This window comes from Halorubrum sp. AS12, from assembly GCF_051122765.1.
Lineage (GTDB): Archaea > Halobacteriota > Halobacteria > Halobacteriales > Haloferacaceae > Halorubrum > Halorubrum trapanicum.
This window is the reverse complement of sequence record NZ_CP185386.1, coordinates 229,544-344,886: the sequence shown is the minus strand read 5'-3', so window position 1 is coordinate 344,886 and position 115,343 is coordinate 229,544. Positions and strand designations below refer to the sequence as shown.

Sequence of the window (115,343 nt, the reverse complement as noted above, 5' to 3'; positions counted from 1 at the left end):
CTGTGGGTCGTGATCGGCGACGACAACGCGACCGTCTGTTGGCCGGATAAAGTCGAGGAAAATATCAATAGTCGTTGATTTTCCGGCTCCGTTTGGGCCGAGAAACCCGAATATTTCTCCGTGCTCGATTTTGAGATCGAACTCGTTAAGCGCAGTTTGTTCTCCGTACTGCTTCGTCAGGTTTGTGGTTTTGATAGCAGTCATGTGGAGGGAACCCTCATTTCCATTGTCACTTACAGACCTATTCTGGTTGTCCATATTCCCAGACAGCGATGTACAACAGGAAGCCAGTCAGGAACATACCTGTACCGAGTGCGGATGAACTACTTTCGAGGAACGAATTCATCGAGTTGAGTACGGTGACTACTAACGCGGCTACGGCGACACCGCCGACGGTGCCGAACGAACCGGATTGGCTTCGGTCACTGCCCATGAGGTTCTGTCCCCCGTGATACAGCAGCCCGAGCCCCACGAGCCCTGCGAGTATGAATGTAATCGTCTGTAGCGACGGTACGACAAACACCGCGAGTACGGTGACGAAGCCGCCGATGGAGAAGCCTGTAGCAACCCGTCCAAGCATCCGCACGCGACTGAGTCCTGAGAAAGCCGTCGTCCCGAAAGGATCGACAGTGTCGTCGATTCGGTTCAGCTTTTCGTCAGCGGTAGCCGAAACTCGCTGGCCGGCGTGAATGTAGCAGCCAGAACCGTCCGGCTTGGCCCAGCCAGTCTGTTCAACAACATCGACTCCCGGCGTATCTACGTCAACGCCGTCGAACCTGACGGGCAGCCCGGCCGAAACTTCGAATGTCGGGTGGTCTTGGACCTGGAAATGAAGGTGTGGCTCTCCAGAGTTCCCCGAATGTCCACACCGGCCGATTTGCTCGCCGCGGGCAACGCTGTCTCCGGGTTCGACCTCGATGCTACCTGGGACGAGGTGAACGAGACTGCTATACTCGTCTTCCGCGTGGCGGATCGTGACAGCGTTCCCGGTCATACTCCGTTTGAGCGGATGAGACGATCCGCCGGCTCGCCCGAGTTCCGGGTCACCGTCGTGGACATCGACGACGACGCCGTCGGCAGGTGCGAGGACAGGTTGGTCGTAGCAGTAGTAGTTCTCGATACTCATATCTGTGTCTGCTGATCGGCTGCGTCCCTCCCCGTCAGTGATCACGAAGTCGTAGGCGTAGCGCTGGGTCGCCGGAAACCACGAGTGGGAGTACTCTTTGATCGGACTCCCGTTCACGACTGTCCACGTCCCCTCGACGGGCAGTCGATAGCTCGTGGACTGGTCGTACGTTTTTGGATCGGGAAGCGAACCACGATGTCTCCCAATAGCGACGAGACTCCCCAGCAGTTGCATCGCGTCCTGGCGAAACACAAGTGGATTGAAAAACGATAGTGGAATACCCAAAAGAAAGGCGACGTGGCCTCGCCATCCGTTATCCATTTCGAGCCAGTCTCGCGGTCCCTCGTCGGCAGTGCCGAATCCGAGAGATTGCTTGCTACCGCTGAGTAGCATCGACACGAACGGCCAGAGTGCGAAAAACCAGAACAGGTGGAACAACTTGAGTATCTCAAGCTGGGGGAACAGGTTCCCAAGGACCCCGATCAATCCCAGTAGCGTCAGGGAGAATGGGCTAATAGACTGGATTCGCTCGCGGAGACGCGAACTCAGAGACGGTGACGTAGCTTGATTCGACATACGTAGTTACTACGCAAGAAGTGGGTGTTCCAGGTGGTAAGCGTTCTGTGAACCCAACTTCACAAGAACGGCTCGCATACGTCGCAGAGGGGTACACTCAATGGCCTCACGGTTCAACGATCCGATATGATAAACAGCAAACGCGGTGGAGGTGCGTCGGAGGAGGCGTTCGCGTTACTCGGTCACGAGATCAGACTCGACATACTACGTGCGTTTTTCGAGCGATACGCGCCGGTCGATCCGGGGTCACGCTCGGACGTACGGGAGGAGCGTACGCTCTCGTACGCAGAACTGATGGCAGCCACAGATATGGAAGATAGCGGCAAGTTCAACTATCACCTCGAAAAGCTCCGTGGAATCTATGTCGAAGAGATTGAGGAAGGGTACGTCCCGACGGCGGGCGCTATCGCACTTTACGAAGCTGTCATAGCGAACCGACCGACGGAGTCGGTACCAACCAACTTCGATATCGACGAATCCTGTCCGAACTGTGAGTCGAGGCTCCAAGGGAAGTACGAACAGGAGTTTCTAACCGTTGAGTGCTCCGCGTGCGACCTGTTTTGGGGGGCTACGTACCGCTTTCCGAAGAACGGACTCTCTGTCCGCGAAGGAGAGAACGTTTATGAGGCTCTCTATGACCGGATGATGTACCACGTCGGACTGGCACGCACGGGGCAGTGTCCGTCGTGTGCCGGCATTACCAGCCTGACGGTGCCGCGCGAGCGGCTTGATGAGGACTCGACGCCGACTGCGGAGATGACCTGTGAGACGTGCTCGTGGTTCGTCACTGTTGATATCCTCAGTGCACTTCAATTCGACCCCCAGATGACGAACGCGTTCCTCGAACTGGGAGTTCCGCTTAGCGGGTCGGGTAGTATGCGAGCAACAGAGCAAATACTCCCCAATGTAACTGGTCGAGTCAGTACTGACGACTCGTCTCGCGCCACTATCAGTATCTCGCATGGCGACGCAATCGCCAAGATCACCGTCGGCGACGAACTCGAAGTCTGTTCGGTCACGATAGAATAGCGCTGTCCGACTGCGGTCAGAAAATTGGCATGAGTGGCGTGATAACGTGTAGGATCACGTTCGCCGAGAGATGAGCCGTCATCGAAGCGAGTAGCCCTCGGGTCCAGAACAGCCAGCCGAACGCGACTCCGGCGATCCCGTTGAGCAACAGAATTCGAGTGACGATGACGAGAGACAGTCCGCTGGTGATACTGACTGCTGCCGGGAGATGTCAGAACACCGAAGACGAGCGCAGTGACGACGATCCCGAAGATGACGTGACGATTCCCCGGCCGCTCGTGGCTGGTAAAACGAACGATCAGCCAGACGATGCCGGTCAAGAGACCGAGTCTGAGAAGGATCTCCTCGAAGAAAGCACCGTACAGGACGAGAAGCGCTCGCTTCCACACGGCAACGGTCGTCGACGCTGTATCTGCCGGCGGTACGAGATCCAGCGTGAGAAGTAGCAGATCAACGCCGACCAACACGATCCCGACGCCGAGACCGAGAACCACAGCGTACGCGAGTGAGCTCAGGTCTGGCAGGTCTCCGTTCGGTAATGCGAGAAGCGCCGAGAAGTCGAACCCCATCGGCGGACCGAGTTGGACGCCGACAAGTACCGATCCAACAGTCAGCAGCCCGTACGTCAGTAGGACTGAGGGACCGACAGTCCAGATGGATAACCCGTTTATCGCCGCGATGTACGGTATCCCAGAGCAGAGGCCGACGATACCAAGCCCGACAAGTGAGAGTACGGCACGAATATTGAGGTCATCGAGAAGGCCGGTTTTGTTTCGGATCACACTGTGATCGTCACGTTTCTCATGATACAGTATCTTGAACGCCGGGACGTAGCAGAGCCACGCACCGACAAACGCGCCGACAGTGACGGTGGGGCTCAGCCCGATGCTGGTGGTGAGTCCGTCGATCACACCGACACTACAGACGATAAGCACCAGTATGGTCGCGTTCGACCGGTTCAGCCATCCGTAGAACACGCCGATCAGGGACCCGACGACCACACCGAGGATGACACGGAAAAGACCACCTGTGGTGACTGTTAGCCAAAATATGACGGATAACGGGAGATCGACGCCGACACTGTACATTTCGAGTGCGGTTTCGATATCGTTGCTAATCGAGTTCCGCGATACAAGAAGACTTCCTACTGTGAGTGCTCCGGAGAGTACTCCAACGACAGCACCCGCAGTAACGCCGGTTCCAGCAGGATCAGTGCGTTCCATTGGAGCGTAATATAGCGACGTTTACATTACAGTGAGATTCGGACACGAAACTTGGAACTCCGTGGGATTCATTTGGATGTAGATTGGGCCACTATGACCACTTAGGCGAGTCGGACGGCAGTACCGTACGCGATTACTTCAGACCCACTGTTAGCGATTTTCGAACTCTCTAATCGAACGTTGACGACCGCATCGGCACCCATCGATTCGGCGTCAGAAGCCATGCGTGAGAGTGCTTCGTCGCGCGCATCGGTGAGTAATTCCGAGTACGCTTTGAGTTCGCCACCTGTGATGTTCCGGAACCACTGGGTAATATCTCGTCCGACGTTCCGAGCTTTGACCGTGTTCCCTCTCGCAATACCAAGAACCTCTTGGATATCCTGATTAGCAACCGTTTCTGTCGTGACAACCTCAACATTCAGAGATTGTGTTTCGGTACTTGTAGACATGCCAATACACAAGCTGAAGATACTTGGGTACCTCTGTAAGCATTTTGTGAAGCTGTCTTCACGAGGATGTCCCACACACTTCTACACAAAAATCATGATATTTGTTGAAATTCTGGCTCTGCTGAAATACCATTATTCAAATATGTTCTCGTCTAAAACAGCCGCTTGATGAGAATTGCGTATTGATCGCTTCAAGGCATCGCGTCTAACGTTGTGGACACTGCAATAGGTGTTAGAATTGCCAAAAACAGCCACTGATGCTGATTCGTCCATTGTCGGACTCTTGTGGAACGACGGCGTAAGAGAGCAATCGTACTGAATGAGAGGAGCCCAAGCACGCTGACTAGGTTCCCAGTAAGTCCCATCCAGAGTGCAACAGGGAGCGGAAGAACAGTCATAACGAGATCTGCTGCTCTTTCGAAATCCATACTCTCAACTTTTAACATTCAAAGATATATCTACTGGTCTTGGAGAACGAATCACTCTATTGACATCCTCTGCTGTGCGATTCGTGAGTCCTCTGTACTGAGCGATTGGGGGCGTGAAACTATCAACTTCTGAGGATTTCAACAAAGCCAAAAAAGCATAGTTGAGTCTATTGAAGCCCTTGGACGTGGCTCATTACCCGCAGGAAAACTCCTGCCGGCCGGACAAGGGATCGCTCACAAGTACGATATTCGTGATCGCGGCGATCGTCATCGATGCGATTCAAGGAAATTGAAAACCCCGGCACAAGCCTCGGGTCACGACACGATACCCTGGATGTAGATGTGCGCGTAGGCGCTTGCCCACACGATTGAGAGTAGTTCACTGACACTCGATGAGATGACGCTCAAAACGGGGTTTAACGAGGCCAGACTCGTCCCCATCTCGGGGAGATATGTTGGGAGAAAGAGGCTAGCTGCACTTCCAATAGCGATCACCCCGATAAGGACGAATTTTCCTCGGTAGTTCGTCGTGATGCGCCAACTCACGCGGAACGATTTGAGTGGGCCGTACTGGCCGATGACACACGCCTCAAGTGCGAACCAGAACTTGTACAGGAGAAACAGAAACGGCACGGCAAAGGTGATTCCACCGATCGCTGCAGCGACGGGGAAACTGATCATATCTACCGGCGTGACCGGAAGCACACCGACAATAAGGAAGAGTGGTAGTGCCAGGAAGAACGGTATTGTCATCACCAAAAATACGGTGAGAATGACGACACCGACTAGTGATGGCGTCCGAGCGAGGCTTCGATGTAATCCCTCACGTCTCGTGACGGGATCGCCGGTCAGTTCGCCGGCGACGATCGTTCCCACGTAGGCACGGATCAAGATGATGAACGCAAACGCCGTCAGAGTCTCAACCACGGTGATTGCGGGCATCGGGAGCATGTTGATACTGTCTGTTTCGAGAAGCCGTCTGGCCAAAATGATCACACCCGCGAAAACGACAATTGATGGGTAGGATCGGAACAGGCGAACGGACCAGACTAACGAATCGAGGACGCTTCGACGAATTGCGGGTCTCTCGATATTGCGGCAATCGAGACAACCACAGCCATCGACATCGTCTCGGGCCTTGATCGTCGGTACCACGTCATCCGTAGTTGTGTCGCTGGCAGTCGAAGCGCCTCGGACCGATGTGTCGGTATGTTCGCTCATTCGGCAGTAACGAACTGGGAGATAGATTCACCGGCGGCAAGCAGGATCGACGGTGGACCAAGCAGTGAGGCGAAGGATTTGAACGCGCGTTTGAGACTCGGCCGATCGTCCTCGGTGCCGAGAAAGAGCAGTGTCGGGTCTTCAGAAACGACGTAGACGCTCATCTCCCGGCCTTTCTCCGAATAGCAGGTGTCCGTAACTTCGATCACGCCAGCCGATTCGAGATTCTCCAAGTGGTAATGGACGTTCTGTACGCTCTGATTGAGCTGATCAGCGATCCGTGACGGCGTCGCCGGCGTTTCGTTGAGCAGCCGAAAGATCTCGTAAGCGGTCTCGGAGGACAATGCTTCGATCACGTCTCGCGTCCCCTCGTCGTCGAGACTCAGGACGGCCGGAGTATCGCTTCGTTCGACGGTAGCGTCCGTTTGTGTCGGGAGGATCCGTGACATAGGGTTTGGTTAGTTTCGGTGGGTGGCGATCGCGGGGATCTGATCTGTTCGGTGGCTGTTCGAAACTATCGTACGTAATTGTTGGTGGATGATCATACTGAGTCCAGCGTATCAGTTGAGGCTGCGATTAATCGCATATAGTAGGCCGTGTACACCGTGTAGAAATACGCGAAGCCGACCGTAGAAAGGGCAATCCCAATGGGGAGCAGGACAGCAATCGGAATCCCGAGCTCGATCGGTAATACGTCAGCTGGGCCAGCGTCTGTCATCGTCAACTGGAACAGGTATTCGGGAATGAAGAAGATGTTCAGCAGGATGAGCCACGCCATGGAGAATCCAGTGACGCTTTTCAGGTTCGAGCGAACGAGCCCAACACTTCTCCGGAACGCATCAGTGACACTCGCGTTTTCGATGACGATCGCTGTGTCGTAAAACTGTACGAACATAATGACAACGAGGAGCGATACCAGCCAGATAAGCACAGAGATGACGCCTGCGACGAACGCGGCCATCTCGTGAATCACGGTAAGCGCCATCGATCCGATACCGAGGATGAACCCGAGGAGCCCAAATCCGATCGCGGTTCCAAACACGAGTAGCACGAACACCACAGTTGCAAGGAGAAGCCGAAGGTAATCGAGTCCGGGCTACAGTGAAAAAGTGAGTGAGAGATGCGTCTGTGCCGTCGATCGCAGCTCGGGAAGTGCCGATGAACCCGCCGATAACGAACGGGAAGACGATCAGCCAAGCGAGCGACACGCCTGCCGAGAGATATGGCGACTCGATGAAGTGATCGACGTATTGTAGCTGGCTGCCTGCCCCGACGAGCAGGCCAGCGATGAGCAGGATCGGATTCGCGCGGAGGGCGCTTAATCCATCTTTGAATGCGGAGACGGTGACCATCGTATCTACGGGTTACCGCTGTCATATATTAGGTCGAACGTAGTATCAAAATCATATTTAACTATTTGAGCCCTTCTACCGCCTGTTTCGCGGACACGACGCAAAGCACAGTTTCGATTTGAGCTATCGGGGTCTTGAAGCATCCCGCCCAGCGATAACTGGCTACTCGTGATACTACGTCAGTATCGTCTAGTGTTTGAACAGTTCTGTGAGAGAGAACCGCTTCGAACCCTATCGATGATCGGTAGACGTGGCAAATGAGTGCTCAATATACTCGACGGACACTGTTGGCGACACTCGGGGCAGCGGGAGTCACGAGTGTCGATGGCTGTCTCTCGTCAGGTGAGAGTCGCTTTCGATTGAGTGCGTATCCGACAGAGGATCCGTACGAGGCATTCCTACTGACAGATCCAGCGGGACACCGAGCCCAGTTCGCTATCGATTACTCTGACGAGTACAAGCGTGCCGTCTACGCCGAACTGATTGCGAGTGGCTCGGTTACGGTGCTGAACTACCAGTTAGCCCACGAGTACGAGTTCGGCTCCGAGAAACGGGAACGTCCTCTGTTCGCTACGGACGGCGACCGGTACTACCGAATCCACGTCGAGACGGTTCGCACTGTCGAACGAGACTGGTGGGAATTCTACCTCGACTTGCAGGATGCGGAGCAGGGCGACAGTACTGATCCGGTAACAGTACCGGTCACGTCACTGTCAGATCGTGACCAGCAGATACTCCAGCAGGCGATGGAAGCCGCAGCGGCGGATCGAGACCCGGCGATCGATGACGGTGATCAGAAGCCTGGTTCACGCGGCGTCACGTATCACCACCACCTCGATACCGAAGCAAGCGATCTCGTCCCATCGCCGCCGTTCGAGTATCTACAACACAACGACCATCTGTTCCAAGCCCGAGCCAAACAGGATACCATTCCAGTCACCGAACGGACGTTCACAGCCGAGCAGATCAGCGAATCACGGTCTGAATACGAGCAATACGTCCGCGACACCGTTCTCGAAATCGACTTTTCCACAGTCTCGCTCTCAAGCGAGGCGACGGACGTACTCGACACGGCAACAGACGGACGACCAGTCTCGGGATTCTATGAAGAGTTGCCACCAATGTCGGGCGGGCTCGACACAGTCCTCACACAGCTCAACGCCGCCGACCACGTACAGGAACACAGCGAGTATACAGAATATACAACGTTTCCGAATATGTACGCAATCTACGACGGAAGTTGGTACGAATTCGAGTTAGCTGTCTATCTCTGAGTGACAATACATCGATTTTATAGAGATCCTCACCGGCTGATAGCTCTTGATCTGGTTGAAGCCGTTACAAGAGAAGCGATTACGCTTCAGTGCTGATCGGAAGGTTGTATGAGTGTACCAACAAATTAATGAGAATTCTAACACAACGGAATCTCATGGAGTATAATGGTCCCTCCACGGAAGATCCCCTCCCTCAACTGAATCTCTGGCAGTGGCTCAGTGTGGTACTGAGCCCGTTTCTTCTCACGGTTCTCGTACTCACGGTCGTGTTTACAGTAACTGGCGGCACATCGCCGATCCCGCAGCTATCAACCGGAATCTACTCACTGCTAAGCGTTTTCGTCGTTGTGCTGCTTCTACGGCGGCTTTCGGTGACGATCCAGACAGAGTTGTTTCCGATCCGCCCACCGACGCGTGTAGAGATGGCTGTCACAGTCGCTGCCGTATTAGTGACAATACTGGTGTTTGACCCGGTAGCTACACTCGTAACGAATGTCTTCGGCAGCGGTAACGGAACCGCTGATTCGTTCGACTCTTCGCTCGGCGCAGCTATCTTTATTATCAGTTCCGTTGTCATTGCGCCAGTCGTTGAGGAGTTCCTGTTCCGTGGTGTAGCCCTCAACACGCTTCGATCAAGGTACAGTATGGCAGTAGCTATCGTCGGTTCCAGCATCCTATTTGGGGGGATCCATCTCCTAAGCGGGGGGCTCTCAGGAGTCACTTCGGCGACGTTATCCGGACTTGTTTACGCCGGAATGCGTATCGAGTTTGAAAACCTTACAGGGGTAATCATTGCTCATGCGCTCAACAATCTTTACTGGGTGCTGGTGATCGGAGAAATAATTCCGAACGTCGTCCCGGGATAACGCGACACTATTACAATCCCGACTATTCAACCAAACTATCTGTCTGCGCTTCGGCCCGGACTCTTCAGTTGGAACCCGGATAAAGTAGCGAGAGTTGCCGTGAGCGGTATTGCGGTCTTCGTCGCAGTTCGAGTCACTGATCGATTACTCATCGGACTCGGAGTAGCAGTTGCGCTGGCTATGATGCTGGACATACCGCGGTGGCTGTACGACCGATACACACAGTCGGAAAAGTGATTCACACGCACGCTTCAGAGAACCAATCTGACTCAGCTTCGATCACCGAATGCGGCTGTCAGCGTCCGGATTTGACCCCACCCATTAGATCGAAGGGCTCTGGTGAATCGCCAGACAGCGTTTGATTTCACGGCTCTGTTGAAATCCTATTCTTCAGACAAATTCTTACCTGAAACAGCCGGTTGATGAGAGCTGCGAGTTGAACGGCGAAGAGAATATACACAAGAGAATAGAATTCGCTCAACAGGTAGACAAGATATGAATGAAGATTTATTTGTTCGTGTAGTCGGCGGAATTGGGACGATAGCGATTCTACTCGTTGCGGTTACTGCAGGCGCTTTATTGGGAAATAATCCTGATGAGATGTTTGCTTGGTCAATGATTAGTGCAGTCACACTCTCAACAGGTGCGGTTATAATCATTTACCGTTTCAAAGACAAAATAGATTCTATATAGTGAGCAATCGAGAGTATGTACTGAGCGATTGGGGGGTGTGAAACTGTCAACATCTGAGGATTTCAACAAAGCCGATTTCACTATTTCACGGCTCCCTTGATGTTGTAGACCGCACACATCAAAACGATCTCACGAAATTCGCGGTCCCACGCTCGGGCACGCACCGCGTGGCCGAGCGTTCGCTTGATCGTCGAGAAGGCGGTCTCAGACAGTGCTCTTTGGCCGTACAGAGACCCATCGATGCGCGAGTTATGCGCGCAATCGATGGGTCTGAATTCGCTGTGCTTGATCAGCGGTCTCACGTCTTCTTCGCGTAATTTCTCGCGTAATCGCTGCCAATCGTAGCTTTTGTCGGCGGCGAGGCTGGCAATCTCGCCCGCGTTGCGGAGGGCGAGTTGCCAGCCGATCTGCGTATCGTGGCGCTTCTCGGTCGTACAGTGAACGTCGAGGACAGCTTGCGTTTTTGTATCAACGAGCGCAGTCTTTTTTCACCGTCTGAACGCGGTAGTTCGTCCGGCGACAGTAGTGCCTGCTGGCGGTTTCGCGGTCGAAGAACGTCGCGTCCATCGCGGCGTGATCGCTGGTATCGTACCTGCGCCGAGAGGCGCAGCAGTACTCGCCAGATCTCCATCTCTAACCTATCAAACGCCTTTACTAGCGTTGAGTGATGCGGGAGATCGCTCGCTTCAAGGCCGATCTCGGCCAAAATATGCGGCATCTCGCTCAGCAGATCAAGCGCCTCACGGTAGGATTTCTCTAGGTAAATCCGGAGACTGTGGAGCGAAACGACGGCGTAGTCGGCGAAGCCCCCACCCCCTTCGGGGGCGGCGGCTTCGCCTCGGCCACCAACAGCATTTTTAGCTAACCGTACCGCTTTGCTCGTGAAGCGGGAATTTTTCGACATAGGAATCGACGATTTCCCGCTTCACTTCCTTTGATTTGACGACACATCTCGCCGCCTTACAGCGATTCACCAGAGTCGATGGAAGGCCTTCACTTCGAGGCCGGTGGACATCGATCTGTCTCTGCTTCGAGTTTCCGACTTTGTTAATAAAGTCGGAAACTCGAAACGGCTAAGCGGCACAATTAGAGCTACAAGCTACTTAAAAAGATGAGCGAGTCAGCGAATTCGGAAACTCAAAGCAGGCAAGCCCGAGTCTGGCTTACGCCCGAGTAGCTGGTTTCACGCAGTCGAAGTAGCATTACTATATCTTGGCAACGAATGACACTATGGCAGCCCCAAGGAGAAGGTTGGGTTTCGGGAGCAGTTGAGGGCTCGCCGCTCCCTACTCATTAATGAGGTGGCTCGTAGCGTCGATCGGACCGCTGCTGGCGAACGGTAGGCGGTTTTGTGTTCGGTGTTGGACTTCTACCCAACGCTTATACTGTTGGCCGGTGTCCCAACAGGTGAGAGATGGCCCAGGAACCGCTGTTCCAGTACACACACGTCGAGGCCGGTCTCGTCGAGAACGTCGTGCTTCGGCCGACCGACGACATCGAGACGTATCCCTCAGGCTGGAAATACACGCTCCATCTGGGCACTCTCGACGACCTCACACTCGTCCGGTACGACAACTCCCACGAAGACACGAAAGGCCACGAACACCACACCGCAGCCGGCGACCTCGACGATGTCGAGTTCCCCGGAATGGAGGACCGGCTTGTCGAGTTCTGGGCGAGCGCAGACGAGTACTGGGACGCCGTCGGCGGCGACCCGCCCCGGCCGCACTGACCGAATACCAACACACGATACCCCGACCATGACCACACTCCACATCACCGTCGGCGACCGAGAACAGCTCCGTGAGGACGCACTCCAGTTCGTCCAAGACGTTGAGGCCGACAATCTCGACGATCAGGATGGAAAGGCAACACTTCAGTTCGGCACCTACGACGACTTCGTCGACAGTCTCACGCCGCTGCGCCTTGAGCTCATCCGGGCGATCGCAGAAGAGGCGCCCGAGAGTATGCGCGAGGCAGCGCGTCTCGTCGAGCGTGACGTGTCCGACGTCCACTCGGACCTGAAGCAGCTGGAAGTACTGGGCATCCTCACGCTCGAAGCGGGCGGGCCCAGCGGTGCGATTCAACCCGTCGTTCCGTTCGACCGCATCGAGGTCCACATTGACTACCCGCTCATCGATAGCGGCGACGCCGATGGTACTCCCGCTAGCGCGTAGTCACCACGCACCGCTCTCGGAGTGTGCTATGGACTCTCGTGCGATGGCTACTCACGACCTATAGTCACGCTGCTGTCCCGGAACAGTACTTTCGCCCCGCTCGCCCGAACTATAAGTCACAGAGTCTCAAATTTTGAAGAGAGGGAGCACCGCTGGGCCGGTTTCAACAACCGGATCCGCTCCAAAATAGTGTCACACGCTCCCTCTCCCCTCGAAGTAGCCCGTGAACTCGTGAGAATGACTCCTGATGACCTAGAGACGGTCCGTGGCGACTGCTCGTTCTGTGGCGAGACAGTCACGAGTCGGCACGCAATCATCCACTATGAGACCGCTGGCGGCGACACGGGCGTGTGGGCCGAATGCCCTAGCTGTGGCGAGATCGTTGACCCCACCGATGCTCAGTAAACAGATGTTCCAAGTCCAGCAGCTGAGATTAATTGAAGAAATTGTCTTCTATTATTGGAGCTGTTATTCTCTACATAACCTAGACCGATATGATCCATAATAAACATAATATTTTGATTTATAAAGAAACTACCGGCGGACTTCCGCTGCGGTCTAGAATCTTGAACAACCACTCAAACACCAGCATCGGATTCAGCAGAGCCCCTATTTTTCACATTCCTCGATAGTAGCAAGCACGAAGGGCAGAACTTGGAGAGGATGAATCAGATCCCTGACTAGATGATGAGACGAGGGCATTAATGCTTGTATGTCATCTGAACTGCTGTGTTGAATAGATGTTGAGTCACGGTTACAGCGGCTCACACAGTGGTTCTATGTTAGTGATGGCGAACAGCAAGCGATTCCACATCAGTTAATGTCGTTACTTTCAGCGTCTGTATCGTCCGTCCTGCCCGCTGGCGAAAGTACGAAGACGCACGTCGCCGGTCAAAGAATGTACTGTCGAGAGCAGCGTGGCCGGACTGCGGGTGCTGCTGCGCGGAAACGCGCAGCAGCGCCCGCCATACCCACATTTTCAGCCGATCAAATGACTTGTAGATCGTACTGTAGTCTGGGAGGTCGTCTCGGTCTAAGTCGAGAGCGTCACGCAGTTCAGCCATGTACTTCAGCCGATTCGGCGTTTCGTGGTAGCTGTGGCCATCTTCAAGCCGAAAACAGTGGAGGACGACGTGGACCCAGCGGGCGAACTCGCCGCTGGCGGGCTCGCCCGCGTGCTTCCCCAATGCTTGTTTGGCTAGGTCACGACACTGCTCAATGAAGTCGAGGATATTGATTTCCATACCAACTTCGATTTCCTCAGTTTCACCCTTCTAAACCGTCGATATCGGTAGATAAGATCGCTATTCAACACAGCAGTTTCTAGCGTTTCTAGCACTCTCAACGGATCACTGTCGTTCTAATCGAAGTTCTCGATAGGCCACTTCAGGACTTATCGCCAGCATCAAAGACGGCCGCAAAGTCCTCGAGAAGTTCCTGTGGTGATCGCTCATTACCACGAGACGGCAAGGGTGCTTTCCAACATTCGATCTCGAGCGTGTGCGCATTCGACACTGACTCTGGTTCGGTTGTCACATTGAAAATGCCGGTACGATAGATAGCCAGTAGTCGCTGCTCATGAACGTTGACGAAATCGATTCCGGCCCGGTCCAAGACTGTAGGAATATCGGTCGGCTCAGATAGCGAGATAGAGGCGCTTGGAGACGTCGAGTCCCTCATACGATGGCTTCGTCCATCACACCGATATCCATCACACCGATAAAATCAGCCTCGAGGAAGGTCCCGATATGGTATCTAGTCAATTCTCGTGGCCGGTCTGTCGTCCCCCAACGGGTACAGATGTGGGTATCGGCTACCCACCAGTTGAACGAGTATGTGAAAACAAAGGGAGTATCTACTGTGAGCGGACAACGGGAGATAATATCGGTAGCTCTCACACCCCGTATTCGATATGAAATCGGAGATTGGCGTAGTAGTAAGATAACTCTCACACACCGTCTTCGATATGAAATTGGTTCTTCCACAGAGAAAATTGCTCTAAATCTAATTTGTACGGTCTAATACGGCAGTATTAGTGTTTTGTTCAAGCATTTCATCTCGAAGAACCTGTGCTATTCCTCACGATGAAATCTCGTGGCCGGGCTCGCACACAGTGTTTTTGTATTTCATTTCGATGACGGAGTGTGTGGATGGGGACAATTTCCGGGCTAGATGGCTTCATATCGACAGAGGGGTGCTCACTTCGAAGAAGATCTACCGCGGCCAGGACTCCGAGGTGGGATTTCATTTCGAAGAAGGGGTGTCTGTCTTGGTGTCTGAGATTTCATATCGATGGAGGGGTCTTCACTTCGAAGTTGGTGTGTGATGATATGAAAGAGGCAGAAAATTCATTTCGACGGAGGGGTGTTCATATCGACACCGCCCCTTTCATTTCGACCCTACCCCCTTCATTTCGACAAAGGTTATTAGGGGTTAGATCACAATGACCACTATGGAAGGCGACGAGACCGACTCGGGGCAGCCAGATACCGATTCTAGTGGCTCACAAGAGTCCGGATCATCTGTCGTGGATAGCATCCTCGATGGCGACGTACAGACTGTTTTTGAAAACAAGGACCTCGTTGACTCGAGTACGATTGTCGATCAGGATCGGATCTACGGCCGGGACGAGCAACTCGCTGCCGAAGCTCGGGCGTTTCGGGACACTCTCGATGGTGAGCGACCGCCGGATCTGCTTTTGTACGGTCCCAGTGGAACAGGCAAGACCCTGACGGTGAAAGCCGTCGCGAACAAAGTCAAAGAACGAGCTCAGGAGAGCGGTATTGAGTTCGACTTTGTGGCAGTCAATTTCAAAACGATGGAGTCCCACACTCTCGACCGCGCTGTGTGGAAGCTAGGCCACCAGACGGCACGGAAAGCGGGCGTGGTTTGGGATGTCCCTCGGTCGGGTGTCTCGACCGATATGAAATACACCCGGCTCTACGAGATCGTCGACGATCACTTCGACTCACTCGTGTTCATTCTCGACGAGATCGACGCGCTGACCGGCAGTACGGGCGCAGACGAACCGGCGTACTCTCGGCTGCTCTATAGTTTGAGCCGAGTCATGTCGGAACAGCATGTTGATACGCAGCTGTCCACGGTGGTTGTCACGAACTACCCGAAGTTCCGCGAGAACCTTGACAGCCGGACTGACAGCTCCTACAATCCGAACGGGATTCATTTCTCGGATTACGACGCCAATGAGCTCATCGAAATTCTCGAACGACGTCGAGATGCGTTTAAAGACGACGCCCTCGAAGACGGGGTAATCGAGATCGTGGCTGCGTACGGTGCTCAAAACGAAGGTGACGCGCGTCGCGCGATCGATCTGCTCCGGGATGCTGGAGAGATCGCGAACCGGGCGGACGATCCGATGGTGACGCAGGACCACGTCAGATCGGCAAACGACTCTGTGGTGAAGAATCGGGTCCTTGAAATCGTTGGTGGGATGTCTGTCCAAAAGAAGCTGTCTCTGTACGCTGCCGCACTTGTCGCGAAAGAGAATGAGGGAGCGGCTCCGAGTCCTGTGGTGTACGACATCTACAAAATTCTCTGTGAGGGAAGCGACATGGAGATATACACACAAGAAACGGTCAACAGCCACATCAATAAGGCCGGAACGTACGGTGTTCTGGAAAGCGAACGGGTCAGTGGTGGATTCAAATCGGGTGTCCACTTGGTTTTCAAGTTCACCGAGCCCGTTGGGGCTGTTCTAGATACATTGAGTGAAGACGAGCGACTCCAAGAGATTCCTGCGAAAGAACTTGGGGAGGTCGTGAAGAGACGGTTGCGGGATTAGTAGTCCGGTCCGTACAGCCAGTTCCTACTCTTTATCAACCGGCTGTTTCAGATGTAGTGCGAAATAGTTCGAGACCCTCGTCATTGAGATATGACTCAATATCCTCAATTGGGTGCCCATCTCGGATGAACTGTTTGTAGTCCTCAAATGCGTCGTCGCGACCAGCGGGGAGGATCACGATTCCGGTCATGTCTGCTCTGTTGAATCCGATGACGGCACGAGGGCCAAGATCTCTAAATCGCACGTTTATCCCGCTCTTCGTCGTCGATGAATTGGATCGATCCACCCCCTGAGCTCGATCCTCTCGCTCTCTGCTAAGATTCCATCTCCGAATTCTCTCGGCAGCGGCTCTGAGCCGAGCATAGAATGATACAATCTCGACGCCTTCTGCGGATTTAACACAGCTGTCCAGACCGTACTCAGCTGGCTAGCAGTATGTCACGGATAGCCTCCCCGAGGGATTCTGCGAGTTTCGGTGGGACGGCGTTCCCGACCAACCGAAAGTTGTTGACCATGGATGCTTTGAATTTGAAGGTGTCGGGAAACGATTGGAGACGGGCGGCTTCACGAACGGTCAAGGAGCGTGCTTCGCGGGGGTGGATGAACATATGGCCGTCCTTCTCGAGGTGCGCGATAATCGTGGATGCGGGCTTCCTAGGATGCTGTTTCTTGTACTTGTCTGTGAAGACATCGTCCCGGTAAGGGTGGAGGTCCTGGCTGATGTCGCTGATATCCCAGCCAGCGCCTTCCCCGAGGAGCTTGTAGATGGAGAGGTCTAGCATATTGTGGCCGCGGCACGTATGGTTCGCGAGCTGTACTGTAGTCCAGTCCTCAACGTTGTCTCTATTCCGTGCCCACTCCTGATACGGCGTGATTGGCGGTAATCGATAGGAGTCCGCAGTCTTCGGTGGTGTAGTACCGTCCGGACTGACTGGTGGGAGGTCAAGTATCGCATCTCCGACCGTCACCCACGGCTTCCTGTCGCCCGGGGCTCCGACGGTCGTCTCCTCAGGAAGATACTTGTTCATGGTAGCCTGTGCCGATTGGGTGAACGCATCGGGCTGACGCCGAATGTTGAGTTTGGTTTCGGTGTCCCGGACCGGAGCGCGATGGGTGGCGCGAGCCTCAAGATCAGGATTCGGTTCGTCGAGTTGGTTCCCGATGATGAAGCATCGCTCACGGTGCTGTGGGACGCCGAAGTCAGCCGCATCAAGCTCATATACCGTTGTCTGGTAGCCAGCGTCAGCACTCTGGCGTTTAATCTCCTCGATGATGCTTTCCCGCTCGATACCAGCCGTTGACTGGAAGTCTGCGACGTTCTCCATCAGGAACACCTCGGGTTGGATGGTGTTGACAAACCGGAGGAAATCCTCGAAGAGATAATGCCGGGCGTCATTTGCCGGTGTCTGCCTATCAAGTGATCCGATCTTACTCCGGCCGATCTTCGAGAAGGTTGGACACGGCGGCCCACCAGCCACCAAGTCGATATCGTCCATCGTGATTGGCATCTCAGACGCTGTCAGGTCCCCAATATCTGCGATCGTGACTGGCGCTGTATGGTTCGCCTCATAGGTGGCTTCCACATCGGAATCGGAATCAACTGCCCACACGACATCGAACCCGGCCCATTCGAGGCCCGTGGAGAGACCGCCTGCTCCACAGAAGAGATCGATAGCGATTGGAGCTTCCGCCATACAATTAGTGCCACACTCTAGGAGGTTAAGAACACTACACTCCCTATCGCCCACCACCCGCAGCTGATTCCCCAGTTCTCAGCTACTGTGATCAAAGACTTCAGTCATCTGTCGCGTGTTCTGGCGATGACCGGTGTGGTGTCTCCGCTCTCGTTACTGGTGACTCAAGCAACGGTTTCAGCTGGGTGGCGAGCTGTTTGCCAAGGAGGGGTGGGATGGCGTTGCCTATCTGCCGAAACCAGCTTGTAAACGGACCGAGGAAGATGTAGTCATCAGGGAACGATTGTACCCGAGCGGCCTCCCGAGGCGTGATGCCGCGATTTCGCGCCGGATCTTGTAGCGCAGGGTTGTTGATAACGTATTCGTAGTAATCTGGGAGTACGAAGCTGTTCGAGTCTTTCGCAAGATGCGCGACAATGGTCGGCGCTGGTTCATCCCATTCGAGCATCCGGTACTTGTCTTTGAACCGTGGATTGTCCGCCGTGCCCACGTCATACTCGATGAGATCACTATAATCGCCATTTTTCGCATACTTCACCTCCCAGCCAGTCTCTCCCGGCTCCAAGGCCTCCTCGAACAGCGTCTGGTCCTTCTCCATCGGATGCTCACGAGCCCGGTGATTGAAACACAGACCGCTCGAGGACTCTAGATTTTTCTCGGTAACATATCGGCTTCTGACCCCCGGCCGCTGAGCGGTGACGACTCGACCGCCTTCACCGCGTCTGAGTTTCGGTAACCCAGATAACGCTTGCCGGAGCGTCCGCGTCGGTGTCTCTGTACCGCCAAGGAGGCTGTCGAACAGATTGGTGACATCATCGGTGTCGTCGACGAGGTCGTTACGGAGCCCGATGATGATTACGCGGTTGCGCTCTTGCGGGACTCCGAGTTCCGAGCAGTCAATAAGACGATAGGCGCACTTGTAGCCACCAGCGCTTGTGTTGATGGATTCCAAGGCCTCAATGACAAGGTCAGCGACCTTCACGCCGGTGTCCTTCACTTCGTTCACCATTCCCTCGACGTTCTCCAAAACCAGTAGCTTGGGATGGAGGGCTTCGACGAACTTGACATACTCTTTGTAGAGCGCAGTTCGGTCGTCGTCGAGGATACTATACCCATCATCATCCGCTAGTCGCGACCGATAGCCAGCTTGAGAGAGTGACTGACATGGGGGGCCGCCAACGAGGATATCTGGCTGACACTCTAAGCGGTCTAAGACACCGTCCGCGATGGCTGCGCGGATGTCCTCACAGATAACATCTCGATGCGGTATCTCTGGGTGGTTCAGTCGATAAGTGTCGGTCGCTGCTTCGTTGTTATCGAGCGCCCATTTGACTTGGTACCCAGCTTGGTCGAACCCAAGGGAGATGCCGCCGGCACCACAGAACAAATCGATCACCGTCGGGCCGGCTGCGGCTTCCGCATGCGTTTGTTCTCGCAGTCGATGGGTCAGGAGGAACTTGCGGATAGCACAGCTCTCGTTACAGGTATCAGTGTCGCCTTTGAGTGTATGCCCTGCGAGTGCCCGATGGAGCGCGCTGAGCTCTCGGCTCGTCATTAGGTCCTCTATATCGGTCCTGCGGTGGGCGGAGGTCTGGTGGTCGTGTGGATCGAGGAGGCCAAGCGAGCACAGGAGGGTGTCGATATGTGGGCTGGCGGGCCAAACGGGGCAATCGAAGGCAACGAGCAGCAACCACCACGCATCCGACTTCGAGATGCCTGGGAACGTAGCGAGTGTGTTGGCCAAGGTTTGGTACTGGGCGCCAGTGAAGTCGTTGAGGGTGATGCCTGTGGTCCGGTCACAGTCACGTACTGCCACGAGAAGGTCGTTCAGGCGGTCGACTCGCTCCTTGCTGACGCTTGGTCTGTTAGAGGCGTTATTGAGAGCAGTTTGGAGCTCGCTACCCGATAGCGCGGCGATATTATCCCACGAGTCGTGCCTGCGCCGGAGAGCTGCGATGAGGGCTCGATCCTCGTGGTCGTAGTATCGTTCTCCCGGAGTGCGGTCGGAACGAGCTATACAGACCGCGGCTACTGTGTCCAAAGGGTCCGTACTCCCTGATAATGGGTCTCCACATTCACATGCCGCCTCGTACTGACCTGCGCTGCTGGTTGTCGTGAGATTTGTGTATCGGCAAGGGTGCTTCTCGCTGTCAGACCGGCGTCGTGCTAATGCGATTGGGGTGGCGTGCGGGCAGCCGGCTGGTTTCGTCCAGTAGTGTGCTTCCTGCGCTGCAGTAAGTGTGTCGATGAGGAAATCGAGGTTCCGGGTGAGGAACTGCTTGTGGAGAGCCTGTTCTTCGGGGTCTGCCTCTTGGAGGATTCGTGGAGGGCTGGGTGGGTCCGAAGGGGAGGCCCGCTGCGACATACCTACATTTAGACTCATCCGACACATAAATCACCAGGATAGTGTTTCCGACAAACGCCTACTGAATCAACAGATAGCCCCAGCAAGAATTATTGTTCTGTCGGCGACAGGCATCCAATATGAATTGATTCCAAGAGAACCATGATTCTTAAAGACCAATCACAGGGGATGTGGAGAGCAATATGACAGTCCTAGTTATGCTGTGTATCGTGACGAGGCGGAGGGGAAAGCCTAACTTGTATCGCCGTGGGATTGTATTCAAAGCAGACTCGTGGCAGCCTGAATACATGGAAGCTTCTCGCACATTTGAACATGAAGAGTATGCTGATGGCCGCTTCAAGTCACACGAAAAGACAGAGGTTCTCCTCCAAGTGGAAACTGACCACGCTGAACTCGATATTTCTCATGAGGTTCGAGAATCTGAGGACAGAGATGTCACAGTAGCGTCAATCTCTGTGGAGAAGATTCCTGTGCGGGATATTCGATTCATTTGTGACCGGCTTGCCGAGTGGTGTGGTGGTCTACAAGAGGATTCACTAGAGTTTGACACCGGGTTTCTGACCGGGACGTATACCCGAGATGGTCAACAGTGGCCGATAGAAAGACTTCAATTCGTCGTCACACCTGAGGGCATCACGATTAAAGCCTCCGGGAGCCGGAACGACACGGCCCCACAGACGGTGGGAGAAGTCCATGTTCCACCACAGGGGCGTACTAATGATGACGCAGACAATTACCCGCGGCATATTCATTCCTTCAAATCGTTCCTTCAGACTGTACTGAGTTGTACACAGAACTATACGGACGATGATTGGCCACGACTCGATGGGGCTGGTGAGTTCACCGGCCCACTCGATTCGAGACTTGCGGATATGAGTCTTGAACGCTATCACGCTGGAGATCATGTTCAAGCGATCGCTGCTGGTGCGCAGGAACTTGAGCGCATTCTCAAACAACGGTTCCCCGAGTATGAAGATGATTCAGCTGCCAACCTGATGCCGAAGGTGTTCAAACCCGACGCCGGCAGTGACTCATTCCTGAAGTTTTCTACGGATAGCGACCAGCAGCAAGGAATTCAGTTTCTCTATCAAGGGCTCGTCGCTGCGTACCGGAACCCTCTCACACACACCCACCCTAGTGCGGACTCTGAAGAGTTTCCCAATGAGATATCACGCCGTCAGGCACGAGATGTTCTATACTATCTAGACCTCCTGTATCTGTTACTCGAAGAGGGCGAACCAGTATCTAGTGAGGAGTGAGTGAAGTCAGGTGTGTGTCCACTCGGTCGCATGTTCTGAGGTCAGCAATCGATTACAGATATCAGTATATGCCTCTACTGCTGGGCCACTGATGTGTACACCCAGCTCGAGGTACTTCGATAGTCCGTAATTGGTGACGTTCGCACTCCCAACATAGGCCTCGATGGAATCGACGAGAAGGAGCTTCGAATGGAGCGTGACCTTGGGTGTGGCTCCATCTTGCGTCCGATTATTTGCGGGGGTACCCTCATCCCAAGCGGTGTAATCGTATACTGAAAGCAGCTTAGTGTTGACGCCGGCGTCCCGCACTGCGGTCCAGAAATCGGTGACGATACCATGGTTGATTGCATCAATATCGTTAAGATAGCGCGTCACGATTACGATCTCCACGCCCTCTTCGAGTGCGTCCACAAGTGGGCCTCGAAGTCGATTTAGCCCGGTGCCTTCGAGGAACGGGGTGAGGATGATAATACGTTCGGAGGCACGCTTTATCATTCGCACCAACATCGGGAGCAACCACTCCATCCCGAGTTCGGACGGTGTGAAGTCGCTGAATGCGGCATCGTCAGGTACTGTAATGAGCGGTCGGACAGTCGTCTCTGTTGGCTGTCGCTGTTCGTATCGGGTGATGACTTGGTCGGCCTGACGTGCCTTACGAAAGACTTCTCGAAGAATAGGGGCATCGATATAATACTGAGATGTGTCTTGGGGGTGTTGTGTGGCACAATTCGCTCGTCGAAGTTGTAGGAGGATATCGTTCGCCGTCTGTGGGTTTATATCAGTAGCATCTGCTAACGAGGATACCGAGATAGCATCGTCTTGACTGGCGACGGTCAGTAACACCCCCTCGACCGCGTCTAGGTTGACGTCCAGTGCCGCCAATGCGAGCGTGACATCAAAGTGGTCAGACCCAGTCTCAGACATCACTAATCCTCGCAAGCGCCAGTCATTGCTTCGTGACCGACCAATACCCGGTGAGGTCGTGCGTGCTCCCCTGACGACTCCCGTACAGATACTCGCGGGAGAGTATTTGATTGAAATACGAACAACTGATTTCACTCACATGTAGGCAGGAGAGACAAGCACTGCCACGGTGTGAACACACCGGGTCGTACACGCAGTCGTTTCCGGTCGTCTCCGCCTGCCCCAGGAGCGTATCCAGCTGCTGTTCAACCATGGTGTTCATCCCGCCGATATTGAACTCATTACGATTGTTGGCATAGATGACAAACGAAAGGGTCCGCGGGAACAGGAATTCACTGAGATTCGTCCGATCGAACCCACTGATGGTACTCGCCTGCTTCAATAGCACATGACTCATAGTGTGTATGAGCGTGAACACAGCCCGAGTCAGATCTCCCGGAAGGCCGTCCTCAGTGTTCGTGTTGAAGCGTCCGAAATCTTCCACACGCGGTAGATGATTAAGGATGAAGGCATACTGTCCGATCAGTCCCAAGCTCCTCAATCTCCTCACGAGCTCTGTTGATGGAGTCCTTGGAGTCTGGGTCAACAGCTGGCAGGGTCACCGACCCATTTACGAGATCCTGCTCTGTCGCATCCGGGAAGTTACACGCAATCCAGAGCAAGACCTCCACCGGATCCAAGTCGAACTGTACGGCCTCAGTCTCCGCCGTATCAACGAAGATTGGTGTCTCATCGGCATCACTATCACTCGACGAGAACGACTGGATCCTCGCATTCTCCCGACTCCCTCTCGTGTACCCATACACGAACGTCTGGATCGGGAAATCCTCTATCACACGAGTGGCACTAAACCCGAGTCGGTCTAGGTCATCCTCGTACGCCGCGATACGGTCTGCTTTCGTCGGGAACTCGCGCTCCCGAGCATGCTTCGCCAGATCCTCGAGTGAGTGTGTGGTCAGCTCTTGATTCGCAAGCGTGTACTGGAGTACCTCATCGCCAGCAGCATCCAGCTCTGATCCCGACGCTCCAGTATCCAACGCGAGAAGCTCACCGATGCGGTGACTGAGAGTCTGACTGTTGATATCTCCGCTCTCACGGAGCTTCTGTTTCGCCCGCTCAAAACTGTCGACATCGTCATCCTCGATGAGAAGCGTCGCGGCTTGTTCCTCATCGATTTCGTCAGGATTTGTCTCGGTGTCGAGGTCAACGTCTGCAACTTGGGTCTCCGGCGAGACAAGGTCGAACAGCTTCGCGATACTCTTGTAGATTCCCTCCGGCGTGCTGCGAAGTTGCCCAAGGTTCGCCGTCCGCAGGTTTACTGTCGTCAGATAATGCGGATAGTACACGCTCCCGGCTCGATGCGACTGTCGTGTACATCCCGCCACCAGCGTCTCCGTCACCGTCTTCGGCTCCCCCATCGCCATCCTCTCCATGTGTGGTGTCTCCGTAGTTACAGTCACAGTTCTGATACCAGCTGAGACGGCCGTCCCAATCGCAGCCATCGACACCGCATTCCCATTTGAACTTGCTCGCCCTCTGACTCCCACGCATATTCAACTTGATATACTGGTCCCCATGTCCGTGCTGGCACTGTGGGACGTTCAGGCCGGTGATTGCGCCACACCGGTGGACGCTTACGAACTGATACTGGCGGAGGGGACCACCACACCGGTCACACTCGAGTTCCAGATTCGAGGATTCGAGGTTCTCGGGATCGTAGAACTCGTGTGCTTTCTGGCATGACTGACAGTAGAATGCTAGCGGGAACGGATCGGCGCGCACGCCTTCCGGGCGCCCGAAATGATAGAAGTCAGGCTGATACGTGTCGAATCCGAGAGCTCCTGCATCCCAATTGTCGACCCGGTGCCGGATACGATTCAGGATGTACTTCCGGTCAATCTCCCCACCGATACTAGATGTCTCAAGGTACTTCGACCGCCAGATACCACGGCCGTTACTGTAGTCGAAGGTGTTCCCGGGAAGGAACTGGAACATCACTTGCGTGCGGCTTCGTTCCATCGGCATCTTACCGACCTCCTTCGAAGGAGTCGAGGATATCCTTCGAACTGTACGTGGGACGGATGGGGAGTTGTTCGTCGATATCTCTGAGGCTTGTCATTACTGATTGCCGTAACCGGTCACTGGTCCACTTCTCATCATCAGTCAACTGGATACTCGATATTGCCTGATTCGTGAGGGCTTTCGCATCCGCCTCGAACTCTGTCGGCACCAACTCTCCACCATACATCTCACCGATAATCTCCTGAATTACTTCATCGTCGAGTGACTGTACAAGCTCTTCGGCCTCATTCCCGAAGTACAGCCGGCCATTGCCATCCTCGTACATGTAGTGGTTCAACAACAGGGACATGAACAGCCCTGGATGCGTTCGCCGAATACTGTTCTTCGCCCAGCGGTTGATAGCCACCGGCTCTACGAGCCTATCTAGGAACTGGTGGTACTTTTCGAAGAAGTGATAATGACTCTGGTCACGCTCCCGAATCGGATGAAACACATTGAATATTAATCCGGGGTACTGGCGGCCTGCCCGTGAACTAGATTGGATGTACTCCGCCGTCTGTCGCGGCATCCCGAAGAAAACCATCATATTGAACCGGTCAACGTCGACCCCGTGACTGATCATGCTCGTCGCCGTAATCGTGTTCACCCGGTATGAGAGAAGCCATGCCAAACCCGGTCTTAACAGAATCGGACACCCCAGTCAGTACATCCTGATAGTCTGATGCATCAACATCTTCATCTTCGTCGAGCGCGGCCGCAACCGTATCTCGCAGCGACAGAATCATGTCGATATCTGTCTCCGCGACGACGTTCTGATCGACAAGCTCGTTCAACAACCCCTCGTCAGTACTTGTATCCCACGGCGATTCGAGTTCATCGAGGATCTCTTGGACCGCCTCGAACTGCGTGCCGCCAGTCATCCGCTCGGGATTCAGCGACGGCCGACTCTCAGTCTGGAAGTAATTCGCCAGCTGGCTTTTGATACTCTGGTTCAACCGGTCACCATCCTTCCGCGATAACAGATACGTCAGACTCGTCGTATACCGCCCCAGCATCTGTAGCAACTCCGGCGTCGAATTGATATCCAACTCACCAGTGTTACTAGCAGGCTCCAATGCCTCCCCCGACAGCAACCTCTCAGGGGAGTGTACTGCTATCTCCAAGAGGTCTTGGACCGCACAATGATAGTGATACAGTAACTCCAGTATCGCGTTGATGTGCGTCTTGCCATGGGGCGTTATACCCATATAGTACCGCTGTAAGCTCGCCTCCTCTTGGGCGTAGAAGTTCTCACGCAGATACGGACCAGGCGCAGGGAATCGCTCTGCCCCTCGTAGGAACAGATGGTACACTTGATCCTCGTAGGACGTGATGGTCGCTGTCGGCGCGATAATCTTGGTCTTCCCAGCTCCCTCTATCTCTTGTAGCTCTTGGACCGCCGTCTCATAGTGCCCGTCAAAGCTTCCGACCGACTCCTCCAAGAGGTGTAACTCGTCCGGCACCTCGATGGAAGGGGCGGGGTCATACGGGTCCACAGGCGACTGCATATCTTTGAACTCCTGTCTCCCGAGGTCGCAACCGTACTTCTCAGTACATTCATCGAGACTCGAGAAGCCATGAATCGGGCACTCGCCATCTATCTTGCCCGTGATGAGATGCGCCATCTTCCGCTGATACCCGACGGCAGTAATCTTGTCAATCGTCCCCGCCAAGATGGTTGGCACATACCGATACAACTCATTGTCAACGATATGTACTGGCAGCTCGTCCTCAGCATACGGCGTGTGGCGGTCAACGTCTCGCTGCTGCCACTCGCATTCGAAGGAACTAGCCGTACATCGATGGACCAATCGAAGATCATCCGTGACGTCCATCTCAGTCGGTGCATCACAGACCGGGCATTTGGGAAGGACCTTGGTGTCCTGCAGTTGTTGTGGATTTGACTCCAGCTCCGCGGCCTTATCACTCCCATACCCGGAGAGCTGATTCGGCGTGTTCTTCTTCCCCACGAGGAAGCCAACACTGAAACACCGAGCAGGCCGCGACTCGATATCAGCTGTGTCTCGGCGAACTAGGTCGCCATACATCATCGTCTCTGCCATCCGCTGCATCTGTTCGCATCGACAGCAACCGTAAGGGGAAGCGCGTCCATGCGGTGACCCCGAAATCTTTCCCCTGAGCCGATCGAAGAACGCACTCCAGACCGCAACCCCGAGGAATGCTTCGGTCTTCCCACCGCCAGTCGGGAACCACAGTACGTCCACCACGTCCATGGCATCCTCGATATCGACCGGTGTCTCATCCTCGAGGTCATCTTCGGCCCGCCATTGCACGCCAGCAAACTCTTCATACTCCCGGCTGGCGATGTCCGGAATCTGCATCACGATGAACACCAGCTGGAATAACCGCCAGCTATCGAAGTCATCGCATCCGATTCATCGTCTCGTTCATCTGCTCGAATGCTAACCCGATTGAATCAGGATGTGTACGAAGGCACTCGATACCGCGTTCAAACCGACGAATTTCACGCGCAAACCGCGCCTTGTCTGCCTCGAACTCCTCTTCATCTCTCCCACTACGGTCATGTCGACCTTGATTCCAATCGTCTCGGTCTCGATACTCTTCCAAGGCCTCCGCATACCGGGTATCCTTGTACTCCTGCATCGCATCCGCAATCGATTCCAACAACTCGAAGCCACCCGCCTCGAGGTCGGTGAGCGTATCGAAGCGAGGGTCTGGACCTCTGTCCGCAGATTTGTACTTGAACTGCTGATGTTGGGGGATATACTCCGTCCGCAACTGTGTCGTTCGTGGTGTCTCTTCGGGAGTCCGTCGACCGGGTGGGCGGCCATTGCGGACTCGTTTATCATCTGGCGCAATGATGGTACAGTTCCGACCGTGACCCCAGAGATCGCGGTTGTAGCGGAAGTCTTCAGGTAGCGGGTCGAACGTGTAGGGCACGAATTCTCCACCATCACTCACCTCTAAGTCGAGTGTCACCTCGAAGAGGGTCGGGTCTCGAAGGGTTCTGAGATTATCTTCCGCGGTGATGTCCGCAGTATTGGTAAACTCAATGTCGACATCAAGGACACCATCTCTGGTGGTCTCCGCGGTGATATCGAGGCTGGCATCCCACTCAGGGAATGCTAGCTCGCCGTTCTGATTCTCGATGAATTCAGTGTAGGACTCTTCATCGGTCAGTGCGGAATCCGGAACGTCGGTCTCGGACATTGTGAAGACCGAGAAGTCGTTTGACTCCTTCGCGGTGGTGCGCACTGAACTGAAGGCTTCTTCGAGAGCGGCATTAGCCCTAGTTTGGACAATCTCAGGTGTTTCGTCTGGTTCCGATTCAAGCGCTGAGAGTGGGATATCGATTGGTGGAACATCGAGATCAAGTCGTTCAAAGACTTCGATGAGGTCTGGATTCTCGTCGTCCTCCGAGCTGTCTCTCTCTTCGCCGAGTGAGACGAATTCATCGCTATTTTCAAGTTCGTCGTAGGTGGGGTTCACGCGAACCCAGACTGCGCCTGAGATTTTCAATGAAAGAAGGCCCCCGTCGGCAGTGGCGAGGCGGACTGAAGCGCCGATTGCGTTGGGGTTCATCTTCGATTGGAGATCGTCATCGAAGTCACCAAAGTCGCCATCGCTCTGGGCGGCAAGGGCGCCGGCAAAGAACTGGTCTCGTGGGAAGTCCGTTCGGATTCGGTCACCTTTGGCGCCAGTTATCTGTTGGAGGACGCGGTGGCGAAGGTGGTGCGCGACGCGATCTTCGTCTGTCAGCGTCACTCCGTCAGGCACAGAGTAATGCCCTGATGCTGCCCGTTCAGCCATATTGTATTTGACACTGGAGGCAGGGAATAAGAGGTTTCCCCCTCATATCGGGCCAATAGTGCGCGCGGGAGTAGCCGCAGCTCATGTTGCCCACCATTGTGCGCGGGCGCAGATGCGGGAGACGGATGTTTATTCACAAACCATTATGTGACGGGGTCGGTTCAGGAAGAATATATCAACGGACGGCGGTTCTTTAGACCCCTAGCGTCGTCCGATTACGCCATATCATGACCCAGACTGCCCTCACATACCGTACGAACCGGGATCTGTTCTCCAACCACTACCTCACCGACCATCTACGTGATACGGAACCTTGGAGCGAGGTTGACGACGCTGAGGTTCGGGGGGTCTACAATGAGATACGCGACCTCTACGAGGAGAAGCGGCATCGCTTCAACGACGACGACTACAACGAGGCACAGCTCGAGCGGAACTTCATTCGGCCAATCTTCGAGATTCTCGGTGTCTCCTACGAGATCGAGGAAACGGTGGAGCGGAACGCGCGGCGGCCGGATTACGGCTTCTTCAAGACCGATGAAGCCGCTGACGCCGCGTTCGACCGGAACGACTTCTACGAGGAGGCAATCGCGGTCGCCGACGCAAAGCGCTGGGGGCGGAAGCTCGACACTCGTGGTGAGGAAAGACGCGACTTCGAGAACCCGAGCTACCAGATCCACGCCTACCTTCAGGAGACGCCGACAACTTGGGCAGTCCTGACGAACGGGCAGAAATGGCGACTCTACTACGGTCCCACGAGCCACCGGCTCGACTCCTACTACGAGATCGACCTGCCGACCCTGCTCCAGCACGTCGAAGACGGCGGCAGTCTGGAAGACTTCAAAGACTTCTACCTCTTCTTCCGCAAGGGGGCCTTCGTCGAGGACACGACGGGTAGCTCGTTCCTCGACGACGTCTACGAGGAATCGAGCGTCTTCGCCGAGGCCTTGGGCGAAGACCTCCAAGACAACATCTACGAGGCGATTCGCGTCCTCGCAGAGGGGTTCCTCGACATAAACGACGAACTCGACGAGGAAGACCTCGAACTGATTCACGACAGTTCGCTCATCTACCTGTATCGGCTGATCTTCGTCCTCTACGCAGAAAGCGAGGGTCGCGATCTGTTACCCACGGATAACCCGATATACCGAGAGAGCTACAGTCTGAACAATCTCAAGCAGACAGTCGCCGAAAACCGGGATGAGACCCAGCAGCACTACCAGTCTTGGCAGACTAACCTCTGGGACCGGCTGGAAGAGCTGTTCGTCCTCATCGATCAAGGGAGCCACGGGAAGGGCATCCCGAAGGACGACCTATACATTCCCGCCTACAACGGTGGTCTATTCCGGACTGACCCCGATTCAGACGATAGTGAGGAAGCCCAGTTCCTCGCGAGTTACGAAGCAGGCGATGCGTACCTGGCTGAAGTCATAGATCTGCTTGCGCGTCGAGAGGCCGACGACGGCGAAGGCCAGGTGTTCGTCGACTACTCGTCGCTCGATGAACGCCACCTCGGGTCGATTTACGAAGGGCTGCTTGAATACAAGCTTGATGTCGCTGATGAACCGCTCACTATCGAAGATGGCGAGTATTCCCCGGCTGGCGATGGTGACGATATTGAGGTGTCGCAAGGCGACGTGTATCTTCGAACGGATGCTGGTGAGCGCAAGGCTACCGGTTCGTACTACACGCCCGAGTACGTCGTTGAGTACATCGTCGATGAGACACTTGAGCCTCTTATTGACGACATTCAGAAGGACCTCATGGCACAGGATCCATTCGATAAAGAAGGCGGCGGTCAGTTCGCCGAGGATTTCGCCGATCACGTTTTCGACCTGAAGGTTCTTGACCCAGCGATGGGCAGTGGCCACTTCCTTGTCAACGCTGTAGACTATCTCGCGAGAGAAATTATTGATGCGCAAGAGCGGCAGGATCAGCAAGCAGTCAAGGCGGGTAACGAAGAAGCGATCAGTGAGCCGCGTACCGAGGAAGGAGAACTTCGCGACATTAATTGGGCACGCCGCAAAGTCGCCCAGCGCTGTATCTACGGTGTAGACCTGAATCCTCTCGCAACAGAACTCGCAAAGGTCTCCCTGTGGCTTCGCACGTTAGCTGCTGAACAGCCGCTGGCCTTCCTTGACCATCACCTCAAGACGGGGAATTCGCTCGTAGGTAGTGATATTGAAGATGTCCTCGATAACGGGGAGTCCGCTACAGCTGACGGTCAGCTTACTCTCCAGCAGTCTTTTGCTCGTACACGGCAGCAGGCTCTGGAGCATGTCATGGACCGCTTCCAAGACTTGTTGTCCATCGACAACGAGACGCTCGAGGACATCAAAGAGATGGAAGAAGTATACGACGAGGTACGTGAAGACCCGCTTTATCGCCATCTGTTAGCTATGGCTAACGTACACACGGCTGAGAAATTCGGGCTCGATGTTCCGGGTGACGCATATGAGCGTATGGCAGAGGCGCTTAGAGACGATTCGTGGGAGGGAATAGAAGGCCAAGGATGGTTCAAGAGTGCCCAAGCTATGGCCGAAGAAGAGGAGTTCTTCCACTGGGTGCTTGAGTTCCCGGTAGCATTCTACGACGAGGACGGCAATCGAAGATCGGACAGTGGTTTCGACGCAGTAATTGGAAATCCACCGTACGTGAAGATCCAGAACCTTCGGGGATCCGCCCCAGAACTAGCTGAGTATCTTGATCAGGAGTACGAGACATCCACTGGCCGATTCGACCTGTACGCCCCCTTTGCAGAGCGGGGAAGACAACTAGCCAAGGAGCAACGACTGGCCTACATCATACCGAACAAGTTCTTTGAGTCGAGTGCTGGCGAGGGTCTTCGGAAATATCTCTCGCAAACGAATGCAGTGCGTCAGATTCTGGATTTCGGTCATCAACAGGTGTTCGAGGGTGCTACCACTTACACCTGCGATTCTCTCCCTTGGGAGCTCGAGTACCTTCGAATATGGACAGGTGAGAAAACCACCAAACCAGACCCGGGATCTCTATGCTGTCGAGTTTACAGAAATCGACGCTGAGGAACTAGACGAAGATCCATGGATTCTTACCGGACCCAAGGAGCGAAAGCTCTTGCAGAATATCGAGGAACGTGGAGTTCCACTCAGTGAGCGTAGTGAAGCAATTTCCGAGGGTATTGTCTCTGGGGATAACGACATACTCTTTGTCGAATTACTTGAAGTCGGCGAGGACCTAACTAAGGTCAGGACCCAAGTAGATGACGAGGAGCGTCTTCTTGAATCGGAAATAGTACATCCACTCGCGATGGGCGACGAGATTAACCGCTATACAACCCCTTCAGCTGGGATGGGTGTCATCTATCCCTATCAGGAATCGGCAGATGGGACGACCCCGATTCCCGAAGATGTTCTAGAAGAGAAATACCCGCGTTCCTACACTTATCTTGACGAGTATCGAGAACGCCTTTCCAGCCGGGGAAGTGAATCGATGAATTATCCCATGTGGTATTCACTCTGGTGTCCGAGAGAGAAATCTCTCTTTGAATCGAAGAAACTACTCACCCCCGATATTTGTCAATACCCGAAATTCACGATCGACGAGGAGGGTGCGCACTACTTCGCTGATACTATCTATGGGTTGGTTCCGGAGAACAACACTGAATCAGAACGAAAGTTCCTGTTAGCTCTACTAAACAGTAAACTTACGTGGTTTTACGTTTATTACACAAGCCCAATTCTGCGGGGTGATTTCCGCCGGTTCAAGACGTCGTATCTCGAAAAGGTCCCGATCGTCCCTGAACAACCATCTCATGGAGAGAACGATGGGGAGTCCGTTGACAAATTAGTGGAAAATAATCCTGCTGAAGCACTCGCTCAGCTCGGCGATAAGCTCACCGTGCTGACCGACCGCCGACGTTCCCTCAACCTCGCTCTTCTCGACTATCTCGGCAACTATACTGAGGGGCCAAAGCTACCGGACCTCGGGCTCTTTCAGCCAACTTCATCGAACATTCTAGACGCCACAGCTGAAGACTATGAGAACCTCCAAATTGAGAGCGTAAAGACTGAACGCGACGGGCGTCGCGTCACGGTCTACGCAACGGCGCGATACAAACCCGAAGACGAAGATGAGTACGAAACTGACCAATGGGGTTACACGGAGACTGACTACCGAGAGGCGTTCACGCTCGCCGATCTCTCCGAGCAGGAGGCCGCGCTGGTCAAGGCATTTGTGCCCGTCACTGTTGAGAAGGGAAATGGATTCGCCGACTTCCGAGACAACGCGACGAAGAAGAATTCCCTCATCGACCGGCTAAAGAACATCACCCTGCCTGATCCTGATAACGTTAGCGACGATATCCAGCGTTACATTGAGGTGAAGCAACGGGCCGAGGAACTTGACGGGAAGATCGAGAAAACGGACCAACTCATCGACGACATCGTTTACGATCTCTACGACCTAACAGAGGACGAGATCGAGATCGTCGAAGAAGCCGTGAACCATGACTACTGATTGTGATTGCGGCTTCGAAACCGACGACCGCGTGAGCTTCGCTGGTGGTGAGGGTGAGGTCCTCAAGATTACCCACCACGACAGCGGTGCGTGCCTCCTCCAGATCGGAACGGACGAGGGCAAGGTCGAGAAGCGCCCCAGCACGATGGTCGAGAAACTGGACACCGGCAGCGATCTGCTCGCGAAGGGCGACTTCGACGCTCCCGAACACTTCGACCTGCGCCTGAAGGCCGAGGAACTCAGCCTGGCACACCGTCAGGACCGGTTCGTCGCTCTCGAAGGGAGTCGAATCGACATCGAGCCCTACCAGGTACAGGCCGCACACGAGATCCTCAGTTCCTACGACCACCGGTATCTCATCGGCGACGAGGTCGGCCTCGGGAAGACCATCGAGGCGGCCATCGTCATCGAGGAACTTATCGCGCGCGGCCGTGCCGAGCGCGTCCTCATCGTTACCCCTGCACCGCTGACCGTCCAGTGGCAGCAGGAGATGCAGGAGAAGTTCGACCGCGACTACATCATCTACGACCGCGACTACGTCGACGCCAAGCGCCAGGCGAGCCCCAACCAGAACGTCTGGAAGCAGGACGACCGGATCATTACGTCCATCGACTTCGCCAAGCAAGACGACATGCTGGCCGCGCTGAAGAATCTCGATGAGGAGTGGGACGTTGCGGTCTTCGACGAATCTCACCACCTCACGGCACGCCGGCGTAGCGACAACGCTGTCGATAAGACCGATCGCTACCGCGCCGGTGAGGCAGTCGCCACCAACAGCGACGGGCTGATTTTCCTAACCGGGACGCCGCACAAGGGCAAGACCGACCAGTTCTACTTCATGATCTCGTTGCTCGACCCGTACCGCTTCAGGGACGAGTACGACATCAACCCGGACAAGCTGGACGACCTGATGATTCGCCGGCTGAAGGAAGACATGTACGAGGAAGACGGGACGCCCATGTTCCCGGATAAAAACATCGAGACTCTCCCCGTCAACTTCACCGAGGAAGAGAAGGAGCTCTACGACGACGTCACCGAGTACATCAGCGAATACTACAACCTCGCCTCCCGGGAGGACAACGACGCGGCCGGCTTCGCGATGGTGATCTACCAGAAGCGGCTAGTGTCGTCGATCCACGCGATTCGTAAGTCGCTGAAAAGCCGGATGGAGAGCATCCAGGCTGGTGGTGTCGATCCCGACGAGCTCTCCTCGCTTGTCAAGAATCTCCTTCCCCAGTACCGGGAAGATCCCGACATGCTCACCGACGCGCAGCGTGAGCGGGTCGAGGAGGAACTCGAAGGCCTCTCAGTGTCGAACGATCCCGAGAAGATCAAACAGGAGTACAAGATCGTCCAAGACCTGTACCACCAAGCAAAGCGCATCGACGTCGACTCCAAGGCTGAAGAACTCAGAGATTTCGTCGAGGGGATCCTCGAGAAGGATCCCGACGAGAAGATCCTTGTCTTCACCGAGTACACGGACACACTAGAATATCTCCGTGACCGGGTGTTTTCGAACCGTGACGTCGCCGAGGTCTATGGCGATCTGAGCCAAGAGAGGCGGCGGCGTGAGCTGGAAAAGTTCGAGAACGAGGCGAACATCATGCTGGCAACGGACGCCGCTCGGGAAGGACTGAACCTCCAGTTCGCCCACATCATGGTCAACTACGACCTGCCTTGGAACCCGACTCGTATCGACCAACGTATGGGTCGACTCCATCGCTACGGGCAGGAGAACACAGTCGAGATTAAGAACCTCTTCGTCGACGATACCCGGGAAAGCGACATCCTCCAGTTGCTGATAGAAAAACTCGACGAGATCGAGAACACGCTCGGGATGAGTTCCGACGTGCTCGGCCTCGTTCTCGACGATGTCGATCTTGAGGACCAGATCATGTCTGCGATCGCAGACCGCAGCGAGGCCGACGTGGTTGCCGACCAGATCGACAGGACCATCGATGAAAAAGAGGAGGCACTCAAGCGTATCGAGAACGAGTTCCTCATCCGGGATCACTTCGACCTAGAGGACGAAGACCGAGAAATTCTCGACATTATCGAGGCAAGTCGCGAGGAGACTGTGAGCGAAGACGACGTCGAGTTCCTCGTCCGGACCTTCTGTAGCGAGTACGGTGGCCGGATAGTGAACGTTCGACGGGGGCCAGCAGAGGACGGGGGAGACGTCTTCGACCTCGTTGTACCCGACGTGATCAATGGTGGTGATGTTCAGAATCGCTATGATGGAGCCACCTTCGACCGCGAAAATGCCATCGAGGACGACGACATCGAGTTCATCGCCCTCGACCACCCGGTGGTTCAGTCCACGATGGAGTTCTGTATGGACACAGAACGTGCCGGCGGACAGACCGCGATCAAAACCGGCGGGAACGATATGGATACTCCAGGCCTACTGTGTAACTTCCGCATCGGCTACCTCTCGGGTACTGGGGAGACCGTTACGGAACGCATGGTACAGGTGTATGTCTCCGTCGATGGGAGGCCAACCACCGAACAGATCGATATTACTGGTAGTCTTCCGTCATCCAAAGCAGCCGAATACTCCAGTATCGAGAGAATCATTCAACAATCAGGTGACTTGGTAGTTGAGGCTGAGACGGAAGCCTGGCAAATGGTGGAAGACCTTGCCGAGGAGGCCCGCAAGGATCGAGAGCGCGAGGTTGGAATCAAGCGGGAACACGCGGAGCGATATTTCGAGTCCCGTCTCGAGGAGGTAGAAGAGCGTCTCGAACGCTTCGAGGCGCGTGATCAAGAACCAGATTCTGACATGCGCGCTGCTATTGGACAAGAGCAGCGACGGCTTGAAGACCTCAAACAGGAGCGTGAGGAGGAATTGGCTCGCCTCGCCGAGGATGAACAGGTAGTCCCAGAGGAGCCTGAACTCGTAAATATGGCAGTAGTGATTGACGCATTCAGGGATTGACGCTATACAAGACGGCGAGAGAAGGGGTATGAAGTTTTAGAAGTTTCACTGCGAGAGGCGTGAATGTGGTTCTCGTTTCTGTCAGTGAGATCGATACTCCAAAATTCAAAACGATTCCAGCGGATATCACGAATCGCGAGGCCGTTGAGAGGATACTCTCGAAAAACTACTTCTTGGTGGGGCTGACAAAGGTAGTGGTATACACGGAACCGCAAAAACACCCACTTGTTTAATATAATAGCACGTCCTCGAAAAAGTGAGCGAAACCGGACCCTCAGACGCAGCAATCTACGCCCGACTTTCGACATCGGATCAGGACGTCTCTCGGCAGCTCGACGAAGCACACAAACACCTGGAGCGTCTCGGTGTCAAAGACGTCGAAGAGTATCCCGAAATCGTCTCCGGCGCCGCCGACACCGACACTCGCGAGGTGTACAACCAACTCCTCGACGATGTCGAGACGGGACGGTTCGACCTCGTGGTCGTTCACGAAATCAACCGACTTTCTCGCCTCGGCCCGACTGAGATTCACGAGTTCATCCAACACTACTTAGAACATGACACCGGCGTCGAGGCCCTCGACGTCGGGTTAAAGATCCACGTCGACGACGGCGAGCTCCAGCAGACATCATAAGCGTTGGGTAGAAGTCCAACACAGAATACCAAACCGATCGACGTTAGCCAGCCGTAGCTCGACCGGCGCGTCCAGTGGAGTTCTTAACCAACAGATTTCTGTGGAATTCCCGGTTTGTTGGTTAAAATAGATATTCTCCGGCGACACCAGATCCCATCACACATCGAGCACACCAGCGACTGTGCCACCAGCCACGACTACGCCCGCGACGACTACGATACCGTAGATTAGACCTCAGCTAACGCAAACGGATACACTGGCCCACTCCCGGCGTCACGAAGCACAAACGCCGATTCAGTAAATGCCCAGCGAGAGTCGACAAGATCGTTGACAACCAACACTGGACCGCCCTGAACGTCATCTGTAGCCGTCATCGTGTCTTCGACGTTCCACCGCTTCTGATACGAGTTGGCAAACTCCTCGCGGGGCTGTACCGTACCAGTTTGCTCCAGTGCTTCAACATACGGGAGATCGAGGCTCGCTGCGATTTGCTCAGCAAGCGCTGCGACTTGCCCAGTATCGTCCCACAGCGGAATCGACGTCACCCAGGCCGGCGCAGGCGACGGCCCCCACTCGTCGAACAGTTCAACGGCAGCCGAGACAAGCTCCGCACTGTACTGGCCAGAACCCCGTTGCTCACGGACACGTGCTCCCCAGCCAGGATCATCCAATGCCGCCAACACACGGCCGTCCTCCATGTTGCGGTCATCATCGATTACCGAGCGCCCGCCATCCTGCTTCGGCAAGTAGTATTGCGAGGAGATCTCACTGGTCGAGATACCTTTGAAGTGGTCAACTGCGACATCGATCAACTCCCGCTTCTCGACAGTCGATGGAACAAATTCACCAACACAGTTGGCGCAGTGCCCGCAGTCCGCCTCAAGTGATCCGTCTAACTCATCGTCGATGAACCGCGTGAGACACGCATCGGTCGCCGCAAACGATTGGATTCGCTCCAACTCATCCCATCGATGCTGCGTAACTGACTCAATGCGCTCGTGGTCGTACGACCAGTCTTTGGTTGTCCGCTCGTACCCGTTCTCGCCTTTGTAGATGGCATTCTCGACTCGCAAGATGTTGAGACAGGTATCTACAGCACCCCAGCCGACGTTGACGTGTTTGAGCAGTTCGTATTTGTGGAGTTGAGTGTCGCTGGCCTCGATCGTGTCAAGCACCGCCTGGAAGGCCTCCGGTTCGGGGAAGGCCTGCTCGATGAAGTACTCAGCCACCTCATCGTCACTCTCGCCGCTCAGCATGATTGCCTCCGCTTCATCGAGCGCCCGCCCAGCCCGCCCGATCTCCTGATAGTATCGGATGAGGTTCGGTGGCCGTTGGAAGTGGATGACCCACCCTAAATCGGGCTTGTTGAATCCCATCCCGAGTGCGTTCGTGGCGACGAGGGCGTCGACGTCATTTGTCATCAACTGGGATTCAAGCTCTCGGCGGCGGTCGCCGTCGAGGCGGCCATAGTATGGCTCTACATCGTGACCGAACTTCTGGAGCCACTCGGCTACGAGCTCGACTTCATCAGTCGTCAGGCAGTAGATGATTCCTGAGCCATCGAAGGAACCGAGATTTTCAGCAAGCCAAGCGAGGCGCTCAGCCTTCGAATCCATCTCAATGGTCTGGATACGGAGTGAGTCGCGAACCAACTCTCCGCGAACCGCATCGAGGTCCGGCACTTGCGTCGTGATATCATCGACGACGCGGTCGTTGGCAGTGGCCGTCGTCGCTGCCACCGGAATATGTGCCGGCAACTCGTTGAGAATGCGGCGAATTCGACGGTAGTCAGGCCGGAAATCATGGCCCCAATCAGAGATACAGTGGGCCTCGTCGACGACAAGCAGCCCGAACTCCTCGTCCATCTCTAAGAGGATCTCCCTCTTGGAACTGCGAATTTGCGAGTCGCTCTGGTGAAATGAGGAGGACATCACACTCCCCCTCGACGATCGCGGTCTTTGCCTCGTCCCAGTCGTCGGTGTTGTTGGAGTTGATTGTCCACGCAGAGAGTCCCAACTGATTCTCCGCATCTTGGACTTGGTTATCGGATCAACGACAACAGCGGGCTCACGATGAGTGTTGGGCCAGCACCTTGCTCTCGGCGAAGCTTGGTGGCCGTGAAGTAGACCGTACTCTTGCCCCACCCCGTCCGCTGGACTAACAACAGCCGATCGTTGTCATTGACGAGCCGGTCGATAGCCTTCCACTGTTGTGGCCGAAACTCTGCGTCAGAACCGATACTTCGCTCCAGCAGTTCCTGCGCCCGGGCCTTCGGCACACGCTCCGTGTCATTTGGCTGTGCTTGCTGAGCGGCTGGCCGCTCAACCTGTTGACCCGTGGAATCAGTTCCTGGAGTGTCAGGATCCGAGTGGCGGGCAGGCTCTTCACACTGTCCCGAGTCCTCTTCGGTCCCGTCATCAGGGTCGGTAGTCGGCATCCCGGCAGTCTCTCCAGTCGCACCCTCGTGCCCCTGAGACGGCGTTTCATCCGTCTCAGTCCAATCTTCGACAGTCTCACGAAGAGCTGCCGCCACGCTATCACCAACATACTGGGCCGCAGTAAGCGCGTCAACAGACGCCTCGGTGACATCACTTGGCGTCTCGAAGCCTTCCTCACCCAGCATATGGTAGTACCTGATCGAGTAGCCGCCTTCTTGAAGCGCTTCAGCCAGCGGCGATGGCGTGAACCATTCAATGAGCGATCCGACGGCTTCCTCCGGTGGTATCCCGACAGGTGCAAGGTCCCCATATGCTGTCGCGACTTCACTACGAGGCACATCCAGCCCGTCCGCCAGGTTTGCCAGTAGCGTTCCCTCGCTCTCGCATGCTTCATTGGCTACTGCCCAAATACAACGGCAGGTTCGTTCTCCAAGCTGTGTCGAGCGTGTCAGGGTGAGTAACGACGCTGCGACAATCTCGTCTACACGCTCAAAGCCAGCCTCGGAGAGTGCTGAAGCACGTTTGGGACCGACGCCAGGAAGATCCGTCAGCTCTGTTGATTGCGTTGTCGAGTCGTCAGTATCGACCGTCCCAGCGTTCCCATCAAGCATCGCTGTACGAAACTCGTAGGAGTGCTGATACCCGATAGCAGGCCACGAGTGCGCCGGGTCACTCTCACTACTTACATGGTGGATGACCTGACTTAGTGTGTCTTCGAACCCGCAGCCAGAAACCGGACACGAAACTAAGCCTGCCATCGATATCTCTACGGTCAGATGTGAGTAGACTGGCTTATGTTTTGTTGTACAAAGAGAAAATTCCAGTATTCAAACCATTCTGGACGGCCCTGTGGGCGAAATGACCGAGGAGGTCCAAGCTTGTCACCACGACGGAACCGCGTCGCAGACAGTAGTGCCGGTAGGTGTGAGGAAGTATGCCCGGTCAAGCCGGACGGTATCCTTCACCGTCAGTCGAACTCGAGCGCGGCCGTGAGTGCCGCCTTCGCTCCCTCGTGAATGCTCGCACCGTGGCCAACGAGAATGTGGTTAGGATCCTACTCAGTGAGCTCTTGGGGCGATTCTTCTACTGCTGGATGAATGCCATGTGCGTCACCGTCATCCCGGAACGACGGGAGTGTGCCGAGGGGTTCAGGAACACGTGAACTACCCCACCCTACTCGCTCACGGCTTGCGCCGTTCGCTCCTTGAGGGTGGGGCTTCCTGTTTCGATGACGCGATTTGTAGATACCGAATGAGTATCCGTAGGGAGCGAGTTGTCTCTTTTTTCAATCGTGACTTCTTTGATAGAGGCTTCGTCAGGGATCTCGCGGTGATAGCAGATTTTGATGTCACCGACTTTGGAGAGCCAGAGGGTCGCACGCCGGCTACTCGTTTTTTTGAGTTCGAAGCCGGACTGCGAGGTTGAGTAGGGCGCGTTAGTTGACTAGGGCTGCTGTCTCGTATTGACTATGAGAGCTAAGTCTCTGTAGGTATAAATCCCCGGAGTACAATTCTCGAATTGAGGAATTGTACGACTACTCTTTTGTATCCGTGATCGAATAACCGTATGTTCCTGAATGCCCTTTCCAGCGCTTTGCTCTCGGGGGGGTCCCTGCTGCTCTCGCCGGAGATTGCAAGCCGTGCGCAGTTCGGCTGGACGATCTCCGTTCACATCATTTTTGCTTCCCTCTCGGTCGGCCTCGCACCGTTCGTCGTCTACTTCACCTGGAAACACGTTCGGACCGACGACGAGCGGTTCACCCGGCTACAGTCGTTCTGGGTGAAGGTGTTCGCCGTCGGATTCGTCATGGGGACCGTTACTGGAATCCCGATGAGTTTCCAATTTGGGACAAACTTCCCACAGTTCGCCGAAGTGGCCGGAGAGATGATCGGGGGGCCGCTCGCCTTCGAAGCGAAGATGGCCTTCTTCCTTGAAGCCGTCTTCCTCGGAGTGTTGCTGTTTGGTCGCGAACGGGTCAGCGACCGGACGTACGTCTTCTCGTCGGTACTGGTAGGGGTGGGGGCTTGGCTGTCAGCTTTCTGGATCTTGATCGTCAACGCGTGGATGCAAACTCCACAAGGCTTCGAGATGATCACTCGTAACGGCGTAGAGGTCGCGAGGTTAACCGATCCCATTGCCGCGTTCTTCACTCCACGGATGCCCTGGATGTACGCACACATGGTCAACGCGTCGCTGATCTCCGTTTCGCTGCTGGTCGCCGGCGTCTCGGCGTACATCGTCTGGAAAAAGCGTGATGCGGCGGCTTGGAACTCGGCGTTGCGACTGGCTGTGTTGATACTGCTCGTCTCTGCACCGCTTCAGGCGGTCCACGGCGATGCCTACGGTCGCCATGTCGCGGACACACAGCCGCAGAAATTCGCGGCCATTGAAGCACACTACGAGACCGGTACGGCCGATCTACACCTGCTCGCGTTCCCGAACAGTGTCGACGCGATCACCGACCCGAAAGCAGAGAACCTCGTTACCGTAAGTCTTCCCGGCGTCGGATCGTTCCTCGCTAGCGGAGGTGATTTCGATGCCGAAGTACTCGGGTTGAATGAGTACGAAGAGAACCCACCCGTGGCGATCGTGTTCTGGTCGTTCCGGTTTATGGTCGGACTCGGATTTCTGTTCATCGGGCTGGCGCTCTGGGGAGGGTATCTCGTCTATGGCAGACGTCTATCGGAGAGCGTTCGGTATCTGAAGACGATGATCGCCGCGTCGCCGCTGGGCTACGCGGCGTTGCTCACGGGGTGGTACGTCACCGAGATCGGTCGGCAACCGTGGGTTATTCAGGACGAACTCAAAACCAGTGAAGCCGTCTCGTCGACGTTGACAGGGACGGAAGCGACGCTGACGCTCGTCGGATTCGTCGTCATTTATGTCGGGTTGATCGTGGTCGCACTCCACGTGCTGCGGTGGTTAATCGAAGACGAACTCCAAGAACTCGGTGTGGAAGTATCGAACGACGATCGCTGGTACGGGCCAGTTCCGAAGGTGATCGACGATGACTGAGTCGATATCGCTCACGGACGCGTATCTCGTCGACGCGCTCCCCGAGATATGGTTCGTCGCCGTCATGTTCTCGCTGGCGATGTACGTGGTTCTGGACGGATTCGACTTCGGGATAGGGATGCTGTACGCGACTCGGACAGATGACCACGAGAAAGAGACGTTTCTGACAGCGTTCGGTCCGGTGTGGGATGCTAACGAGGTGTGGGTCGTTGCTTTCGGAACGATGCTGCTGGCAGCGTTCCCACGGGTGTATTCCCGGGTGTTGGCCGATCACTACCTGATCGCGATCGGTTTCGTGCTCGCGTTACTCTTCCGGGGCCTCGGCCCGGAACTGCGCGAACAGCGCACCGATGAGCGCTGGAAGCGGTACTGTGATTACTCATTTATCGGTGGAAGTTTCGTAGCGCCGCTGTTATTCGGGACCCTCGCCGGTCGGTGGGTGTTCGATGCGCCGACACTGTCGTTGCCAGCACTGTTGACCGGTGCTGGTCTCGTTACTGTATCCGTCGTCACAGGGGCGGCGTTTTTAGCAGCGAAGACCGGGCCAGCAGTAGCATCGGACCTGCGAAAGTACGGAATCACCGCGACGCTTGCGTACTTCCTCGGGGTAGTCGCTCTGTTAGCGACCGTCGTCGTGACTGACGCGGGAGGCGCCGCTGACACGGTCCTCTCGCTGCCTGCGGGTGGGATCGTCGTCGCGTCCGTCGTCGCGGGAATAGGTGGGAGCGTCTTCGCCCGGCGCGGCGAGTACCGCGCCTGGCTGGTGAGCGCGCTGGCGCTTCCCGCGCTGTTGAGTCTGCTGGTCGCGCTCCTGTTGTATCCGACGATGTACCCGCCAACCGGCTTGACGATTCGAGAAGCGGTCGTCTCGCCACTCGCGTTAAATCTCGTGACGCTCCTCGGGTTCCCGTCGCTTCTCCTCGTGCTGTGGTACTTCAAATTCCTCTACGGAGTGTTTAGCGGTCCGATCGAGGGCGGCGGCTACGAACCGTGAACACTTCTGTCCTCGTGGGGTTGAGGTGGACAGGGACGCGAACACGGCGTTGAACAATTTATTTGGCTCTGTTGAAATGCCTGAAACGTCCGATCGCTGAAAGGTGCTTATTGTTCGTTCTATTTATTGTCAACATGTATTCTCCGAGAACTTCACACGCAAATCACCCTCTATCGGCTTCGTTGAAATTCTCTTCTTCAGACACATTATCGACTGAAACAGCCGGTCGCTGAAGAGTGTGAATTGACCACCGATAATTCTACCAGCTCAGAGAGATGCTCTGAGAGGTTGCGAATATTTCAGAGTAAGTCTCTCCCCTGTACTGGGAGAACTCTCAAACCATTGTATTGACCGCAACCGGAGCGAAGTATGTCACTTTCTGAAGACTTCAACAGCGCCGAGTAAACATATATACATCGAACCAGTAACAAATCGGTATGGAAACACGGGATGCTGCGTATTCGCTCGTCCCACTTCTAAAGCAGCCTCGAATCGATCCAACTGAGCAGATTGAAATCGACCTGTATATCGTCGGGAGCGGCGATGTCAGGACAGCACAACTCTTTGTCGTCCATTCGCATCCAGATCTTGTCTCCGATTTTGGAACAATCGACTCAAGTCTTGCCCCACTCACTGAACAAGAGTATGACCCTGACGAGGGTATTCTCACGGGGGAGGCTGCTGAAGATAGTGAGTACACCACTACGAATGAACTCGTCCAGAACGGCTGTCACTTCCCACTGTCACCTGTACTCTTCGGGTCGCCATCCACGAATCGTGACTTGACGCTCCCGTTTGGAGCTAGCTATCTTGAACAAAAACACAACGGCGATCCACCAATCACGTACACGGTTCCGACTGATAATTCGGTTGCGCCAGGCGAATACACTCTCCACATGGTACTCTCGTATGAGACTGGGACTGGCGAGATTAAACAGGACGCACACAAGATTCCGGTCCATGTCCGGAATACTCGTGAACAACACAACCGAGGGATAACTATTGCCCGCTACGCGGCTGCCATCCTCGCACTCTTGTCGCTGCTCGTGACCGCGGCTGCTGCGCTGATTGAAGCAGGACTCGTCTGATCGGGCCTATCAAGATCTGTATGGAGGCCTACACCATCACGCACGGAACATTCAACCCTGTAGTTCGTACCAATCACGGAGGAGTCGGGCTTCAAGCGTCGACAGCTGCTTGGTCACGGCCGTATCTGCGAGTTGATACAGATGTTTCCGGCCAGTTGACCCAGCATCCTCAACAATCCCCTGTTCAATCAGCTGTTCGCGATGGTTATTCACCGCGCCGCGACTTACCCCCGCGATTGTTGACCAATCTTCGATACTGAGTGCGTGGTTTGGCTCACTGAGAACTGCGGACAGACCAGTTTCGCCTCTGGATGGTCACCAAACACCCACGTTAGTGGCGTGTCCTCGGCATACGGCTCAGCAATCTCTTTTTCAGCAGGTGGCTGAGGCTGTACCTCTCCTGTTGGTAACTCACCCGACTCCTCGTATGTACGAGAAAGCAGCGTCGCCTCAAGTTCCCGCAGGAGCTCAACAGCTTCCGTTTCGCCGAGCCGGAACAACTCACGTTTTCCCGAGCTTGTAGCGACCTCGATTACACCACACTCGACCATCGATTCCAAATAAGACGGGACAGCCGGTCGTGATACACCCGTTAGTTCAGCAATTCCTTTTTTATCAAGTATCGTGTCAGGCTCACTGAGAAACCCGGCTACCACTTTCACTTCTGGGTGAGCGCCGAATACCCACGTGAGTGGCGTGTCGTCAGCATACGTACCGTCGTGCTTCGGAATTGGTCCAACCGCCGAATGTGGATCGTCTGGAGCCATGATATGTACGCGTCCGCAGGGATACACCACACAATAGATGCCAGACACTTAATGGTTTCTGGTACAGCAGGCTTGAACACTCTCAATGTATTTTATGAGGGGCTTACCTCTTAGAAAAATTTTATATGTCAGACGACATCACGTACACACGGTTCAGCGATGGCACACGTCCCAAACGGTCTTTTTTCTGATGATGATACGATCTTGGCAAAAAAGATTATCCGAAAGCTTGGGATGAAAGGCCACGACAAACAAACTCCAGCCACGAGAGGACAGATCCGATCGTATCTTGTCTCATCTCCCACGCCAAAACGGCTGAAGCGGATTCTGCGTACACTGATTCAAAATAGCCCTCCAGTTGGAGGCACGATCAAGCGCGACAAGATTTGGGTGACAGAAGCCTACTTCAACAACCCTATCGTCGAATTCTAACAAGTAGCCCCCCGACCGGCGAACAGTATCTAGGTGGGTTAGGGCTCGGGCATCCACTCTGTGTCTGCCCCACAGCGGTCGGCAAATTGCATCGCTGGCTCAAAGGCGACCAGCTGGACATTGTTCCGATGTCCACCACCGTACATCGTCACTGGAACTCCTGGCTTCCGAGCCATCGTCTCAAGCAATGTCTTCACTCGACCCTGCTTGTGTGTCGGAAACCACCCTGCGACGGTAGTGATCTGTTTCTTGTGACTCCCCAGCACTCGCTTGCGGAGTAGCTTGTACACAATTTGCCCCGCAAGGCGAGCATCTTCTTCGGTGTCGAACGGGTGGTGGGAAATTTCGGGGATTGTCACTCACCGTGGTTGGGGATCGTTAACACTCCTTTGGATAAAAGTGTTTTGAGAGCATTCACACAAGAACTTCCTTAGGACAAAACTTTTCACCCCACCCACCAATAGGCCGAATGTGAGTCGCCTCACGTGCTGGCTCCCCAAACAAGCACTCCCGAAGCAGAACTAATGCGCATGAACCATGACCACACTGCGGGAGGCGACTTTGCGACGGGCACTTAGACCATGTTCCACAACCTCATCGATAACCCGACGGCGATGCTCCCAACGGCGGCGACGATCACGTCGAAAATCAACAACGGGGCGCGTTTGCGCAATCACTTGCCCGTGAACCGGGCTCGTGAGCTCCGCGCCACGCTCACCAGACGTTTCGCACCAAACGACACTGGTGGGAACAAAACGAGCAGTGAGCGGTCACAGCGAGAAGCGTATGCAGAGGACACGCCGCTGACGTGGGTGTTTGGTGACCATCCAGAGGCGAAACTGGTTGCGACGTTCCTCAGCGAGCCACAAACCACGCTTGATGTCAGTGACCTCAGACAGCTCAGTGGCGTGGACGATGAGGCGGCCTTAGAACGTACACTCGCGCAGCTTGAGCGTCATGACGTAATCGTCTGTGATCGATCTGGCGAGGAGACAGTTGCGTGTACGGTCAATGAGGGTTCGCCATCGGTTGAACAGCTCCGTCAGACTGAGCAGGTGTTGCTTAGTGAGTGGCACAATCATTGAATCCTTCCATCAAGCATGTCGGGGAATACAACGGGATACTAGCCGGGCGTCAGTCGTCGGCAGCAGAAGCCTCAGCCTGCCCCAGCCAGAGGTTCGCATATGTCCCTTCGCCTACAACCAGTTCTTCGTGACTGCCCTGCTCGACGATCCGGCCCTGATCTATGACAGCGGTCTCGACCTCAAAGTGAATATTTGACCTGCTACATTTGTCCAGAATGTTGCCCACCAGATTTCACGGTGATAGCTGATTCATCTGTATTGACCCCACTTGGTGAGGACATGTCACTTATTGGGGATTCAACAGAGCCATAATTGACATCCTCTGCAAACAAAGCCGGAGGGGGATGTCAAGTTTTCCACCACACAGACCCCTCGATTAGGGGTGTACCATTACTCGATAGAAATTTCGAAACGTGCACCGCCATGAGCATTGTTTGCGGTTGTGGCTGTCCAGTCGTGTCGGTTGGCGACCTCCTCAACGATGCTGAGGCCGAATCCTGTCCCGCTGTCAGATGTCGTGTACCCGGCGTCAAACACGTTTTCCCTTACTGACTCGGGAAGGCCAACCCCATCGTCGGCGACGTAGAACCCGTCCGCTGTGTCTCCGACTGTTACTGTCACGCCTGGCCCACCGTGCTCGATTGCGTTCCGAAGGAGGTTGGTCAGGAGCTGCTGGAACTGATTGCGATCTGCCTCGACTGTCCGATCGGTCTCGATATTTACTGTCGCATCTGTCGCCGACAGTGTCTCCCAGCTGGTTTCGACAAGATCCGATAGTTGGATGGGCTCCAGTGTCATCGCTTCCTCACCGGTTTGGGCGAGAGTCAGCAAATCCTCAATCAGCGAATCCATGCGGTCCAGCGCATGATCTATGTCGTCGATGTGATCGCTGTTGCAGTCCTCACGCAGTAACCCCAGACGTCCCTCTGCAACTTGTAGCGGATTCCGCAGGTCGTGGCTTACGACGCTCGTGAATCGGTCCAATCGCTCGTTCTGCTGGACGAGCTCTCGTTCGCGCCGCTTCTGCTCGCTAATATCGCGGTCCATCGCCACGAATCGGTCCTCCCCGTCCAGATTCAGACGGATGAGATGTACCTCGATGGGGAACGTCGATCCGTCCTTTCGTTCGAGTTCCCCTTCGAACCGGTGCGGGGTATTTGGTTGGAGCGTGTCCCAGAACGACGCCGCTCGCTCGGGATTGGCGGTCGGGTCGATGTCCCAGACATTCCGTCCTAGGAGCTCCGCTTCAGAATAGCCGAGCTCGTCACACAGCCGCTGGTTGACGTCTCGCATCACGCCATCGATGTCATGGGTGGCGAACATATCCGGGGAGTGTTCGAACAGTGCCTCAAGCCGTGCACTATGTGACCGTAACTGCTGCTCGTCCTGTTTGCGATCCGTGACGTTATCTTGGAACCCGACAAAGAAGTCCAACTCTCCATCCCCATCGAACAGCGGTGCGATGCGGACGCGGTTCCAAAACACAGTCTCATCCTTTCGGTAGTTCCGTAACTCGACGGTCACCGATTCCTGATTATCGATCGCAGTCCGAAGTTTCTGAACTGGTTCATCAGCAGTTGAATCGCCTTGAAGAAACCGACAATTCTGCCCGACAACCTCCTGTTTCTCGTAGCCAGTGAGGTCGGTGAATTCGTCGTTCGCGTAGATGATCGGATTATCCTCTTGATGGGGGTCCGTTAGGATAATTCCGATGGGCGCTTCATCCATAGCTTGCTCTTTTGTAGACAGATTTGTTCCGTCGATGTCAGCCGCTGCTTGTGGACTGAGCGTACAGATGAGTGAGCTGTCCCCAGTGTATGAGAGGGTATGTTCGATGTCCAGTTCGTCGCCGTTCTTTCGGACGAATGTCGTGGTCCCGTGCCAGCGGCTGTCGCGTGCTTCTGGGAGGAGTACGTCGTAGACATTATCGATCTCGTCGTCGTGGTAAAACGTCTCCCAGTGGAGACCGATGAGCTCCTTCCGAGTGTAGCCGAGCATTTCTGCGACAGGCGGTGTTCGCGTACTCAATATAGCCATCTTCATTGAGAATACTGATTCCGTCCTGAGCAGTCTCGATGGCTTCGAGGCCACGGTTCATGTACCGTTCAGCTCGGTACCCTCCGACCGCATTTTGGATACGATTGGCGAGGACGCTGTACTGTTCCGTTCCGCCTGCTTTTTGGAGATAATCGGTGACTCCGGCTGTGATGGCTTCGCTGGCGATCTCCTCGCTTCCTTTCCCAGTGAAGAGGATAAATGGAAGCTCGGGGTGAATCTCCCGCACTCGTTCTAAGACCGTCAAACCGTCTAACCCCGGCATCTCATAATCGCTTACGACACAGTCTACAGAGCAGTCCTCGCTCTTGAGGATCGCAAGTGCGTCACGGGGGTCGTTTTCGGTGCGAACGGAAATGGTGTCGTGGTCGCGCTCAAGGAACGTCGCGACGAGATCGGAGAAATTTGGCTCGTCGTCAATGTGGAGAACCTCAATAGATTGTGAATCTCGGAATAGTGTTGAGCCCGGGACGACTCCGCCGTCATCGATCATAGTCACATTCATATTTCAAGTGGTAATGGTTCTACTGGTCTGTTTCTAGATGGCTGTAGCAGTAGAACGTGGTACGTGTGGCTCGCGATATTCGTCGTCCTCGCCGCCGTCAAGTACGGATTGCGTCAGCACTACGAACTCGGTAACGGGCGACTCCGAAACCTGCCGCCGGTGCCGTTGAGTCGACGAGCGACCGCCCTCGTGGCTGCTACGGTCGGGGGTATGTTCGGCGTCGCGTCGTGGCGTGGATAGTGAGAATTGGCGTGAACCCCCCGGGATCGTTCCTATTCCTGCCATGACGACCGCGCTCGCTGCAGCAGTCCCGGTTGGTGCCGCCGTCGCCAGCGGACTGATCGCGCCCGCTGCGTGTTTCCTCGCGCTGGTCGTGCCGGTCCTCTTGAACCAGACATTTGTCGGCGGCGAAGGCGGACCGGTATTTCTCCTTCTGCTCGGTCCTATTGCTGTCGGCTTCGCGATCGTCGGCCTCCTTGAGAACGGCCTCCGATCGCAGCTTTCGGGGTGGTTCGACGATATCAGTAAGGCGGACAGATGACCCGGGCGCCCCTCTCACCGTCGTTCGCCGACGAGCGATGGAACCGGCGCTCGCCGTGCTAACCGTGATACTCGCTCTCGTCTGGATGACGGAACCCTGACTCGTGTTTGACACCGGTATTGTTGCGACGATCGTCGGCCCCGTGTTCGTCCCTGTAACGCTTTTCGTTCCGGGACTCCTTGCGGTCTCGGTACTTGCTCGCGTGGTGCGACACGGTTTGAGACTCGTGTCGGCGTACGTCAGCTCCGGTAACCGGGCGCAACGCGACGAGACGATCCCCCGACGGATCGGAATGTCGCTCGTACTCGGTGCGCTTGCCGGCTACACACTCTGGTGGGTGATCGCGAGCGTGTACGTCCTCGCCGTCGCTGACACTGGCAGCGTGATGCTCGCCCCACTGGTCGCACTCGTCGCCGGCAGCGTGCTCGGCGTGCTTCTCTCGGGCGAACCGTATTGGGGTGACTTCGGGCCAGCAGAGATGTCGCTCACGTACAGAGTAGCGCAGAGTGAAGATGTGGGGAGTGACGGTGGACACCACAATGTTGTCGGTGATGAAATTCTGTTCGGCATCTTTGCTGACCACATATTGACAGACGTATCCCGACTGCGGCAGTCTACTCTGAAATCCGAAAGCGCGCTATCTCAGCTGACCCACACGTGGGACACTCATCAGCACTCGATGTAAGGTCCTCACCGCACTGACGGCACTCCACGACGACTTCTGTCTCGTCACCGGGCAGTAGCCGAGTAAGTACTGTGCGGACACTCATGGGTTCGGAAGTTTTGGTGGGTGTGAGTTAATGCTACTGGTGGTCTACATCCACCGAAAACCTGGTGCGTGCGGCCCGCAATACCGCCAAAAGCTTAGGTTCAAGCCCGGTAATATCCATTTGGAAGGAACACTGTCACACGCTCCTTCCACTTTCCATGAACGCTGACGAATCGTTCCTCGGTCGGTGCCCGGAATGTGGTGAGGACATCTCGGAAGCGTGGATTCTTGTTGAGTACGAGAAGGAAGACGGCACCGAGGGGGTGTGGGCCGAATGTTCGGTATGCGAAGACGTTGTAGCGCCGGAGTAGCCCACAGACAGCAGAATAAAGTATTCGTCGTCGTGTACCCAGCGTAAGGTCTACAAATGGAGATTTCAGAGAAATTACATTGTCTGTTCTCAGACAGTGTCGAAGAGCGTAACGGGTCGTATGTTATTGAGGTACCAGAACAAGAGCTTCGCCTGGGTGATCTAGAGGCGGACGAAACGTACCGTGTCGCTGTGTTGCCGTCACCCACCACCAGCGAGATCAACACTACTGACGACGATTCACAGTCCGAGCAAGTGCCACAGACGCCCCCTGTCGAGGAAGGCGAACAACGCACTGTCGAAATAGAAGATATCGGTGACCAGGGGGACGGAATCACCCGTGTTGAGCGCGGTTTCGTCGTTATTGTTCCCGACACCAAACAGAGTGAGCGTGTCACTATCGAGATCACCGATGTCCGCGAGAATGTCGCCTTCGCGGAAGTTGTTGATCGCATTAGCTACTACGAGTAGTCTGGAGCGTTCATTAGAACTGTACTTCGAAGATCAATAGTTATTTCAAAAGTTGAATACGTAACACGGAGTATGTATGATCTTACGGGCTTTCAGCGCGACTTGTTGTACGTAATCTCCGGTCTGGATGATCCACACGGGCTCGCAATCAAAGACGAACTCGAGGGTTACTACGAAAAAGAGATCCACCATGGTCGGCTCTATCCGAATCTCGACACACTCGTTGAGAAGGGACTTCTCGAGAAAAGTCAGCGAGACCGTCGGACCAACGAGTACACTACCACTCGTCGTGGCAACAGAGAAATTGAGGCGCGAGCAGAATGGGAAGCTGAGTACATCGAACACGACGGCTGAACCGTCGCGATCGAGAACAGCCTAGCTTCGTCGCTTCACACTCTCGATGGCAAGGATAGTCTGTGCCGCCGTGTCGTCGAGTACCTCATACATCTGGAGGTTACCAATAATCCGGTAAAAATTAAAAGTCGTACTCGATTGCCCATGAAGCACGATCTCTCTTCATTTCGAAGATAGTCCTGATTCCCGCTGAAAACACGCGGAACGACTTTAACGAATTCATTGAGCAAAACGAACAGAACGAGGAAAACGAATAAATTGAACGCATTCTGAGAAATGAACTGGTAGAGGATGAACTGGATGCCCCGTACACGATGAACAAAACGCGAGAAACGAACGTAATGAATGGAACGAATGCGTTGATGGCAACGAGTGTATTTGCTTCAATGAGTGGAACGAACACTTAGTTTTAACATCGTAGTATTCCTCTCACCGAGTGAAACACCCTCTCCGAACCAAACGAGCAGAACAAGCTAAATGAGCAAAACGAATGAAACGAACGCAACGAGGTAACTGAAGGAATGACCGACACCAATACCGCACGAATCACGGTGGCGAATCAGAAGGGAGGCGCGGGGAAGACAACCGACGTCATTCATACTGGCGGCGCACTCGCCGCCCGAGGCCACGACGTCCTCTTGGTGGATATCGACTACCACGGGGGGCTCACCTGCTCGCTTGGCTACAACGATCTGTACTACGACACCGACCGCACAACACTGTTCGACGTCCTCGACTTCGACCAGATGGAGTCGGTGAACGACATCATCGTTGAGCACGAAGAATTCGACATCCTCCCCGCGAGCGAGAAGCTCGCGAACAACAAGAACATCCAGACGCTGCTTGAGGCGCCGAAGAGTCGCGAGCGGTTGGAGATGACTCTCGACGAAGTCGACAAGCACTACGACTACATCATCGTCGACACGCCACCATCCCTGAATGTCCTCACCGACAACGCCCTCGTCGCGACCGGCAACGTCGTCATTCCCGTCATTCCCGAGAAGCTCAACGCCAACAGCCTCCAGATTTTCGCAAAGCAGCTGAGCTCCCTTGAACAGGCGTACGGAGACATCAATCGGCTCGCGATTGTCTGTAACCGTGTCGAGCAGAATAGCGAGCACCGTGCTACCATCGAAGAGATCAAATCGGCGTACTCGCTCCCTCTCTTCGAAATTCCAAAGCGGACCGATCTCTCTCAGTCGATTGGCGAAGGGGTATCCGTCTTCGGCTTCGGTAAGGAGAACCAGCGCGTCGAGGATGCACGCGACCTGTTCAACGAGATCGCCGACCTGTTCGACGAGACGTTCGTGAAGACTGCGCCTGAGGAGGTGGAAGCATGACCGACGGCTGGGGTGATGCTTCCGGCATCGAGGGCAACTACGAAGAGGAGGACGACGAGGACGATTCCAGCGAAACGAGTGAGGTGAATGAAACGGTGGAAACCAGTTCATCGACCAAAACGACCGAATCGACTTCAACGAGTGAAACGAACGAAACGAGCAGAACGAAAACGAACATCAAGGACGAGTGGAACGGGCGGACGATCTACATTCCCGACGATGTCCTCGACGAGATGGAGGACACCTACCTCGAGTCTCAGCTGAAACTCCGCAAGGCGGGCCAGGATGAGTTCAAGAAGAACCGGCACTTCTACCCGCTACTCGTCCAGTTTGGTGTTGAGGCGCTCTCTGAGGCGGATGCTGAAGAAATTCAGGCTCGACTTTCGGAGTTCGGCGAGGAGTGACGCCGCGCAGAACGAGGCGCAACAGTAGTTGAGACCGATCGTCTCAATCGGATATGCTAAGACATCTTGCCGTTTCGCTTAGTATCCACACCGAAGCACCAGACCTCAGGAGCAACAGAGATCACAATAGAAGAGACTGTCACCTGATGCGATTCTGTCCTCGAATTACGCTAACCATTCTTGTGAGCTGAGTTTCGCAAAATCACTAATTGTGGAGGAACCGTACACGGCTTTGATGACGGATCGGACGCCGAGAAACGCAGACGCTCCTAAGAAGCAGCGACCAGTTTGGTCGCGTCTTCGTCGCGTATTTCTATGGATAACCAATCTCAATTTCTGGGTCATTGTCGGCGGGTGTGGGATGCTCGGAGTGATAGCGATACAGACCGAGCAGTTCAGTTCACTCGCGGTCGTTTTCTTCCTGTTGGCTGGAATCCTGCCGGTGGTCTTCCAGACAATTGAGAGTGACGAGGATGCGCACGGATATGACTACGAAACTAACCACGGCGAACGCAACCGCTACATCGTTTCTGTACTTGGATGGAGTATTACTCCCTGGGGGATCCTCACACAGATCCTACAGCTCAGCGGCCAACTTGTCACGATGATCCGATACCGGCGGCGCTACCCGAACCGTGAGCGTCACGTCCCCGAAACTGCGCTGTCGCCCCCATACGACGGTCAGTGGACGGTTATTAACGGCGGGGTTACTGAGGAGACTTCACACTCGTGGGTGCTCATCGCGCAACGCTACGCCTACGACTTCGTCACTACTGACGACGACGGTGCGACTCACACCGGCGATGGCACCGAACTGGAAGAGTACTACGCGTTCGGTAAGCCGGTTCGCGCACCGGCGTCCGGGACGGTCGTGAAAACGAAGGATCGACTCCGAGACCATCCGCACCCGGGGAGTGGCTGGTTGGAGTGGCGAACCTGGGACATCCGCGGCAACCACGTCGTGATCAAACACACCGATGGCGAGTATAGCCTCCTCGCGCATCTCCGGAAGGGTAGTGTCGCTGTCTCCCCCGGTGACAACATCGAGCGTGGAGCGGTGGTTGGCGAGTGTGGCAACTCAGGGCATTCCGGCGAACCACACCTCCACTACCAACTCCAAGACCGGCCGACTTTCTGGACAGCTGCCAGTCTCGTGCCCTCGTTCCAGGATGTCGCAGTGTTCCGTGAAGACGACCGGCGGGACCACCACGAGTTCTACCAGTCCGTACACGAGGAAACCGCTGTGGGGTATCTCTGGGCGGGTGACCGTGTGTCGAACAGTAAGTGATGCTGCCGGCGTTCAGCGCGTCCCGCTGCCCTGTCTTCCCGAGTCCGTCTCCTCGGCTGTGAAGAGCCAGTAGCCTGCCAAGCCGAGCACGGCTTCGAGTGGGCCAATAAAAATGGCTCCGAGGGTAAACAGGAAATACACGACTAATCCGTAGTCGTCCGGATCAAATTTGCGTAGCATGACGAGTAGTGATAGTACAGCCGCCAATGTAGTCGTTTTGCGAACTCAATTTCACAAGCGGTACTGCCAGACAGGGCAGATGGAAGATGGGACGACGAGCCGGAACGCCCTTTGTGGATTCGACCTAAGACTACTGCATGTCAGATGGCCGTGTAGACCAATCACCGATGCAAGAGGCGTTCGCGTTGCTCGGTCACGACATCCGGCTGGACATTCTGGTTGCGCTGCTCGACAATTGGGTGGCCGCGTACACCGAACCCATTCCGTATGCGGAGTTGATGGACGCCGTCGAGGTGGAGGACAGTGGGAAGTTCAACTATCATCTCGGAAAGCTCCGCGGCGCATACGTCCAGCAAGTTGAGGACGGCTACGTCCCGACCGCAGCAGCGACCGCCCTCTATCGAGCGGTCGTCGCCCACCAACCCGGGCGAGAAGCTAATCGGACACAATTCGATGTCGATTCAGAGTGTCCCTCTTGTGACGCTGAACTCGTCGGGACGCACGAGCGCGGATTCCTGTCGGTAGACTGTACGTCCTGTGAAGACTGGATCGGCTTCTCGTATCCGTTTCCGAAGAATGGTTTCGCCAATCGGAGTGACGACGAGATCGTCCGTGCCGCCCACAGCCGCTGTAAACATCATCTCGCAGCCGCTCGATCTGGCCAGTGTCCATTCTGTACAGCGACAACGACCATCGAACTCCAAAAAGACGCTATCGCGGAGGGCGATGATCCGGCGGTCGAAATCACCTGTAACTCGTGTTCCTTTCACGTCGGCTCCCGTATCCTGTTTCCTCTCTTGCTCGAAACCCGTGTGACCACAGTGCTTTCCAACGCAGCGATTGATGTCGAACAGTACGAATGGGAACTCCCGGATCCAACAACATGTATCACCTCACGGGATCCGCTCCGGATCCAGATCCGGGTCCACGGAGACAAAGATACAGCAACCGTCGTCATCGACAACTGTCTCAACGTGTGTTCTGCTGGTACAATCGATGATGGCCAGGGGTGAACTATACCCTGCCGATGAAACCCAGTAATCCGTCCACCGAGATATTCGATGTATTGGATGAAACCGAAGCGGATCTCATCGGAACCCAGGGTGGACGTGAAACCAAGCAGAGCTATCACGAGTTGTACTGTCTCCCCATCGAACGAAACGAAGCAAACGGTTCAATCCGCATCTACGAGGAAGTCCCGGACTGGTAGTTACGGGACGTGGAGTTAGCACAACAGCTTCGTCTCTTTCTGAATATTTTTGACGAATCAATCGCTCAGTGACAAGGCGAATACAGTGGTGAAACGATTCCGTTTCCGGTTCGAACAAATTAATACAGTAGCGAAAAGAAGTTGGTTCGCAGGTATTCGAACTGTTTATTCGTAGTAACGATCAGCGACCTGTATGAGCAGAGTGACGATGAGCAGTGAGATCCAATTCAAGCAGACCCCGGAGCGAGATTTGTTTGCGAACGTTGTCGTTGCCCCTCGGTCGAGCAATTTTTGAAATCACAGCATTATCCGGGGGCTCGTCGAGGTGCTTTCTACGCCCTCAAATTGGCCCGACGAGGTTCTTCTTTGATTTGAAACCGTTATATTGTCTTACGGCTCTGTTGAAACCCTCAATTAGTGATAGGTTCCAGCAGACTTGCTGAATACACAGCGCGAATCGAACAACCATAACAGTTCAAGCAAAATCTACGCCCTTGGCGTCGAAGGAACTCATCTGGCGCACATAACCACCACGTGAATCATTCTATGACACCTATCCGCTAGTGTTCATACTAGTCCCAATCCTACGATAATGAGATAGGTAAAGAGATTGTTGAGCATATGCATGAGGACTGCACCAGTTAGGTTATCAAAGCGCAGTCGGAGGACTGCCGGAAGAAGTCCCCAGACAGAAATAAACAGGGTGCCCGCAACGCCAAAGTTTGGCAGATGAATCAACGCGAACAGTAGCGTCATGACTGTCACTGCACTCACAATCCCGTATCCACGAGCCAGTAGCGTCCCCAGAACCAAACCACGGTACAGAATTTCCTCAGTGATTGGTGCGATTATCACCGCACCGAGTACGATAATCGCTATCGTCTCCAGCGAAGTGAGCGAATACGAGAGTCCTTGCAGTTCATACCCTAACACGCTGCTAATTCGAGAGGTGAGTTGGTAGACGCCGAGCCCACCAACGAATGCGGCTCCAGCCCAGCCGACCTCGGCGACCGATGGTCGGGTGAACTTGAAGACAGCCTCGCGTTCCTCGGCTGTGAGGAGAGCATACAGCACACCAACAGTCACGACGTTTGCCAACCCGTAGATGAGATACGCCAGCGGCAACCCATATGCTTCACGCGGTGTCCCGGTGACGATGCTGTGGACAATGAAAAACACCATCGTCAACGGCACGGGGAGAACAGCGATCAAGAGAACGAACCACTTACGGTCTGTCAAAATATCGACCCTCTCTCGAACCCGGCCATGAACAACCCTATCTAGTGCCATATTGGATGGTCGCCAAGAGATGACAAATATTCATTGTCATTCTCGATACTATCCAAGTCAAGCACGGCTTCGAGTGGGCCGATGAAGATAGCCCCGAGAGAAAACAGGAAATACACGACCAATCCGTAGTCGCCCGGATCAACTCTGTGTGACATGACGAGTAGTGATAGTACAGCCGCCAATGTAGTCGTTTTGCGAACTCAATTTCACAAGTGACCAGTTCCAGATAGAGCAGACACGAGGTGGATCGACGAGCCGGAACGCCCTTTGTGGATTCGATCTGAGATCGGACTTGTATAGGGTTCTAATCTCTCTCTCAGGTTCAGCCGTTCCTCGTCCGAAAAGACGATTCGTTCACCCCCCGAACGAATGCCCCTCGCGCCCGTCGCCGTTCTTGGGTGTAAAACCACAAGTATGCGTCAGGGTATGGGTGGTGGTAGATACAAGGTGTGGCTCTGTTGAAATCCTATCTTCTCGATACCTTTCTTGCCAGAATAGTCCTTAGGCAGGTGGGGGCTGGTAGTTTGAGAAATCATCGGTTTCGATGGACAATTATTCGAGCGTGCTGCATACAGGGCGCGAGTCGGTCAAATTTCTGTATTAGATTGCGGAGAATGGGAGAAACAGAGATGTTGGTTGATGATTCAGCTACTGTTAACAGGATTTAATAGCAAATGTGACTTGTAGGGGTGTATGGAGGCCGGGCTCGAGATTCTGCTGATCATCACTGGAGTCGCGGTTGGACAGTTTCTGCTCTTGATTCTTCACGAATTCGGCCACGTCATCCCGGTCCTCGCAATAGGCGGAACAGCACACATCACGGTTGGTGGCCAGGACGGTCGGACAGTCAACTTCGGTCCGCTTGAAGTCACTGTCGGGCTTGAAAGCGTCCAAAGCGTGTTTACGTACGGGACGGTCAAGTGGAGAGGCGTTAACTCAGACCGGATTCACGCTGTAGCGATTCTCTCTGGACCACTCATGTCGTTCGTGGTGGTCCTCATATTCGGGGCAACGGTACTGAGTGGTGTTGAGTCCCCTATCCACTGGATATTGATCAATTTGGCCCTTCTGGAGACATGGAGGCTGTATCAAACGCTCGTTCCAAAAACTTACTCTCGGGGCCCATACGAAGGGAGACCCAGCGATGGGAAGCGGTTCCTACAGCTTGTGCTGTCATGACTATGTACGTCACCAAACGTCGTCTTTGGGATCAAAATTGAATCTGAAAGGGTAGCGTGAGTTCCCTCGATTTGCGAGGATTCCAACGCTTCTTTTCGAATGAACGGCTCGATCAGGATTTCTCTTGAGCCAACACGTGGACCGATGCCGTGGAGTCGGCCGAGTGCTTGTGTCGCTTCTGCCAGCGGTGTAATTAGCTGTTCAGTATTGATCGAGGGGGGGAAGTGCGTCAGGCCGGAACGCTGAATACGTCCCCTTCGGTGTCGTCGTGGGAATGACCTCACCGGGAGCTGCCTCATCGAAGTCATCGCGCTCCATTAGTGGTATCCCTACAAATACGCCCGCCACTATTGGTTTTTTTCGGCCCTAAATCAAAATAACAGAGTGGCTGATTACACCGTCACAACTACTGGGGATGGAGTCAGCACAACGGATTCGTTTCTTTCGATCAGGGCCGTCCGGGTTGGCTGGTAGAGCTAATGTGTATGTCTTGTACGACGACGAATCGGAGCCCAACGGCTCGACAGTCGCTACTGGATGTGGTACTCAGGACTCCGTGGTGTCGTTAAGGTCGGGATGAAACAGGTCTTCGATTGTACAATCGAAGTGAGCCGCGAGTTTGAACGCGAGTTCCAGCGACGGATCGTACCGGTCACGTTCGATAGCATTGATTGTTTGACGAGACACGCCAACGGCCTCTGCGAGGTCTGCCTGGCTCTCGTCGCGTGCTTGCCGTTGCTCGCGGATGCGTGAGTTCATCGCTATTGATAGTACCCGACAAGGAGGCCGTACGTGAGATACACGACGGTAGTCGTGATTGAGAGAGTACCCGTCGCTGGCCCCCACTCGAAGTGCGGAGTCGTCGAGAGCGCCACCAGCGATGGGAACACGATGGCTGCAAGCCACCCGAACGCTGCGAGTGTGACGCCACTCGCACGCTGATGGATCGTGTCGTCCCGCTCGTCAAACCACGTGTAGTCCGTTTCAGAGGGGATTAGTATGGCTCCAGCCATTCCGAGCGCATAGAGTCCCACGGCAACCAGCGGGAATTCGAGCGCGGTTCCCACACCGAGGGCAAGTCCTGCGAACACGAAACAGGCTATCATCAGTCGTTTGTGCGTTTCCGGCGGGCGGGATTGTATGACAGTGGGTGCTAGTTCTGGCATGAGTGGTGTCAACCTCGCTTTCCGTAAATCCTGCTTTACAGTAAAGCGTGCTTTACACACCTACATAAAAACTCCGGTTCAGTTCGTCCAAACTATTTGCTGACTACAGCCTCTGTCTCTACCGATTCGTGGATCGGGTGTGAGAACGGTTCTATGACACCCTATTTTCTGGATACCTGTACCAGCGTCGAGATTTGACTGTGGAATCGTATCGTGCCAGAGCAGTGGTTTTCACTGGCCGAGTGGCAAGCGTCGATCGGTGTCTGTCACAAAAACTTCTCGACGGAATGTCTTCCGGTCAATCGCCGCTAACCGCCACACGGACTGGCCGGTGTACGATGGCGAACCGCTGTACGATCGGCAGTCACTCGACGGGCTCAAACTAGATGTCCGCACTGTCGCACGGGCCTGGTTCAGCCATGATGATCACGAGAGTGTCGAAACGTTCGTCTGCCACCTCCCGCTCGCGTACTTCGAGTTCGGTTCTCACGATCGATATACCGGGTCGAGTGACTACGAGATGGAGACACTGTTTCGAGTGTTCCTGCTCAAAGAACTCCACGGCTGGACTCACGAGACGGCACTTGTCGAATACCACGAACAGCGGCCCTCGCTGTGTGATCGACTGAGATTAGAATCGATCCCGGATCAGTCCACGCTCTGACGGAGCTGGCACCGACGATTCTCCAAAGAACTGCGGGAGTTCTTTGATTCAGCCGCTTACACCATTCTCGTTGCCGCCGAGGACGCGGGCGTCGCCGTCCCACGGTCTCCGGAACGGGAGTCGCCCTACGTTGGCGAAGCAGGTGAAGACACGTCTCCCAGCGACTAGGAGATCCTCAACTGCGCCTCGAAAGTTAGGAGCACCTCGACCGAATCGCCTATCCAGCGTTCTCGTTGGGCCGGGGAGAGGGCTGTGAAATACACGAAAACGCCTTCTGGGACTTACAGACGTATCTCGGCTTGCGTGAGGGATTAGCCGCAAACGAGGGTGCTCGAAGTTTCATCCACGAATCCGACCGTGATCGGACGCCACTCGGACACGCTCATCGCGAGCATCTCCGCGGGCTTTCTATCGAGCAGATTCGAGAGATGTACTGCAACGCTGTCAGCCGGTTACTGGATGAAGTGGCCGAGACGGAGGAGTTCTTCGGAGCTGGGTTCGTCGCGATCGACAGCACCGAAGACGATCCGTTCACCGGCGATAGAGCCGGCCACGAAGATGAGATCATCGGCACCAAGGAAGAGACAGACGAGTACGCCTATCAGTGGGCGACTGTTCAGTTAGTGGGCAATGCTGTGCCGATCGTACTTGACGCCCGTCCCGTTCGGCGAGGAGAGACACGGAAGGAGATAGTTGAAGATCTGGTCGACTCTGCTGAGGATCTGATTCATGTCGATAACGTCCTGATGGACCGGGAATTCGACAGTCAGCACGTGCTGGAGATGATTAGCCAGCGCGGACTGTCGTACGTTGTACCCAAGCGAATGCAAACCAGCGAGAAAGCCCAGGCTGAGCGCCTTCTCCAACGTAGTCAGGACCGATACGAGACTTCCCGGAAACTACATCTGGGCGATGATGAGTGGCATTCGACGAGGTTGGTCTACCGTCGAAAAGAGTACGCTGAGCACGATAATCACAGGCAGTACTCGGTGTTCATGACCAATCCAGGGAGTGGACACCTCACCGAGTACGGGTATCGGTGGGAAATCGAGAGCGGCTATAGGTCGATCAAACGATTCATGGCCGCAACGACATCGAAGAACTTCGGGCTCCGGTTCTTCTATTTCGCCTTCGCGTGCCTGCTGTACTCGATTTGGCGTACGGTCGATCTCCTCGTCTAGGTAAAGCTGACTGGAAGCTACGGACACTCACCGATCGTTACCGCCGATAACACGCTCACACTGCTCAAGAAGGCGACCGGAATTGGATAGGGGGCGATGGAGTCCGTGCGAGGGCTCCCGCTGAGTGGCAACGCTCTCAGGAGTTCTGGTGGACCGCAAATATAGTTGGAATGTAGGCAACAAAACTCCTCTGAGCGCTGGTTTCGAGCAGATTTCGATTAGCGATTCGCCGAATATCACGCATTACAGCCCCGCTATTCCCCGTATAGTCGCAACTTGCGGGGCGCAAGTTAAGTTGCGAACGACACGAAACGTTCACGGCTTCTTTTATTCACAACTAGGATCTAACAGAATGACTGAAAGAGCATATCAAAACCTACAGAGACACGATTGAATTCTACTTGAGAATGTCCTAAAATAGAAAACACCTTATGCTGTGAGGAGTGTTCCTTCATCCTCGAGTTCGGAGATCGATTCTTTTGCCCATTGGATCACCTGCTGGTTTGTGTTTCGAATAACAGCTGAGAGATGGTTCGTATCTGAATAGATACCCGTATACAGAATTTCGTCGTCAATCAAAAAGAGACTATAGCGTGAGATCTCGATCCCCCTGTAGATACCGTCACCAGATTCGATATGGGGAATAATACGATCGGGCTGATTGTCGAGAAGAACATCCAAAACATCATTGCTCACGAACAGGGTGATATCGGCATCCCCGTCTGTACCTTGTCTTAGAATCTCGTCGATGTGGGGGATCAGTATTTCTGTAGCTGCTACGATTTTCTCACCGTTTCTGAGATCGTTGTCCAATGGCTGTATCCTCTCGTATGGAGCGTAGTCAGGAGGGTGAAAGACAGATCCACCGAGAAAAATTGACTTGTCGAGCTCGGCGTCAAGCGGGAGGGATGACAGTTCAGGACTGGTTTCTTGTAACATCTGGAACGAATTTGTGAACTCTTTACAGAGATTATAGGCAGTCTGGCCAGTATAGGTCGGCTTACAAACTCCGTCTACTCGTTCGACAAGATCGAGGTCTTCTAATTCTCGAACCGCCCGGTTGATCGTCGGACGTGATTCAGAGAGGTTCTCGACAAGCGTGCGCTTGTCCGGCTTACATTGGCAGATATATTCGAGGACGGTCTGCCGTTTGAGGACCACGTCAACAATGTTTCCGGTGGAGGACGCCATACTTCATATCAATATGCCAACTGAAATGAACGCGGGGATACCTCAAATCATGATTTGATGTTCATGAATTGAACTGCTGATCGATGGGTGACGACGCAAAAATCAGGTATCCGAAAATCCCTACTAAGCCAAGTGTAAAGACACAAAGGCCGGGGTACTGGAGAAAAATGGCAGTCAGCGATTCTTGTCTACCATACCCGCCCGCCCCGACCTGCTGCCATTGGGAACCTGGTCCGAAAAGCTGGACGGCGTACTCCACAATTAAGCTGAAGAAGGAGATTACGCCGAGCAAGCCTAGAGCACTCTTGATACGTGATCGGATACGTGGTGTATCTTGTTTACTGGCGAAACTGAGAATGAGCGGGCTGTGGGTGGGACCGTAGACATTCATCTCTTTCCCACGATCAGAGAGCCATGTTCCAACGGGCTCGATGAGTTCAGCTTCCTCGAGCTTCTTCAAATGGTAGTGTGTGTTCTGGAGAGTTGTTTCAGTAAGCTCCTTCAATTCGGTGGCCGTCTTCGGTTCGTGCTGAATCGAATTGTAGATCGCTAGTGTCGTCTCGTTGCTCAGGGCTTCGAAAAGGGGGACCGCGTGTTCCTCGTTCATATCGACGATTCTGAGTTCGTTAGCCTCGTTGAGAGGGCGTTCGTTTTGGGCGAGGTCGCGGATTGAGGTCATTATCTTTCAATTTGAGAACATACCTCCCCTCACTTAATATACACGCAATGTCAGGCCGAAACTGGCTCTGTCATATATACTAAAAAAATCAAGGTGTGAACAATACATCGAATATTTACATTCGGTTACTGAATTTTTGGAATTAACTCTGCGTCCATTTGTTCACAAGTTAATGTATTGACAATACCCTGACGAGATGGAGATGGAATGCCAACAAACGACGGCTCTGATCGGACAGAATCGTATTCTGCGAAACGCCGGGGAGTGCTTGCGGGTATCGGTGCTACACTCACTCTACCAGGAGTGGCAACTGTCGTCGAAGGAAGCGATACTACAGAGATACCCTACGTCGTGACTGACGACGAGGTTCTTAAGCACAAAGAAGTCCCGCAGCCGTGGCTTGAACACGTCCGCAACGCCCTCCAAGCGAGAGCCGATTTCGAGGACCAGATCGCACCGATGTCTGGTAGTGAATCCGCTGGTGTCGCTCGCTCGCCGGAAACCCACGGTGGGAAACCCGGCCTCAAAATCCGGGTTTCAGGTAACAAGCGCCTCCAGTCGATCACACCTGACGAGTATCAGGGTATCGAGGTTGAGGTTGTCGATGAACAGGACTGGCAGGAGGCTTGCCACTACGAAACGCGTGACGACGTCGCCGGCGGTCTTCCGATCGAAGCTCGCTGGGAAGAGAATGGTGAATCCTACACCGGCTGGGGGACTGCTGGGTTCCCAGTCCAAGACAGCGATGGGAACGATCGGCTGTTGACAGCTGACCATCTTTGGGAAAACGAATCGTGTCGCTCCAGTGCTGGTGAGGAAGCGACTCAGTATACGCAAGATTTCGGGGAGGTGGCTGAATCTGAGGTTCAACCAGACTTTGCGCTTCTGGAGAAAACGAATGGCTCATTGGACTTGTCATCGGAGATCGTCGAAGAGTATGGTACACAAGAGGTCTCAGGGTGGTTCTCGGAAGAGGCTGTCAGCGATCTTGTCGCGGAGGGTAAATCTGCTCATAAGATGGGCGTGACCACGGGCAAGACAACTGGAACCGTCGACGCGATGAACCAGTCGATCGGGTACGGCTGTGGCGATCTCGAAAACAGGGGCGTCGTTCTCACTGGGCTCGACGTCGGCGATGGGGACTCGGGTGGTCCGATGTACCGCATTGAAGAGATCGGTGGAATTCAGTATCGCAGTTCTGCTTGGTCATACGACCCACGCAACGAATATCCACGATTCCAAGTCGTGTGTGGGTGGGGATCGAGATGTCGGCCGGACGGCAGCTGGTCATGCGTGGTTCCACAAGAACAACGAATACGATATCACGATCTGAGTTTCGGAGTGGATTGTTTTCTGGATCTTCTGTGGAATGGAGGCATCTTGTGTTCTCATGTCTGGGGGCGGTCAAGCTTCAGTTGCTCTGATTCGCTTAGTCAACTCAATTGCTGTTCCCAAGACCACGACGATACCAAGGGCTGATACTGATAGCACGAATTGATCTTGGAAGGCAAAGTTTCGAGATAATTCGGCAACCCCAATCGGGATGACGAGTCCTGCGAGAATTACTGCTGCCAGCGAAACAGTTGCTATTACAATTTTTTGATCACTCTGAATCTTTTTGAGCTTATAACCCCCGATAGCAATTAATCCAACTACGAGACCGAGTGCTATTACACTTCGTCTACTGAGCGCGTTATTAAGTAGAAGAAGCGTTGTTGCGATATACCAGAGGGCAAGATATTTCGTCATATCTTCCAATGAACTCCTCTCAGCATAAAACATTGTTGGGTGTGGTACATTTCATCCTTTGATTATCTGCTCACGGTTTGATTGATGCTATCATTCTCTTATATATTTCAGTAGATAACGTAAATTCCGTTTGGGTCTTCCTCTCAATCGGAGCATGTCTCCAAACATAGAGGTGAGCGATCGGCGAACAGTGATCAAATCGACTTCAGCACTTCTGGGTGTCCTTGGGTTGGGTGGCACTGCAAGTGCCTCAGGAGAAGATAATGATTCAAAACCGTCCGATGACGATGTTCGATCGGGTGGTTGGGGGCCTGATGATGATGATATCCAACTATCCAGTAACACACCAGGCACCACTCAAACTAGCGATATCGACTATAGTGCACTGACCTATATCGATAGTCTGGAAGCTGGTGGTCCAATCGACTCAGATCCGGGGGGAATTCTCTTGGGATACGCCGATCACTTCCTACATTTCTACCGTGGCGACGAAAAAGATGACAATGGGAACTACCTGTACTATTTAGCTTTCTGGTCTTCAGGAGATCCTGCAAATGGCGCAAGCGCCGTTCGAGAACTGTCACATGAAGTGGAGCTTGCTGATGATGACTGGAACATCACTCAGTTCGCTCCTAGTGAAACGTACGATGAGAATTGTAGCGAGGTCGATCTTGAGGTTGGAGTTAGCTACGGCGGGGCGTACATGAGCATGGCTCAGTCGGTAGAGGTTTGCCAAGGCAAGTTAGAGCCTGATAGCGGAATCGGTCTTCAGAACTACGGATTCGGATTTTACGGTGGGTTCCAGGGAGCAGGAGATGACAAGAAGCGTTACGCTAAAGGAGTGGCAATGTTCCGGGCACCTGAGTTGCTCGATGAAAATAATCTCAAAAACGACATCGACTGGAGCCCGTGGGGAGAATTTGTTATGATCTGATGAGCTAAGCTCTATCGAGTCAGGGTGTTTCGACGATCGCGAGAATCTCTGGCGCTCGGTACACCCTCCCACGTTCTTTCCCAGTAATTTCATCGATGATCCCGTCGTCGGAGAGCATGTCGATCGCGTTGTAGACGGCCTTCTTGGACCGACCAGTCGCTTCCTGCGCGCGGCTCGCCTGTAGATACGGTTCCTCAAAGAGGTGGGTGACGACGTCGCGAACAGCTGGGTAGTCCTCGTACTGTTCAAGATATGTGCCTCGAAGGTCTAAGAGCTCTTGGCCACACTCGTAGGCGTCGTGGGCTTGGTCGCGGATCGCAGTCAACGCGAACCGCACCCACTCGTCCCATGCCCCGTCTCTGCTGACGCGCAACAGTTTGTCGAAGTACTCGCTCCGGTTTCGGTTGAAATACGCAGACAAGTATAGGTACGGCTCATCAAGCAAGCCAGCGTCGTACAACTGGAGCATGATAAGGAGCCGTCCGAGTCGGCCGTTCCCGTCGCGGAACGGGTGGATCGTCTCGAACTGGTAATGAGAGAGGACGATATCGATGAGCGGCGGGTAGTTATCCATCCGGTTGTACGCGATGAGCTGATCGAGTAGCATCGACACGTGGGCCGGGTGGGCCGGGATGAACTGTGCGGCCTCGGAGTTCTGGTTCGGACCGATGATGACAGGGGTATCTCGGATGGTGCCAGGACGCTTGTCTTCACCACGAACATCGAGTAGGAGCGATTCGTGGAGTTCACAGAGGAGGGTGCGGTCGATCCTCTCGCCCTGTTCGAGCCGATCGAACCCCATCTGGATAGCCTCGACGTAGTTGTACGCCTCTCGGATGTCTCGTTCGGATGCTGCTGCCCGTTCAGGGTCGTCGTCTGGCTCGTGGAGGATGATGTCTGAGACGGTGACTGCGGTGCCTTCGATCTGGGAGCTCATCGCCGCTTCTCGGACCACGAACGGGGCGAGCAGGAGGTTCTCGTTTTCGATGTGGTCGTGAAGGGTCGAAAGCTGGCCGAGCGCGTAGAGAGCGTCGCCGTAGGCGTCGAGAATCTCCGAAGTGAGTTCAAGCTCTGGAGGGAGGCTTGCCGGATTGTAGCAGGGGAGTCCGTTGTGTGGCTCGATCCGACCAGGCCCATCTTCGAACTCAGCGGGGTTCATTACAATACAGATGGTTCTCAACCCGCATAAGTGTACTGAACCCCGCCTGAATACACTTACAGCAGATTCAAACCGGAGTAAGTGTACTGAACTCCGCTCGAATACACTTACAGCAGATTCAAACCAAGATAAGCCTTCGTCGCCTACCACAATTCACGTCAAACTTAACGCGAGGCCGAATCATCGGCTTAGGACCGAATCAGCCCAGTACAACACTCGCGCAGTATATTCAGTAGGGATATCGTGTCAGACTTAAAGGATTTCAATAGAACCACAAAATTCCAAATTTAAAAGGCGAAAATAGGGGAAAGGGCTGTACGGTTTTGATATTACGGTTCGACAGTGGTGATCATGTACGTATCCCAGTAGTCGCCTACTAGGACCGTTCTTGTGCTCCCCCACGTATTGTGGGTATCCAGGTAAAGATCAGTCCCTGTCCACGATCCTTCTTCTTCGTACCCGACCACGGTTTCCGAATGGCCGACTAGGACGTCCCATTCTGGTGGTTGTATTCCATCAGGAGCAACATCCTTCTTCCCGGCTTCCTTGTCGCCAAGGGTATTCACGAATGGTGGATTGTTATCGTCCACACCACCTTTTGCCGCAGCCGGCCGGCCAGTGTAGTTGTTTGACGCTGAGTATGAGCTGTCGTAGCCTTCGATACCACTTGGCATGTACTGGGGCCAAGTTCTCCCATTCGGATTTGTATTCATCTCATCATTGAGGCCATCAATGATGTCAGTCCGGTTGGGGTTGGTTTCGTGGTATCCGATACACATTGATGCCGCGATCGGTGTCGATCCCGGCCATTCACTATAGCCAGTATCTGTCCAGTTTGGAACATCACTGACACTCCCACTGTTGAGTGGCTCGACATCACTCAGGTCTGCTTCATCGGGGTCAGTGAGCTTGTCCCAACGTTGAGTGTGGTCAGTGGTGGGGTTGATTTTCGGCGCGTTCTCGAGTTTTTGTGCCCCCCGGTCATGAGGTTGACAAAGTACTCCTCGTCAGCTCTTTCGCTATTGGCCTTGATACCGAACGAGAGTGGGCCCTGGAAGAGATGCTGGGTTTCTGAGGAAGGTGAGAGTCCGTCGTGAGACACCACCTGTTCTGTCTCGAGATGTGGTGCAGGATCGGTACCATATTCCACAACGGGTGGCATCTCTTGGTGAGCTCCTGTCGTTACGTGTCCCACGTGAGTGTTCCCGTCCACGACTGGGAAGACGTAGACAGATGCCACTACATCGCTGTCTGCTCCCTTCTTAGTCAGAGAGTAGTACAGTTTCGGTTTTTCGATGGTTGCTCCAGCGAATTCTCGGTAAAGTTCTTTCTGTGAAGCCTTCTCTACCGTTTGTTGAGCCACATTCGTTGCGTCTCGGACGGAAATGTCGGGTTCCGGCTCGCTTTCCCCCGCAACTGAACCGATACTCAGGGAACCTCCGGCGATCAAGCCGAGTGCGCCACCGACGGCTTTCAGGCTACTTCGGCGATCGATGTCGACTATACCACTACCAGACTCGTTGGGATTTTCTTCTACCATTTTTTAACCGCGAAAGTACAATTTTTTGTTTCTACCTTTACATTATTTACTGACGTATTTCGCATGTGTAGATGGTTGATTTCTAGTTTGAATACTGATCAAGGTGTGAGTGAATAGTCAGAGAGTGAGTTGATATTTAACCAATGAACTAAAGTGATGTTACATGAGTGGTTGGAATATGGATAACAAATTCAAAATTAGGATGGTTGAGGTGCTTGCTGGAGCGGCAGTGGTGGTGCCGTTCCTTATTGACGTGTATTTGTATCGATTGTATACGTCCAATGCGTCTAGTGTATTTTTCACACTTATTCTTCCGATACTCTTTGCAGCTGTTGTCATCGCTGGTTCTCTTTCTGAGGAGCGTTCGCTCATTAATGCGATCGTAGGTGTCGCTGCTGTAATCACGTTCATCGTTGGGTCTGGAAGTTTGTACTCATACTTTTCGACCGAAGGTGGCGTTTTCTTTGGTGGACTGTTCACGGTTGTTGTTTCGATAGGGCTCTTTGCTTGCGTGCTTCTTCGTGAGATATACCACCGTGTTGGAGGTAGTCAGGGATCCAAAGTTAGTTCGGAACTGGAGAATCCGTGAATATTCTCATGAATGGCTGTTGAACCCCCATCCCGTTATGTCACTCGTACAGTCCTACAACGATGAACCGTCTGTGTACTATCGTTGTGGTTGTGACTAGACTATTTCAGACAATCGTCTGTTCATGTGGTGATTAAAATAAGACTAGTTTTGAAATTACCATTATTTAATGTAATATTCCTACAGGAACGAACGTACTGTGCGGCCGAAATAGGCCGTAGTGAAACCATGAAGGAAATGTCCTCGACTCGCCGAAGAGCACTCAAGAAAATCGGTATATTAGGTATTGGCAGTACCATGGTTGCGGGCAGTGCCTCAGCTGACGATCTGACCCCACCGGGTGAAGGTGAAGATCCTGTGAGCACACAGGATAAAGAGACATATACTGGTGGGGACATGTATGGTGACGGCGAATTTCAGGTGGGCCTCGGTACGGATATCACGGCCTACGCCCCTGTCTGGCGTGACAGTATCGGGGAAGACGGTAAATGGGAATACGACTTCACCATCGAAGGATGTACTGCTTGCCGATTTGTCGATGATAATGGAGACCCGATCGAAGGAGACAAAAATGAGAGGATGTGGTGGCAGGAGATTACGGTGAGTGATGGGACTGATATTTACAGCCGGGATGACGCAGATTGGATTGGTTCTTCTCCCAAGGATCAATCCCAAGACTTCGACTACTCGTCGTACGCATTGGCTCGAGATGGGATAACCCTAGCTCTGACAGCACTCAACCCTGCGATGGGGGGGATCGGGCTCGGGGCAACCTATTTCCTATCCGATATGGTTAACTGGGTCTCCAGCCAATCTGGAGGAACCGGTGGTGTATTTAGAGAATGGGACTACACTGTTCTCAACGGACCACAGTGGGCAGATTCTTCGACCTTCCTGCTCGTCCGTGACGAGCTAGCAGCAGGCACTGACGAATCGTTCTCCATTCAGAATGTTGCGGTTGCCTTCCCTGAGTACCCTGTGATCACTGAATTCGATGTCTCTTTCAACACGCCACCGGAGCCAAACTCTCTCAGTACCCAAGAACAAGAAGAATACGGTATCCAGAAAATCAAGCCAGAAAACAACAAGCCGAGTCCGGGGCGAGAAAGCGACTCAGATGAAGAAATCTATATCGCAGATCCGAGGAAGACCATAGATGTCACAGCAGTCAAAAATCCTGAAGTCCCTGATACTGTGTACGACAAGATGGCTGAGAAGAGAGAAGATCTCGAGCTTCGAGCATAATCGACCAATAGATTCTAAATTTTATTTGAGGTGCTAGGTTCGCCCCTTGTTCCTACTATACAATACTGTTCTATCGGTTCTCAAAAGGAGCAGCAACCCACGGCGAATCAGGAGCACCGTGACGAACTATTTTGACTTCTGATCGGGTCACATTATCCAGCTGGATTTCGGTAGGCGACTCCATCCGAATACTGAGTCTCTTCCCTTTAGCGTCCGCTCCAATATGGAATGTTGTTTCGTTGACTTGGCCATAATCCTCACTAATCTCCCAGCGTAATGTCACCTCAAGATCGGTCCCTTCTGGTTTTAAGACATCAACAAAGGCAACCAACCGGTCAGATTCAACTTGATAAGCCGTAGCAGCCTCTATCGAACCCTGTACGGTATTATCTTCTTGTAGTACAGAGCAGCCGGCCAGGCTAGCAGTCATTCCAGTTACTCCTACAAGTAGCGATCGGCGTGATAGTATTTTCTCAGGGCTCATTGTGTGGGAATATGTTAACTTTCGGTTTAGTTATTACGGGAAATTGAGTTCGAAAAAGGGTTCCTACAGGTGACTACGTTTTTGGGACTGCCGAGATTGGGTCCAAATGTATCTCCTGCTGAGTATTTCAACAAATCCATACCCCAAAGGGTCCAATGACAGGTCAAGAAGAATTAGAAATGGTCGTCATCTACTCGGCGAAAAAGATCTTGTAACTTCGGCGGCAACTCTTTTGGATGTACCTGATTGCCAGCTCGCAGATCTTCAGCATATGCTTCGATTGACTCTGGATCATCAACCCACTCCAGGAAATCACCCTTCCGGTCTTCGTATTCACGTCTAGCGGTGATGAGTCGCTCGTGGCTCTCTGTCACTCCGAGATGGCGCATCCGCTGTCGGAGGTAGTGGCCCAACGTTGTAAGAGTCCACACACGGCGGACGGAGTCATCTCGGTATGCTTGGTCAGGAACAATCAGCCTGAGATGGACGGCTTCGTCACGGCGATCATTCAGATACCCACGGCTTACGTCCAGTAAATCATCGATTTCGTCGAATCGATACCCTTCACCATCAAGAAGAGAGATCAACTCAACTGCGCCCTTCTTCTCGAAAAATTCCGACAGTTCATCGTAATCCACATCCTCTAAATTAGGCGCTGTATCGCGGATATCATCTGGCATTACCTACTGTTCTGTGATGCAGCGCTATTCACCTTGTACATTAGTTCAAAATATACTGGCATTCAGAATATACTCAAATATCCTATGTATTACTGTTTGAGACGAACAGTAGTATGCGATTTTTGTATTTAACCCTCCGTATCAAAGGTTATTCCGGAAACTTCGGAAACGACACGCTAGCAGTTAAGTTCAAAATGAATCTACCATCGATACTAATGTCCTCACTCAACTGGGCTGTTGACAGCTCATTTTTGTCTATCGGCGGTGAGAGCCGATGAGCAATGAGAGCAGTCGGGTTCAAAGTAGGCTGACAAAGCAAGTTGATGATGTCCTTACTGCAAATACTGACTGGATCACACTTGCGAACGAACTGGACGTGAGTCGCTATACGCTACGGGACGCACACCCTGAGTGGAGTTCGTCGCTTCCGTTTCGGCCAATGTTTCTGGCGTATCTGTGGGCAACTGTCGAGCGTGAATCCCTGTCAGGAATCCCAGAACGCCTCTCTGACCGACCGGAACTCGCCCGTGCATTTGGGTTTGAGATGGATGATCTCCCCTCAGAAAGTAGTTGTAAACCAGTTCGGCTTGAAAGCCGATTCGGAAAGTTACAGACGGTCGTCGAATCAGGTGCTGAAGAGATCCGCCTGCTTGCAGCTGAACGAGGCGCACCAATCGGGAATGATCTTCTCAAAACAGCGGACGACGAAGACAAACAGTCGCTGTCAAATCGAACCGTCCAACGCTTGCTACGGAAGAAGGGGCATCAGGTGCTTGATGAGTTGAAGTCGGTAGCCATCCCTTCAATCTCACTCTCTCGCTCGGATGACGCGATCTACGACGACGATGAGTTACTCGCCTTAGAAGCAATCGCATCAATCAAGCAGCAGGCGGCGCACGGTTCGGGGCAGAAGCTGGGTGACATGAAAAACCCAGACCCCGCTGTTGATGACCCGTTCTACGAGGACGGTCCATCTGGTGAGACGCTATTGGAAGCCCTCAAGCAGATGTCCATCGATGAGATTGCGACCGTGCTGAATTTCGCTCTCCGAAAGACATACACACGCGCGAAGCCCCGAATCAGGCAGCTCGAACACGATGACGGCTCACGGTTTGGAACTCGGGCGAAAGTCGCGCTGGACATCACGTATGTTGCCTACTATGGCGATCTCGACGAGATGAAATGGGTCCAGGGCGCACCAGAGGGGAAGGGATACACCTGGTGTCACAAGTTTGCGACTGTCGTGATCGTCGGCGAGAACACTCACTACGTCGTCGGGGTGTGTCCGCTTGGGAGTACGGACTACGCCCCGACAGACGCCTATCCTGGCAAGGGTAATTCCTACTATATCGGGGATGTTCCACGGCGACTCCTTTCGATCGCCGAAGACTACGTCGACATCAGGATGGTGTATGCCGATAGGGAATTCCACGCTGTGGACGTCATTCAGACGCTTACTGACAAGGAATTGGACTACGTGATCCCTGCTCAGAAAGATCAGCATCGGATTGGACCGATGTGTGACCGGTTTGATCAAGTGAAGCAGGGGTATCACGAACCGAACGACACCCCGCTGTATGTCGAGGACGATTTCGTCATGCACGGTGCAGTGAAGGGTGGCGTCTCAAACCACACGGTACATACGACCGTTGCCGTGTTACCCCCAGCAGAAGATGATGATGTCCATGAAGAGGGATCACCACAGCCCTTTATCACAAGTCTCGATGTGAGTGACGAGGTCGCCTTAGATCGGCGCTGGGCGAAAAATCAGATTGAACAGTACAGTGACCGCGGAGCGATCGAGAACTCGTACTCGTCGATCAAGAACGCAGCAGCGTGGACTACCTCGAAGGAGTTCGGAGTACGGTGGTTCCATTTCGCTTTCGGGTGTGTGGTCTACAATATGTGGTTGTTAGTCGATTTCCTCACACAAGAGCGTATTGGGGTCATTGAAACCCGGAAGAAGCCCAGAATCACACTCAGTCGGTTCCTTGATTGGCTGGACAAAGAGCTGATCACACTCATTTAGAGCTCGGTCTGGGCTAGCCCTTCGCGAGAGGCATCACTCTTTGCTGAGGTAGATTTCGACCGATAAGTTTGTTTAGTATAATAATTCTAGCTCTATGATAGCAATTAGAGCGTAATCGCGGCTATTTCCAGCGGGTACTGGTACGAATAGAGTCGATCCCGTGAACGTTTTGACCGGCATTCGCAACTCCACGCGCAAGATTTTGTATAGCGATATACAATGTATTATCTGCTGTAGTGCGGAGTTCCGGCGCTAAGAGACTCCAGAACCTCGAATTCTCCCGATGGGACGAATACAGCAAGTGGTCGTGATTACCCCAATAATCATGACCACTTTGAAGTACCCCGACGCCGTCGGTGAAGCACGAATGCTCGCAACCGGCTCACGACGGCGCTTCCCCGGGGTAGAACCGCCAATAACGGGGTTCGAGATTTCTCTGACTCTCCTCAGCCGAGGTCGAGGCAATGGCGAAGAAACGTATTCGATATAGGACTAATGACCTCAACCTATATTAAGACAGAGCGCGAACGGTGTTGTATGGCCGAAGACAAATCGAACTCCGAGGGCCTGATGGAGCGTCAGACCACGGGTGAAGACCGCGTGAGGATGACTGCCCGGCAGCTTTCGGAGCCTCAGACGGCCAACTGGATCGCCTCCGAAGCGGGCTGGTCACACGAGCCGACCAAACGCGTCCTCGATCGGCTCGTCGACGATGGCATCCTCCACCGTGACGAAAGCGGGACTCACACCACGTATTACCCCGATTACCGCCGCCAAGCGATGCAGGAGGCGATGCGGCTCCGAGACAGCGGGCACACTGTCGAGGAGCTCACGGACCGTCTCGCCGATATGAAGACGCAGATTCGCGACTGGGAGAATGAATTCGGTATTGAGTCGCCAAACCAGCTTCGCGGGACGCTCGCTGATGAGTCCCTTGACGCCGATGAAGAAAATCGCCGCCGTGAAATTGCCCGCGAGTGGGGGCACCTACAGCGACGTATCCAGATCGTCGGCTTCGCCATCCGCGAATGGGACTTCCTCGCGCCGACGACAGAGCCTGCTGAGGCCAGCAGCTAACGGATGTCGGTCCCACACCCAGGTGGTGATCCGAATGCGAACCTCTACGCCCAATTGAAGCGAGACGTCCTCGACCGGGTTCCTCAGATCACGACCGTCGAGTTCCTTCCCGACGATATCGAGGCCAAACAACTGCGAGCGGTTTTCGATCCGACCCGCCTTGAGGATCCTCCGACAGGTCCTGAGTCGCCGGAATTAACCGTCAAGTGGTATCGGCAGGCTCCACACGATTGGTTCCGCATCAACTACACCGACCCGAACACGGGCTTTCACGCTGGCTGGCACCAGGACGAGGACCATCCCGATCTCGGACGGACGCATTTCCAGTACTCAGCCGCCACTACGGAGGACCGCTGGGGGATCGCATTCGAACACGAAACCCCCTCCCTGATCCTCTGGGAAATCGTCGAAACGCTCCTTGCGGACGTTCGGCCGACCTACCAGTACGCGCACGAAGAGTCATGACTCCCGGTACACCTCGGAACCGTTCCGAACAGTCACTCACGAATTCCTTTGAGCGCTACCTCCAGGACAAGGGGAAAGGCCGCGGTGGCGACGGCGGTAACTATCGACGTAACGCTGCACGCGAGCTCGAGCGGTTCGCCGAGTGGGCCGCCGGCGACCGCGGCGACAATGACTGGACCGGGATCGTCCCGGCCGACGCTGATCGAAAAGCAACCTTCGAGGACATTGACGAGCGAGTCTTCCGGGAGTACGCCCGGCATCTCGGTGGAGATCGGGGACTCAAGCAGAATACGGTACAAACCTATTACCGCTATATCTCTGCGTGGTGTGGCTGGTGCGTCAACGAGGGATATCTTGAGGCCCACTACGCGCAGCGGGCGAGTGCCATGGCGCCGCTGCCGGAGGACGACGGTCGCAAGCCCGGTGACCAGCAGGCTTGGACGTCCGCACAGCGCCACGCCCTCACCCGCCACGTCGACGAACAGACCCGTGACGTCGTCGAGGCGTACACGACACTTCCGGAGGATACTGACCTCCTCGACAAGCAGCGAGCACGCTACGCAGCGCTGAAGGTGGCTCGTGACCGGGCGCTGGTGTTCGTCCTCGCGTACACAGCTGTCCGTGTCGGGGAACTCCTCCGAGACCCGAACGACCCGCGCCGGCGCGGCGTCCGCTGGGAGGACCTCTCGCTTGACGAGGGGAGTATGGACGTCTACCGCAAGAAACAGCAGTGGGACGCCGCCAGCCTTCCCGACCCGGTAATCTCTCCGCTGCGGAGCTACCGCCAGCTGATGGACCCACCGACGGAGCGCTGGCCGGTGTTTCCGACGTTCGACCAACGGACCCTCGCAGGACTCGTCCAGAATGAGCTCGCCGACCGAGGGGAACGCCCAAAAGCAATTACTGAGCGGCGTGAGGAGTACGCTCGCGACCTACTGCTGGCGCTCGATGAGGATATCCGGCCGCCGTCAATCACGACGGACGGCGCACGGTCGATTCTCCAACGGCTCTCGGAAGCTGCAGATATCGACATCGACCATCCGAAACACGACTATCTCGCGCCCCACGGTGGCCGACGTGGAATGGGTGAGGTGCTTGTCCGTGCGTTCGGCTACACCGTCGCTGCTCGTTATCTGGATAACTCCGAGGAAATGGTGAGGGAGCGTTATTCACATATCGAAGCTGGTGAACTTGGTGATGTCGCAACTGAAGCACTAGAAGAGATTGATACTCTCAGATAAAGAGACGCTTCCTTTGATGGACAAGCGTGTTGAGCGCGGTTTGTACGTGTGTGAGGAGTGTGATGCGGCGTTCAACGCTGACGTGAACGGGGCCGAAAAATCCGTCTCGACATCAACAACGACGAAAGTAACTCCAAGTCTCCGCCTGTTTTGGGTGGGGATAGGAGTACCGGCTGGTTGGCACAGCCCGGAGTCTACCTTCATGACTTGTCCTGCGGATTCCAACCGCAGGAACAAGGGGCAGACTGTAAACCGTAACATCCCAACTGCGGTTGGGATTCCTCCGCCTTCAGGCGGAGGAGGATGTCAATAGACCCCTGTTGATTGCTGTTCAGAATACCAGAATCTGTGCGAGAGCACCGAGGAAAAAGAGTGCTACCAAGAACGCGACCCCGGTCTTTTGGACTCGGTTTCCATAGGCGTCGAGTTCGTAGTTGCCGATACAGATAGTGACAAGCCGCGTGAGATGTGTGAACGGGCTTGGCGGTCGCGGTTCCGGGATCCGCTCACGGAGTCGCCTATATTCGGTGAACGACCAGACACTGTAGAGCAATACTGAGATAACCAGCGTGATCACCGCCAGAAAGACGATCCCGAGTAGCACACCGATCGGGTCCGTCAGTTCGACTTGTAGGTGAGCTGGATCGCCACTTCCGGATCCCGCGAAGAGAAGAACTGCCGCAGTACTCACTACCGAGGCCGGTAGTACGAATAGGGCTATCTTGAGTAGCTGTATACTGAGGCTGTGGATCGTCCCTCGGTCGACACCGAACAGTGTTTGATACCGTGTCGAGGTGTATTCGTGTTCGGAACGGATTCCTGTCTCAGCCCCTGGTTTTCGCGCTCCGATTGCGTTGAGCGCGGTGAGGAGCAGACCGAGACCACCGATAGCGATGAATTCGAATGGACTCGTTACCGTCTGCCGCTCAAGGAACCCCTCACTCGGGTTGTCGGGATCGACGTATGCCGTCACCGTCTCACCTGCTTCATATGGCTCAATCGCTGATTGGGCGTCCGATCGCGTGTCATACGATTGGCTAATACTACCGGGGAACAGTTGGTCGCCGGTATATTGGGTTCCCTGGAACTGATAGGTAAATTCGATTTGAACGTAGTAATCCGAGCTCCCGCGGCTCTCCGACTGGGAGACGGATGCCTCCTCGATCGTTGCTTCGACTGTCACGGCATCGTCGACCGCTTCGGACTGTTGAACGTAGTCGTACCCGCCGAAGGTGATCCCCGCCAGACAGACGAGCACGATAATAATCGTACCCTTTGTGACTCGAATCGGTGTACCTCGAACGGTGAACTCCATTTATCCGAACACCGTCACACGTTGTAGATGTAGTTTGGTTGATTTATCGACATCTGACACTGAGGAAGTGCTATTCCGCGTGTTTCAGTATTTGCGGGGTGACGATCACCTCAAGGGCAGCAATCCCGAGTGCGACCCAACGGATCGTACCCTCAAGGAAAGCGAAGGCGATGAGGGCGATGACCGTGGCATTAACGAAGCTTATACCATAGCGAATGGCTGGACTGTCAAAGATGGAGGGCATCTGGGTGGTTTGATTAGGAGCACAGTGATATTCTTTTATACTTTCTCTCTCAGAGGAACCAGCTTATTGGTTAAATAAATCTCATATATGATCCAATTGTATCATCTCATGTCTCTAATATTTCAGTAGTTGTTTGCCCAAAAAGTATTTATAGATTATCTATATACTTCACCAATATGTACCGGGACTCCATCGGTACATACCCATACCCGCATGTATGATTACGCGGTCAGCAACCATCGAAGAAATAGATGAACTGTACCTAAGGTGGAACGACCATATCAACGCCTCCGCCCTCTTTCGCCGCGCCCTCCGCGAGGAAATGGAAGTCCGCGGGGTCGATCCCGATGAACTCCGCGAACTCCTTGAACGGGCCCGCGAGCAGGGCTACACGCTTGACGAAATCGTGAAGAATACGAACCGATTCGACGATCTTCAGTCGCTCGTCGAAGAGCAGCAAAGCCAGCCGACGACTGAAGACGCCACTGAGGATTGACCCGCTATGTCACAGGATCAGACTCCCTCCGACCCTAAGCGTAGCACCGAAACCGAGTCACCACCATCTGGAAGGATACCTCGGCAGGCAGCGCTCATCGTTGTCCTCCTCGGCCTGTTCGCCGTCGAACCAGTTGCCGCTCAAGACAACGCTGTCTGTAGTGCGGACAATCTCCCAGGGATGATTGAGGGGTTCTTTCAGCTGACCACGGCATTGGGAATCGTCGGCCTTGCTATCGTCTGGCAAGCAGATTCCCTGATTGAGATGTTCACCCTCAGTCCTGAGCAAAAGAAGGGGCTCAAGCGCCACAAACGCTCAGCGATGAAGTCCGCGGTGGTCCTCGTCGTTCTCGGCCCGCTGTACACCGTCGCTGGGTCGATGATGAGCCTTCCGCTGGCGGAGTGCCTTGATCTCGTCCCCTGGTAACCACTCTGAGATCCCCCCGCGAGCCCTATGAACCATCGAGAGCTCTCCGTGCTCATGGCCGGTTTGCTCGCGACGAGCCTAGTCACGGGTATCGTCGCTGCTGGCCCGCCGCAACCGGGTACGGAGGGGAACGAGCTCACGGAAAACGAGTCGGCAACGCTGTGGTCACGTGATGTGGACAACTACATCACGCAAGAGGAGTACCGCCAGCGCTACGGCGAGAACCGCTCCGCTGTCCATCAGATCGCGAACGGGACGGACATTACGTTCAAACGGCCGCCCGAGACCGCGGTGACGTGGACGCGGAACGACTTCGAGGACATCGACGCCGGCGGCCCAGATACGTCCGTGTATCCGCCGCACGCGGACCTGGAGGACAGCGTCTTCATCGAAGATGCTCACGCAACGATCTTCGCCGCCCAGCCCTCTACTCGTGGCCACCTGGAGTCCGGTGAAACCCCACTCTACATCGCACCGAATGGGACGATGCGCGGGTTCGTTGATTACCGCGTTCGCGTACCCAACGGGAGTTCCTCCGGCAACACGACTGTCTCGTGGTCGCCTACAGAGCACGAGATCGAAGAAGTTCGGTTGAAGAAGGACGGCGAGACCATCGCCGAGCGTGACGGGTCCCATACGCCTGCCCTCGACTACCAAATCGAGGATGACTGGAGTGCGAATCTCACGCTTGAAGCGGAGATCAGCGTCCGGCTGAAGAAGACTGTCAGGACCGACCTGGGTGACCGGACGGACGTTGACGTCACCTACCGGACGGAATCACGCAACGTCTCCAATTCAATCGCCGTCGAGATCTACGACCTCTCGGCGTACCCCTACTATGCCGAGTATCCGAACGGCGACGCCGGCGTGGCCATCTTCCAGTCGCGGCCGTGGCAGGGGTATACGCTCACGGAAGACGGTGAGGCACGGGTCCGTGGCATCTGGCGATTCTACACCGCTCGGAACACCAACTGGGACACGCTCGTTCGGTCGAATCGTACAGACAGCGCCACCGTCGAGTCAGACGCGATTCCAGTGTACGTCCACGCCTATCCCTCGCGGATCGGGCCGCGGGCTGAACCAGTCCGAGACGGCCCCGAACTCATTGAGACGTGGGGGACTGACCGCCCGTCGCCAGTCGGGACCATCGGTGAGAACATCAATATCGACATCGTCAACCAGTCGTACACGACGACGTACGGGGTCGCCGTTCGAGCCGAGAACGTCGATCGAGAGGCGCTACGCGTTGCGGGCATCGTCCGGGAAGTGAATGCGTCAATCGTCGAGCCGGACGCCGGCTCCGAGCGGCAGCTCCGTCGCAGCAATCTCACTGCCGAGGTCATCCAACAGAACCAGTCGCAAGCAACGCTCAGAGTGGAACTTCGGGACAACCAAACTGGTGCGCCGATCGCGCTCGACGATAGCCGTCAATATCCAATCGGTGGCACCACCCGAAACGGGTACATCACGGTCGCGGATCAGCGCGTCAAAACCAACGCCTCCGGGCTGGCGATTGTAACCATCGACGAACCGGACATCTACACGGCTCGGTACCACCCAGGCTCTTGGCTCGGGCACGACCCGGCATACGTGAGTGATACCGCGACGGCCCGCTGGCACCCGCTCGGGACGATCGACGGCTGGTTTGCGCTGGTGTTCGAGGTCGGCTGGCAGTTCCTACCGTTCTTCGTGATGTTCTACGCTGGCAAGCGCCTCCTGCGGATGCTCGGCCCAGAAGAAATCTTCCAGCAAAACCCATGACTCAGAACAATCCCCACCTCAGTAGACGGACCGCCCTCCGAACAGTCGCCGGCGCCGCTCTCGTGAGCGTGGCCGGCTGTCTGGATGGCAACGGAAGCACCGGTCCTAACGGTAGTTCAAGTCCAGGAGACGGATCTGGTGTGTTCCAGCAGGTGACTGTCGAAGAAACAGAACTCATCGTCCAGTTCGATTCGGACTCGGAGTTCGACCAGATCAACCTCATCCAACCGGACGGCGAACTGTTCGGACAGCGGGAGGTCGCTGCAGGTTCCCAGCAAGTCTCATTTGACCTCGGCACAGCGTACGCTCCTGGCGAGTACGAAATAGTAGCCCTCAGCGGTGAGGAAACAGTCGGTGAAAGCTCGCATTCTGTCCAGCCAAACCTCGGGATCATCGAGATGGGCATCGGTAGAAACCAGCCTGAAGAGATGTGGGATGGACCAGAAAGCGAAATCGAAGAGGAGGCCTTCGTCACCCTCGAAAACCAGGGGACTGGCCCTGATGCGGTTACAAAATTGCTCTTCATTGGTGATGTCCCCTATCCGTCCGACGAAGAGGGGACGAACTATGTCGATGATGAAGACGTAAGCGGGATTTACGACCCGGAGTCCGACTCCGAGATTGAGCAGGTCATTATCGGCCCGGGGGAACAAATTACGCTCTATAGTTCACGCTCGCCCTTCGCTTTCGTTCCTGGAGCAGGCACGTCTTGTTCGAAGGAGTCGAAGACTGGCGAGTTTGAACTAATACTTGAGACGCGAGTTGGCGGGGACCGAGTCACCAAAACGTACAGTATCCAGTATTCAGGCTCCCAAGAAATCGATAACTGCGATATTTCCATCAGTGAGGCTTAACCATGGTTGATCTAATCGACGTCGTCCTTGAGGGATTCAAAGAGGTCGTCGATTGGATTGTCGGCCTCTTCATGGACGGCCTGCGTTCCGGCTATGAGACCCTCACCGAGGAGATGTTCGGGACACCAACGCCGGAGACGGATGGTTCATTCGTCTTCGGAGAGCCCAGTAATGCTCCTTGGCCGTCAATTCAGGACGCGCTTGTAGGGGGAGAGATCATGTTGATCTCGCTGCTGCTCCTCGTGATGTGCGTTCAGGGCCGTCACACAATCCGTATATTCAATATTGGAAGTGCATACGAGGCCAGGAGCACCAAGAAAACAGCTTGGGTCGGCGCGTTTCTGATTATCAGCTGGTACTGGGTCAGTATTCTTGGACTCTACATCGTGGACGGGTTCACTATCGCCCTGATGCCGAGTCTGGGTTCGCTGGGCGATGCGATGCTCAACTTGCTCGAAGTCTCAATCACAAACCCTGGGCTTTCACTCGTATTCGCACTGATTGGAGGACTCTCAATGTGGGCTTTGGAGGCACTCTACTACATTCGCGAAGTCTTGCTCTACGTCTACGTGTATGGGATGCCGATTGCGTTCGCGCTGGCCTACGGAAACGTCCCCGTGCTCTCGGATATTGCGATGGGGTTCAGTAAGAAATTCGTCCCGTTAGCGGTCCTGCCTCTACCTGCAGCGGTGGTGTTCAAAGGATACGACTTGCTGTACTCTCAGAACGCCATCGCTCCGAGTAGTCCGTTTTTGCGGTATCTCAGTCGCGGCATCGCTCCCGCTGATCGCACTCTACCTAACCTGGAAGACGTTCAAATACGCAACCCCACTGACGGCGAAGGTTCTCGGTGGTGCGACGAAAGGAGCGGCCCTCGTCGGCGGTGTCGCCGCTGGGGCCTACATCGGCGGCGCCGGCGTCGCGACGACCGCGGCCCGGTGGGGACCGAAGGCCGCAGCGGGACACGCTGTGGCGCAGAAAGCTGCAGCCCGGGGTGCGAATAGCGACGAAGACAGCGGGACGCCGTCGTACCGGCGGACCGAGAACGACCCTGGAAGCTACTAACAATCCATGTCCATCGACAAAGACGCAGCCGCACGGCGCATCATGGACCAGTTCGGTGAGGAGAGCCGCATCCCCTACCTCAACATCGAGGAAGGCGACGTCGGCGTCCTGATCGCCTTCCCGATCGTCGGCTTGTTCATCGCTGGCCTCACCGGCATCGAATCACTCGCCCTCCCGTTCGTCGCAGGTGGGTTCGGGTTCGGCGTCGCGATCGTCTACGTCTCGCCCGACCACCTCAACGCGTGGACGTGGACGAAAGACGTCTATCGCTACGTCAAGCGCCCCCAGATCACGTTCAGCGCCCCGGAGGAAGCCGACAGTAGTACCAATGAGACAGAGCGCAACGAGGGCGGGCTCGCGAACTACACACCGTTCAAGCCCGACGAGCGGACGCAGGACCTCACGAACATCGAGCGGGCGTGGCCGGGGGCTGGCGCGATCCAGCGCGCGGACGGCACGATGGAGGCGTTCATCGAGATCAACCCCGGCAACATGGACTTCGCGATGTCCGACGACTGGGCACAGCTCCAAGACGCCGGCGAGGAGTTCGCCAACAAGGAACTGGACTCGAAGCTCAAACTCCACGCGACGACCCGCTCGTTCCCGGTCGAACAGATTACGGAGAATATCGAAGACCGCCTGAACGACGAGGACGTCACAGAGAACCCAATCTTCAAAGAACTCCTCGAGGAGTATCGGGAGACCCGGCCGAAGGAGATGCGCGAACGGGGCATCCAGCAGGTGCGGTACTACATCGGCGTCGAGGTCACGCCGTTGGAGGTCTACGACCGCTTCCGGGATGAGGGTACGCCGGCCGAGAAGCTGACGCAGTTCCCCGTCATCGGGTTCCTGTTCAACCCGTTCGTGACCCGCCGCGAGGACCTCACCGACGTCGAGCGCCGCGCACAGATGTTCGAGAAGCTCGACAGCCGAGTCAACGATGTGCGGTCGGAGTTCATCCAGCAGGCCTCCGGGTGGTCCGCTCGGCGGCTCAGCACGGTCGAACTCTTCGTGTTAAATATGGACTTCTGGAACGGCCGCGAACACAGCTACGACGAAGCCGAGCGCGTCGTTCGCGAACAATCCATCATCGGCCACTCGCGCCGGGAGGATGACCACGATGCGTAACCTCGTCCTCCAGACGGGCAGCGGAGCCGTTGGCCAGCTCACGGAGTGGCTCACGAACCCAACCTCAGCGGAAGGTGCGGCCCTCTACCTCCTGCTCGCGGTACTGGTCGGGATCGGCGGGAAACTCCTCTGGGACTGGTACTCAGAAGACGATGAGGAAGAGGTGGAGTTCTCGGACCTCCTCGACGAGGAGACCATTGAACAGGGCGCGGCCGAACGCCAGCTCCTCGACGACATCACCGAGTCACACAAGACGGTGACGGCGCCAGCGGCAATCGAGTGGGAGACGCGCGCGGCACGGGTCGGCGAGCAGTGGACGACGACGCTGTACATCACTGACTACCCGGACTACCCTAACGACGGCTACCTCTCCGAGCTCTTCGAGATGACTGACGTACAGTTCGACCTAACGGCCCACATCACGCCGAAGAACCAGGAGCGGGCGCGGAACGAACTACAGGATATCGCTGACGACCTCCAGGTCGACGCTGACCTCGAACAGAGCGTGCGGAGTGCCTACCTACAGGAGCGCGCCAACGAGGCCGCAGCGACGTACAAGGCCGTCGAGAACGGCGCGAACGTCTTCGACCAGGGGATGTTCATCACGGTACGAGCCGACGAGAAGGAGGACCTCCGCGACGCCGTCCAGAAAGTCAAGAGCGCGCTCCGTGACGACCCGGCGAACCTCACACCGAAGACGGCGATCTGTCGGCAGGATCTCGCCCTTCAGTCCGCCGCACCCATCGGTGACAACGAGTTTGGGCGGACGTCGATTGCGCTCGGCGGCGCCGTCGGCGCGTTACTGTCCTCGCCGCACAACGCGACGATTCTCGAGGAGGGTGGCGTCGAGTTCGGGATTCACAAGGACAACCAGAGTCCCGTGGTTATCGACCCGTTCGCAAGGGACAACGGGTACGCGATGTTCACCGTCGGCGACACGGGCTCGGGGAAGTCGTTCAGTTCGAAGCAGAACTTCATCCGTTCGATCGAGCAGAGCAAGGACCGTATCGGCATCATCCTCGAGCCGTTGAACAACTGGGCGGGGGTCGCCGAAGCACTCGACGCCAAACGCATCACGGTCGGCGGGACTCTCGGGCTGAATCCCTTGGAGATTCGGGAGACGCCCGAGCACGTCCAGCGGGCGATGGGCGAGGACGCGAGCCCGTTCAACGAGAAGCTCGACGACGCGATGAGCTTCCTCACGAACTTCTTCGCGCTGCGGGGCATCTCGCTGGGTGACCGCCGAACGACGCTCGAACTCGGGCTCAAGCGAGCGTACAAGCGCAACGGCATCACTGACGACATCTCGACGCACGACAACCCGAGCCCGACGATTCAGGATATGATGGACGTCTTCGAAGACATGGTTGACGACCCCGAGGAGTTCGTCGTCCAATCCGACGAGGAGGCGGGGAAGATCAAGGAGGACGCGACGTGGCTCCTCGACCAGCTCCGCCCCTTCGAGGACGACGGTCGGCACGGCAACCTCGGCCAGGAGTCCGACTTCGATATCCGTGACGAGAAGGTCATCTACCTCGATCTGGCCCAGCAGGAGGGCAGTGTCGACAGCAGCACGGCGCTGACGATGCGAGCTACTCATCTCGTTGGTCTACGAGCGGGCGAAAGTCTCGGAGAAGGAGGTCGTGTTCTACATCGACGAGGCTCGCTACATTATGCAGGACGCCGCGAGCCTGGCGTTCCTCGAAACGGTGTTCCGCCACCACCGACACCACGACCTCTCGATCCGGCTGGTCACGCAGACCGTCGACGAGTTCTTCGAGCACGCCGAATCCGAGGCGATCCTCGATCAGTGTGCGGTCAAGCAGTTCCACCGCCTCGACGGGATGGACGAGGAGTGGGCTGATGAGTTCGGCCTGAACTACGCACAGATGCGGTTCGTCCAAGATGCCGTGCCGGGCAACGAGGACGCCGGCTTCTCCGAGGCGCTGGTGGGCGTCGACGGCGAGTGGCGCGGCATTCAGGTCAAAGCGATGCCCAAGGAGAAGCAGGTCATCGACTTCGACCCGACCTCACAGGTCCGATCCTCACTGCCCGGCGCCGGTGACGACGCCGTCGATACCGAGATGGAGGAGTTCCAGGAAGAGCTCGAACACCGAGCAACGAACGGAACGAACGAAACGAGCGAACTGAACGAGGAATCAGACGCCGTCGAAGCTGAGCCAGACGGCGGGTCAACGGAGGGGACCAACGATGGCTGAGTACCTTCGCGTCACGCCGACATCCGAGCGACTTGACCCGGAGAGCATCCCCCGAGTCCTCGATAGCCTTCACAAACTGACCACGCCCGGCTCGTCGGGCCTCGGGGCGAAGCTGAACCCGCTCCACAGTGAGACACCACCCCGATTCGAGTTCCTTGCAATCAGTGATGGCCCGGACGACCCAGTGGAGTTCTTCTACGGGGCCGATGCGCACCTCGATACGCTTGAGAAGCGCCTCCGCTCCATCTATCCGGCCACGTTCGATATCGAGCGCGTCGACGTCGACGTCGCCGTCCGGCTCATTCAGCCAGTCGAGTTCACACCGCAGGAATTCGTCGACCACTACGAGGCCGGGCGGCTGCAGTACGAGTTTGGCCCGGCAGAACAGTACAAGATCGTCGACGAGGAATCAGGGGACCCCGAGGCAGCCGAAGCGGACCCCGTTGTCGACGGCGGTACGGCAGCCACGAGCGTCCCCGATCATCACGTGACTGTCGGAGACGCAGCCCTCGAACTAGCGCCGCCCGATACACTTCCAGACGACGAGGAAGAGCGACGGGCCATCGAGAAGCCAACGATGACACCGGCGGGAACGATTCTGGCTCGCCCGGCACAGGATGCTGTCTCGCCGCTCGGTGTCCGGTGGGATGGTTCCGCGTCACGGAAGCAGGACTGGATGACCTCGCTGACGCCGTTCACGGCAGAGGAAACGAACGGCAATCTCTCGTCGGTTGACGAACCGGGCGCGGCGCTGGCGTCGCTGATCGACCATCTGATGGAGGCGACAGCACCGACCGCATTCCAGGTGGTCTTCCAACGGCGTGCCAGCTGGCAGTCCGACGCAGAGGTGCGGAAAGAAGACCTCGTCGACGGCCGGGATACGGTCTTCCAGGAGGTCGTTGGGTCGTTACTCGAGGTCGAGGAGCAGCGGAGCGACCAGGACGACCGGCAGCTCAGCGAGGCCGTCGAGAAGCGTATCGAGTACATCGATGCGAAGAACGCCAAACGGTCGTTCACGGTCAACATCCGGGCCGTCGGCGTCCCCACCGACGACACCCGCGACGACCTCGATGGCCGGATGGACTCGCTCCTCCCCGTGTTCGACCCGCTGGATGGACCGTTCTACGAGGTCGAGGGGCAACGCCTCCGGGACAGCGGCTTCCGTGAGAAAACGAAGGAGAAGAAGGCACGGGCCGCTCTCCAGCGCCTCCTCAATCGCGAGTTGACGACGGGACGAGGGAAGACCCGCCCCGAGCTGGTCCTCAGCGGGACGGAGCTCGCGAACTTCGTCCTCGTCCCCTCCTCCGAACAGTTGACCGTCGAGGGGACGCGGGGGACCAGGGCCGAACAGCAGAGTCGGAATCCGCTCCCGTGGCCGAATCCGGATCTGATCCAGCAGTTCCAAGACGGGATGGCCATCGGCTACGCGCTCGACGAGAACGGTGAGCCACGGCCGGATCCGATCCGGATCCCGCCGGACCTGTTGCCGACGCATTACGGGCGGTTCGCCTCGACTGGTGGCGGGAAGTCGAAGGCCATCATCAACGACGCCCTCTCGCTTCGCGAGTCGACGGGTGGCCCCGTCGTCCTCGTCGACCCGAAGGGCGACGGGATGTGTGAGAACTACCTGCGCTGCCACTACGAGCGGTTCGGTGGCCTCGACGACGTCTACCACTTCCGCGTCCCGGAGACCATCCCCGCGTTCTCGTTCTTCGATATCCGTCCCGCGCTCGAGGCCGGTCGCAACCGCGAGGACGCGATTCAGGACAAGGTCGACCACTGCCACGACATCCTCCGGATGATTATGGGTCGCGAGCAGTACGGGCAGGCGTTCGTCGCGAACGAGATTCTGAGCTATCTGATCAAGGCGCTGTTCGACGAGGAGTACGGGAGCGACGTGTTCGGGCTGGACGATCTCTTCGCCGCCGCGCTCCGGATGCAGCGCGACCAGACGATTCCCCCGGTCTCTGCGGACAACCAGAACATCGAGGAATCGCTGACGCGCCACTTCGCGAAGGACAACCACCAGTTCCAGGTGTCGATGGACGCGGTCGGGAACCGTCTCGACAAGCTCAAAGAGGACGCGCATCTCCGACGGATCTTCAGCCACGTCCCCGAGCAGAATGACGCCGGCGAGTACGTCGACAACCGCTTCGACTTCCGCGAGTTCCTCGATGAAGACGCTACTATCATCTTCGACCTCGGCGACCTGCGGCCGGAGGCCCAGCGAGCGATCACCCTCCTGCTGTTGAGCAATCTCTGGGACGCCGTCCAGGTGCGCCGGCGCGACGGCCAGACCGACTACGAGAAGCTCACGAACCTCATCATCGAGGAGGCGGCACCGGTCGCGTCGACGAAGCTCGTCTCCGAACAGCTCCTGCCGCAGGGCCGGTCGTTCGGCCTGAGTATGGGACTCGTGATCCAGTTCCCCGAACAGGTGCGGAATCGGAACGAGCGAGCCTATGACGAGGTGCTGAACAACATCAAGACGAAGCTCATCGGCAACATCTCGATCGAGCGCGACCTCGCGGAGTCGCTTGCCCACGAGGACCTCAGCCCGACCGAACTCCGCAACCGAATCAACACGCTCCCAAGTGGCGAGTGGATCGCGCAACTCCCGAGTCCGTCGTTCGGGGAGACTGGGCCGCCGCCGTTTTCGCTGAAGCCGCTCCCGATTGCGGCGGGGCATCCAGAAAGCGACCAGCCGCTCACAGAGTCCCAGGAAGACCATTTCGAGTCTGTGTCCCGGCCACGGATGGTCGAGCGGACACAGACCCAGTACGGGCTAACAGAGCCGACTGAGTCGGACACTGCTCCGGAGGAGACTGGCTGGGGGAGTTCGGGGGCTGAGACGACGGGCTCAGCTGCCGACGGCGACTCAGGAACGGACCCGACGCAATCCGCGTTCATCAGCGAATCGACGACCGAGGACGCGTCGACGTCGACCACGCAGCTCGAGACGGACAACGACCCAGATGCAGACGAGTCAGAGATGAGCCCCCTGTTCGGGCAGGCCACCGAGACGGACGAGGAAACAGCAGGTGACCAAGCAACGCAGCCGGAGAACGGGGCAACGCCCGTCCAGGAAAGCAGCGTCCCTGTTCCTGATGACGAACTCCGACAACGCGGGCTCAGCCGTGACGACGTCCGGTTCCTGAATCGGGTCCTCGACGTGATGAACCGAGAGGACGACGAGTACACGCTGCTGGACAGGATGAGCCAGCTCCGGGACGAATACAACGACCTCCATGTAGAGCGGCTCACGGAGCAGGACCTCTTGGAAGCGGACTCCGCGGCGGGGCGCAAGTACTACACCGTCCTCCCGGACGGTCGAGACCTCCTCGGGAGAGAATTGAAAGCAGGGCCAGGAGCGGGTGATCTCGGCGAGAAAACGCCACACAAGGTTGGCGTCCGGCTCCTCGAGCTCTGGCTCCAGCAGCAGGACGACGTCATTCGCGTGGAACCGTACTACGAAACCGACGACGGCACCGTACTGGACGTGGCCGGCTTCGCCGAGGACGGCGATCTCGTTTGGGCCGGCGAAGCAGAGCTCGCGAGTAACAACCGGCACGCCCCGGTCGAGGATTACAACAAACTCAGCGCGGTGGACGCCGACGCGATCTGGGCCTTCAACAATCGCGAGACGGCGCTCGACGTCCTGGATAGCCTTGCCGACGCGGATCGGATCGACGAGCGGGTCAGCGGGCGGGCGGCACGGTCGTTCGCGACCATCAGAGATGCCGTCGACGAGTTCGATGCTTCGGGCCTGACCACCGTTCGGGGCTTCAAAAATCTCGATCAAGAACTCAACCAATGACCTGGCGACAGGCGACCCGCGAGGAGATTTACGCCTACTACGCCGAAGAGTTCCCCGCTATCTGGATGACCTGCCGGAATTCATCACGGCGACCAGCCCGAAACAGTACGCCGTCGCCTTCCGAGAGTCCCAGCCGGTTCGCAAAGACGAGGTACCGGCCAAGGACTTCATCCGGCGGGATACGTGGCGAACAGATCCGATCGGGGGACCGAACGACGCCCGAGTTCGACGACTTCGAGGATGTCGTTGAGTTCTTTCGGCATCCAGCCCGCAACGACCCGCTGGGGCGGAGCGAGTTCGCACTGGCAGACCCGGAGGTGCTGGAACAGCCGGACCCACGGCCCGACGCCGTTTACTACGCGCTGGATCACTGGGAACGGCCGTGGGTCCTCTTGGTCGACATCGACGCGAAAGAGATCGCCCGAGACCGAGCGGACGAGTTGGTTTCGGCGAACGTGGACGACCGGGACGACGATGCGCTCCTCGACGCCGCCGGAATCCTTGACGCCGCTCCCAAGGGGTATCCGTACGCCTTCGAAGACATCGACCGCGCCATCGAGTACGGATACGAAGTGCGCGACATCTTCGAGGACGATTTCGACGCCGAGGAAACGATGGTCGTCTACAGCGGGCAGGGTGTCCACGTCTACCTACTGGATACCGATCCGGCGCACCGATACGACGAGCAGAGTCGCGAGGTGTTGAACGACCTTCTCCTCGAGACGTACGACATCCCGATCGACCCCGTCGTGACGGCCGACCGCCGGCGTGTCGCTCGCCTGCCCTACTCGCTGCACGCCGACGTCTGTAGCATCGTTCAACCAATCGAGAGCCCGGCGTTCGACGTTCGGTCGGCGACACCCGAGGTGATCGACGAATGAGTCCGAGTACACCCACCGACGACGAAGACATGGCGTATCGAGTTGCGGCACTCCCGCTGGAGTACGGTGAGACCCGCATCAACCAGCTGTTTACGCGTGGGTACAATCGATACGTCGTCGACGGTGAGGACCAACCCGAGGACCTCGTGAACGACGTCGAGCGGTTCGGGACGGCGGCGTTCAAAGAGCAGGTTCGTGCCGACGCCGCCGAGGAGCCGTTCGTCGACGAACCGGGGACGCTCGCTGTGCTCGCGACGTTGAGTGCGATCTGTGTGAAAGAGCACCCGAAGTTCGAGCACGCGTCGCCCCGGAACATCCAGGTGCTCTACGACATCCGGGAGCTGTACGTCAACAATCTCGCCTCCCTCATCCGCGCCCACGGCGATGGGTCACTCCAGCAGGACATCGCCGACGTACTGTACAGCAAGGAGCCCGGTGAGAATGGCCCACATCCGGGTCGGGTCTGTACGGGCATCACGGAGATGCCGGAGTTCGGGGAGGGCCTCTACCTCGAAATCCCGATGGCGGCGGCGTCACGCAAATGTCTCGTTCGAGAGGACGAGACGGCGACGGGGAGTGACGACGACGGAGAGATACTGACGCGAGTGAAAGACAACAAGCTGTACGTCCCGGTCGGTGATTTCGACAGCAAGTATCGGGATTATGGTGAGCGGGCGTTCAAGAAGCTCTTGCGCGTACAGGAGGATGGCCTCTCCGACGACCAGCTATCCTGGTTGACCACGAACGAGTCGGCGATTACGGAACGGATCGACCGCTTCCTCGAGACCGGCCATCACGAGCGAATCTGGCGGAACTGGGACCGTGGGGAACGGACGATCCGCGTCCTCAGACGGGCCCTAAGTGACGCGCCCGACGACGTGGCACAAAAGGGTGAGTTCCACACGGCGAAAGAGCTCTACCGAGCGGTCGAGGCGTATGAGGCCGAGGACGAGTGGGAATCCTCCGTGACGGACTGGATCTCGAGTCCAAGCAGTCTTGCGAAGACGCTGGCCGATCACGAGTCCCACTCGGCAGTCACGATCGACCGCGACGGGCGCGTCAATACGTACCGAATCGGGCGAGCCGGGACCGGCGCCGAGCAGATCGAGGTCCGGGAGATCGAAGATCTCTTCGAACTCCCCTGTATGGCGAATATGGAGGAGCGGCTACACGAGAAGAAGCCCGTCCGGAAGGACCTCTACAACTTCGCGCGGATGGTGATGTGGCTGCCGCAGTATCAGGACAGCAGCCTCGACGAGATTGTCGCGGGTCTCAAGGACGTCTTCGCCCGGTGGCCGTGGTACGACGAGCAGGAGACTGAGTACCAGGTTCGCTACGAGTTCTCGAACACGATCGACGGCGACACGCCATTGCCGATGAACTGCGATAACGACGATCTGCAGCGCTACTGTATCGGCCAAGACCAGTGTCCCTACTCGATCTGGGGTAGTCTCCCGTTCCCGGATGAGATGTACGAGCAAGTTGATGAGGAATCAGCTGGGCCTACTGAGCAATTCTGAATTGCTGATTTCATTCTTTGTTTGAATACTATCGAATAGTACCCTTTCTCGTGAAACTGCTGATAGACCCGTACACAATTACTGCTGGAAACTCCAGCGTTTGTGATCCATATTCTCACTCAACGCCAGATACAGCTAGAGGTATGGTATAACCGCTATAAAAGTCGATTCCAGGTCGGAGATAAGAAACGGCTATTCTCCCCTTCCTATTAGTATCAGTTGTGCTAAACGGGTGGTATCTGGTGACTTGGAGGGATGAGATCATTCATCACGAGGGCCGGGAGGAAACTCAAGGACCTTTTCGGAGGTGATCAGGAGGTGGAGACAGATTCGTCACCCTTGGCAGTCAGTTATGTCCCACGGGAGGGTGTCCAAGAACAGATAGTTCAGCGCCTAGACGGAGAGAAAAATCTGTTTCATATTGCGGGCGAGCCAGGTGTTGGGAAGACCTTTCTCCTTGACTGGGTGGAGGACGAGTTCGGTGACGAATACGCGGTCGAACGGGTTGAGTTAGGCTCTCACCACAGTATCCAGACGGTGGCACAGAAAATCTACCGGACGATCCTTGGTGATATCCCAGAATCGGTGAAGGAAGGCGACCGAGAGATCACCGGTATCTCGGGAAGCGCTAGCGCTGGCGGGTTCGGAGGCGGGGGCGGTGTCTCATGGACACGAAACCCCCCTGAGTGGGCGGAAGATAGATTCCAATATATTGAAGCACTGGATCAGATGGCTGACTACATTCCAGACGGTCATAAGCGACTCATCTGTCTTGATGACGTCCACAACGTTGACGATGACGAGAAGAAAATAAAAGATGCTCTCAGCGAGATTGCCGAAGTGCTTGGACCGGAAGTCACCTTACTATCAGTAGGCCGACTACAGTTCAAAGGCCAAGTTCCGGTAATCCGACTTTCTACGTTCAGTGAGGCACAGTCCGTCGAACTCCTGATGAACGAAGTACCTGAAATGGAAACAGCGACGGCACGGGAACTCCATGACCGGGTGAGTGGCCATCCATACTACTTGGGCCTCTTGGCAGATATCGAGGATCCCGCCGCCGCTATCGAGGTCCCTGAGGGAGACATCCGTGACTATATTGAAGAGGAGTATCTGGAAGCGCTGGGTGGAGATGAAGAGCGGTTCCTCCAGGCGACATCCCCGCTGACCGAGCTAGATGAGTATGTTTGTAGCGCTGTATTGGCGGACGAAGACGGGTTTGATCAGGTTGGTGTCCGCCGGTTGTTACGTGATCTCAACAAGCGGGTGATCGTCCAAGACAAGAGGACCGGCCCCGACGGGACGACTCGGTACGCGATCCACGACAAGTTCAGAGAGTTCTTGCTCCGCCAGGAGTCGAATCCGGGTGAAATCCACGTAGCAGCGTTTGAGTTCTATACAGATCAGCTTCGAGGCCAGATTGCGTCTGATGAAACTGATTTCGAACAGGGGACACAGTCCACCACGCTCTGCACCCATCACCTGTCCGCTCTGATAGAGTTACAGGAGCAACAGCAGAGCGTAGCTGGTTTTCTGGAAAGAGCATTAGGAGAGGATGGATTGCCGTTCTATACGGCGACTGTTCTTCTTGACGAGCTCAAAGCATGGCCGACAGATGATGTACCGGAAACCGTTGTGTCGACGGTGCTGTCTACCTTGGAGGATCGAGAGCCGCTTGCACGGTACTTTTTCGACGAGAAAGTCGATCGATCGTGGGCCGAACAACTCTACGATCAAGAAGTCTTCGCTGATCCAGATATCCCTCACATGCAGTACCTGTCCAGCATCATCGACGTTCACCCGGACTTTGTGGTCAAGGTTATTACTAATCTCGACAGCGAAGATCCGAACACGCGACGGTGGCTAATCAGCATCGCAGGCGATCTGCCGGCGGATTGCAGCGGCTGAGACAGCTGCTATTATCGAGTCGTGGGTCTCAGAGTCAGAGTCGTTCCACCAACTGGATTTCTATGCGATACAACTAATCCAGCATTTGGTTGAACATGACGAGATAGAGGCCGCAGTGACCGTGTTAGGCGGTGTACTTCGGGCACCACAACGCGATGCCGACCTCGACTGGCAGCAGGACGAGCAGTTCGAACAGTATAAACTCCACGAGCTGTTTCAGGAGACACGTGAGATCTTTGTTGAGGCGTGTGGCCACGAGTTCCTCAATGCGATTAGATGAGGCATTACGAAGGATCTTGGATGCCGGAACGGATCCTGAAGGAGAGCCGATTTATGAATCAGTAGCTAGCCGAACCCCGATACCGGACCTTGATTACGGTGAGAACAATTCCGGTGAACGGAAGCATATCCTCTTCACGTATCTGAGCCTGGCTGCCAACCAGTGGGTTAGTGCTGATCCAAACGAAGATAGCCGGGGAGATTTGATCACATCATATCTAGAGGACCCTATTCCTGCGTTCCGGCGTATCGGCTTGTTTCTCCTCAGTCAGCACCCTGATACATATCAAGACCTCGTTGCCGATGAGTTAGGAGAGGAGACAAACTACGACGATGATAATATCCAGTATGATTTCTATAGACTGGTAGAAACCGCGTTTTCCTCTCTCGACGACGACCAGCAGAATCAGGTTTACAAGGTACTCCGCGAAGGGCCACAGGATAGACAGTGGATTGAGGACCGGGCGGCCCACGAAGCGCCAGATCGTGAGCAGTCTGAAGACGAAATTGTACAGGAGCGTGTGGAGCGGTGGCGATTGAAACGCTTGTATCTCCTTGATGGAGAAGTCTCAGCTGACCAGCAGGAGTATATTGACTTCTTAGTCGAAAAATACGGGGTTCCAGAAAGGACTGCGTCCGAGCCGTATACACCATCGGTCCGTGGTGGTTATGTGGATGAACGAGGACCGGAAGATCTCGAGACGCTTCGTACTTGGTCCGCTGAAACAGTCCTGCAGATGTGTGTGGACTGGAAACCACCTGAAGACCAATCGTGGTCTTTCGATGATGATGAGCGGGTAGAGATCAGTCACTGGGGGTTCGCCAAACAGCTCTCCCAGTTGGTTAAGGAGCAGCCAGCTTCGTACGCAGAGAGAATCAGTATTCTGGAAGATGCGAAGCCACAGTACGCGGATGTCGTTCTGGACGGGCTTGCTGAGGCGCTACAGAACGATGGGCGGTTCTCATGGCAGCCAGTCCTGTCGTTTTGCGAGACGGTGACAGATGAACCCAGTCAGTGGCCGTCACGGTGCCGTACCTCGATTGCCCAACTTCTCCGAGAGGGTATCCAGTCAGACCAGACTGATTTCCCCAGGAAGTACTTAGTCCGCGTTGAGGGGCTGTTGGTTCATTTGCTCACGGAGGTCGGTCTTGAGACAATTGAAGAACAGCCGCAGAGTTGGAAAGGTGGCGTCGGTGACCCTGAAGAGGAAGTACGTAGAAACGGAGTCGGTACAGTTGTCAGTTATATATGGTGGAAGGACCAGAACAATTGTTTAGGTGACGATGGGTTAGATGAGCCTCTCCGAGGAGCAATCCAGACAAGGATAATTGAAGATAGCGCTGTCCCGGTGCGGACGGCTTTGGGCAGGCATTTCCAGACGTTCTGGGCAGCAGATAAAGATCTGATTCAGTCACATTTGGACGACCTCTTTCCAAGAGGCGATGAAAACGAGGCGAAGCAGCTGTTTTCGGCAGTGTGGAACGGGTACACTAGAGGTAACCCACTCCTTCAACCAGCATTCTCGGAGCTACGGCCGTTCTACAGGCATGCGATTAGATTTGCTGGCCGAAGATGAGTCTGATGAGGGATGGATCACTGCAGCGACGACAGCGTCCCATATTGGTATGGCGTATGTCGTTGAAGACGAATCACTTGACGACGATGAGAGTTTAATACGGCAATTCTATGATATGATGCATTCGGAGACAACAGCAAACGTGGCCGATGCATTCTCACAAGTTCTTGATAACGAGGACAGCCCGCTCGACGATCACTGGGACGCGATCCGTGAGCTCTGGCAGTGGCGACTTGGTAAAGTCGAAAGTGAAATAACCGATATCGAAGATGCCGCCGAGTACCATCAAGAATTCAGATATTTCCTTCAATGTCTTCAACACACTGATGCAACCAGTCTGGAGGACGAACAGGACCTTGTGGAGCGGACTGCTCCTTTCCTCGTTCATCAAGCCCCGCATGTGCGGATTCTTGAGGAATGGTTAGGCGAACAGTCAGCTACCTACCCTGCTGCAGCGATATCCGTTTACCACGCTGTTATTGAAGCGGTCCCTGATGGAGAATGGCACAATGTTGCCCGTTCAAGCAAAGACGAGATGCGAGAGACGCTGTATACAAACGCCATCCACGCAGGGGATGAACCAGGATCCCATGCGTACAAGGTCGCAAACCGATTCGCAGCAGCCGGGTACGAGATTGATAAAGAGTTTCTTGACAGCTACCTCAGTGACGACGATTCCCGCTAACATCCTTATTTAAATCAACTACAAGAACCACCCAATCTGAATTTTTTATAGCGATTTCACAGAGCCAGACGTCTTTCAGATAACCGAGAATAAGGCTTTAGACCAGAACCAGATACTTCTGATTCCCGTCGAGCTATTTTCAGCACCTAACACGACCGAAACCGGTGGAATAGAGGGGAATTCGCGATTCGAAGTGCCAAGCCGAAGAACCTCGAGAGATTCAGACCCGGTGAAGCAACGGTTCCAAAGTATTCAGATACGTCCGTAATCACCTTCGTTACCCCGCCGTCGAGCAATTTTTCAAATCACAGTATTATCCTGGAACTCGTCGAGGTACTTTCTACGCGCTCAAATCGGCCCGACGGGGTTCTTCTGCGATTTGAGCTCGTTATTTCGCCTTTCATATCGCGGTTTCCGTCCAAAGAAAGAGGCGATATGCGAGTGTGCGAAGGCCGCCGGCTCTCTCGGGCCGAGGGGCCGTCACGGGGGTAGCGGATTTACGGAAGTATCAGAATTAGCGCATAGGTTGACAGGGTGGGTTTTGGTGGGGTCTGTTTCCCCCGCGAGGGGGTGGCGGGGCACAACACATGCCCCCGATAGACGATGGCTTCGGAACGACGCAGCGAAACACGAGCAGCGCATCACGCAGGAACTACCCCCGACGGTCAGGCGCCGTGGGCGGGTCTCGAGATGACGGTTCCGACCGACCGGGATCACGCGTCGGTCGTCGCGCTCGTGGAGTGTGCTCTCGTCGAGCTCACGCACGAGACCGTGGGCGCCGCCTTCATCTCCCAGCAGGTCGGGCGGTCGACGCGGACACAATACGTCGCCGCCGACGACGTCGGCGAGCAGTTCCAGAAACGGCACTTCGACGACCGGCTGGGCTGGCAGGAGACCACCATCCCTCGACGAGCCGTTCGCGACGAGCTCATCACCCGGCTCACGCGGTCGGCGTCGACGTCAACGGAGCGGGCAGGTGAAGAAGCAGCCAGCGAGTCAGACACCTTCGTCGTGAAGCCAGTTCGAGAGCTCCGAACGCCGTAGCGGCTAGGCTTAACCAATATTCCGAACCGATACCGGCACTATGTTGGTTAACGCTGGGGCTGGATCCACTCCCTCGCCCCCACCCACCGCCCGACTCCGCGAGTGAGTGTATCTTGGCGGACGGGCGATCCGAGGAAGGTGCCGAATCTGTACGCCCTGAGTTGTTTGTCGGCGCCGGAAGGCGTGCAGCGCGCAACAGCATGCGCTGCGTGACTCACCATGCCTGGTCCCTATCCGCACGAGGAAACGAGTCGCGACTACGAACGGTTCGAGAAGGAACAGCTCGCCCAGGACCGCGACGCCGCCGGCGTCGACACGGCGGACATCGACGACGCGACGGCCCAGCGCCTGGTCAGCGACCTCGTCGACGCGGACGTCGTCACTCCGGTTCCCGAGGACCAAGTTCTGGTTCACGAGCCGAGCGGCACCGCGTTCGACTCATCGACGCAGCTGGCCGTCTTCCACCGAGGCTGGACGGCTGGCCGCGACGCCGACGCGGAGGGCGAGTGATTGGAGCAGACCCTTGTCGGCTGTGCGTTTTGCGACGCCCCGCCCGGTACCGAGACTGGCGAGGCGCACACCTGGGGACAGGACGAGCGGGTCACCCACCCGATCTGCGTCGACTGCGCGATTCAGACGGAGCCGGATCCCGACGAGCACGATCACGTCTCCTGTGACGGCTGCGGGCTGGTCGTCGATACGCTCGCGGCACTGACGCGGTTCCGCGTTGAACTGGGGCATCTTGAAGGCCCGTTGCAGCTGTGCGCCCGCTGTAGTCCGGGCGGGCTTGCGACGTACTGGACGCGCGATCTCGAGGAGCATCTCGTCGCGGCGCCGGTGGAGTGACCCCGACACTCATTACTGATTCGCTGTAAACTGTAATCAAGAAGGAATCGTGTCACGCACTTTAAATCGCGCCGACGGCGACATCGTCCAGGACTTCCTCTCGGTCGCCGATCTCCTCGAGGAGCCACAGCTGGCCCAGCTGTATGCGTACCTCGCTCAGGAGGGGGAGGTGACCGTCCAGGACGTGATGGACAACCTCGAGCTCGCTCAGGGAACGGCCTACAGCTACGTCAACCGGCTCGTCGACGCCGGCGTCGTCGACGTCACCGACGACGAACAGCCACGCCGGTACGCCGCCCGGGAGTTTGACCTGACTGTAACGACGGCCGCCGGCGATCGCGAGTACACGATCACACCGGCGCTGATTGACGCCGTCGGCCGCCGCGAGACGGACGGCGACATCGACACCTACATCGACCGACATGGCGTCGCCGGCCTCGCGACCGCGCTCACCTACGCTGTCGCCCGCGAACGCGGTGAGGTTATCCACCGGCTGATGGCGGAAGATCTGGACATCTCGCCGCTGGCGGCGGAGATGATTTTGCAGGCGCTCCGGCCCGTCGTCCACGAACACTACGACGTCGAGGAAGCTGGATCGGGTCTCGATGAGTTAGACATCGACGACGGCGACGACACCAGCGACGCGTGAGCCGGCTCCACATCGCCGACACCGGCCTATTCGTCGCGATGGGACAACCCTTGAACAGTCGGTACCAGGCTGTTCGCCGATTCGCTCGCCGGAACGACGTCGCCTTCGTCCTACCCGAACGGGTGTACGCGGAGCTGACCATCGACGACCCCGACGTCGAGGAAGTGCCGATTGACACCGCAATCGACGAAGGTGGGGGCCACACTCGAAAGCCCACTGCCGATCGGGTCCCCCGACCGGGTGAGACACCGTCTCGCTGCCCCTCATTCGCTGCTCTCAAGAGGAACCCGCTGCGCGCCTCGTGCCCGCGGTGCTTGCGTGGCCGGGGACGACCGAGGCGGCTGCCCCCGTTCGACGTCCGACCCACGATCCCTGGTACACCGGGTAGCAGATTATAGCTGGTTGTCCACGGCTGGGCCAAAGACGTCAGACGACCACGTGACTGCGCCGGGGGTACAATTATATTCGCCCATTCACACTGCCGCATAATGGCAGACCTTTCCGAGGTGGAGTTCGACTCAGGGAACTCTCGCTGGCAGTTCGCACAGTTCTGTACGACTTACTATCAGGACAGCGACGTCTGGACTGACGAACACGACCGATTTGAACACGTGGCGGAGACGCTGCGGGCGCTCCTTAACTCCTATCTTGAGGCGGACGTGTTTGGGGCGGATGAGCTGACGGCTTTGAAGTATGTGACGCAGGTTAGCAGTACCGTCGGCCGAGAGAAGACCCGTACGCGTATTCAGGCAACGTCAGGGGCCCCTAATACTCGTCAACGAGTACTCGAATTGCTCGATACAGACGTTTCGAAGGGTATCGTGGGTGGGCAGGCGTTTCACATTCAGGATGTCGACGATGATGCTGAAGCCACACTACTGGAGGCTTTCCGAACGTTAACTGATGATGCGGCCAGCGCTGACGACTGGGACAGTGCGGTTCGCTCGATTTTGGACCTCGATATGTACAATATCGGACTGGCGACGTGGTCGCCTGTGTTCTGTCTGTTGCGTCCGACTCGATACCCTATCGTCAACGCCAAACTGGCAGCTGGCGTTGATGCCTGGTTTGATGTTGACATTTCGACGGCGGCCTCCGATTACTTCGAAACAATCGAGACGCTTGCCACGATCCAGAGTCGCTTCGAATTTGCTGATCACTGCCGACAGCTGGATTTCTTTTTCTACTGGGCAGACGAGCTGACTGATGTTCAGGAATGGTTCGACCAGAACGACATCAAGGGTCGCAAGGTCTGGCAGATTAACGCCGGCCGAAAAGACCTCGATGAGCCGGACCGACTCTGGCCAATCTGGCGAGACGCTGGCGTCTGTAGTGTTGGATGGGATGTCGGCGACTTGCGAACACTGAGTGCGGATGAGATCGCAACAGCCGCAGCAGAGTACGATGGCGGGAACGTCTCCGATTACCTGCGACGGTTTGGGAAGGAAATACAGCCCGGGCAGATCGTAATTGCCCGGGTCGGCCAAACTCTACTGGGTATCGGTGTAACCCAGGCGAATGGCTATCAGTACTGTGGGGACTGGATCGCTGATCAGACTGATGGTGTCTACCACCCACATGTCTGGCCTGTCGAATGGTTCGTGCTACCCGAAGAAACGCCTGATACTGGTGACTGGGATGTCTCTACCGGTCTTCACCCACGGAAAACGCTGTTAGGAGTCGCCAATTTTGAAGAGCTCCGCCTGGCGTATGCAGACCGATATCCCGAAGCTGTCGATGACCTGCTCTCGATTGAGGGCTGCGCGCAGTCACCGACTACTGGTGATCTCCCAGACCTGTGTTCTGACGGCACTGGTCCAGAAGCGATCACAGAGACTGCTCCCTACTACTGGGTCAATCAAGGCCTTGAGGAAATCGAGGGGAGATACCTCCGAGCCCCTACCAGAGAGCTGTTCCAGTATGACCTCCCCAAACTAGAGGTCGGGGATAGGGTTTTCAGCTACAGCGACGGCCAGATACTTGGCTATCACACCGTGACGGAACCTGCGCAAGTGGTTCAGGTGCCTGTCGAGCAGTTAAACGACCCTGATACCGAAACGGGGACTGAACCCCGGTATCGTGTCGAAACGTCGTTTACATACTTTGACGACCCACTGGCATTCGTCGACGTCTTCGAGACGCTGCTTGAATACAAGCTAGAGCGGTATTATCCGGTCAACCCCGGCGGCATCAACCAGCAGTACCTGTTCAATCTCAGCGAGGAGGCCGGTGAGTATCTCCTCGCCAAGACTGGCAGTGAGCCGGCTTATGAGGACCTACCCGCGGCTGAGTCGGACATTGTTGAAAGACTCGACGAGCAGTCGTCCGGGGATGACGACTTACGCGGGGCGATCGCCCAAGCGACAATTGAGAACTGGACAGCGGTCCTGCGTCGTAATGACTTCATTGCCAGCACCGTTCGCCGTCGTGACTACGACACCCTCGCGGAAATCAAGTCCATCTACGAGTCCTTCGAGGATTCGCTCGAGGAACGAGCCGTGCATCTGAATGTGCGCTCGCTTGGGGAGTGTTCGCCGGCGCAAGTGCTGTTCATCGTTCTCATCAGGGACCTCCAGCGGGACGCCGGCGTCAGCAAGCCGAACCTGAACCACGTCAAACTCCCCAAAATCCTAGCAGAAACATACCAGAACGACCAATCGCTGGCTCAGCCACATACTGTTCCTGCTACGGCGTCTGAACTCGAGCGTCAGCTCCGTGCCAAACACCAGCTAGTGTTTCATGGGCCGCCGGGCACATCGAAGACGTTCACGGCCCAGCAGTTCGCTTACTGGTGGTTACACGAGACAGCTCCAGAGCCTGACGAAGAGCAACTCCGGACGGTGACGTTCCACCCATCGTTCACCTACGAGGACTTCATCGAGGGCTTGACAGCCACAGAGGCCGAGAACGGAGCTGTCCAGTACACCGTCGAGGAGGGTGTCTTTCAGGACTTCGCAACCCGCGCTCGGGATGCCTATGAGGCGGCGGATTCACTTGACGACGCCCCCAACTACGTGCTAGTAATCGACGAGATCAATCGCGGAAATCTGGCGCAAATCTTCGGCGAGACGATTACGCTACTGGAACACGACAAGCGGCTGGACGCAAAAAACGAGACCAGCGTCACTCTGCCCCATTCGGGTGAGGAGTTCTACGTGCCTCCAAACCTCTACGTCATCGGCACGATGAACACGGCCGACCGTTCGATCGCGCTCGTGGATGCCGCCCTGCGGCGTCGGTTCCGGTTCATCCATTTCGGCCCCGACCTGGAGCTAGTCTGTGAAGAATACGGGTTTGGGGATGGTGGCCTCGACGGCGCCAGGGAGGTTGCTGTCAACGGAACCGATCAGGCGGACCGACTGCTGGCACTGTCCGTCTGTGCCATAGACGCGCTGAACGCCGAAATCCGGGACGCCCCTGATCTGGGTCGCGGCAAACAGCTGGGCCACACGCCCTTGCTTGGGATTACTGGTGACACCTCCGAAGAGCGGAAACAGGCGATCGTCGATACCTGGCGCTACGAACTCATGCCGCTACTCGAGGAGTACTACTTCGGCCAGTTCAACCGCATGAACGACGAGCTGTTCGATGGAGATGCAGATAGCCTCTTCGACCTCTCGACCCAGGAGATTCGGGACTTCGAGGCCGATGCTCTCGAAGCGACGTGTCGATCGGTCAGTACTGATCTGCCGGAGGCTGATGATAATGAGCAGTGACTTGAAGGCCGCGAGCTGGCGAGATGACATGAGCCATGCCCGGACTCCGCCCAGATGAGCCGCGCTACACACGGTGGGTTGCAAGGAATCAACGTAGACCATCAGATCCGCGAGTACGAGGCGACAGACCCGATCGCCCGGGCCGACTTTCCGGAGCGAGCTCGCCAGGTCGTCGAAAACCAGATCAACACCGGCGACAGGCACGACGACGGAGCGCGATCAGGCGGCAAGCGCCTGGCAATTGAATGGCTCGAATCCGGCCAGGTCAAGCTCCATGCGACGAGCTACGTCGGACTGGTCACTTTACCTGGCGGGTTGACGATCGAAATCCTCCCGAAGGTCGAAGGGACGGACTTGCTGGCGATGCTACAGTTCTCTCAGGGGATTGAAGCTGAGACGACCGACGAGGAGACTCGCTTCGAGCAGGGTGAGCAATTCATTCAGGCGCTAGCGACGCTGTTCGAATCCGAGCTAAATCAGGTGTTGACCCGGGGCTACATACCTCCTATCGCCGCACTCAGGGAACGGAAGACCATATTCGCGGCCGGATAGACGTCCAGCGCCAGTTACAGCGTCATGGTCCTCAACCGACCCAGTTCGAATGTACCTATGACGAGCTGACACAGGATACTCTCCTGAATCAAGCGGTCCTGTACGCCACGGACGTGTTACTGCGCCTGGTCGGACGTGGACGCGTCGGCCAGGCCCTGGCGCGCCACAAGCAGGAGTTCCAGCGCCGCGTGGAACTACGGCCGGTTCGTCCTGTGGAACTGGATGCCGTCGAGGTCTCCCGGCTCTCCGAACACTACGAGGACCTGTATCGACTCACCCGGCTGGTGCTCAGTGGCCTCTACATTGATGACCTGCATGCAGGGGACGCGCGTCGTCTTCGCTCCTCGTAAATATGAATGACATCTTCGAGAGCGTCGTAGTCGAGGCAGTCCGGCAAATCTACGCAGGAAGCGGCGTTGAGGTAGTACCCCAGGCTCGCCGCCAAGAGCTGTTCTACAGTGGGTCACGTTCGGTTCCGATCAAGCCGGACGTTGCTGTTATCGACGACGAGGAAACGGTGTTCGTCGGGGATGCGAAATGGAAGGTTGACCGAAAGGGCAGCCGTTCCCCCTCAAGCGGGGACTTGAGTCAGATGATTGGGTATCAGGTGGCGTACGATGGGACTGGGATACTGTTCTATCCTGAACAGGATGGGTGGGTGGAATCGGTGTATGAATCAGACCTTGAGCACGACCTCCAGGTTGTAGAACTTCCAACCCAGTCAACCGGCGAGAACGATTATTCGAGCCGAGTAATAGATAAGATACGTTCTGTGATCCAGACAACACCTGAGTAATAGGACATATCACGAGGTAGTGGGTCCGGAATGCGGCCTTACTGAGAGATAACCAAGTTGGTGTTCCGTGACGGCCCGCCCCGCTCGCCGCTGCCGCCCTCCGCGTCGCTCGCGACCGACCATTGATTCTCATCAAAGAGAGGTTATGACGACGGGGTTCGAGATATTCGATCTGTAAAATAGCTATGAGCAAAATTCAACAGCGCCTCATCAACATTCGGATCATGACGTTCGGTACGGAAATGGAAGATCTGATTGCGGATATCCCCGACCTCATTGATTAGGCGACGAACAAAGTCGCCGTTCTCCTCAAAATATGGCTCAAACCGATACCAATTCTGACTCATGAACTGTGGATAATGGCCGAAACTACAGTCCGTCAGTCCCTCTGGCGTCCGGATATCCTTATCCTGGTAGAAGTCTTGTAGTTCAGTATCGAGATCATCAGGGAACGCTTCTTGGAGGAGCGTTCTAATCGCGATTTCGATGTCCTCAATCATCAGAAAGGGTTCGATCGAGTCCCGGAGATAATGAAGAAGATCGTAATTCGTGAGAATCTGTAACGACTCTTGATCGGGATCATCAACCAGCACATACGGATCTTCGGCCAACAAATCAAAGAGGACAACGAGATCTGCCGTGGGATCCACCACGGGTTCGACATCTTCGATAGCGATCTGAACTGTTCGCCCGGGGAGGTTCTTATCAGCACCCAGCTTGCGTAGTATCGACAGCACCTGAGAGATTGATCGATAGGACACCATCCCGATCAGTTTCCCGTCACGTTCGACGCCCAATTGAGAGTAGTCGTTCTCGAACATCATCTCAATCGCAGAAATCAGGTTGTTCTGAGAATCGACCGAGGCAAGGTCGTAGCTTGGGACATCAGCTACGGTTCGAACCATACATCGTTGAGGACGTGCGTCGCTATTGAAACCCCGTGTGGACATCCTTGGGGAAACGAATTCGTCCGGATACTCTGCGTTGTTTTTGAGCGCCTGCATAGGGTGCAGGCGCGTTCAGTCGTGCCTGCGACAGCACAGGTGATTCGAGATGCGTCACCACCACCAGCAACAGGTGTACCGCCAGCCGGAGGGGCGATGACCGATGTCGGTCGACTTCACCGAGATCGAGGAGGCTGAAGTCGAACTAGAATAGTGGTTAGTCGAACAGGCCGAGAACGGTGTCCCCGAAATCGTTCTGATCAGGCTCCCCCGAGACTACGCGGACGACGTCGAACAGTTCGGCTACGTGCCACAAATGTGGGGTGAGACAGAGCGATGAGACGGACCAACACCTTCGAGGTCGTCCCGCAATCGGAGCGATCCGATATCGTCCTTCGACGCCTTCTCGATGCGTCAGCAAGCCTCTGGAACCAGCTGACGTATGCGCGCCGGCAGCAATTTTTCGCCGGCGAGAGCGTCTGGGAATGTGACGGCTACTACGACGAGTACGTCGACGTGTTGGGGTCGGCGACGACCCAGCAGATCACCCGCGTCAACGACGCCGCCTGGCGGTCGTTCTTCGAGACGGTCGAGGAAGCCAAACAGGAGGTTAGTCCACCCGGCTACTGGGGGAACCAAGCCGATGGGCGCGACCTGCGGACCTACATCCGCAACGACGCCTACACGATCAGCTGGGGCGAGCTCTCCCGGCTTGAGATCCCCATCGGCAGCCAGCTCAAAGACGAGTACGGCTTCAGTCAGTTCGAACGGCTCTAGGTTGCCGTTCGGGGTTCGCCGCACTGGCAGGGCGACCAAGGCCGCCTCCACCTCACCTATGACGACGTCGACGAGACGTACCGGGCTCACCAGCCAGTGACTGTTCCAGATCGCGAGCAGGCGACTCCGACGGGGACGGACGCCGCTGCGCTCGATATCGGCGCGAACGTCCTCGTGGCGTGTACGACGACGAGTGGCGACCAGTCCTAGTACGTGGCCAAGAGCCGTTCCGGCAGTTCTGCGAAACTACCGAGCACATCGCGGACGCCAAGGCGAAGTTGCCGGATGGACAGCAGACCAGCAACCGAATCCAACGTCTCTATCGGAAGCGGTCACGCCGGCGCGACCACGCCGTGAACGCGCTGCTTCGTGACCTCGTTGAGCGACTCCACGACGACGGCGTCGAAACCATCTACCACGGCGATCTCACCGGCGTTCTCGGCGAGTACTGGTCGGTCGAGGCCAATCTCAAAGCGCGTATCTTCTGGGCGCATCGGCAGTGTCTCAAGCAACTCGCGAACGTCTGCGAGGGGTACGGCATCGAGGTGGCCTCACTCTCCGAGGCGTGGACCTCCCAGACGTGTCCGGAGTGTGGTGAGCGCGAGCGGACTCGCCGGCATCGCGAGACGCTAAGGTGTCCGTGTGGCTTCGAGGGGCACGCCGACCTCGTCGCGTCGCGAACGTTGCTCGAACAGGCGACGAACACCGACGTCAGGCCGACGGCACGGCCCGTGCGGTTCCAGTGGGACGACCATCAGTGGTTCCCTGTCGAGGAAGCCACAGTGGCTCCCAACGAATTGCGCACAGACCCGCAAGGTGCCGCCGTGGTGTTGCCGTGACACCAGCGAGCGGACGCTCCGTGTCCGCGGACTGGATGTCGATCCGCTGGTCGCTCGCTTTTCAAGCTACAGGCGCTTTCAGTAATGCTCTAACTGTTGTCGGTGGAATGGGAGGTTATGTGGGTAGACATTCTCGTGGTCGCGGTCAGTTTGATCGGCTCGTTCCTGATTTCGATGTATACGGTCAACAGTAGAATCGACAAGGAACGGGGGCGTGAGATCGAGCGGTGGTACGTGGATGCAGGTGTGCAAGCGGATTTAGCCAGGAAGAAATACTCGAATGAGGTTCTCAGTGAGAGCTCGACCGGGAACGACACGGTGGAGGTTCTCAGAGCACGAGCTGACGAGCTCCAGCAACACGCAGCCGAGGGTCGATATCTTGGGGTGGATGAGTCGATCTGGTCCGCTCTCAGAGATATCGGGATGAACTACCGGTGGATGGCCTCCGAAATAGAGGCTGATGAAACAACGGACTGGTCGGAGCTGACGGATCTAGAAGACGAAATGTGGGAGTTGACGGCCAAAGTGTCTGAGAGTATCCCGTCCGAAACGGAGTACTCGGCGGCGCGGAACGATTGGTGGCCGTTCTGGTAGCCACAAAGGCGGAAGAGCAATATCGAGTCAGGGGCCGTTTATTAAGCAGACAATAGCCTCTATCGGCTGGCCGGTGTGTACGATACGGCACGCACCGCTCGCCGCGTTCCGCCCTCCGCGTCGCTCGCGACCGACCATTCCGGGCGGTCTGCCTACAGTAGCGGGCGGACTGCCGGGCTAAAATGGATGTGCCCTCGGCGCCAGCGCTTCACCCGTTCGGGTCCTGCGGACCTCGGCACAGCCGACCGCGACGGACGTAGTTGCGTCGCGGCGAACGGGGAATGCGCTGGCCGCTCGCTCCGGGCGGGTCGACGCGCGGTGCTGGTTGGGGCCACCTCATGCAGGCGCGCTCTCGCTCGCGCCCGGTAGGGCGCTCGCGAAGGCGCGAGCGAGAGCGCGCAGATGGTTCTGTCGGTCGTTGTCGTCGGAAAACCGCGATGTTGGAGCATCGCGGAGTCGGCGCGTGAGCGCCTTCGTCGGAAATCACCCTGTAAGTGATTCCAATGTCTAGTAACAACGCTAGCGGAAAGGTCGTTTCGGTCGATGAACAGGCATTCGAGAACGCGGGCGGTCAGGCGGTCGATGAAGACGGCTTCCCGGTCGTCGACGAGACGCCGGAGTTCGAGGCGGCGGTCGAGCAGGAGACGCAGGCGAAGGTGGATGCCAACCACCCGGACGGGATCGCGGACACGAGCGAGGACCGGATTCACGGTGTCACTCTCGAACAGGAAGAGCGCATTCGGGCGCGGGACGCCGAACTGGAGCGCATCAGTGCCCAGGCCGAGCTGGGAACACAGAACGGTCGTGAGCAGCGCACGCGAGCGGTCGCCGCTGAAGGGAGCAAGGAACGCCGGCGGGAGTTCCAGAAGCGGGCCGCGAGCGTGGACCCGATGGCCGACCCCGAACGGGACGATCCTCGCACGGAGCTCTCTCAAGATGAGCTGGCGACGGTGAACACGGAGGCAGACCGACTTGCGACGCGGGTGGATGGCTGGTCACGTGCGGCGATCAGTCGACGCCTGGCCAAAGCGGTCGTCGACGGCACGGACATGACGAGTGCGGTCGTGCGGGTGTTCGAGGAGTTGGAGACGGCGCCAGGACAGGTGGTTCCAATCGGGAAGCTCGAGGACGTCGATCGCAAAGAAGTGAGTGTCGAAGGTCAAATTGAGGTGCTTTGGGATAGTGACTCTCCAGTCATCGCTCAAGTTGGCCTGATCGCAGACGAAAGCGGGCAAACGAAGGTGACGATCTGGGAGAAATCGAATGCCCCCTGGGTCGAAGAAGGTGAACGGGTGCGCATCCACGGAGCAGCGAGAAATTGGTACGACGGACGCGTCTCACTGGCCGTCACTGGCTGGTCGACCCTTCATTTCCCGGAACGCGGCCGCTGGTGGGACGAATAGCCAATCGGAGCAGCCCTTTTTTTGCTGTGTGCCGGACCGACCCTGACCCCGCCGCCCCACCCTCCGCTCCGTGCTCGCTTCGCTGCGCGCGCAGCCACAACCTCTCGGACAGTTTTTCTGGCGCCGCTATGGGTGCCGGCGCAAGTAGGCCGGCGAGTGACACTGAAATGTACGAATGCGACTACTGTAGTGCTACGTTCGATAGAGCTAGCGCTCTCGGTGGTCATGTTGCCTCCGTACACCGGTACGGGGAGTACGAATGCGAGACTTGCGGTAAGAGCTTCGCCTCGCTTACAGCCTATCGTGGCCACCTCGGTGGCCAAACCTCCATCGGGCGTGACGAACTGAAGACTGAGCTTCGACGACTCACTAAGCAACTGGGCCGGTCACCCACGCGAGACGAGATGGAGACAGACGGGTCGTATTCAGCAACAGCGTACTGTACCGAGTTCGGTTCGTGGAGTAACGCTATCCGCTCGATCGGGCAGAAACCAGCCCAGGAAAGCCGCATACCAGACGAGGCTTTGATAGAGGCGATCCGCAACTTAGCTAATGAGCTCGGGCGTGTGCCGACTGCACCAGAGATGGATGAACGGGGTGCGTACTCACAACGAACCTGTGCGGATCGGTTTGGGTCGTGGGCCAACGCGGTACTTGAAGCGGGCCTTGAACCCGCTGGCAAGCAGAATATTCCCAAGCCGGAAGCTCCTTGCTGAGATCAATCGGCTTGCTTCAGAACTCGGCCATGCCCCGACGGTGGAGGAGATGAATTCGGAGGGGCAGTATCACGTTGCAACCTACTACGACCGTTTCGAATCGTGGCGCCAGGCGAAACGCCGTGCGGGGTACGGTGACTCACAAGACGAGCGAGTGGCGTGGAAGCGACAGAAGTGGAGCCAGACGCGGTGGCGCCGACAGCGTCAGCGAGTCCTTGAGCGTGACAACTACTGCTGCCAGACGCCCGGGTGTGAGATCAATCAATCCGAACACCACGCGCGTTATGGAAAGGACCTCCATATCCACCACATCAGACCTCGGCGTGAATTCGTTGATGCGGACGGTCAATATGACGCTGAGGCGGCGAACGCGCTAGATAATCTGATCACACTCTGTGCTGTACATCATCGCTTCTGGGAACAGCTAGCCCCGCTCCAGCCCGATATTCGCTAACCGCACCCGGTGGTGTTGCTCGCCCCCGCGATGGGTGGCGGGGCCACCAGCGATCCCGTCCCACTATGACCGACAACACGACACTCACGGCCCGTGAACGGCTTCGCATTCACCTCCGCGAAGCCCGCCGCACGACCGACTCGCCGATCGTGGAAGCACAGTTAGAGGCCGCACTGGACACCTGGACCGACCTCCCGCCGACACCGCTGCGGGAGTGTCCCGTCTGTGGGAAGGTCGGCCTTCCAGAGCGGATTCGAAATCACGAGTGTACGCAGTCGCTGCGGCAGGAACACCGCTAACCGAGCAGGGTGCCTGGTGAAAGTTGATTCTTCAATTGGCGAAACACAGTTAGAAACCACTCTGGATGCCCGCGATGATCTGCCTCCGATGTCTTCGATAGAACAAGTAAATAGTGGGCCCGAAAAATCCCAAGAGAAGCCCCAGATAGTGGGATAGAATGTTCACAGCTCCGTCGCCTTGAGTGATATCTTGAGGAAAGAGCAGTACAGGAGACACCAAGAATAGGAGGCCCGCGATCATTACCAGTTCAAAATAGCCTTCCATCGAAGTTAGTCCGGCAGCGGCTTCCTTTACCTCGTCAAGGCCCACCTGGTAGGTGTCGTAGATGGTAATCAATACAGCGAACAGCAGAATGCCAGCTGCTGCAGTAACGCCGGAGTAGGTTCCTGCGATGATCGCGGCGGCTATGAGGAACAGTACGACCCCGTGAGCGGGTTCTATCTCCTCTGAGACCTTGTTGTGGATGAATAGAAATAGCGAGACGGGGAGGAGCCCGAAGAATGCGGAGCCGATTCCAGAGAAGCCTGCTCCGGTTCCAGAGCCAAGAGCGGCTATGTTGCTCAGAGCTATGACGAACGGGAGGATGAAGAGGAATGACAAGAACGTGTATCGAAACAGCTTCCGTTCATCAGCCAGCACCAAAAGCAGGTATATTGGACCGATCAGGACGCAGTAAGCCGCCAAGTTATTGCTGAAGTGGTTGAATCCTCGATGTACAAAGGCAGAGCTCCAGAGATTGAAGATAGAGTAATTACCGTAGTCTAGGATCAAAGCATTCTGAATTGACTCAGGAAGCAGGAAGACGAGCGAAAGGAAAATGGGCACCGAAGAAATCAAAGTCAGATCAGATACCCGCGTTTTCTCCCTTACTTCACTCCGAAAATCACTGAACCAAGCCATAGAGCGAAACATCCCTGTAAGGCCTAAATAATCATATATTAAGCGGGTATTTGGGGCCTATCTTTGGGCTGTTTGTGTGGATCCCTATGCTGGGTCTTTTACCTCAACTCTTGGTGGTTTTGTGGTCCAAGGCGCGATATGGTGGAAGGAGTTTCTGGTTACTGCTGCGCTTACAGAGTTTGGTATGCGGTATAGTCCAACCTCCAAAGTTACATCTTCGACTTCAATATCGAACGATGCTCCATGGGGTGCTGGGAAGCTGCCATCGCCTTCTTTCTCTACTTCTTCGAATTTCATTTCCGGGACGAGCCTTCCATTGCTGTAGTTGAACGTCATCTTCCCTGAGAAGCGTACCCCAACTTCCTGGTCGTTGTGATCCTCGTGAATGAGGGTCTCGGTTTCGAATGGGTACGTGCTATTCGGCTCAATACCTACTTGTTCGAGATCTTCAACTTGCTGCTTGTGTTCCTCAGAAACCTTGTCATCAACGTACTCAATGAATTCAGGGATGGTCCTTGCTTCAGAGTCTTGGATACACTGAGAGAGTTCCTGTAATGCGGTTTTCAAGCTATGACGCATAGCATCAACCTCAGCGTCTAGATTAGGTTGTTCAAGTCCAGCATGTAGCGCATCATTCCGAGCCTCGAAGACGGAGTCCAGTATATCCCGTGTTTCATCAGTGTCCCACAGCTTGCCAACCGTGATCATATTCTCTATTTTCTCGCCACGGCTAGCCGTATCTGTAGATGCGATCGTTTCCAGGCAAGCAGCGTAATATATTATTTTATCAATATTTCGTGAACCTGTATTCCCTTTCCTATAGAGGTGAATCCCTCGGCTATAGAACTCCACGAGAGGCGAATCATCAGTCAATGTAGGAAGTGCGTCATCAACCAAACGACTCGAAATTTGGCTAGGGAAGACGATCCTTTCAGACGTTTCTCTAGTCATTCCCGTTGACTTCGACATCTCATAAGCTGATTCGGACCACCGAATATATTTTAGCTTGTCACGGTACTGCGGTGCTTCAATATCTGAAAGGCTATCTGGCATATGATAAGGCATCCAAGAAGGTTCCAAGCTTCTCAAATGCGAATTTCGTTAGCCCCGTACGCGAAGTAGGCCTCCACCCGTAACTTCACCAGCGCATCATTTTCTAACAGCTCCGGAAGATCAGGATCTACATATTCCCTTTCCTCTCCGTCATATGGATAGATCTCTGCGAGCGTGTCAACCGAAAATTCCCCGGGAGGAGCAATCAACTCCACAAAATCGTCAGGCTCGATCCGATTCTCTGGTTCAAAGTTCGGGAGGAAAAAAACGAACGTATTCTCAGTTGGCTCCTGATGTAGTTTTTTCTCTATATACTCAAAATATTCGTTCTCATAGTTGTATGTGTGAAGATTTTGAAGGTCCCGTCGGTGCCATCCCTTCAGTTTAAAGGCTTGATACAGCCGCTGGAGTTCTTGGACAACCTCTTCTTCAGTCCCATATTCGAAGGCCTGTTTTAAGTCTTGAATATCATATTCGGCAGACTCAATCTCGCTTCTGACATTCTCCAGACCTTCGACTAAGTCCTCGGTTAGAGCCTCGCGTGTATCTTGGTTTTTCCGTGCTAACCAGGTTTCGATGAATTCGTTTTGCTGGTAGATAGAGTGAAGAGGCACATCCTGAGTAGCGGTTTCTAGATTCTGAGCGAAGCTGCTTTCTCTGTGTTTTCTCTTTGGATTTGAGTTCGTTCAGGTCTTTTCTAACGTCCTTAATGTGGCTCCTTTCTGCGTCTGTTAGTTCTTGGTAGAGAGTGTCGAATTCTGAAAGAACCTTCTTGGAGGACCACTGGCCGCTCCGTAGTCGGCTTTGGAGTCTATCGATTTGAGAGATAGGGTACTCCGTATTGTCCGGGTATCGGAACAGCAGGTCGAATAGATTCAAAAAGCGGTCCTTCTCCATCTTTGAAGGAAGCATTGGAACTGAAACCTATTGGAACCCAGGATTTAGCGTTGCCAACACAAAGCGTCCACCAATAGTGTCGGATGAATTCCCTGCGCCTGTGTGAAATGGAGGTAGTTCAGAGCGAATCTATCTTCCCCCTCATTCAGATATCCCCCAGAGACCTGAAAGGGAACTCGATCAATCGCCCCGAGTCCTCTCGTCAAGTGATCCGGTATCGGATCTTCAAGCTCTGAATGGACCGCCTCTGGCCAGTTTGAAAACGGGTTATCTGCGGTAATGTACAATCGCTAGTTGTCCACTCTGGCTCAGCAGCTCACAAGCTGACACGTTGTAGTGAAGGAAGCGGGTGAATCAGGAACCTGATTCATCCGCTGTCCGGATACGCACCTAATGAATCTTCCACAACTCAAGCAGGTGCTTACAGATCCGGACGAGTTCATTACGAACAGCCAACTCAAGACTCTTGCTCTGGAGGTGCTTGAGTTGATTCCGATGCCAGGAATCGAGGGGTCGCCCCTCGATTCCGGCGATATCATGGAAGTCGTTCTCCGTGCGGCTGTCGGGACAACCTCGGTCAACGGGGTCACGACCAACACAGACGAGACACCCAACAGAGAACCCGTCATGGACTGGCTCCATACTCTCGACAAAGAGCCGATGCTGGACGCTGTCAACGACATTCTCGCGACGTTGGCGATGTCGGTTCTCGACCGGTCGCGGTCGAGAACCGTCTGGCATCGATTTCATGGACAACCCGTTTCACGGGCACCCAGCGGACGAAGACGAGTTCAGGCGAATCAAAGCGCGTGATGGCACGACGAAGTGCCATCGGTACTGCACGGCGTTCGTACTCGCGCAGGGAAAGCCGCTGACGCTGGCGGTTGAACCGGTTGCTGGCGACGATAGCGCAGCCGACGCGGTCGAGCGCGTGCTCGCCCGCGTCGAACTGTATCCGTTCGAGCTCGAGCGGATTCTCATGGATCGAGCAGCCTACGTCGGCGAGGTGATCGGCGTGCTTCGGGCGACAGCGCCGCCAGTCTTCCCGGTCAAGACCGGGAAAGACTCGCTCCGGAAGAAACTTTCAGCGACAGCGTCGTACATGACCGAAGAAACGATCTGTGAAGGTAAAGCGCACGAACAGACGTTTCCGCTGGCGGTGAACGTGACCTACCAGAACGGTGATCGCGGGAAGTCAGGACTCAAACAGACTGGATACGCGGCGTACGGTCTGGAAGACCGCACGCCGCGGCAAGTGGCGCGGATCTACAACAACCGCTCACGGATCGAGAAGAGCTACGAGAAGTTCCGGGAAGCGCGGGCCCTTACGACGACGCCATCGACAACAATTCGGCTCTTCTACGTGGGTGTAGGGTTCCTGTTAGAGCAGTTGTGGCTGGTGGTGGCAGTGGGCAGTGCTCGCCCGGCCACGGCGTGGCGGGCGAGCACGCCTGGTAGAGTTCACGTTCAGTGATGCGTTTCTCCATGGGATCGAACGGGTGTTGGACGACGAGCTCGGCTGGAAGACCAAGCATCGGACAAACGGGGAGGGACTGCCACCAGGATACGAGCACGGACTCGGGTGAGCCGCCTCGCTTCGGTCGAAGCGAGGCTGGCGGGGAGCAACAGCTGTCTTCTGAGAGCGGTTTGAGCGATGGCCACAGCGGAAAGCAACCAGATCTTTGACTCTTTTCCCAGTCTCTGTAGTGCCAAAAGTGTCCTTCGTCTCGTTTCGGCGCTCTCACCATGTCAGACCAGCCTCTTGCTGCCGCCGCTATCGAGAGAGTGGACAACTAGCGACTATGACCTCTGAACGGCATAACACGGAACGACGGCGAAATCGTCGCGACAACGTATCTGATACTGGGATCGACGTCCGCTGCGTCCGGAGACGGTTACAACATCATACGGCACGGATCGAACGCCGTCAGGTCGGAGAGGCGCTCTCCAAACTCGAGACGCAGGGTGGCCTCACCGACGAACAACGGCAAACCGTCCGGCTGCTCGGGGGTACTCTCGCTTGGCGGCTAATTTCGAACTTCGAGTCACCACTGAACGGACGTACTCAAAACAAGCAAGCAACCGCCCGCGCTGTCGCACGATTGTTTAATCTCGTTCCAGAGAGTCATTTTGATGATAAGTGCGAGCAGCCGTGATACACTCATCTTCGTGTGGCCCGGGTGTGTTCATGGACCGCGGCTCGAAATTCACTTCCGTCCGATTCCGTACTCGACATACTTATTAAGTATTTAAAACCCCGTATATGGTGGTAGATGGCCGTTTCAACCCCGATATTGGGGAACAGTATATATTATATATGTCACTACGATGCCTCTGTTGAGATGGGAAGCATCATGTCACAAGACCTCAGCAGGCGGAAGATGGTTGCAGCGCTCGGGATCGGAGCGGTCGGCGCGGTGGCCGGCTGTATCGGCGCGCCGGTGAACGCGGAAACGCCCCCACCGGAGGACCCGAACGAAGAAGTCGTCCCCGAACTGGACCCTGTACGTGACGTCCACGTCG

General features: G+C 55.7%; 96 protein-coding genes and 14 pseudogenes (2 of these 110 running past the window's edge). 70 read left to right on the top strand and 40 right to left on the bottom strand.

All coding sequences use genetic code 11. The features are described from left to right. Both ACODNG_RS16575 and ACODNG_RS16570 read right to left on the bottom strand, forming a co-directional pair. Positions 1–258, bottom strand: partial view of an ABC transporter ATP-binding protein gene (locus ACODNG_RS16575; protein ID WP_434523220.1) — the 5' portion only. The gene continues 708 nt to the left of window position 1, outside the view; 258 of the gene's 966 nt are visible here — the first part of the coding sequence; its start codon is at positions 256–258; its stop codon lies beyond the left edge, outside the window. Beyond that, positions 242–1,702, bottom strand: coding sequence for a M23 family metallopeptidase (locus ACODNG_RS16570; protein ID WP_434523219.1), 1,461 nt, complete (start codon positions 1,700–1,702; stop codon positions 242–244). The genes ACODNG_RS16575 and ACODNG_RS16570 overlap by 17 nt, the downstream gene beginning before the upstream one ends. Before the next feature lie 126 nt (positions 1,703–1,828). Between ACODNG_RS16570 and ACODNG_RS16565 the strand changes: the two genes are divergently transcribed. Both ACODNG_RS16565 and ACODNG_RS16560 read left to right on the top strand, forming a co-directional pair. Continuing rightward, positions 1,829–2,731 (top strand): DUF7351 domain-containing protein, encoded by a 903-nt coding sequence (locus tag ACODNG_RS16565; protein ID WP_434523218.1) that lies wholly within the window; start codon positions 1,829–1,831, stop codon positions 2,729–2,731. Positions 2,732–2,895: 164 nt separating this feature from the next. Further along, on the top strand, positions 2,896–3,177 hold the full coding sequence (locus ACODNG_RS16560) for a hypothetical protein (protein WP_434523217.1): 282 nt from the start codon (positions 2,896–2,898) through the stop codon (positions 3,175–3,177). A gap of 878 nt (positions 3,178–4,055) precedes the next feature. Here the strand turns inward: ACODNG_RS16560 and ACODNG_RS16555 are convergent. The 4 genes and pseudogenes from ACODNG_RS16555 to ACODNG_RS16540 form a co-directional block, all read right to left on the bottom strand. Next, a complete protein-coding gene (locus ACODNG_RS16555; RefSeq protein ID WP_434523216.1) occupies positions 4,056–4,403 on the bottom strand; it encodes a YbjQ family protein in 348 nt (115 codons plus the stop codon). A 743-nt stretch (positions 4,404–5,146) separates the two neighbouring features. Continuing rightward, a complete protein-coding gene (locus tag ACODNG_RS16550; RefSeq protein WP_434523215.1) occupies positions 5,147–5,773 on the bottom strand; it encodes a hypothetical protein in 627 nt (208 codons plus the stop codon). A gap of 275 nt (positions 5,774–6,048) precedes the next feature. Next, a complete protein-coding gene (locus tag ACODNG_RS16545; RefSeq protein WP_434523214.1) occupies positions 6,049–6,501 on the bottom strand; it encodes an ArsR/SmtB family transcription factor in 453 nt (150 codons plus the stop codon). 92 nt (positions 6,502–6,593) lie between these two features. After that, positions 6,594–7,404 (bottom strand): annotated as a pseudogene (locus ACODNG_RS16540) (hypothetical protein). Positions 7,405–7,763: 359 nt separating this feature from the next. On the opposite strand from ACODNG_RS16540, the gene ACODNG_RS16535 reads away from it, so the two are divergent. From ACODNG_RS16535 to ACODNG_RS16525, 3 genes are all read left to right on the top strand, one after another. After that, the gene (locus tag ACODNG_RS16535) at positions 7,764–8,678 is read left to right on the top strand and encodes a hypothetical protein (protein ID WP_434523213.1); all 915 of its coding nucleotides are present in this window, start codon (positions 7,764–7,766) and stop codon (positions 8,676–8,678) included. Between the two features lie 155 nt (positions 8,679–8,833). Continuing rightward, complete coding sequence (locus ACODNG_RS16530) at positions 8,834–9,544, top strand: lysostaphin resistance A-like protein (RefSeq protein WP_434523212.1); 711 nt, start codon at positions 8,834–8,836, stop codon at positions 9,542–9,544. A gap of 495 nt (positions 9,545–10,039) precedes the next feature. Then, a complete protein-coding gene (locus ACODNG_RS16525; protein ID WP_434523211.1) occupies positions 10,040–10,237 on the top strand; it encodes a hypothetical protein in 198 nt (65 codons plus the stop codon). Between the two features lie 80 nt (positions 10,238–10,317). On the opposite strand, the pseudogene ACODNG_RS16520 reads toward ACODNG_RS16525, so the two are convergent. Then, positions 10,318–11,141, bottom strand: a pseudogene (locus ACODNG_RS16520) (IS5 family transposase). A gap of 510 nt (positions 11,142–11,651) precedes the next feature. On the opposite strand from ACODNG_RS16520, the gene ACODNG_RS16515 reads away from it, so the two are divergent. Continuing rightward, positions 11,652–11,969, top strand: coding sequence for a toxin-antitoxin system TumE family protein (locus ACODNG_RS16515; protein ID WP_050033092.1), 318 nt, complete (start codon positions 11,652–11,654; stop codon positions 11,967–11,969). A 28-nt stretch (positions 11,970–11,997) separates the two neighbouring features. Next, the gene (locus ACODNG_RS16510) at positions 11,998–12,414 is read left to right on the top strand and encodes a transcriptional regulator (protein ID WP_434523210.1); all 417 of its coding nucleotides are present in this window, start codon (positions 11,998–12,000) and stop codon (positions 12,412–12,414) included. A gap of 794 nt (positions 12,415–13,208) precedes the next feature. Here ACODNG_RS16510 and ACODNG_RS16505 read toward each other — a convergent pair. Continuing rightward, positions 13,209–13,658 (bottom strand): annotated as a pseudogene (locus ACODNG_RS16505) (IS5/IS1182 family transposase); the annotation flags it as partial. Between the two features lie 902 nt (positions 13,659–14,560). On the opposite strand from ACODNG_RS16505, the gene ACODNG_RS16500 reads away from it, so the two are divergent. Both ACODNG_RS16500 and ACODNG_RS16495 read left to right on the top strand, forming a co-directional pair. Continuing rightward, complete coding sequence (locus ACODNG_RS16500) at positions 14,561–14,740, top strand: hypothetical protein (RefSeq protein ID WP_434523209.1); 180 nt, start codon at positions 14,561–14,563, stop codon at positions 14,738–14,740. A gap of 201 nt (positions 14,741–14,941) precedes the next feature. Then, positions 14,942–16,216, top strand: a complete 1,275-nt coding sequence (locus ACODNG_RS16495) for a Cdc6/Cdc18 family protein (protein WP_434523296.1) — start codon at positions 14,942–14,944, stop codon at positions 16,214–16,216. 419 nt (positions 16,217–16,635) lie between these two features. Here ACODNG_RS16495 and ACODNG_RS16490 read toward each other — a convergent pair whose 3' ends face one another. Continuing rightward, the gene (locus ACODNG_RS16490) at positions 16,636–17,910 is read right to left on the bottom strand and encodes a DNA cytosine methyltransferase (protein ID WP_434523208.1); all 1,275 of its coding nucleotides are present in this window, start codon (positions 17,908–17,910) and stop codon (positions 16,636–16,638) included. Between the two features lie 100 nt (positions 17,911–18,010). Continuing rightward, positions 18,011–19,951 (bottom strand): DNA cytosine methyltransferase, encoded by a 1,941-nt coding sequence (locus ACODNG_RS16485; RefSeq protein ID WP_434523207.1) that lies wholly within the window; start codon positions 19,949–19,951, stop codon positions 18,011–18,013. 494 nt (positions 19,952–20,445) lie between these two features. Between ACODNG_RS16485 and ACODNG_RS16480 the strand changes: the two genes are divergently transcribed. Then, the gene (locus ACODNG_RS16480) at positions 20,446–21,534 is read left to right on the top strand and encodes a TIGR02391 family protein (protein WP_434523206.1); all 1,089 of its coding nucleotides are present in this window, start codon (positions 20,446–20,448) and stop codon (positions 21,532–21,534) included. 6 nt (positions 21,535–21,540) lie between these two features. Here ACODNG_RS16480 and ACODNG_RS16475 read toward each other — a convergent pair whose 3' ends face one another. Genes ACODNG_RS16475 through ACODNG_RS16465 form a run of 3 tightly spaced genes read right to left on the bottom strand, consistent with a single transcriptional unit; the run spans position 21,541 to position 23,891 of the window. Continuing rightward, complete coding sequence (locus tag ACODNG_RS16475; protein WP_434523205.1) at positions 21,541–22,458, bottom strand: phospholipase D-like domain-containing protein; 918 nt, start codon at positions 22,456–22,458, stop codon at positions 21,541–21,543. A gap of 22 nt (positions 22,459–22,480) precedes the next feature. Further along, complete coding sequence (locus ACODNG_RS16470; RefSeq protein WP_434523204.1) at positions 22,481–22,990, bottom strand: hypothetical protein; 510 nt, start codon at positions 22,988–22,990, stop codon at positions 22,481–22,483. Further along, a complete protein-coding gene (locus tag ACODNG_RS16465; protein ID WP_434523203.1) occupies positions 22,956–23,891 on the bottom strand; it encodes a hypothetical protein in 936 nt (311 codons plus the stop codon). Before ACODNG_RS16465 ends, ACODNG_RS16470 begins: the two co-directional genes overlap by 35 nt. Here ACODNG_RS16465 and ACODNG_RS16460 point away from each other — a divergent pair. Then, entirely contained in the window at positions 23,890–24,201 is a 312-nt protein-coding gene (locus ACODNG_RS16460; protein WP_434523202.1) for a hypothetical protein, read from the top strand. The two genes, ACODNG_RS16465 and ACODNG_RS16460, sit on opposite strands and share 2 nt — an antisense overlap. A 283-nt stretch (positions 24,202–24,484) precedes the next feature. Here ACODNG_RS16460 and ACODNG_RS16455 read toward each other — a convergent pair whose 3' ends face one another. The 3 genes from ACODNG_RS16455 to ACODNG_RS16445 are packed head-to-tail and all read right to left on the bottom strand — an operon-like array spanning position 24,485 to position 28,083. Beyond that, positions 24,485–25,102 (bottom strand): hypothetical protein, encoded by a 618-nt coding sequence (locus ACODNG_RS16455; RefSeq protein WP_434523201.1) that lies wholly within the window; start codon positions 25,100–25,102, stop codon positions 24,485–24,487. Continuing rightward, entirely contained in the window at positions 25,077–26,861 is a 1,785-nt protein-coding gene (locus tag ACODNG_RS16450; protein WP_434523200.1) for a hypothetical protein, read from the bottom strand. The genes ACODNG_RS16455 and ACODNG_RS16450 overlap by 26 nt, the downstream gene beginning before the upstream one ends. Before the next feature lie 40 nt (positions 26,862–26,901). Beyond that, positions 26,902–28,083: a hypothetical protein gene (locus ACODNG_RS16445; RefSeq protein WP_434523199.1), complete on the bottom strand. Its 1,182-nt coding sequence runs from the start codon at positions 28,081–28,083 to the stop codon at positions 26,902–26,904. Positions 28,084–28,089: 6 nt separating this feature from the next. On the opposite strand from ACODNG_RS16445, the gene ACODNG_RS16440 reads away from it, so the two are divergent. The 6 genes from ACODNG_RS16440 (at position 28,090) to ACODNG_RS16415 (ending at position 36,377) form a co-directional block, all read left to right on the top strand. Next, positions 28,090–28,293 (top strand): hypothetical protein, encoded by a 204-nt coding sequence (locus ACODNG_RS16440; protein WP_434523198.1) that lies wholly within the window; start codon positions 28,090–28,092, stop codon positions 28,291–28,293. A gap of 245 nt (positions 28,294–28,538) precedes the next feature. Next, positions 28,539–31,352 (top strand): Eco57I restriction-modification methylase domain-containing protein, encoded by a 2,814-nt coding sequence (locus ACODNG_RS16435; RefSeq protein WP_434523197.1) that lies wholly within the window; start codon positions 28,539–28,541, stop codon positions 31,350–31,352. Further along, positions 31,288–32,805, top strand: a complete 1,518-nt coding sequence (locus ACODNG_RS16430; RefSeq protein ID WP_434523196.1) for a TaqI-like C-terminal specificity domain-containing protein — start codon at positions 31,288–31,290, stop codon at positions 32,803–32,805. Before ACODNG_RS16435 ends, ACODNG_RS16430 begins: the two co-directional genes overlap by 65 nt. Continuing rightward, positions 32,795–35,743: a helicase-related protein gene (locus ACODNG_RS16425; RefSeq protein WP_434523195.1), complete on the top strand. Its 2,949-nt coding sequence runs from the start codon at positions 32,795–32,797 to the stop codon at positions 35,741–35,743. The genes ACODNG_RS16430 and ACODNG_RS16425 overlap by 11 nt, the downstream gene beginning before the upstream one ends. Before the next feature lie 65 nt (positions 35,744–35,808). Further along, entirely contained in the window at positions 35,809–35,976 is a 168-nt protein-coding gene (locus ACODNG_RS16420) for a hypothetical protein (protein ID WP_434523194.1), read from the top strand. 23 nt (positions 35,977–35,999) lie between these two features. Then, the gene (locus tag ACODNG_RS16415) at positions 36,000–36,377 is read left to right on the top strand and encodes a recombinase family protein (protein WP_434523193.1); all 378 of its coding nucleotides are present in this window, start codon (positions 36,000–36,002) and stop codon (positions 36,375–36,377) included. A gap of 227 nt (positions 36,378–36,604) precedes the next feature. Here ACODNG_RS16415 and ACODNG_RS16410 read toward each other — a convergent pair whose 3' ends face one another. The 3 genes and pseudogenes from ACODNG_RS16410 to ACODNG_RS16400 form a co-directional block, all read right to left on the bottom strand. Next, on the bottom strand, positions 36,605–38,242 hold the full coding sequence (locus tag ACODNG_RS16410; protein ID WP_434523192.1) for a helicase-related protein: 1,638 nt from the start codon (positions 38,240–38,242) through the stop codon (positions 36,605–36,607). Between the two features lie 176 nt (positions 38,243–38,418). Next, positions 38,419–39,426: a helix-hairpin-helix domain-containing protein gene (locus ACODNG_RS16405; protein ID WP_434523191.1), complete on the bottom strand. Its 1,008-nt coding sequence runs from the start codon at positions 39,424–39,426 to the stop codon at positions 38,419–38,421. Positions 39,427–40,096: 670 nt separating this feature from the next. Next, a pseudogene (locus ACODNG_RS16400) lies at positions 40,097–40,234 on the bottom strand (RNA-guided endonuclease TnpB family protein); the annotation flags it as partial. Between the two features lie 147 nt (positions 40,235–40,381). Here ACODNG_RS16400 and ACODNG_RS16395 point away from each other — a divergent pair. The 3 genes from ACODNG_RS16395 to ACODNG_RS16385 all read left to right on the top strand — a co-directional run bounded on the left by ACODNG_RS16395 (position 40,382) and on the right by ACODNG_RS16385 (position 43,912). Further along, on the top strand, positions 40,382–41,830 hold the full coding sequence (locus ACODNG_RS16395; protein ID WP_434523190.1) for a cytochrome ubiquinol oxidase subunit I: 1,449 nt from the start codon (positions 40,382–40,384) through the stop codon (positions 41,828–41,830). Further along, a complete protein-coding gene (locus tag ACODNG_RS16390) occupies positions 41,823–42,824 on the top strand; it encodes a cytochrome d ubiquinol oxidase subunit II (RefSeq protein ID WP_434523189.1) in 1,002 nt (333 codons plus the stop codon). The genes ACODNG_RS16395 and ACODNG_RS16390 overlap by 8 nt, the downstream gene beginning before the upstream one ends. Positions 42,825–43,261: 437 nt before the next feature. Beyond that, the gene (locus ACODNG_RS16385; protein WP_434523188.1) at positions 43,262–43,912 is read left to right on the top strand and encodes a hypothetical protein; all 651 of its coding nucleotides are present in this window, start codon (positions 43,262–43,264) and stop codon (positions 43,910–43,912) included. A 224-nt stretch (positions 43,913–44,136) separates the two neighbouring features. Here ACODNG_RS16385 and ACODNG_RS16380 read toward each other — a convergent pair whose 3' ends face one another. Then, entirely contained in the window at positions 44,137–44,679 is a 543-nt protein-coding gene (locus ACODNG_RS16380) for a helix-turn-helix domain-containing protein (RefSeq protein WP_434523187.1), read from the bottom strand. A gap of 1,013 nt (positions 44,680–45,692) precedes the next feature. Here ACODNG_RS16380 and ACODNG_RS16375 point away from each other — a divergent pair. Further along, positions 45,693–46,196: a hypothetical protein gene (locus ACODNG_RS16375; protein ID WP_434523186.1), complete on the top strand. Its 504-nt coding sequence runs from the start codon at positions 45,693–45,695 to the stop codon at positions 46,194–46,196. Positions 46,197–46,245: 49 nt separating this feature from the next. Here the strand turns inward: ACODNG_RS16375 and ACODNG_RS16370 are convergent, their stop codons facing one another. Further along, complete coding sequence (locus ACODNG_RS16370) at positions 46,246–46,422, bottom strand: hypothetical protein (protein ID WP_434523300.1); 177 nt, start codon at positions 46,420–46,422, stop codon at positions 46,246–46,248. Between the two features lie 164 nt (positions 46,423–46,586). After that, positions 46,587–48,744: pseudogene (locus ACODNG_RS16365) on the bottom strand (PAS domain S-box protein). Between the two features lie 295 nt (positions 48,745–49,039). Between ACODNG_RS16365 and ACODNG_RS16360 the strand changes: the two are divergent. The 9 genes from ACODNG_RS16360 to ACODNG_RS16320 all read left to right on the top strand — a co-directional run bounded on the left by ACODNG_RS16360 (position 49,040) and on the right by ACODNG_RS16320 (position 55,426). After that, the gene (locus tag ACODNG_RS16360) at positions 49,040–49,297 is read left to right on the top strand and encodes a hypothetical protein (protein WP_434523185.1); all 258 of its coding nucleotides are present in this window, start codon (positions 49,040–49,042) and stop codon (positions 49,295–49,297) included. A 103-nt stretch (positions 49,298–49,400) separates the two neighbouring features. Further along, positions 49,401–49,982, top strand: a complete 582-nt coding sequence (locus tag ACODNG_RS16355; RefSeq protein WP_434523184.1) for a hypothetical protein — start codon at positions 49,401–49,403, stop codon at positions 49,980–49,982. A 242-nt stretch (positions 49,983–50,224) separates the two neighbouring features. Continuing rightward, complete coding sequence (locus tag ACODNG_RS16350) at positions 50,225–50,377, top strand: hypothetical protein (RefSeq protein ID WP_434523183.1); 153 nt, start codon at positions 50,225–50,227, stop codon at positions 50,375–50,377. Positions 50,378–50,433: 56 nt separating this feature from the next. After that, entirely contained in the window at positions 50,434–50,847 is a 414-nt protein-coding gene (locus ACODNG_RS16345; RefSeq protein ID WP_434523182.1) for a TRAM domain-containing protein, read from the top strand. A gap of 72 nt (positions 50,848–50,919) precedes the next feature. Next, positions 50,920–51,201, top strand: coding sequence for a helix-turn-helix transcriptional regulator (locus ACODNG_RS16340; protein WP_434523181.1), 282 nt, complete (start codon positions 50,920–50,922; stop codon positions 51,199–51,201). Positions 51,202–51,722: 521 nt separating this feature from the next. Continuing rightward, positions 51,723–52,541: a ParA family protein gene (locus ACODNG_RS16335; RefSeq protein ID WP_434523180.1), complete on the top strand. Its 819-nt coding sequence runs from the start codon at positions 51,723–51,725 to the stop codon at positions 52,539–52,541. Next, the gene (locus ACODNG_RS16330; RefSeq protein ID WP_434523179.1) at positions 52,538–52,945 is read left to right on the top strand and encodes a hypothetical protein; all 408 of its coding nucleotides are present in this window, start codon (positions 52,538–52,540) and stop codon (positions 52,943–52,945) included. Before ACODNG_RS16335 ends, ACODNG_RS16330 begins: the two co-directional genes overlap by 4 nt. A gap of 235 nt (positions 52,946–53,180) precedes the next feature. Next, complete coding sequence (locus tag ACODNG_RS16325) at positions 53,181–54,233, top strand: M23 family metallopeptidase (RefSeq protein ID WP_434523178.1); 1,053 nt, start codon at positions 53,181–53,183, stop codon at positions 54,231–54,233. Positions 54,234–54,580: 347 nt separating this feature from the next. Next, positions 54,581–55,426 (top strand): winged helix-turn-helix domain-containing protein, encoded by an 846-nt coding sequence (locus ACODNG_RS16320; RefSeq protein WP_434523177.1) that lies wholly within the window; start codon positions 54,581–54,583, stop codon positions 55,424–55,426. Positions 55,427–56,190: 764 nt separating this feature from the next. On the opposite strand, the gene ACODNG_RS16315 is transcribed toward ACODNG_RS16320, so the two are convergent. Next, on the bottom strand, positions 56,191–56,913 hold the full coding sequence (locus tag ACODNG_RS16315; RefSeq protein ID WP_434523176.1) for a lysostaphin resistance A-like protein: 723 nt from the start codon (positions 56,911–56,913) through the stop codon (positions 56,191–56,193). Positions 56,914–57,606: 693 nt separating this feature from the next. On the opposite strand from ACODNG_RS16315, the gene ACODNG_RS16310 reads away from it, so the two are divergent. Continuing rightward, a complete protein-coding gene (locus ACODNG_RS16310) occupies positions 57,607–58,092 on the top strand; it encodes a hypothetical protein (RefSeq protein ID WP_434523175.1) in 486 nt (161 codons plus the stop codon). Here the strand turns inward: ACODNG_RS16310 and ACODNG_RS16305 are convergent. From ACODNG_RS16305 to ACODNG_RS16295, 3 genes are all read right to left on the bottom strand, one after another. Next, positions 58,023–58,391, bottom strand: a complete 369-nt coding sequence (locus tag ACODNG_RS16305; protein ID WP_434523174.1) for a Fic/DOC family N-terminal domain-containing protein — start codon at positions 58,389–58,391, stop codon at positions 58,023–58,025. The genes ACODNG_RS16310 and ACODNG_RS16305 overlap by 70 nt on opposite strands. Before the next feature lie 247 nt (positions 58,392–58,638). Continuing rightward, positions 58,639–58,851 carry a helix-turn-helix transcriptional regulator gene (locus tag ACODNG_RS16300; RefSeq protein ID WP_434523173.1) on the bottom strand — a complete coding sequence of 71 codons (213 nt, stop codon included), beginning with the start codon at positions 58,849–58,851 and terminating at the stop codon, positions 58,639–58,641. A 2-nt stretch (positions 58,852–58,853) separates the two neighbouring features. Next, positions 58,854–59,159, bottom strand: coding sequence for a DUF2178 domain-containing protein (locus ACODNG_RS16295; RefSeq protein ID WP_434523172.1), 306 nt, complete (start codon positions 59,157–59,159; stop codon positions 58,854–58,856). Between the two features lie 358 nt (positions 59,160–59,517). Here ACODNG_RS16295 and ACODNG_RS16290 point away from each other — a divergent pair. Continuing rightward, positions 59,518–61,193: pseudogene (locus ACODNG_RS16290) on the top strand (transposase). 339 nt (positions 61,194–61,532) lie between these two features. Here the strand turns inward: ACODNG_RS16290 and ACODNG_RS16285 are convergent. Both ACODNG_RS16285 and ACODNG_RS16280 read right to left on the bottom strand, forming a co-directional pair. After that, the gene (locus ACODNG_RS16285; RefSeq protein WP_434523171.1) at positions 61,533–62,294 is read right to left on the bottom strand and encodes a hypothetical protein; all 762 of its coding nucleotides are present in this window, start codon (positions 62,292–62,294) and stop codon (positions 61,533–61,535) included. Between the two features lie 61 nt (positions 62,295–62,355). Continuing rightward, on the bottom strand, positions 62,356–62,973 hold the full coding sequence (locus ACODNG_RS16280) for an ArsR/SmtB family transcription factor (protein WP_434523170.1): 618 nt from the start codon (positions 62,971–62,973) through the stop codon (positions 62,356–62,358). A 351-nt stretch (positions 62,974–63,324) separates the two neighbouring features. Here ACODNG_RS16280 and ACODNG_RS16275 point away from each other — a divergent pair, with 351 nt between their 5' ends. Both ACODNG_RS16275 and ACODNG_RS16270 read left to right on the top strand, forming a co-directional pair. Next, entirely contained in the window at positions 63,325–64,452 is a 1,128-nt protein-coding gene (locus ACODNG_RS16275) for a hypothetical protein (RefSeq protein WP_434523169.1), read from the top strand. 442 nt (positions 64,453–64,894) lie between these two features. Next, on the top strand, positions 64,895–65,656 hold the full coding sequence (locus tag ACODNG_RS16270) for a hypothetical protein (protein ID WP_152420063.1): 762 nt from the start codon (positions 64,895–64,897) through the stop codon (positions 65,654–65,656). A 19-nt stretch (positions 65,657–65,675) separates the two neighbouring features. On the opposite strand, the gene ACODNG_RS16265 is transcribed toward ACODNG_RS16270, so the two are convergent. From ACODNG_RS16265 to ACODNG_RS16255, 3 genes are all read right to left on the bottom strand, one after another. Further along, on the bottom strand, positions 65,676–66,815 hold the full coding sequence (locus ACODNG_RS16265; RefSeq protein WP_007992744.1) for a Fic family protein: 1,140 nt from the start codon (positions 66,813–66,815) through the stop codon (positions 65,676–65,678). 329 nt (positions 66,816–67,144) lie between these two features. After that, positions 67,145–67,489 carry a hypothetical protein gene (locus ACODNG_RS16260; protein ID WP_434523168.1) on the bottom strand — a complete coding sequence of 115 codons (345 nt, stop codon included), beginning with the start codon at positions 67,487–67,489 and terminating at the stop codon, positions 67,145–67,147. Between the two features lie 206 nt (positions 67,490–67,695). Next, positions 67,696–68,355 (bottom strand): hypothetical protein, encoded by a 660-nt coding sequence (locus ACODNG_RS16255; RefSeq protein ID WP_434523167.1) that lies wholly within the window; start codon positions 68,353–68,355, stop codon positions 67,696–67,698. Between the two features lie 163 nt (positions 68,356–68,518). Between ACODNG_RS16255 and ACODNG_RS16250 the strand changes: the two genes are divergently transcribed. Further along, complete coding sequence (locus tag ACODNG_RS16250; protein ID WP_434523166.1) at positions 68,519–68,944, top strand: hypothetical protein; 426 nt, start codon at positions 68,519–68,521, stop codon at positions 68,942–68,944. 228 nt (positions 68,945–69,172) lie between these two features. Beyond that, positions 69,173–70,189: a halocin-H4 gene (locus ACODNG_RS16245; protein ID WP_204365381.1), complete on the top strand. Its 1,017-nt coding sequence runs from the start codon at positions 69,173–69,175 to the stop codon at positions 70,187–70,189. Positions 70,190–70,259: 70 nt separating this feature from the next. Here ACODNG_RS16245 and ACODNG_RS16240 read toward each other — a convergent pair whose 3' ends face one another. Continuing rightward, on the bottom strand, positions 70,260–70,673 hold the full coding sequence (locus tag ACODNG_RS16240; RefSeq protein WP_152420060.1) for a hypothetical protein: 414 nt from the start codon (positions 70,671–70,673) through the stop codon (positions 70,260–70,262). Positions 70,674–70,846: 173 nt separating this feature from the next. Then, positions 70,847–71,353, bottom strand: a complete 507-nt coding sequence (locus tag ACODNG_RS16235; RefSeq protein WP_049897367.1) for a hypothetical protein — start codon at positions 71,351–71,353, stop codon at positions 70,847–70,849. A gap of 274 nt (positions 71,354–71,627) precedes the next feature. Here ACODNG_RS16235 and ACODNG_RS16230 point away from each other — a divergent pair, with 274 nt between their 5' ends. The 5 genes and pseudogenes from ACODNG_RS16230 to ACODNG_RS16210 all read left to right on the top strand — a co-directional run. Next, positions 71,628–73,382: a transposase gene (locus tag ACODNG_RS16230; protein ID WP_434523165.1), complete on the top strand. Its 1,755-nt coding sequence runs from the start codon at positions 71,628–71,630 to the stop codon at positions 73,380–73,382. Between the two features lie 495 nt (positions 73,383–73,877). Next, positions 73,878–74,459, top strand: coding sequence for a DUF7342 family protein (locus ACODNG_RS16225; RefSeq protein ID WP_434523164.1), 582 nt, complete (start codon positions 73,878–73,880; stop codon positions 74,457–74,459). A 3-nt stretch (positions 74,460–74,462) separates the two neighbouring features. Next, the gene (locus tag ACODNG_RS16220; RefSeq protein WP_434523163.1) at positions 74,463–74,924 is read left to right on the top strand and encodes a hypothetical protein; all 462 of its coding nucleotides are present in this window, start codon (positions 74,463–74,465) and stop codon (positions 74,922–74,924) included. Then, on the top strand, positions 74,921–76,165 hold the full coding sequence (locus ACODNG_RS16215; RefSeq protein ID WP_434523162.1) for a phage integrase SAM-like domain-containing protein: 1,245 nt from the start codon (positions 74,921–74,923) through the stop codon (positions 76,163–76,165). The genes ACODNG_RS16220 and ACODNG_RS16215 overlap by 4 nt, the downstream gene beginning before the upstream one ends. Before the next feature lie 22 nt (positions 76,166–76,187). After that, positions 76,188–76,423: pseudogene (locus ACODNG_RS16210) on the top strand (RNA-guided endonuclease InsQ/TnpB family protein); the annotation flags it as partial. Positions 76,424–76,496: 73 nt separating this feature from the next. On the opposite strand, the gene ACODNG_RS16205 reads toward ACODNG_RS16210, so the two are convergent. Together ACODNG_RS16205 and ACODNG_RS16200 are read right to left on the bottom strand one after the other, a co-directional pair. Then, the gene (locus tag ACODNG_RS16205) at positions 76,497–77,480 is read right to left on the bottom strand and encodes a DUF3592 domain-containing protein (protein ID WP_434523161.1); all 984 of its coding nucleotides are present in this window, start codon (positions 77,478–77,480) and stop codon (positions 76,497–76,499) included. Positions 77,481–77,550: 70 nt separating this feature from the next. Next, on the bottom strand, positions 77,551–77,724 hold the full coding sequence (locus tag ACODNG_RS16200) for a hypothetical protein (RefSeq protein ID WP_434523160.1): 174 nt from the start codon (positions 77,722–77,724) through the stop codon (positions 77,551–77,553). Positions 77,725–77,941: 217 nt separating this feature from the next. On the opposite strand from ACODNG_RS16200, the gene ACODNG_RS16195 reads away from it, so the two are divergent. From ACODNG_RS16195 to ACODNG_RS16090, 22 genes and pseudogenes are all read left to right on the top strand, one after another. Further along, entirely contained in the window at positions 77,942–78,220 is a 279-nt protein-coding gene (locus ACODNG_RS16195; RefSeq protein ID WP_434523159.1) for a hypothetical protein, read from the top strand. Positions 78,221–78,226: 6 nt separating this feature from the next. Next, positions 78,227–78,646 carry a hypothetical protein gene (locus tag ACODNG_RS16190; RefSeq protein WP_434523158.1) on the top strand — a complete coding sequence of 140 codons (420 nt, stop codon included), beginning with the start codon at positions 78,227–78,229 and terminating at the stop codon, positions 78,644–78,646. Between the two features lie 27 nt (positions 78,647–78,673). Continuing rightward, positions 78,674–80,407, top strand: a complete 1,734-nt coding sequence (locus ACODNG_RS16185) for a hypothetical protein (RefSeq protein ID WP_434523157.1) — start codon at positions 78,674–78,676, stop codon at positions 80,405–80,407. After that, positions 80,404–81,261: a hypothetical protein gene (locus ACODNG_RS16180; RefSeq protein ID WP_434523156.1), complete on the top strand. Its 858-nt coding sequence runs from the start codon at positions 80,404–80,406 to the stop codon at positions 81,259–81,261. Before ACODNG_RS16185 ends, ACODNG_RS16180 begins: the two co-directional genes overlap by 4 nt. 2 nt (positions 81,262–81,263) lie before the next feature. Then, positions 81,264–82,326, top strand: a pseudogene (locus ACODNG_RS16175) (hypothetical protein). A 6-nt stretch (positions 82,327–82,332) separates the two neighbouring features. Next, complete coding sequence (locus ACODNG_RS16170; protein ID WP_434523155.1) at positions 82,333–83,454, top strand: hypothetical protein; 1,122 nt, start codon at positions 82,333–82,335, stop codon at positions 83,452–83,454. Continuing rightward, positions 83,447–85,673 (top strand): annotated as a pseudogene (locus ACODNG_RS16165) (VirB4 family type IV secretion system protein). The gene ACODNG_RS16170 and the pseudogene ACODNG_RS16165 overlap by 8 nt, the downstream one beginning before the upstream one ends. Then, positions 85,666–89,490: an ATP-binding protein gene (locus ACODNG_RS16160; RefSeq protein ID WP_434523154.1), complete on the top strand. Its 3,825-nt coding sequence runs from the start codon at positions 85,666–85,668 to the stop codon at positions 89,488–89,490. The pseudogene ACODNG_RS16165 and the gene ACODNG_RS16160 overlap by 8 nt, the downstream one beginning before the upstream one ends. Further along, positions 89,487–90,371, top strand: a pseudogene (locus tag ACODNG_RS16155) (DNA primase). The gene ACODNG_RS16160 and the pseudogene ACODNG_RS16155 overlap by 4 nt, the downstream one beginning before the upstream one ends. Further along, positions 90,368–91,891, top strand: coding sequence for a primase-associated protein (locus ACODNG_RS16150; RefSeq protein ID WP_434523153.1), 1,524 nt, complete (start codon positions 90,368–90,370; stop codon positions 91,889–91,891). The pseudogene ACODNG_RS16155 and the gene ACODNG_RS16150 overlap by 4 nt, the downstream one beginning before the upstream one ends. 255 nt (positions 91,892–92,146) lie before the next feature. After that, a complete protein-coding gene (locus ACODNG_RS16145; RefSeq protein ID WP_434523152.1) occupies positions 92,147–93,799 on the top strand; it encodes an AAA family ATPase in 1,653 nt (550 codons plus the stop codon). An 85-nt stretch (positions 93,800–93,884) separates the two neighbouring features. After that, a complete protein-coding gene (locus tag ACODNG_RS16140) occupies positions 93,885–94,079 on the top strand; it encodes a hypothetical protein (protein WP_434523151.1) in 195 nt (64 codons plus the stop codon). Continuing rightward, entirely contained in the window at positions 94,066–95,655 is a 1,590-nt protein-coding gene (locus ACODNG_RS16135) for a hypothetical protein (protein ID WP_434523150.1), read from the top strand. The genes ACODNG_RS16140 and ACODNG_RS16135 overlap by 14 nt, the downstream gene beginning before the upstream one ends. Then, positions 95,627–96,340 carry a hypothetical protein gene (locus ACODNG_RS16130; protein WP_434523149.1) on the top strand — a complete coding sequence of 238 codons (714 nt, stop codon included), beginning with the start codon at positions 95,627–95,629 and terminating at the stop codon, positions 96,338–96,340. Before ACODNG_RS16135 ends, ACODNG_RS16130 begins: the two co-directional genes overlap by 29 nt. Before the next feature lie 603 nt (positions 96,341–96,943). After that, complete coding sequence (locus ACODNG_RS16125; RefSeq protein WP_434523148.1) at positions 96,944–97,384, top strand: hypothetical protein; 441 nt, start codon at positions 96,944–96,946, stop codon at positions 97,382–97,384. Positions 97,385–97,603: 219 nt separating this feature from the next. Then, positions 97,604–97,894: a hypothetical protein gene (locus tag ACODNG_RS16120; protein ID WP_434523147.1), complete on the top strand. Its 291-nt coding sequence runs from the start codon at positions 97,604–97,606 to the stop codon at positions 97,892–97,894. Then, complete coding sequence (locus ACODNG_RS16115) at positions 97,895–98,230, top strand: DUF7558 family protein (RefSeq protein WP_434523146.1); 336 nt, start codon at positions 97,895–97,897, stop codon at positions 98,228–98,230. It begins immediately after the preceding gene. A 49-nt stretch (positions 98,231–98,279) separates the two neighbouring features. Next, positions 98,280–98,879, top strand: coding sequence for a DUF7437 domain-containing protein (locus tag ACODNG_RS16110; protein ID WP_434523145.1), 600 nt, complete (start codon positions 98,280–98,282; stop codon positions 98,877–98,879). Then, positions 98,876–99,113, top strand: a pseudogene (locus tag ACODNG_RS16105) (hypothetical protein); the annotation flags it as partial. The gene ACODNG_RS16110 and the pseudogene ACODNG_RS16105, both read left to right, overlap by 4 nt. A gap of 254 nt (positions 99,114–99,367) precedes the next feature. After that, positions 99,368–102,595, top strand: a complete 3,228-nt coding sequence (locus tag ACODNG_RS16100) for an AAA family ATPase (RefSeq protein WP_434523144.1) — start codon at positions 99,368–99,370, stop codon at positions 102,593–102,595. A 54-nt stretch (positions 102,596–102,649) separates the two neighbouring features. Then, positions 102,650–103,497 (top strand): annotated as a pseudogene (locus ACODNG_RS16095) (5-methylcytosine restriction system specificity protein McrC). A gap of 2 nt (positions 103,498–103,499) precedes the next feature. After that, positions 103,500–103,943, top strand: a complete 444-nt coding sequence (locus ACODNG_RS16090) for a 5-methylcytosine restriction system specificity protein McrC (protein ID WP_434523143.1) — start codon at positions 103,500–103,502, stop codon at positions 103,941–103,943. A gap of 143 nt (positions 103,944–104,086) precedes the next feature. On the opposite strand, the gene ACODNG_RS16085 is transcribed toward ACODNG_RS16090, so the two are convergent. Next, the gene (locus ACODNG_RS16085) at positions 104,087–104,848 is read right to left on the bottom strand and encodes a CBS domain-containing protein (protein ID WP_434523142.1); all 762 of its coding nucleotides are present in this window, start codon (positions 104,846–104,848) and stop codon (positions 104,087–104,089) included. A 375-nt stretch (positions 104,849–105,223) separates the two neighbouring features. On the opposite strand from ACODNG_RS16085, the pseudogene ACODNG_RS16080 reads away from it, so the two are divergent. From ACODNG_RS16080 to ACODNG_RS16065, 4 genes and pseudogenes are all read left to right on the top strand, one after another. Continuing rightward, positions 105,224–106,503 (top strand): annotated as a pseudogene (locus ACODNG_RS16080) (RNA-guided endonuclease InsQ/TnpB family protein). 117 nt (positions 106,504–106,620) lie between these two features. Then, the gene (locus ACODNG_RS16075; protein WP_434523141.1) at positions 106,621–107,097 is read left to right on the top strand and encodes a hypothetical protein; all 477 of its coding nucleotides are present in this window, start codon (positions 106,621–106,623) and stop codon (positions 107,095–107,097) included. A gap of 503 nt (positions 107,098–107,600) precedes the next feature. Further along, positions 107,601–108,500 (top strand): DNA-binding protein, encoded by a 900-nt coding sequence (locus ACODNG_RS16070; protein ID WP_434523140.1) that lies wholly within the window; start codon positions 107,601–107,603, stop codon positions 108,498–108,500. 128 nt (positions 108,501–108,628) lie between these two features. Beyond that, complete coding sequence (locus tag ACODNG_RS16065) at positions 108,629–109,216, top strand: homing endonuclease associated repeat-containing protein (RefSeq protein ID WP_434523139.1); 588 nt, start codon at positions 108,629–108,631, stop codon at positions 109,214–109,216. 139 nt (positions 109,217–109,355) lie between these two features. On the opposite strand, the gene ACODNG_RS16060 is transcribed toward ACODNG_RS16065, so the two are convergent. Beyond that, positions 109,356–109,565, bottom strand: coding sequence for a hypothetical protein (locus tag ACODNG_RS16060; RefSeq protein WP_434523299.1), 210 nt, complete (start codon positions 109,563–109,565; stop codon positions 109,356–109,358). Between the two features lie 254 nt (positions 109,566–109,819). Between ACODNG_RS16060 and ACODNG_RS16055 the strand changes: the two genes are divergently transcribed. After that, complete coding sequence (locus ACODNG_RS16055) at positions 109,820–109,969, top strand: hypothetical protein (RefSeq protein ID WP_434523138.1); 150 nt, start codon at positions 109,820–109,822, stop codon at positions 109,967–109,969. 49 nt (positions 109,970–110,018) lie between these two features. On the opposite strand, the gene ACODNG_RS16050 is transcribed toward ACODNG_RS16055, so the two are convergent. The 3 genes from ACODNG_RS16050 to ACODNG_RS16040 form a co-directional block, all read right to left on the bottom strand. Continuing rightward, positions 110,019–110,870: a hypothetical protein gene (locus tag ACODNG_RS16050; protein ID WP_434523137.1), complete on the bottom strand. Its 852-nt coding sequence runs from the start codon at positions 110,868–110,870 to the stop codon at positions 110,019–110,021. 84 nt (positions 110,871–110,954) lie between these two features. Next, positions 110,955–111,923 (bottom strand): hypothetical protein, encoded by a 969-nt coding sequence (locus ACODNG_RS16045; RefSeq protein ID WP_434523136.1) that lies wholly within the window; start codon positions 111,921–111,923, stop codon positions 110,955–110,957. A gap of 32 nt (positions 111,924–111,955) precedes the next feature. After that, entirely contained in the window at positions 111,956–112,537 is a 582-nt protein-coding gene (locus ACODNG_RS16040; RefSeq protein ID WP_434523135.1) for a hypothetical protein, read from the bottom strand. A gap of 676 nt (positions 112,538–113,213) precedes the next feature. On the opposite strand from ACODNG_RS16040, the pseudogene ACODNG_RS16035 reads away from it, so the two are divergent. Beyond that, a pseudogene (locus ACODNG_RS16035) lies at positions 113,214–114,406 on the top strand (ISH3 family transposase). Positions 114,407–115,201: 795 nt separating this feature from the next. Then, positions 115,202–115,343 carry the 5' portion of a copper-containing nitrite reductase gene (gene nirK, locus ACODNG_RS16030; RefSeq protein ID WP_186313446.1) on the top strand. The gene runs 929 nt beyond the window's last position, so the window shows 142 of its 1,071 coding nt (coding positions 1–142); its start codon is at positions 115,202–115,204; its stop codon lies off the right edge, out of view.

What these genes read in the sequence shown, in the direction of transcription:
- ACODNG_RS16570 (WP_434523219.1), bottom strand. Translation starts at nt 1,702, where the DNA reads ATGTCGAATCAAGCTACGTCACCGTCTCTGAGTTCGCGTCTCCGCGAG.
- ACODNG_RS16565 (WP_434523218.1), top strand. Translation starts at nt 1,829, where the DNA reads ATGATAAACAGCAAACGCGGTGGAGGTGCGTCGGAGGAGGCGTTCGCG.
- ACODNG_RS16560 (WP_434523217.1), top strand. Translation starts at nt 2,896, where the DNA reads ATGACGAGAGACAGTCCGCTGGTGATACTGACTGCTGCCGGGAGATGT.
- ACODNG_RS16555 (WP_434523216.1), bottom strand. Translation starts at nt 4,403, where the DNA reads ATGTCTACAAGTACCGAAACACAATCTCTGAATGTTGAGGTTGTCACG.
- ACODNG_RS16550 (WP_434523215.1), bottom strand. Translation starts at nt 5,773, where the DNA reads ATGCCCGCAATCACCGTGGTTGAGACTCTGACGGCGTTTGCGTTCATC.
- ACODNG_RS16545 (WP_434523214.1), bottom strand. Translation starts at nt 6,501, where the DNA reads ATGTCACGGATCCTCCCGACACAAACGGACGCTACCGTCGAACGAAGC.
- ACODNG_RS16530 (WP_434523212.1), top strand. Translation starts at nt 8,834, where the DNA reads ATGGAGTATAATGGTCCCTCCACGGAAGATCCCCTCCCTCAACTGAAT.
- ACODNG_RS16525 (WP_434523211.1), top strand. Translation starts at nt 10,040, where the DNA reads ATGAATGAAGATTTATTTGTTCGTGTAGTCGGCGGAATTGGGACGATA.
- ACODNG_RS16515 (WP_050033092.1), top strand. Translation starts at nt 11,652, where the DNA reads ATGGCCCAGGAACCGCTGTTCCAGTACACACACGTCGAGGCCGGTCTC.
- ACODNG_RS16510 (WP_434523210.1), top strand. Translation starts at nt 11,998, where the DNA reads ATGACCACACTCCACATCACCGTCGGCGACCGAGAACAGCTCCGTGAG.
- ACODNG_RS16490 (WP_434523208.1), bottom strand. Translation starts at nt 17,910, where the DNA reads ATGGCGGAAGCTCCAATCGCTATCGATCTCTTCTGTGGAGCAGGCGGT.
- ACODNG_RS16475 (WP_434523205.1), bottom strand. Translation starts at nt 22,458, where the DNA reads ATGTCTGAGACTGGGTCTGACCACTTTGATGTCACGCTCGCATTGGCG.
- ACODNG_RS16460 (WP_434523202.1), top strand. Translation starts at nt 23,890, where the DNA reads ATGTGTGGTGTCTCCGTAGTTACAGTCACAGTTCTGATACCAGCTGAG.
- ACODNG_RS16465 (WP_434523203.1), bottom strand. Translation starts at nt 23,891, where the DNA reads ATGGAGAGGATGGCGATGGGGGAGCCGAAGACGGTGACGGAGACGCTG.
- ACODNG_RS16455 (WP_434523201.1), bottom strand. Translation starts at nt 25,102, where the DNA reads ATGATCAGTCACGGGGTCGACGTTGACCGGTTCAATATGATGGTTTTC.
- ACODNG_RS16450 (WP_434523200.1), bottom strand. Translation starts at nt 26,861, where the DNA reads ATGCAGATTCCGGACATCGCCAGCCGGGAGTATGAAGAGTTTGCTGGC.
- ACODNG_RS16445 (WP_434523199.1), bottom strand. Translation starts at nt 28,083, where the DNA reads ATGAACCCCAACGCAATCGGCGCTTCAGTCCGCCTCGCCACTGCCGAC.
- ACODNG_RS16435 (WP_434523197.1), top strand. Translation starts at nt 28,539, where the DNA reads ATGACCCAGACTGCCCTCACATACCGTACGAACCGGGATCTGTTCTCC.
- ACODNG_RS16425 (WP_434523195.1), top strand. Translation starts at nt 32,795, where the DNA reads ATGACTACTGATTGTGATTGCGGCTTCGAAACCGACGACCGCGTGAGC.
- ACODNG_RS16410 (WP_434523192.1), bottom strand. Translation starts at nt 38,242, where the DNA reads ATGGACGAGGAGTTCGGGCTGCTTGTCGTCGACGAGGCCCACTGTATC.
- ACODNG_RS16405 (WP_434523191.1), bottom strand. Translation starts at nt 39,426, where the DNA reads ATGCTTGATGGGAACGCTGGGACGGTCGATACTGACGACTCGACAACG.
- ACODNG_RS16395 (WP_434523190.1), top strand. Translation starts at nt 40,382, where the DNA reads ATGTTCCTGAATGCCCTTTCCAGCGCTTTGCTCTCGGGGGGGTCCCTG.
- ACODNG_RS16390 (WP_434523189.1), top strand. Translation starts at nt 41,823, where the DNA reads ATGACTGAGTCGATATCGCTCACGGACGCGTATCTCGTCGACGCGCTC.
- ACODNG_RS16385 (WP_434523188.1), top strand. Translation starts at nt 43,262, where the DNA reads ATGGAAACACGGGATGCTGCGTATTCGCTCGTCCCACTTCTAAAGCAG.
- ACODNG_RS16380 (WP_434523187.1), bottom strand. Translation starts at nt 44,679, where the DNA reads ATGGCTCCAGACGATCCACATTCGGCGGTTGGACCAATTCCGAAGCAC.
- ACODNG_RS16375 (WP_434523186.1), top strand. Translation starts at nt 45,693, where the DNA reads ATGTTCCACAACCTCATCGATAACCCGACGGCGATGCTCCCAACGGCG.
- ACODNG_RS16360 (WP_434523185.1), top strand. Translation starts at nt 49,040, where the DNA reads ATGACGACCGCGCTCGCTGCAGCAGTCCCGGTTGGTGCCGCCGTCGCC.
- ACODNG_RS16350 (WP_434523183.1), top strand. Translation starts at nt 50,225, where the DNA reads ATGAACGCTGACGAATCGTTCCTCGGTCGGTGCCCGGAATGTGGTGAG.
- ACODNG_RS16345 (WP_434523182.1), top strand. Translation starts at nt 50,434, where the DNA reads ATGGAGATTTCAGAGAAATTACATTGTCTGTTCTCAGACAGTGTCGAA.
- ACODNG_RS16340 (WP_434523181.1), top strand. Translation starts at nt 50,920, where the DNA reads ATGTATGATCTTACGGGCTTTCAGCGCGACTTGTTGTACGTAATCTCC.
- ACODNG_RS16335 (WP_434523180.1), top strand. Translation starts at nt 51,723, where the DNA reads ATGACCGACACCAATACCGCACGAATCACGGTGGCGAATCAGAAGGGA.
- ACODNG_RS16330 (WP_434523179.1), top strand. Translation starts at nt 52,538, where the DNA reads ATGACCGACGGCTGGGGTGATGCTTCCGGCATCGAGGGCAACTACGAA.
- ACODNG_RS16325 (WP_434523178.1), top strand. Translation starts at nt 53,181, where the DNA reads ATGACGGATCGGACGCCGAGAAACGCAGACGCTCCTAAGAAGCAGCGA.
- ACODNG_RS16320 (WP_434523177.1), top strand. Translation starts at nt 54,581, where the DNA reads ATGCAAGAGGCGTTCGCGTTGCTCGGTCACGACATCCGGCTGGACATT.
- ACODNG_RS16315 (WP_434523176.1), bottom strand. Translation starts at nt 56,913, where the DNA reads ATGGCACTAGATAGGGTTGTTCATGGCCGGGTTCGAGAGAGGGTCGAT.
- ACODNG_RS16310 (WP_434523175.1), top strand. Translation starts at nt 57,607, where the DNA reads ATGGAGGCCGGGCTCGAGATTCTGCTGATCATCACTGGAGTCGCGGTT.
- ACODNG_RS16305 (WP_434523174.1), bottom strand. Translation starts at nt 58,391, where the DNA reads ATGAGGCAGCTCCCGGTGAGGTCATTCCCACGACGACACCGAAGGGGA.
- ACODNG_RS16300 (WP_434523173.1), bottom strand. Translation starts at nt 58,851, where the DNA reads ATGAACTCACGCATCCGCGAGCAACGGCAAGCACGCGACGAGAGCCAG.
- ACODNG_RS16285 (WP_434523171.1), bottom strand. Translation starts at nt 62,294, where the DNA reads ATGGCGTCCTCCACCGGAAACATTGTTGACGTGGTCCTCAAACGGCAG.
- ACODNG_RS16280 (WP_434523170.1), bottom strand. Translation starts at nt 62,973, where the DNA reads ATGACCTCAATCCGCGACCTCGCCCAAAACGAACGCCCTCTCAACGAG.
- ACODNG_RS16265 (WP_007992744.1), bottom strand. Translation starts at nt 66,815, where the DNA reads ATGAACCCCGCTGAGTTCGAAGATGGGCCTGGTCGGATCGAGCCACAC.
- ACODNG_RS16260 (WP_434523168.1), bottom strand. Translation starts at nt 67,489, where the DNA reads ATGCCAAGTGGTATCGAAGGCTACGACAGCTCATACTCAGCGTCAAAC.
- ACODNG_RS16255 (WP_434523167.1), bottom strand. Translation starts at nt 68,355, where the DNA reads ATGGTAGAAGAAAATCCCAACGAGTCTGGTAGTGGTATAGTCGACATC.
- ACODNG_RS16250 (WP_434523166.1), top strand. Translation starts at nt 68,519, where the DNA reads ATGAGTGGTTGGAATATGGATAACAAATTCAAAATTAGGATGGTTGAG.
- ACODNG_RS16245 (WP_204365381.1), top strand. Translation starts at nt 69,173, where the DNA reads ATGAAGGAAATGTCCTCGACTCGCCGAAGAGCACTCAAGAAAATCGGT.
- ACODNG_RS16240 (WP_152420060.1), bottom strand. Translation starts at nt 70,673, where the DNA reads ATGAGCCCTGAGAAAATACTATCACGCCGATCGCTACTTGTAGGAGTA.
- ACODNG_RS16235 (WP_049897367.1), bottom strand. Translation starts at nt 71,353, where the DNA reads ATGCCAGATGATATCCGCGATACAGCGCCTAATTTAGAGGATGTGGAT.
- ACODNG_RS16230 (WP_434523165.1), top strand. Translation starts at nt 71,628, where the DNA reads ATGAGCAATGAGAGCAGTCGGGTTCAAAGTAGGCTGACAAAGCAAGTT.
- ACODNG_RS16225 (WP_434523164.1), top strand. Translation starts at nt 73,878, where the DNA reads ATGACCTCAACCTATATTAAGACAGAGCGCGAACGGTGTTGTATGGCC.
- ACODNG_RS16220 (WP_434523163.1), top strand. Translation starts at nt 74,463, where the DNA reads ATGTCGGTCCCACACCCAGGTGGTGATCCGAATGCGAACCTCTACGCC.
- ACODNG_RS16215 (WP_434523162.1), top strand. Translation starts at nt 74,921, where the DNA reads ATGACTCCCGGTACACCTCGGAACCGTTCCGAACAGTCACTCACGAAT.
- ACODNG_RS16205 (WP_434523161.1), bottom strand. Translation starts at nt 77,480, where the DNA reads ATGGAGTTCACCGTTCGAGGTACACCGATTCGAGTCACAAAGGGTACG.
- ACODNG_RS16200 (WP_434523160.1), bottom strand. Translation starts at nt 77,724, where the DNA reads ATGCCCTCCATCTTTGACAGTCCAGCCATTCGCTATGGTATAAGCTTC.
- ACODNG_RS16195 (WP_434523159.1), top strand. Translation starts at nt 77,942, where the DNA reads ATGATTACGCGGTCAGCAACCATCGAAGAAATAGATGAACTGTACCTA.
- ACODNG_RS16190 (WP_434523158.1), top strand. Translation starts at nt 78,227, where the DNA reads ATGTCACAGGATCAGACTCCCTCCGACCCTAAGCGTAGCACCGAAACC.
- ACODNG_RS16185 (WP_434523157.1), top strand. Translation starts at nt 78,674, where the DNA reads ATGAACCATCGAGAGCTCTCCGTGCTCATGGCCGGTTTGCTCGCGACG.
- ACODNG_RS16180 (WP_434523156.1), top strand. Translation starts at nt 80,404, where the DNA reads ATGACTCAGAACAATCCCCACCTCAGTAGACGGACCGCCCTCCGAACA.
- ACODNG_RS16170 (WP_434523155.1), top strand. Translation starts at nt 82,333, where the DNA reads ATGTCCATCGACAAAGACGCAGCCGCACGGCGCATCATGGACCAGTTC.
- ACODNG_RS16160 (WP_434523154.1), top strand. Translation starts at nt 85,666, where the DNA reads ATGGCTGAGTACCTTCGCGTCACGCCGACATCCGAGCGACTTGACCCG.
- ACODNG_RS16150 (WP_434523153.1), top strand. Translation starts at nt 90,368, where the DNA reads ATGAGTCCGAGTACACCCACCGACGACGAAGACATGGCGTATCGAGTT.
- ACODNG_RS16145 (WP_434523152.1), top strand. Translation starts at nt 92,147, where the DNA reads ATGAGATCATTCATCACGAGGGCCGGGAGGAAACTCAAGGACCTTTTC.
- ACODNG_RS16135 (WP_434523150.1), top strand. Translation starts at nt 94,066, where the DNA reads ATGCGATTAGATGAGGCATTACGAAGGATCTTGGATGCCGGAACGGAT.
- ACODNG_RS16130 (WP_434523149.1), top strand. Translation starts at nt 95,627, where the DNA reads ATGCGATTAGATTTGCTGGCCGAAGATGAGTCTGATGAGGGATGGATC.
- ACODNG_RS16125 (WP_434523148.1), top strand. Translation starts at nt 96,944, where the DNA reads ATGGCTTCGGAACGACGCAGCGAAACACGAGCAGCGCATCACGCAGGA.
- ACODNG_RS16120 (WP_434523147.1), top strand. Translation starts at nt 97,604, where the DNA reads ATGCCTGGTCCCTATCCGCACGAGGAAACGAGTCGCGACTACGAACGG.
- ACODNG_RS16100 (WP_434523144.1), top strand. Translation starts at nt 99,368, where the DNA reads ATGGCAGACCTTTCCGAGGTGGAGTTCGACTCAGGGAACTCTCGCTGG.
- ACODNG_RS16090 (WP_434523143.1), top strand. Translation starts at nt 103,500, where the DNA reads ATGAATGACATCTTCGAGAGCGTCGTAGTCGAGGCAGTCCGGCAAATC.
- ACODNG_RS16085 (WP_434523142.1), bottom strand. Translation starts at nt 104,848, where the DNA reads ATGGTTCGAACCGTAGCTGATGTCCCAAGCTACGACCTTGCCTCGGTC.
- ACODNG_RS16075 (WP_434523141.1), top strand. Translation starts at nt 106,621, where the DNA reads ATGTGGGTAGACATTCTCGTGGTCGCGGTCAGTTTGATCGGCTCGTTC.
- ACODNG_RS16070 (WP_434523140.1), top strand. Translation starts at nt 107,601, where the DNA reads ATGTCTAGTAACAACGCTAGCGGAAAGGTCGTTTCGGTCGATGAACAG.
- ACODNG_RS16065 (WP_434523139.1), top strand. Translation starts at nt 108,629, where the DNA reads ATGGGTGCCGGCGCAAGTAGGCCGGCGAGTGACACTGAAATGTACGAA.
- ACODNG_RS16050 (WP_434523137.1), bottom strand. Translation starts at nt 110,870, where the DNA reads ATGGCTTGGTTCAGTGATTTTCGGAGTGAAGTAAGGGAGAAAACGCGG.
- ACODNG_RS16045 (WP_434523136.1), bottom strand. Translation starts at nt 111,923, where the DNA reads ATGCCAGATAGCCTTTCAGATATTGAAGCACCGCAGTACCGTGACAAG.